This window comes from Pseudomonas sp. Y3 TE3536 (assembly GCF_053629175.1).
In genome coordinates this window covers 5,672,956-5,784,811 of sequence record NZ_JBRJHU010000001.1, presented here as the reverse complement: position 1 = coordinate 5,784,811, position 111,856 = coordinate 5,672,956, and the positions used below count along the sequence as shown (strand labels likewise).

General features: G+C 62.9%; 100 protein-coding genes and 5 pseudogenes (2 of these 105 running past the window's edge). 53 read left to right on the top strand and 52 right to left on the bottom strand.

The genetic code is table 11. The features are described from left to right. Nucleotides 1-472: the 3' portion of a PDR/VanB family oxidoreductase gene (locus tag AB7M33_RS25845; RefSeq protein WP_238216803.1), read on the top strand. 488 nt of this gene lie to the left of the window's left edge; the window shows 472 of its 960 coding nt (coding positions 489-960); its start codon lies beyond the left edge, outside the window; it ends in the stop codon at nt 470-472. 11 nt (nt 473-483) lie between these two features. After that, nucleotides 484-981 (top strand): flavin reductase, encoded by a 498-nt coding sequence (locus AB7M33_RS25840; protein WP_027595331.1) that lies wholly within the window; start codon nt 484-486, stop codon nt 979-981. Nucleotides 982-1,361: 380 nt separating this feature from the next. Here the strand turns inward: AB7M33_RS25840 and AB7M33_RS25835 are convergent, their stop codons facing one another. Then, nucleotides 1,362-1,841 carry a MarR family winged helix-turn-helix transcriptional regulator gene (locus AB7M33_RS25835; protein ID WP_027595332.1) on the bottom strand — a complete coding sequence of 160 codons (480 nt, stop codon included), beginning with the start codon at nt 1,839-1,841 and terminating at the stop codon, nt 1,362-1,364. A gap of 174 nt (nt 1,842-2,015) precedes the next feature. Between AB7M33_RS25835 and AB7M33_RS25830 the strand changes: the two genes are divergently transcribed. Both AB7M33_RS25830 and AB7M33_RS25825 read left to right on the top strand, forming a co-directional pair. After that, entirely contained in the window at nt 2,016-3,140 is a 1,125-nt protein-coding gene (locus AB7M33_RS25830; protein WP_085274315.1) for an amidase, read from the top strand. A 13-nt stretch (nt 3,141-3,153) separates the two neighbouring features. Further along, nucleotides 3,154-3,666 carry a nuclear transport factor 2 family protein gene (locus tag AB7M33_RS25825; protein WP_274887692.1) on the top strand — a complete coding sequence of 171 codons (513 nt, stop codon included), beginning with the start codon at nt 3,154-3,156 and terminating at the stop codon, nt 3,664-3,666. Between the two features lie 41 nt (nt 3,667-3,707). Here AB7M33_RS25825 and AB7M33_RS25820 read toward each other — a convergent pair whose 3' ends face one another. The 8 genes from AB7M33_RS25820 to AB7M33_RS25785 all read right to left on the bottom strand — a co-directional run bounded on the left by AB7M33_RS25820 (nt 3,708) and on the right by AB7M33_RS25785 (nt 10,729). Then, complete coding sequence (locus AB7M33_RS25820) at nt 3,708-5,027, bottom strand: hypothetical protein (protein WP_454243951.1); 1,320 nt, start codon at nt 5,025-5,027, stop codon at nt 3,708-3,710. A 182-nt stretch (nt 5,028-5,209) separates the two neighbouring features. Continuing rightward, nucleotides 5,210-5,608, bottom strand: a complete 399-nt coding sequence (locus AB7M33_RS25815; protein WP_027595336.1) for a c-type cytochrome — start codon at nt 5,606-5,608, stop codon at nt 5,210-5,212. Between the two features lie 118 nt (nt 5,609-5,726). Continuing rightward, entirely contained in the window at nt 5,727-6,641 is a 915-nt protein-coding gene (gene feaR / locus AB7M33_RS25810) for a transcriptional regulator FeaR (protein ID WP_099429006.1), read from the bottom strand. A gap of 668 nt (nt 6,642-7,309) precedes the next feature. Further along, complete coding sequence (locus AB7M33_RS25805; protein ID WP_454243950.1) at nt 7,310-7,828, bottom strand: cytochrome C; 519 nt, start codon at nt 7,826-7,828, stop codon at nt 7,310-7,312. Nucleotides 7,829-7,832: 4 nt separating this feature from the next. Next, nucleotides 7,833-8,354, bottom strand: coding sequence for a methylamine dehydrogenase light chain (locus AB7M33_RS25800; protein ID WP_027595339.1), 522 nt, complete (start codon nt 8,352-8,354; stop codon nt 7,833-7,835). A 14-nt stretch (nt 8,355-8,368) separates the two neighbouring features. Continuing rightward, nucleotides 8,369-9,022, bottom strand: coding sequence for a methylamine dehydrogenase accessory protein MauD (mauD, locus tag AB7M33_RS25795; RefSeq protein ID WP_454243949.1), 654 nt, complete (start codon nt 9,020-9,022; stop codon nt 8,369-8,371). Nucleotides 9,023-9,025: 3 nt separating this feature from the next. Then, the gene (locus AB7M33_RS25790; RefSeq protein WP_099429009.1) at nt 9,026-9,562 is read right to left on the bottom strand and encodes a MauE/DoxX family redox-associated membrane protein; all 537 of its coding nucleotides are present in this window, start codon (nt 9,560-9,562) and stop codon (nt 9,026-9,028) included. Between the two features lie 15 nt (nt 9,563-9,577). Continuing rightward, entirely contained in the window at nt 9,578-10,729 is a 1,152-nt protein-coding gene (locus AB7M33_RS25785; protein ID WP_238216791.1) for an amine dehydrogenase large subunit, read from the bottom strand. A 201-nt stretch (nt 10,730-10,930) separates the two neighbouring features. Between AB7M33_RS25785 and AB7M33_RS25780 the strand changes: the two genes are divergently transcribed. Then, nucleotides 10,931-12,418, top strand: a complete 1,488-nt coding sequence (locus AB7M33_RS25780; protein WP_454243948.1) for an aldehyde dehydrogenase family protein — start codon at nt 10,931-10,933, stop codon at nt 12,416-12,418. A 405-nt stretch (nt 12,419-12,823) separates the two neighbouring features. Then, complete coding sequence (locus tag AB7M33_RS25775; RefSeq protein WP_186682566.1) at nt 12,824-14,923, top strand: putative bifunctional diguanylate cyclase/phosphodiesterase; 2,100 nt, start codon at nt 12,824-12,826, stop codon at nt 14,921-14,923. Nucleotides 14,924-15,060: 137 nt separating this feature from the next. On the opposite strand, the gene AB7M33_RS25770 is transcribed toward AB7M33_RS25775, so the two are convergent. Then, nucleotides 15,061-15,885 (bottom strand): aldo/keto reductase, encoded by an 825-nt coding sequence (locus AB7M33_RS25770; RefSeq protein WP_099429013.1) that lies wholly within the window; start codon nt 15,883-15,885, stop codon nt 15,061-15,063. Nucleotides 15,886-16,132: 247 nt separating this feature from the next. On the opposite strand from AB7M33_RS25770, the gene AB7M33_RS25765 reads away from it, so the two are divergent. Continuing rightward, nucleotides 16,133-17,011 carry a DMT family transporter gene (locus AB7M33_RS25765; RefSeq protein WP_027595346.1) on the top strand — a complete coding sequence of 293 codons (879 nt, stop codon included), beginning with the start codon at nt 16,133-16,135 and terminating at the stop codon, nt 17,009-17,011. 12 nt (nt 17,012-17,023) lie between these two features. Here AB7M33_RS25765 and AB7M33_RS25760 read toward each other — a convergent pair whose 3' ends face one another. Beyond that, the gene (locus tag AB7M33_RS25760) at nt 17,024-17,929 is read right to left on the bottom strand and encodes a LysR family transcriptional regulator (protein ID WP_027595347.1); all 906 of its coding nucleotides are present in this window, start codon (nt 17,927-17,929) and stop codon (nt 17,024-17,026) included. Nucleotides 17,930-18,388: 459 nt separating this feature from the next. Here AB7M33_RS25760 and katG point away from each other — a divergent pair, with 459 nt between their 5' ends. The 3 genes from katG to AB7M33_RS25745 all read left to right on the top strand — a co-directional run bounded on the left by katG (nt 18,389) and on the right by AB7M33_RS25745 (nt 23,561). Then, complete coding sequence (katG, locus tag AB7M33_RS25755) at nt 18,389-20,647, top strand: catalase/peroxidase HPI (RefSeq protein ID WP_265969070.1); 2,259 nt, start codon at nt 18,389-18,391, stop codon at nt 20,645-20,647. A gap of 245 nt (nt 20,648-20,892) precedes the next feature. Then, nucleotides 20,893-22,104 (top strand): M24 family metallopeptidase, encoded by a 1,212-nt coding sequence (locus AB7M33_RS25750; protein WP_265969071.1) that lies wholly within the window; start codon nt 20,893-20,895, stop codon nt 22,102-22,104. Nucleotides 22,105-22,226: 122 nt separating this feature from the next. Continuing rightward, nucleotides 22,227-23,561 (top strand): MFS transporter, encoded by a 1,335-nt coding sequence (locus tag AB7M33_RS25745; RefSeq protein WP_265969072.1) that lies wholly within the window; start codon nt 22,227-22,229, stop codon nt 23,559-23,561. A 121-nt stretch (nt 23,562-23,682) separates the two neighbouring features. On the opposite strand, the gene AB7M33_RS25740 is transcribed toward AB7M33_RS25745, so the two are convergent. Next, entirely contained in the window at nt 23,683-24,675 is a 993-nt protein-coding gene (locus tag AB7M33_RS25740; protein WP_085274324.1) for a GlxA family transcriptional regulator, read from the bottom strand. A 158-nt stretch (nt 24,676-24,833) separates the two neighbouring features. On the opposite strand from AB7M33_RS25740, the gene pssA reads away from it, so the two are divergent. Further along, nucleotides 24,834-26,162 carry a CDP-diacylglycerol--serine O-phosphatidyltransferase gene (gene pssA, locus AB7M33_RS25735; RefSeq protein ID WP_099429017.1) on the top strand — a complete coding sequence of 443 codons (1,329 nt, stop codon included), beginning with the start codon at nt 24,834-24,836 and terminating at the stop codon, nt 26,160-26,162. 389 nt (nt 26,163-26,551) lie between these two features. On the opposite strand, the pseudogene AB7M33_RS25730 reads toward pssA, so the two are convergent. Continuing rightward, a pseudogene (locus AB7M33_RS25730) lies at nt 26,552-26,704 on the bottom strand (IS5/IS1182 family transposase); the annotation flags it as partial. Between the two features lie 156 nt (nt 26,705-26,860). Beyond that, nucleotides 26,861-27,637, bottom strand: coding sequence for an RHS repeat-associated core domain-containing protein (locus tag AB7M33_RS25725; protein ID WP_265969075.1), 777 nt, complete (start codon nt 27,635-27,637; stop codon nt 26,861-26,863). A 263-nt stretch (nt 27,638-27,900) separates the two neighbouring features. On the opposite strand from AB7M33_RS25725, the gene AB7M33_RS25720 reads away from it, so the two are divergent. Next, complete coding sequence (locus AB7M33_RS25720; protein WP_027595353.1) at nt 27,901-29,061, top strand: GGDEF domain-containing protein; 1,161 nt, start codon at nt 27,901-27,903, stop codon at nt 29,059-29,061. A 375-nt stretch (nt 29,062-29,436) separates the two neighbouring features. On the opposite strand, the gene ppnN is transcribed toward AB7M33_RS25720, so the two are convergent. Continuing rightward, on the bottom strand, nt 29,437-30,810 hold the full coding sequence (gene ppnN, locus AB7M33_RS25715) for a nucleotide 5'-monophosphate nucleosidase PpnN (RefSeq protein WP_085274328.1): 1,374 nt from the start codon (nt 30,808-30,810) through the stop codon (nt 29,437-29,439). A 50-nt stretch (nt 30,811-30,860) separates the two neighbouring features. Continuing rightward, nucleotides 30,861-31,922, bottom strand: coding sequence for a YeiH family protein (locus AB7M33_RS25710; RefSeq protein WP_027595355.1), 1,062 nt, complete (start codon nt 31,920-31,922; stop codon nt 30,861-30,863). A gap of 112 nt (nt 31,923-32,034) precedes the next feature. Here AB7M33_RS25710 and AB7M33_RS25705 point away from each other — a divergent pair, with 112 nt between their 5' ends. The 3 genes from AB7M33_RS25705 to AB7M33_RS25695 all read left to right on the top strand — a co-directional run bounded on the left by AB7M33_RS25705 (nt 32,035) and on the right by AB7M33_RS25695 (nt 33,677). After that, nucleotides 32,035-32,922, top strand: a complete 888-nt coding sequence (locus AB7M33_RS25705) for a LysR family transcriptional regulator (protein WP_454243947.1) — start codon at nt 32,035-32,037, stop codon at nt 32,920-32,922. Between the two features lie 168 nt (nt 32,923-33,090). Then, the gene (locus tag AB7M33_RS25700) at nt 33,091-33,432 is read left to right on the top strand and encodes a hypothetical protein (protein ID WP_454243946.1); all 342 of its coding nucleotides are present in this window, start codon (nt 33,091-33,093) and stop codon (nt 33,430-33,432) included. A gap of 5 nt (nt 33,433-33,437) precedes the next feature. Beyond that, nucleotides 33,438-33,677, top strand: coding sequence for a hypothetical protein (locus AB7M33_RS25695; RefSeq protein ID WP_454243945.1), 240 nt, complete (start codon nt 33,438-33,440; stop codon nt 33,675-33,677). Between the two features lie 256 nt (nt 33,678-33,933). Here AB7M33_RS25695 and AB7M33_RS25690 read toward each other — a convergent pair whose 3' ends face one another. Beyond that, entirely contained in the window at nt 33,934-36,345 is a 2,412-nt protein-coding gene (locus AB7M33_RS25690) for a TonB-dependent siderophore receptor (RefSeq protein WP_454243944.1), read from the bottom strand. An 811-nt stretch (nt 36,346-37,156) separates the two neighbouring features. On the opposite strand from AB7M33_RS25690, the pseudogene AB7M33_RS25685 reads away from it, so the two are divergent. Continuing rightward, a pseudogene (locus tag AB7M33_RS25685) lies at nt 37,157-37,343 on the top strand (hypothetical protein); the annotation flags it as partial. A 24-nt stretch (nt 37,344-37,367) separates the two neighbouring features. On the opposite strand, the gene pncB reads toward AB7M33_RS25685, so the two are convergent. Together pncB and AB7M33_RS25675 are read right to left on the bottom strand one after the other, a co-directional pair. Next, a complete protein-coding gene (gene pncB, locus AB7M33_RS25680; protein WP_454243943.1) occupies nt 37,368-38,567 on the bottom strand; it encodes a nicotinate phosphoribosyltransferase in 1,200 nt (399 codons plus the stop codon). Further along, nucleotides 38,564-39,214, bottom strand: coding sequence for an isochorismatase family protein (locus tag AB7M33_RS25675; protein WP_085274331.1), 651 nt, complete (start codon nt 39,212-39,214; stop codon nt 38,564-38,566). Before AB7M33_RS25675 ends, pncB begins: the two co-directional genes overlap by 4 nt. Before the next feature lie 138 nt (nt 39,215-39,352). Here AB7M33_RS25675 and AB7M33_RS25670 point away from each other — a divergent pair, with 138 nt between their 5' ends. Further along, a complete protein-coding gene (locus tag AB7M33_RS25670) occupies nt 39,353-40,063 on the top strand; it encodes an NUDIX hydrolase (protein ID WP_085274332.1) in 711 nt (236 codons plus the stop codon). A 26-nt stretch (nt 40,064-40,089) separates the two neighbouring features. On the opposite strand, the gene AB7M33_RS25665 is transcribed toward AB7M33_RS25670, so the two are convergent. Then, nucleotides 40,090-41,019 (bottom strand): DMT family transporter, encoded by a 930-nt coding sequence (locus AB7M33_RS25665; protein ID WP_454243942.1) that lies wholly within the window; start codon nt 41,017-41,019, stop codon nt 40,090-40,092. Nucleotides 41,020-41,313: 294 nt separating this feature from the next. After that, the gene (locus AB7M33_RS25660) at nt 41,314-41,907 is read right to left on the bottom strand and encodes a helix-turn-helix domain-containing protein (RefSeq protein WP_027595361.1); all 594 of its coding nucleotides are present in this window, start codon (nt 41,905-41,907) and stop codon (nt 41,314-41,316) included. A gap of 272 nt (nt 41,908-42,179) precedes the next feature. On the opposite strand from AB7M33_RS25660, the gene glnT reads away from it, so the two are divergent. The 5 genes from glnT (at nt 42,180) to AB7M33_RS25635 (ending at nt 47,977) form a co-directional block, all read left to right on the top strand. Then, nucleotides 42,180-43,514, top strand: coding sequence for a type III glutamate--ammonia ligase (glnT, locus tag AB7M33_RS25655; RefSeq protein ID WP_027595362.1), 1,335 nt, complete (start codon nt 42,180-42,182; stop codon nt 43,512-43,514). A gap of 65 nt (nt 43,515-43,579) precedes the next feature. Then, nucleotides 43,580-44,485 (top strand): class II glutamine amidotransferase, encoded by a 906-nt coding sequence (locus tag AB7M33_RS25650; protein ID WP_099429050.1) that lies wholly within the window; start codon nt 43,580-43,582, stop codon nt 44,483-44,485. Nucleotides 44,486-44,512: 27 nt separating this feature from the next. Then, nucleotides 44,513-45,187, top strand: a complete 675-nt coding sequence (locus AB7M33_RS25645) for a GltB/FmdC/FwdC-like GXGXG domain-containing protein (protein WP_454243941.1) — start codon at nt 44,513-44,515, stop codon at nt 45,185-45,187. 15 nt (nt 45,188-45,202) lie between these two features. Further along, nucleotides 45,203-46,528: an FMN-binding glutamate synthase family protein gene (locus AB7M33_RS25640; RefSeq protein ID WP_027595365.1), complete on the top strand. Its 1,326-nt coding sequence runs from the start codon at nt 45,203-45,205 to the stop codon at nt 46,526-46,528. A gap of 147 nt (nt 46,529-46,675) precedes the next feature. After that, entirely contained in the window at nt 46,676-47,977 is a 1,302-nt protein-coding gene (locus AB7M33_RS25635) for an ammonium transporter (protein ID WP_186682592.1), read from the top strand. Between the two features lie 122 nt (nt 47,978-48,099). Here AB7M33_RS25635 and AB7M33_RS25630 read toward each other — a convergent pair whose 3' ends face one another. Next, entirely contained in the window at nt 48,100-49,512 is a 1,413-nt protein-coding gene (locus AB7M33_RS25630) for a purine-cytosine permease family protein (protein ID WP_454243940.1), read from the bottom strand. Nucleotides 49,513-49,805: 293 nt separating this feature from the next. Beyond that, nucleotides 49,806-50,852 carry a phenylacetaldoxime dehydratase family protein gene (locus AB7M33_RS25625; RefSeq protein ID WP_454243939.1) on the bottom strand — a complete coding sequence of 349 codons (1,047 nt, stop codon included), beginning with the start codon at nt 50,850-50,852 and terminating at the stop codon, nt 49,806-49,808. A 166-nt stretch (nt 50,853-51,018) separates the two neighbouring features. Here AB7M33_RS25625 and AB7M33_RS25620 point away from each other — a divergent pair, with 166 nt between their 5' ends. After that, complete coding sequence (locus tag AB7M33_RS25620) at nt 51,019-52,383, top strand: FAD/NAD(P)-binding protein (RefSeq protein ID WP_454243938.1); 1,365 nt, start codon at nt 51,019-51,021, stop codon at nt 52,381-52,383. A gap of 19 nt (nt 52,384-52,402) precedes the next feature. Here AB7M33_RS25620 and AB7M33_RS25615 read toward each other — a convergent pair whose 3' ends face one another. After that, the gene (locus AB7M33_RS25615; protein WP_099453780.1) at nt 52,403-52,855 is read right to left on the bottom strand and encodes an Lrp/AsnC family transcriptional regulator; all 453 of its coding nucleotides are present in this window, start codon (nt 52,853-52,855) and stop codon (nt 52,403-52,405) included. 111 nt (nt 52,856-52,966) lie between these two features. Between AB7M33_RS25615 and AB7M33_RS25610 the strand changes: the two genes are divergently transcribed. The 3 genes and pseudogenes from AB7M33_RS25610 (at nt 52,967) to AB7M33_RS25600 (ending at nt 56,504) form a co-directional block, all read left to right on the top strand. Beyond that, entirely contained in the window at nt 52,967-53,581 is a 615-nt protein-coding gene (locus tag AB7M33_RS25610) for a LysE family translocator (protein ID WP_454243937.1), read from the top strand. Between the two features lie 66 nt (nt 53,582-53,647). Beyond that, nucleotides 53,648-54,281: pseudogene (locus tag AB7M33_RS25605) on the top strand (LysE family translocator). An 87-nt stretch (nt 54,282-54,368) separates the two neighbouring features. After that, nucleotides 54,369-56,504: a response regulator gene (locus AB7M33_RS25600; RefSeq protein ID WP_454243936.1), complete on the top strand. Its 2,136-nt coding sequence runs from the start codon at nt 54,369-54,371 to the stop codon at nt 56,502-56,504. A gap of 3 nt (nt 56,505-56,507) precedes the next feature. On the opposite strand, the gene AB7M33_RS25595 is transcribed toward AB7M33_RS25600, so the two are convergent. The 10 genes from AB7M33_RS25595 to AB7M33_RS25550 all read right to left on the bottom strand — a co-directional run bounded on the left by AB7M33_RS25595 (nt 56,508) and on the right by AB7M33_RS25550 (nt 65,966). Beyond that, nucleotides 56,508-58,304, bottom strand: a complete 1,797-nt coding sequence (locus tag AB7M33_RS25595) for an ATP-binding protein (RefSeq protein ID WP_454243935.1) — start codon at nt 58,302-58,304, stop codon at nt 56,508-56,510. Nucleotides 58,305-58,611: 307 nt separating this feature from the next. Further along, nucleotides 58,612-59,175: an NUDIX hydrolase gene (locus AB7M33_RS25590; protein ID WP_454243934.1), complete on the bottom strand. Its 564-nt coding sequence runs from the start codon at nt 59,173-59,175 to the stop codon at nt 58,612-58,614. A gap of 2 nt (nt 59,176-59,177) precedes the next feature. Beyond that, entirely contained in the window at nt 59,178-59,942 is a 765-nt protein-coding gene (locus tag AB7M33_RS25585; RefSeq protein WP_033697319.1) for a GntR family transcriptional regulator, read from the bottom strand. Nucleotides 59,943-60,031: 89 nt separating this feature from the next. Further along, nucleotides 60,032-60,421, bottom strand: a complete 390-nt coding sequence (locus AB7M33_RS25580) for a carboxymuconolactone decarboxylase family protein (protein WP_016499260.1) — start codon at nt 60,419-60,421, stop codon at nt 60,032-60,034. 142 nt (nt 60,422-60,563) lie between these two features. Beyond that, the gene (locus AB7M33_RS25575) at nt 60,564-61,049 is read right to left on the bottom strand and encodes a flavin reductase family protein (protein WP_027595375.1); all 486 of its coding nucleotides are present in this window, start codon (nt 61,047-61,049) and stop codon (nt 60,564-60,566) included. Between the two features lie 13 nt (nt 61,050-61,062). After that, nucleotides 61,063-62,544, bottom strand: a complete 1,482-nt coding sequence (locus AB7M33_RS25570) for an aldehyde dehydrogenase (RefSeq protein WP_027595376.1) — start codon at nt 62,542-62,544, stop codon at nt 61,063-61,065. Next, nucleotides 62,541-63,374: an alpha/beta fold hydrolase gene (locus AB7M33_RS25565; protein WP_027595377.1), complete on the bottom strand. Its 834-nt coding sequence runs from the start codon at nt 63,372-63,374 to the stop codon at nt 62,541-62,543. Before AB7M33_RS25565 ends, AB7M33_RS25570 begins: the two co-directional genes overlap by 4 nt. A 68-nt stretch (nt 63,375-63,442) precedes the next feature. Continuing rightward, on the bottom strand, nt 63,443-64,039 hold the full coding sequence (locus AB7M33_RS25560) for an amino acid synthesis family protein (RefSeq protein WP_003256068.1): 597 nt from the start codon (nt 64,037-64,039) through the stop codon (nt 63,443-63,445). Nucleotides 64,040-64,373: 334 nt separating this feature from the next. Beyond that, on the bottom strand, nt 64,374-65,414 hold the full coding sequence (locus AB7M33_RS25555; RefSeq protein ID WP_027595378.1) for an LLM class flavin-dependent oxidoreductase: 1,041 nt from the start codon (nt 65,412-65,414) through the stop codon (nt 64,374-64,376). Between the two features lie 66 nt (nt 65,415-65,480). Continuing rightward, nucleotides 65,481-65,966 (bottom strand): flavin reductase family protein, encoded by a 486-nt coding sequence (locus AB7M33_RS25550; RefSeq protein ID WP_027595379.1) that lies wholly within the window; start codon nt 65,964-65,966, stop codon nt 65,481-65,483. 317 nt (nt 65,967-66,283) lie between these two features. Between AB7M33_RS25550 and AB7M33_RS25545 the strand changes: the two genes are divergently transcribed. Further along, nucleotides 66,284-67,687, top strand: coding sequence for a purine-cytosine permease family protein (locus tag AB7M33_RS25545; protein WP_099453786.1), 1,404 nt, complete (start codon nt 66,284-66,286; stop codon nt 67,685-67,687). Between the two features lie 42 nt (nt 67,688-67,729). Here AB7M33_RS25545 and AB7M33_RS25540 read toward each other — a convergent pair. The 3 genes and pseudogenes from AB7M33_RS25540 to AB7M33_RS25530 form a co-directional block, all read right to left on the bottom strand. Continuing rightward, nucleotides 67,730-68,317, bottom strand: a pseudogene (locus tag AB7M33_RS25540) (methyl-accepting chemotaxis protein); the annotation flags it as partial. Nucleotides 68,318-68,584: 267 nt separating this feature from the next. Then, a pseudogene (locus AB7M33_RS25535) lies at nt 68,585-69,340 on the bottom strand (MCP four helix bundle domain-containing protein); the annotation flags it as partial. Nucleotides 69,341-69,585: 245 nt separating this feature from the next. Beyond that, a complete protein-coding gene (locus tag AB7M33_RS25530; RefSeq protein WP_099429061.1) occupies nt 69,586-70,788 on the bottom strand; it encodes an NAD(P)/FAD-dependent oxidoreductase in 1,203 nt (400 codons plus the stop codon). Between the two features lie 586 nt (nt 70,789-71,374). Between AB7M33_RS25530 and AB7M33_RS25525 the strand changes: the two genes are divergently transcribed. Beyond that, nucleotides 71,375-72,754 carry an NAD(P)-binding domain-containing protein gene (locus AB7M33_RS25525; RefSeq protein WP_265969104.1) on the top strand — a complete coding sequence of 460 codons (1,380 nt, stop codon included), beginning with the start codon at nt 71,375-71,377 and terminating at the stop codon, nt 72,752-72,754. 93 nt (nt 72,755-72,847) lie between these two features. Beyond that, nucleotides 72,848-73,387: an RrF2 family transcriptional regulator gene (locus AB7M33_RS25520; protein ID WP_238216741.1), complete on the top strand. Its 540-nt coding sequence runs from the start codon at nt 72,848-72,850 to the stop codon at nt 73,385-73,387. Between the two features lie 154 nt (nt 73,388-73,541). Here the strand turns inward: AB7M33_RS25520 and AB7M33_RS25515 are convergent, their stop codons facing one another. Further along, a complete protein-coding gene (locus tag AB7M33_RS25515) occupies nt 73,542-74,450 on the bottom strand; it encodes an AraC family transcriptional regulator (RefSeq protein WP_238216739.1) in 909 nt (302 codons plus the stop codon). Between the two features lie 102 nt (nt 74,451-74,552). Between AB7M33_RS25515 and AB7M33_RS25510 the strand changes: the two genes are divergently transcribed. The 5 genes from AB7M33_RS25510 to AB7M33_RS25490 are packed head-to-tail and all read left to right on the top strand — an operon-like array spanning nt 74,553 to nt 78,990. Next, on the top strand, nt 74,553-75,113 hold the full coding sequence (locus tag AB7M33_RS25510; RefSeq protein WP_099454458.1) for a carboxymuconolactone decarboxylase family protein: 561 nt from the start codon (nt 74,553-74,555) through the stop codon (nt 75,111-75,113). A 47-nt stretch (nt 75,114-75,160) separates the two neighbouring features. Then, nucleotides 75,161-76,225: an acyl-CoA dehydrogenase family protein gene (locus AB7M33_RS25505; RefSeq protein WP_412765091.1), complete on the top strand. Its 1,065-nt coding sequence runs from the start codon at nt 75,161-75,163 to the stop codon at nt 76,223-76,225. Then, nucleotides 76,222-77,043: an ABC transporter ATP-binding protein gene (locus AB7M33_RS25500; protein ID WP_027595388.1), complete on the top strand. Its 822-nt coding sequence runs from the start codon at nt 76,222-76,224 to the stop codon at nt 77,041-77,043. The genes AB7M33_RS25505 and AB7M33_RS25500 overlap by 4 nt, the downstream gene beginning before the upstream one ends. After that, nucleotides 77,030-78,235: an ABC transporter substrate-binding protein gene (locus AB7M33_RS25495; protein ID WP_027595389.1), complete on the top strand. Its 1,206-nt coding sequence runs from the start codon at nt 77,030-77,032 to the stop codon at nt 78,233-78,235. Before AB7M33_RS25500 ends, AB7M33_RS25495 begins: the two co-directional genes overlap by 14 nt. Further along, nucleotides 78,235-78,990, top strand: a complete 756-nt coding sequence (locus AB7M33_RS25490) for an ABC transporter permease (protein WP_099429067.1) — start codon at nt 78,235-78,237, stop codon at nt 78,988-78,990. Before AB7M33_RS25495 ends, AB7M33_RS25490 begins: the two co-directional genes overlap by 1 nt. A gap of 33 nt (nt 78,991-79,023) precedes the next feature. Here AB7M33_RS25490 and AB7M33_RS25485 read toward each other — a convergent pair whose 3' ends face one another. Together AB7M33_RS25485 and argC are read right to left on the bottom strand one after the other, a co-directional pair. Beyond that, entirely contained in the window at nt 79,024-79,710 is a 687-nt protein-coding gene (locus tag AB7M33_RS25485; protein WP_027595391.1) for a GNAT family N-acetyltransferase, read from the bottom strand. A gap of 80 nt (nt 79,711-79,790) precedes the next feature. Continuing rightward, entirely contained in the window at nt 79,791-80,732 is a 942-nt protein-coding gene (argC, locus tag AB7M33_RS25480) for an N-acetyl-gamma-glutamyl-phosphate reductase (protein ID WP_454243933.1), read from the bottom strand. 103 nt (nt 80,733-80,835) lie between these two features. On the opposite strand from argC, the gene AB7M33_RS25475 reads away from it, so the two are divergent. Beyond that, nucleotides 80,836-81,714: a LysR family transcriptional regulator gene (locus AB7M33_RS25475; RefSeq protein WP_099429069.1), complete on the top strand. Its 879-nt coding sequence runs from the start codon at nt 80,836-80,838 to the stop codon at nt 81,712-81,714. A 53-nt stretch (nt 81,715-81,767) separates the two neighbouring features. On the opposite strand, the gene AB7M33_RS25470 is transcribed toward AB7M33_RS25475, so the two are convergent. Continuing rightward, nucleotides 81,768-82,418 (bottom strand): TIGR04211 family SH3 domain-containing protein, encoded by a 651-nt coding sequence (locus AB7M33_RS25470; protein WP_085274352.1) that lies wholly within the window; start codon nt 82,416-82,418, stop codon nt 81,768-81,770. A gap of 243 nt (nt 82,419-82,661) precedes the next feature. Between AB7M33_RS25470 and AB7M33_RS25465 the strand changes: the two genes are divergently transcribed. From AB7M33_RS25465 to dddP, 5 genes are all read left to right on the top strand, one after another. Then, nucleotides 82,662-83,141 carry a VOC family protein gene (locus AB7M33_RS25465; protein ID WP_454243932.1) on the top strand — a complete coding sequence of 160 codons (480 nt, stop codon included), beginning with the start codon at nt 82,662-82,664 and terminating at the stop codon, nt 83,139-83,141. Between the two features lie 394 nt (nt 83,142-83,535). Continuing rightward, a complete protein-coding gene (locus tag AB7M33_RS25460) occupies nt 83,536-84,414 on the top strand; it encodes a quaternary amine ABC transporter ATP-binding protein (protein ID WP_454243931.1) in 879 nt (292 codons plus the stop codon). Nucleotides 84,415-84,433: 19 nt separating this feature from the next. Continuing rightward, a complete protein-coding gene (gene proW / locus AB7M33_RS25455) occupies nt 84,434-85,387 on the top strand; it encodes a glycine betaine/L-proline ABC transporter permease ProW (protein ID WP_454243930.1) in 954 nt (317 codons plus the stop codon). 56 nt (nt 85,388-85,443) lie between these two features. Beyond that, nucleotides 85,444-86,472, top strand: a complete 1,029-nt coding sequence (proX, locus tag AB7M33_RS25450) for a glycine betaine/L-proline ABC transporter substrate-binding protein ProX (RefSeq protein ID WP_238213105.1) — start codon at nt 85,444-85,446, stop codon at nt 86,470-86,472. 60 nt (nt 86,473-86,532) lie between these two features. Next, a complete protein-coding gene (dddP, locus tag AB7M33_RS25445) occupies nt 86,533-87,879 on the top strand; it encodes a dimethylsulfonioproprionate lyase DddP (RefSeq protein WP_238213107.1) in 1,347 nt (448 codons plus the stop codon). Between the two features lie 51 nt (nt 87,880-87,930). Here the strand turns inward: dddP and AB7M33_RS25440 are convergent, their stop codons facing one another. Continuing rightward, nucleotides 87,931-89,682 (bottom strand): BCCT family transporter, encoded by a 1,752-nt coding sequence (locus AB7M33_RS25440; protein ID WP_099429073.1) that lies wholly within the window; start codon nt 89,680-89,682, stop codon nt 87,931-87,933. Between the two features lie 313 nt (nt 89,683-89,995). Between AB7M33_RS25440 and AB7M33_RS25435 the strand changes: the two genes are divergently transcribed. From AB7M33_RS25435 to AB7M33_RS25420, 4 genes are all read left to right on the top strand, one after another. Continuing rightward, nucleotides 89,996-90,313 (top strand): hypothetical protein, encoded by a 318-nt coding sequence (locus AB7M33_RS25435; protein ID WP_099429074.1) that lies wholly within the window; start codon nt 89,996-89,998, stop codon nt 90,311-90,313. 20 nt (nt 90,314-90,333) lie between these two features. After that, entirely contained in the window at nt 90,334-90,534 is a 201-nt protein-coding gene (locus AB7M33_RS25430; protein WP_099429075.1) for a DUF1289 domain-containing protein, read from the top strand. A gap of 55 nt (nt 90,535-90,589) precedes the next feature. Next, nucleotides 90,590-91,231: a LysE family translocator gene (locus AB7M33_RS25425; RefSeq protein WP_099429076.1), complete on the top strand. Its 642-nt coding sequence runs from the start codon at nt 90,590-90,592 to the stop codon at nt 91,229-91,231. 192 nt (nt 91,232-91,423) lie between these two features. After that, nucleotides 91,424-92,239 carry a substrate-binding periplasmic protein gene (locus AB7M33_RS25420; protein ID WP_099429077.1) on the top strand — a complete coding sequence of 272 codons (816 nt, stop codon included), beginning with the start codon at nt 91,424-91,426 and terminating at the stop codon, nt 92,237-92,239. A gap of 3 nt (nt 92,240-92,242) precedes the next feature. Here AB7M33_RS25420 and AB7M33_RS25415 read toward each other — a convergent pair whose 3' ends face one another. Genes AB7M33_RS25415 through AB7M33_RS25395 form a run of 5 tightly spaced genes read right to left on the bottom strand, consistent with a single transcriptional unit; the run spans nt 92,243 to nt 97,952 of the window. Further along, complete coding sequence (locus tag AB7M33_RS25415; protein WP_454243929.1) at nt 92,243-92,827, bottom strand: nucleotidyltransferase family protein; 585 nt, start codon at nt 92,825-92,827, stop codon at nt 92,243-92,245. After that, nucleotides 92,809-93,837 carry an XdhC family protein gene (locus tag AB7M33_RS25410; RefSeq protein WP_027593626.1) on the bottom strand — a complete coding sequence of 343 codons (1,029 nt, stop codon included), beginning with the start codon at nt 93,835-93,837 and terminating at the stop codon, nt 92,809-92,811. Before AB7M33_RS25410 ends, AB7M33_RS25415 begins: the two co-directional genes overlap by 19 nt. 34 nt (nt 93,838-93,871) lie before the next feature. Continuing rightward, nucleotides 93,872-95,218 (bottom strand): c-type cytochrome, encoded by a 1,347-nt coding sequence (locus AB7M33_RS25405; protein WP_454243928.1) that lies wholly within the window; start codon nt 95,216-95,218, stop codon nt 93,872-93,874. A gap of 17 nt (nt 95,219-95,235) precedes the next feature. Beyond that, the gene (locus AB7M33_RS25400; RefSeq protein WP_454243927.1) at nt 95,236-97,494 is read right to left on the bottom strand and encodes a molybdopterin cofactor-binding domain-containing protein; all 2,259 of its coding nucleotides are present in this window, start codon (nt 97,492-97,494) and stop codon (nt 95,236-95,238) included. Next, nucleotides 97,494-97,952 carry a (2Fe-2S)-binding protein gene (locus AB7M33_RS25395; RefSeq protein WP_454243926.1) on the bottom strand — a complete coding sequence of 153 codons (459 nt, stop codon included), beginning with the start codon at nt 97,950-97,952 and terminating at the stop codon, nt 97,494-97,496. The genes AB7M33_RS25400 and AB7M33_RS25395 overlap by 1 nt, the downstream gene beginning before the upstream one ends. Nucleotides 97,953-98,205: 253 nt before the next feature. Here AB7M33_RS25395 and AB7M33_RS25390 point away from each other — a divergent pair, with 253 nt between their 5' ends. Both AB7M33_RS25390 and AB7M33_RS25385 read left to right on the top strand, forming a co-directional pair. Continuing rightward, nucleotides 98,206-100,392: an OsmC domain/YcaO domain-containing protein gene (locus AB7M33_RS25390; RefSeq protein WP_027593622.1), complete on the top strand. Its 2,187-nt coding sequence runs from the start codon at nt 98,206-98,208 to the stop codon at nt 100,390-100,392. A 394-nt stretch (nt 100,393-100,786) separates the two neighbouring features. Continuing rightward, nucleotides 100,787-101,599 carry a class I SAM-dependent methyltransferase gene (locus AB7M33_RS25385; protein WP_454243925.1) on the top strand — a complete coding sequence of 271 codons (813 nt, stop codon included), beginning with the start codon at nt 100,787-100,789 and terminating at the stop codon, nt 101,597-101,599. Nucleotides 101,600-101,616: 17 nt separating this feature from the next. Here AB7M33_RS25385 and AB7M33_RS25380 read toward each other — a convergent pair whose 3' ends face one another. Continuing rightward, complete coding sequence (locus AB7M33_RS25380) at nt 101,617-101,916, bottom strand: hypothetical protein (RefSeq protein ID WP_085274366.1); 300 nt, start codon at nt 101,914-101,916, stop codon at nt 101,617-101,619. A 246-nt stretch (nt 101,917-102,162) separates the two neighbouring features. On the opposite strand from AB7M33_RS25380, the gene AB7M33_RS25375 reads away from it, so the two are divergent. The 4 genes from AB7M33_RS25375 to AB7M33_RS25360 all read left to right on the top strand — a co-directional run bounded on the left by AB7M33_RS25375 (nt 102,163) and on the right by AB7M33_RS25360 (nt 105,112). Continuing rightward, complete coding sequence (locus tag AB7M33_RS25375) at nt 102,163-102,537, top strand: DUF2231 domain-containing protein (RefSeq protein WP_265970079.1); 375 nt, start codon at nt 102,163-102,165, stop codon at nt 102,535-102,537. Next, entirely contained in the window at nt 102,534-103,826 is a 1,293-nt protein-coding gene (locus tag AB7M33_RS25370) for a PQQ-dependent sugar dehydrogenase (protein ID WP_027593618.1), read from the top strand. Before AB7M33_RS25375 ends, AB7M33_RS25370 begins: the two co-directional genes overlap by 4 nt. Before the next feature lie 68 nt (nt 103,827-103,894). After that, nucleotides 103,895-104,473, top strand: a complete 579-nt coding sequence (locus tag AB7M33_RS25365; RefSeq protein ID WP_274886908.1) for a hypothetical protein — start codon at nt 103,895-103,897, stop codon at nt 104,471-104,473. Between the two features lie 123 nt (nt 104,474-104,596). Further along, on the top strand, nt 104,597-105,112 hold the full coding sequence (locus AB7M33_RS25360) for a DMT family transporter (RefSeq protein ID WP_099429084.1): 516 nt from the start codon (nt 104,597-104,599) through the stop codon (nt 105,110-105,112). Here the strand turns inward: AB7M33_RS25360 and AB7M33_RS25355 are convergent, their stop codons facing one another. Next, nucleotides 105,113-106,021 (bottom strand): LysR family transcriptional regulator, encoded by a 909-nt coding sequence (locus AB7M33_RS25355; protein WP_099429085.1) that lies wholly within the window; start codon nt 106,019-106,021, stop codon nt 105,113-105,115. 194 nt (nt 106,022-106,215) lie between these two features. Between AB7M33_RS25355 and AB7M33_RS25350 the strand changes: the two genes are divergently transcribed. Both AB7M33_RS25350 and AB7M33_RS25345 read left to right on the top strand, forming a co-directional pair. Then, on the top strand, nt 106,216-107,190 hold the full coding sequence (locus tag AB7M33_RS25350; RefSeq protein WP_454243924.1) for a quinone oxidoreductase family protein: 975 nt from the start codon (nt 106,216-106,218) through the stop codon (nt 107,188-107,190). A gap of 27 nt (nt 107,191-107,217) precedes the next feature. Continuing rightward, on the top strand, nt 107,218-108,153 hold the full coding sequence (locus tag AB7M33_RS25345; RefSeq protein ID WP_454243923.1) for a LysR family transcriptional regulator: 936 nt from the start codon (nt 107,218-107,220) through the stop codon (nt 108,151-108,153). A 122-nt stretch (nt 108,154-108,275) separates the two neighbouring features. On the opposite strand, the gene AB7M33_RS25340 is transcribed toward AB7M33_RS25345, so the two are convergent. Both AB7M33_RS25340 and AB7M33_RS25335 read right to left on the bottom strand, forming a co-directional pair. Continuing rightward, complete coding sequence (locus AB7M33_RS25340; RefSeq protein WP_085274370.1) at nt 108,276-108,605, bottom strand: hypothetical protein; 330 nt, start codon at nt 108,603-108,605, stop codon at nt 108,276-108,278. 74 nt (nt 108,606-108,679) lie between these two features. Continuing rightward, nucleotides 108,680-109,330 (bottom strand): DUF998 domain-containing protein, encoded by a 651-nt coding sequence (locus tag AB7M33_RS25335; RefSeq protein ID WP_454243922.1) that lies wholly within the window; start codon nt 109,328-109,330, stop codon nt 108,680-108,682. 197 nt (nt 109,331-109,527) lie between these two features. Between AB7M33_RS25335 and AB7M33_RS25330 the strand changes: the two genes are divergently transcribed. After that, a complete protein-coding gene (locus AB7M33_RS25330; protein ID WP_027593610.1) occupies nt 109,528-110,277 on the top strand; it encodes a FadR/GntR family transcriptional regulator in 750 nt (249 codons plus the stop codon). Between the two features lie 171 nt (nt 110,278-110,448). Here AB7M33_RS25330 and AB7M33_RS25325 read toward each other — a convergent pair whose 3' ends face one another. Beyond that, nucleotides 110,449-111,856, bottom strand: the 3' portion of a protein-coding gene (locus AB7M33_RS25325) for an aldehyde dehydrogenase (NADP(+)) (RefSeq protein ID WP_027593609.1). Its footprint extends 173 nt past the window's final position; the window shows 1,408 of its 1,581 coding nt (coding positions 174-1,581); its start codon lies beyond the right edge, outside the window; it ends in the stop codon at nt 110,449-110,451.

The following is a 111,856-nucleotide window of genomic DNA, read 5'->3' as shown; positions in this document are numbered from 1 at the left end:
GGTGGTCACTCACTTCGATGATGAAGACCCGGCACAGCGGCTGAACCTGGAGGCGGTGCTGGGCGCAGCCAGCCAGGGCACCCACCTGTACACCTGCGGCCCGTCCGGCTTCATGGACTGGGTGATTGAGGGCGCGCGTCGGCAGGGTTATGCCGAAGACCACATCCACAAGGAGTACTTCCAGGTCGAGGTGGACGCCAGTGGCCAAGGTTTTGAAGTGGTGGCGGCGCGCAGCAACAAGACCGTGCAGGTGGCCGAGGGGCAGACCATCCTCGAAGCCCTTGCTCAGGTTGGCATCAAGATCGACATTTCTTGCGAGCAGGGCGTCTGCGGGACCTGCATGTGCGAAGTGCTCGAAGGCGAGCCAGACCACCGCGATGTGTACCTGACCGATGAAGAAAAAGCCGCGAACGACCAGATCCTGGTGTGCTGCTCGCGGGCCAAGTCCAACAAGCTGGTGCTGGATATCTGAGGAGCATGACCATGGTAGATGTAAGCCAGTTTCGCAATGCAATGGCGCTGCTCGGTGGCGCCGTATCGGTCATCACCACCGATGGCCCTGCAGGCCGTTTCGGTTTTACCGCGTCGGCGGTGTGCAGCGTGACCGACGCGCCGCCCACGTTGTTGGTGTGCATGAACCGCGCCTCGTATTCGAATGAGCAATTCAAGGCCAACGGCGCGCTGTGCGTGAACGTGCTGGCCGGTACCCATCAGGAGCTGTCGGGGGCGTTTGCCAACCGCAACCTGAGCACGGAAGAGCGCTTTGCGACCACGCACTGGACCGTGCTGGAGAGCGGCGCGCCGGTGATGCAGGAGGCGCTGGTCAACTTCGACTGCCGCATTGCCCAGGTGCATGAGGTGGGTTCGCACAGCATTTTCTACTGCGAGATCCAGGACATCCGCCATGGTGGGGCGGACGATGGGCTGGTGTATTTCAACCGGGCCTATCACCGGGTATGCGAGGCCTCGAAGGCGTGCTGAGCAGCCTGCGCTGACCCTGTGTAGGAGCAGCCTTGTGCTGCGAAGAGGCCGGTGAAAGTACCGGCGCTGTGTGCTCTCGAAGGCGTGCTGAGCAGCTTGCGCTGACCCTGTGTAGGAGCAGCCTTGTGCTGCGAAGAGGCCGGTGAAAGTACCGGCGCTGTGTGCCGTTTGCACTGGCCTCTTCGCAGCACAAGGCTGCTCCTACAGCTGCGAAGTGGCCGGTGAAAGTACCGGCGCTGTGTGCCGTTTGCACTGGCCTCTTCGCAGCACAAGGCTGCTCCTACAGCTGCGAAGAGGCCGGTGAAAGTACCGGCGCTGTGTGCCGTTTGCACTGGCCTCTTCGCAGCACAAGGCTGCTCCTACAGGAAGGGAATTGGGCGTTAAGGGGTTTCGAGGTTATGGAACACCACTTCCAGCATCCGGTTCAGGCGCTGCACCTGCGCTTCGGTCAGCCCCTTGAAACTGCGCTGGAACAGTTCGCGCGTCACGTCCTGCATGCGCTCGATGTTCTGCAGGCCGACTTCGGTGATCCGCACCTGGGTCACGCGCCCATCCTCCGGGCTTGGCGCGGTATCGACCAGGCCGTCGTCCTTCATGCGGTAGACGATCTTGGTGATGGTCGACAGCTTGGCGATGGCGTGGGTGGAGATCTCGGAAATGCTCGATTCACCGTTCTCGTTGAGGATCCACAGCACGCGCCAGCGCGGCACGTCGAGGTCGATCTTCTTGAGCAGACGTTCCATGTTCTGGGTGTAGCGGCCATGCACGCGCGCCAGCCAGTAGAAGGGGAAATCTTCCTTGCGAAATTCATCGCTGGCCGGGTCGTGGTGGCTGTGGCCTGTGTTTTTCGAGTTGCTCATCGATTCACTACTTGTGCGGAAATAGTCGCGACATCATAGACGTTTCCGCGCATTTGGCTACCGTAAAGCGGGCGCATAATACTGGAATGTTCAGTTGACATTTCAAGTAATCGGCACGCATTTTATCGGCTGGGCCCAGGCCCGGCATCCATTCTTGAAGAGGGCTGCACAACAATGACAATCATAGTAGAAACCCTTGATCTGGGCGGCACCGGCCCCCGGGTCGTGGTCAAGGACACCATCGATGTCGCCGGTACCGCGACCCGCGCCAGCAGCCAGGCGTTAGAGGATGCGCCGTTGGCCGAGCGGCATGCCGACGTGGTCAGCCAGTTGCTGGCGGCCGGTGCCCGGCTAACCGGCAAGGTTAGCCTGCACGAACTGGCGTTCGGCACGACCGGCATCAACCGCTATACCGGCACGGCCGCCAACCCGCGCTTTCCGGGGCGCATACCCGGTGGCTCGTCCAGCGGCTCGGCTGCTGCGGTGGCCGCTGGCCTGGCGGATTTCAGCCTGGGCACCGACACCGGTGGCTCGGTGCGTGTCCCGGCCTGTTGCTGTGGCGTGTTCGGCCTCAAGCCGACGTTTGGCCGGGTAAGCCGTAAAGGCGTGATGCCGGCCCGCACCAGCCTCGACTGCGTTGGCCCGTTCGCCGCGAGCCTGCCGATGCTGGTACGCGCCATGAGCATGATCGACCCCAGTTTCGTCCCCGCCCAGGTACCGGCCAAGGCGCGCATCGGCGTATTGCGGGTGACCGCCGAGGCCGCCATCCACAAAGTGGTGCACGGGGCCCTGAGCGCCAGTGGCTTGCCGTTGGGCAATGTCGAACTCAAACACTTTGGCGCCGCCTATGACGCCGGCATGGTCGTGATCAACCGCGAGACGTTCGAAGGCTGTGGCCACCTTCTGCAAACCGGCAAGGTCGGCAGCGATATCGCCGGGCGCCTGGCGGCAGCGGGGCAGACCACTGACACGGCGCTGGCCGAGGCAGAGGAGGTGCGTCGACGCTTTACTGAAGAAGTCGACCAGGCCCTGGCCAACTTCGATGTCCTGGCCCTGCCGACCATGCCGGACTTCCCACTGCGCCTGGAGGACGCCGCCGATACCCGCGCGGTGCTGGGCATGACCTCGCTGGTGCGGCCGTTCAACCTGTCGGGGCACCCGGCGTTGAGCATTCCGCTGGGCAGCGAGGCCGGTTTGCCGGTTGGCCTGCAACTGGTGGCGGCCAAAGGCGCCGACGAGAAATTGCTGGCAGTGGCCGAGCGCTTGCTGCTGAACCTGTACGCCGGCAACGATCATTGAGGCCACGATTGCGATGACCGATATCCTCGAACTCCAGGCCCGCCTGCGCAGCTTTGAACACCAGCAGGCCATCCGCGTCTGCATCAACCGCTACATGGCGTTGTGCGACCAACTGGACGCGCAATCCCCGCTCGATGAACTGGCGCAGCTGTTTTGCCGTGACGCGGTGTGGGAGGGCAAGGGCGCCAAGTACGCCGAGAGCTTTGGCGGCTACCGCGGGCGCGAAGCGATCCGGGCGATGTTCGCCACCTACATGAAGACCCCGGCGCATTTCGCCTTGAATGTGCACTTTCTGACCAGTGAGGTTATCGAGGTGGCCGGTGAGGAAGGAGTGGGGCGCTGGGTGATGTTGCAGACCAGTACCTTTGCCGACGGCGCCTCGCACCTCAATGCTGCCCGGCTGACCGTGCGCTTTGCGCTGGAAGAGGGCCAGTGGCGCATGGCGCATTTCCAGACCGAGAACCTGTTCAGCCGGCCAGTGACGGCGTGGAATAGCGACGCGCCGTTGCCGGTGCCAGAGCGGTAGTCACGGATGCTGGGGCTGCAAAGCAGCCCCAGATCTTCAGCTCAGAAGGTACTGACGAACACCACCTGGCCATACAGGTTGTCGTGGTTGTTGCCCAACTGCGTCCCCCCTTGCTCCACGCTACGATCCGGCTGATACAACCCCACCAGCGGCACGATCATCAGGTGATCATTGAGGGTCCACTCGGCATAGATATCCAGCTCGCGTCCGTCCACATTGCCCAGGTTGCGATCGATGGTGTCGAAATGGAACCCCATCACGCCAAGGTTCAACGTCGGCGTCGGGCTGACTGTCAGGCCGAGCTTCTGCACCCGCGCATTGCTGTTGAACGGCCCGGCATAGTTACCGGCCACCTCACCCTGGAACCAGGTACCCAACCCGCGCCCGAGGCCATAGAACAGCGTGTCGTACTGCTCGGAAAAGCGGCTGTAGCGGTAGCTCAGGTTCGGTTGCCAGGGCAGGTCGGCGAAGGTCCAGCCGGCTTCCAGGTACCAGGCGTCCTCGGTGGCGGTATGGGGCTTGTCCTGTTTGGCGTATTCCCCGGACAGAAACAGGTTTTCTACCCCGGCATTGCCCTGGCCACGCAGGCTGTAAGTCTTCATGCCATCGCGTTCCAGTTGCAGTGGGGAGGCGTACTGCTCGTCGACATGGGTAGTGCCGATATAGGTCAGGCCGACGGTGCCGGCGTCCGCCACGTGCTCAAGGGTGGCCACGTGCAGTTCGGTGTTGGCCTGGGCGCGGTTGTCTGACTGCAGCCACATCAGGTCGCCGCGCCAACCACTGCTGCCGCCCAGGCGCAGCACGGCGGTCTTGTCGAAGCTCTTGCGAGCGGCGAGGTAGTACGCACCGCCCCGGTTGAACTGACCATCGGCAAGGCCATGGCCGACGTTCAGCGAGTCACCCTGAAGCAGAAACCCATCGCCCACGGCGACCATCTGCTTGCCGAACGACAGGTCGATACCGTCCTCGCCCAGCATCGGCACCAGGTTGCCGGACTTCCAGCCCACGTAGGCATCCTCGATCTTGCTGGTGCGTTCGCTGCCATCGCTGAAGCCGGCAGCATCACCGTCCCCCCAAGTCGCCGAGCTGAGCATGGCGAAGGCGCCGTACAGCGAACCGACGCTGCCCAGGGCCTGGTCGGCGCTCAAGCCATACTTGATATAGCCTTCCCGCCACGAGGTGGAGCCGGGTTGGTCGCGGGCGATGGCGTAGCTGCGTTCGCTGTGGAATGCACCGAACACGGCTTCCACATTGGCGTTCAGATGGCGTTCGGCATCGCTGTACAGCTCGTGCGCGGACGCACTCAGCGAAGCCCCGGCCAGGAGTGCGGCCAAGGTTAGGCGGAACGGGCGGTGGTGCATGGTCTGGCTTCCTTTGTCATGGTTTTGGCAGAAGTTCCGAAGACGTGCCAATGATCATGAAGCAAGCCCAGCCCTGGGCTTTTGCCCTGGCTGCCAGTTGACTTTGGCGGTGTGCCAAGCTGATGGGGCGGGCGTTGAAAACGCAGAAGGCCCCATTGCGGGGCCTTCGTGGGCAAACGTGGTTACTTGAGGCCGGCGAGGAAACACGTCACCGACTGGCGTTCGCCCGCGTCCGGCAACCCTGCATAAGGCATGTAGGTGCCGGGTACTGCCGCCTGTGGCTGGGCAATGAATGCGCCGATGCTTTGCGCCGTCCAGGCCGCCTGGCGGGTTTTCATGGCCTGAGAGTAATTGGCCCCTGGCACGGTACCGGGGGTACGGCCCACCACGTCGTGCAGGTTGGGGCCCATCATCACTGGGCCATCCTTTTGCGCCGAATGGCACGCCGCGCAGTCACGCGCGAACACCTGTTCGCCCTGCTGGCGCTGCGGGGCCGCGCAGTCTTCGGCCAGGGCCAGCGGGCTGGCCAGCGCGGCAAGGAGGAAGGGCATTACGAACTTGCTGGATACGACGGTCGACATCACGCACGGTTCCTGGGTAGGGCAGCGCGGGGCTGCTTCTTGTTGGTGTTCTGCTTGATTGTGTGCGAGTACAGGCGGGCGGGTTTTGTTGTGCCTGCCAGGGTGTTTGCTGGGCTTGTCAGTTGGCGTGACGCTTGCGGTACTCGCCTGGGGTCATGCCAAACCGGCCTTTGAATGCGGTGCTGAAGTAACTCGAATCGGAAAACCCCCAGGCATACCCCAGCGAAGACACCTTCTGATCCATCGACGGGTTGCGCAGGCTTTCGGCGCAGAAGTCGAGGCGGCGGTTGCGGATGTACTGGGCGATGACCAGGTCGTGTTTGGCGAAGATGCGGTACAGGCTGCGCATGGAGATGCCGACTTCGCGGGCAATGAACTCAGGTGTCAGGCTTTCGCAGGTGATGCGCTGGTCAATCAGTGCCAGGGCCTTGCGGAACATCCGCTCGTGGCTGCCGGGCACCGAGTCCTGGGTGATGGCGGGGCGCAGCAAGGCGATCAGCGCCTCCAGTACGGCCTGGCTTTCGTTGTTGGCCATGTGCTGGGTGCGGCCGGCTTCGAGCATCATCTGGCGGGCCATGCTGGCCAATGGGGTTTGCGCTTCGATGCGTTTGGCGCAGGCCACGCTGACGCCGCGGGTGCCGCTTTCGACCTGAGTGCGCGGCAAAATCAGCGACAACTGGCGCGAGCGCTGGTGGAAGTGCATGTCCAGCGGGGCACTGGCGTCGATCAGGGTCAGGTCGCCGGGCCGCAGCTCTATGCGTGCATCCTGGTGCTCGATATGCGAGGTGCCGGCCATCTGCAAGACGGCATAGTAGTTGTCGGCACCGCTGGCGCGTATTTCCCGCGGGCCGCGGAACAGGTTGACGTGGGTCATGTCGACGATGCTCATGGAAATCTGGCCTACCTGGCACTTTTCGAGCTGGCCGACGAAGCCTGCGTCAAGCTTGCGGGCGTTGAAGTGGCCGCAGGCATCGTTGACCTGGCTGAGCCAGGCCTGGAAGTGATCGTCGGTAACACGGGTTGCTGGTGTCATGGGGGCCTCGCGCGGTAAGACGTGGAACGGTTCGCTTGGGCGAACTCTTGGAGGGGTGCCTTAAAGCATTAAAATTCACTTGAATTTTCAAGCAAAAAGCGGGCCTGAGAGGTGGTGGTAAAGCAGAGGGTATTGGCTAGTGCATTGTTTTAATTGAGATTAATTTTATTTTTGATGAGTGTGTTGGCAGTGGTAGTGGTGTGATTAGTGCGTTGGAATGCGCTGCGATGTAGCCAATTGATACAGGTTTGTTTCCAGATGTTGCACTTTGGCAGGTTGGGGGAGGGCTGAGGGCGACGAGGTGCCTGCCTCAGGTTGTGAGGTGGGGCGTAGATCGAGCGCCGCCCGCGCGGCGCTTCGCGGGGCAAGCCCGCTCCCACATCTGTTTCGGGCCAGTCATTCCTGTTCCATGGGCGCGCGGCCCCTTAGCGCCCACCTCAATATCGAGGTGGACCAACAAGGCGGTCGCGCGCAAATATCACAGGCTGCACTGGCCCGAAACAGATGTGGGAGCGGGCTTGCCCCGCGAAGCGCCGCGCGGGCGGCGCTCGATCTCACAGGCGCCGAAAATCCTGCGACGAACACCCCCAACCCCCCCAAAAAAACCACCCGACAACCAAAAAAAAGCCCGCTGACAGGGCGGGCTGAAGGCACAACGCTTGCGTGATTCAGTGGCTAAGCCCATCGCTGATGGCAATGCCCTTGGCCTGCATCGCTTCGATCAACCCGGCGCGCACATGCGGCAGGTTGAGCATGCTGTTCTGACGTACCCGATGCACTTCCTCGCCGCTGTACGGCGGCCATTGCTCGGGTGAGCTGTTGCCGGCCATCCCATCCCGCGCCAGCAGCCAATTAAGCAAATCGGCAATCTGCTGATCATTAAGCGCCGACTGGGAAATCCCCGGCACCCGCACCAAAAACTCGCGCCCGCCCGGCACCCGCAGGAAGTTGCCGACAAACCCCTGCATGCGCGGCGTGTCGTTGGCCGCCGAGCCTTCGCCGTTGTCGCGGTGGCAGCCAGCGCATTGCAACTGATAATTCACCGGCACCGAGTAACCGGCCTGGGCAATCGGCACCGGTGGCACCTCGTTGCCCGGCGCCGGGCGCTGGTTGGGGTTGGGCAGGGTCCTGGCCTGGGCGACAGGCGCCAGCAGGCACAGGATCAACACCGCGGTCAGGGCCTTCACGGCGCTAGACCGCCACACCGCGGATGATGGTAACGGTGCAGTTGTAGATCTTCGACTCAGCCCCGAGGCACCAGTTGATGTCGTTGTTGTTGAACGGGCGATACAAGGGTTGTTCATCGTCGTTGCGCGAGCAGGCGCACTGGCCGCACGCGTGCTTACCGCAGCAGTCGTTGTACGAGATGATGTAGTTCTTGCCATCTGCCGGGTTGCGGCAGGTGCCGATCCAGGTCACCAGCGAGGCATCGGTGCCGGGCGGGCAGGAGGTAATCGAACCGCCGCAGCACGAGCACAGGAAACCGTCGATCGAGCAGTTGCGCCAGTAGTCACAGCTGGTCGGGTCGCCTGGGTCGCCCATTTTCGGCTGCTCGGCGGCCAGCGCCTTGGCGGTGCGGTCGATCGGCAGCAGCACCGGCAGGGCAGCGCCAGCGACGATCAGCGAGCCCAGGCGCGCCAGCACCTTGCGCCGTGAAGTGGTGTCGGCGACATGACGGCTGGAGCGTTCAAACAGTTTGTCGAGAAAACTCATGGTGTGCTCCGCGATCAGTGTTGCGCGCTGTGTGGGTGGGCATGGTCATGGTCATGGTCATGGTCGTGAGCATGGCCCTGCGCGTGGTTGCCGTGCAGGTACTGCTGCAGGCTGGCACTGCCCAGGTGCACGGTCTCGAACAGGCTGTCGAGGTGCTCGCGGGAATTGACCAGGCCCTTGGCGCGCAAGGTGCCGGCCTGGTCGATCAACACGGCGTACGGCAGCTTGCCGATCTGGTAGGTCATGCCGATCTCGGGGCCGACCACGTAGGTGGCTTGCTGCAAGTCGTTGGCGTCGATTAGGGCCTGCTGTTCGGCAAAATCACCGTCGCTGACATAGATCACGTCCAGCTCGCCGCTGTTGTCCTTGGCGATCGACTTGATCGCCGGTAGCAGCGATTTGCACACCGGGCAGCCGGGCGCGAGGAAGAACAGCAGTTGCGAGCGTTCGCTGCGGTAGCCGATGTTTACCGGGCGGCCATGGCGGTCGGCGGCGGTGACCTGTGGGGCGGGGTCGTTGACCGTCACGCCTTTGTCTACCATCAGCGCACCGGCAGGCGCGATGCGGCCATGCAGCACGCCGATCTGGCGCACCAGGGCCATGACCGTGAACGCCACCGCGATCAGCAGCAGCCAGAGCAGAATGTTCGATGCGATAAGCAGTTGCATGGGTTATCTCCCAGTCAATTTGGCAAGACGCGGCTGGTTGGCCAGCAGGCCATCCACCGCCACATGAATCAGCAGCGCGACGGCACTGGCCGCAATCACCACGAAAATATCCAGTGCACCGAGTGCACGCTCGGCCATGGGCAGCGCCGCCAGGCCGGCCAACAGGGCGATCACCAGGTTGCGCAGCAACAGCACTGGGCGCAGTGGCTGGGCAGCGCCGGGGCCTGAACAGCCGCAGTCGATGTCGCGGCGGCCACGCCACAGGTTGATGCCGATGGCGCTGGCATACAGCGCCATCAACAGCACCACCGCCAACGCCGCGCTGGCTCGCCCACCGGGTAGCAGCAAGGCCAGCGCCAGGGCCAGTTCGGCCAGTGCAAGGCTTGCCGTGGCTACCGGTGCCAGGGGTGCTGGCAGCAGTTGGTAGGCGCGCACGATGGCGCTGAACGCGCGCAGGTCACGTAGCTTGTGGCTGGCGGCACTGGCCAGCAGCGTCGCCAAAGCGGTACTGCTGGCAATCACGAGAACAGGGTCGAGCATGGTCGGGTCTCCTGTTTACCAAGGGGCCAAGGTGAGCACGGGCGTGTCGGCGATCTGGTCCATGGCACCGCTGTGCTTGCCGGTGGCCAGGTCGAAGAACTGCACGCCGCCTTCCAGGTCGGTGGCCACCAGAATGGGCGCCTTGTCATGGCTGGCCTGCAGGCTCCAGACTGGCTTGGGCGAGTCGAGCGTGCCGAGTTTCTTGCCCGTCTTCAGGTCGAACGCCCAGATGGTGGTGCTCGGGTCTTCCCATTTGCCATCGGTATGCTGGTCATGCATCAGCGCATACAGCCGGTTCAGGCCTGGCGCCAAGGCCAGGGCTTGCCAGCCACCCGGCGCCCAGCCTTGCTTGCGTTCCTCGTCGCTGACCAGCGACCAGGTGGGCTGCGGCTTGGCCTTGCCCCCTTCGAAACTCACCGGGTACACCTCGCCATGGGTGGTGGTGAAATAGTAGGTGTCGCCGTTGGCGATGGCGCGCTCGTTGAGGCGGACCTTGTTTGGGTCGAAGAACGGCGTCTGGGTGCGCGAGACTTCCTTGCCGTCATCATCCAGTGTCACCACCAGCAGTTGGCCGTCACCGCACAGTGACGCGAAGCTGCGTTTGCCGACTGGGTAGTTGAGCACGCAGCCGCTGATGGCGACTTCGCTGGCGACCGTGTGCGTCTGAGTATTGACCACGGTCACCGAGGTCGACGGCGTCAGGTTGAAGACATACGCTAGCTTGCTGTCGGCGCTGACGCCCATCGCGTACTTCTCGGTGAGCGTGGAGGCGCGCTTGGCGGGCAGTACCACTTCCCATTGCGGGCGCAGGGTCTGGGTGTCCCAGGCCACCAGCACATCGGTGCGTTCGCCGTAGGTGCCACGCGAGTAGAACAGGTTGGCCGAGTACAGGGTGCGGTTGTCCGGGCTCAACGCCGTTGGGGCGACGAAGGCGTTGGTGGTCATGCCGAGCATGCGCTTGGCCTTGGGATCGACCACCACCACCTTGCCGGCTATGGGGTTCTTGAAGTCCACATCGAGGATGTAGACACGGTGGGGGTCCGGCGGGAACGGCAGGTTGTTCTGGCCGATCTCTTCGGCGGGCAGGTCGGCCCGCACCGCGCTTGTGCTCGCAGCCAGGGCCAAGGCCAGGGCTGCCGAGATGCTAAGCCTGTCTACGCGACGCATTGGCTATCTCCGATGTTGTTATGGGTTATGCAGATATCGCAGTGATCGCAGTGTGCCGCCTGGGCCGGCGTGGTGATTTGGCCAGCGTGACATTCTCTTGAGGCTCCCTGACAAAACGCCGTTCGGGGCTGGCAGGCGGGTAGGCGGGGGCCTGAAGATCGGCCCGCACACACTTTTGCGCTGCCTTCCAGGAGTCATGTCATGAGCGATATCCAGCTGTTACCTGCCGTGGTCGAGTTCCTCGCCAGGCCCCATGGCCATTTCATCGATGGCCAATACCAGGCGGGTGAGGCGGGGCCGTCAGTCGATATCCACGACCCCTCCAGCGGTACAGTCATCAGCCGGGTTGCCGAGGCCAGCGAGGCGGAAGTAGCACGTGCGGTGCACAGTGCCCGGCAGGCCTTCAAGGGCAGTTGGGCTGAGGTTTCGCCCTATCAGAAAGGCGTGGTGCTCAACCGCTTGGCTGACCTGATCGAGGCCAATGCCGAAGAGCTGGCACAGCTCGAGACCCTGTGTTCCGGCAAGTCGATCAACCTCTCGCGGGGGTTGGAGATCGCTCAAAGTGTAGTCTTCCTGCGTTATTTCGCGGGTTGGGCGACCAAGATCACTGGGCAGACCATGACCCCGTCGCTGCCTTCATTCGGTGGCGAGCGCTACACCGCCTTTACCCTGCGTGAGCCGGTGGGCGTGGTCGCGGGGATCGTGCCGTGGAATTTCTCGGTGATGATCGGTATCTGGAAGATCGCCTCTGCCTTGGTAACCGGTTGCACCATCGTGATCAAACCCAGCGAATTCACCCCGCTGACGCTGCTGCGCATCGCCGAACTGGCGGTCGAGGCAGGGGTGCCGGCGGGGGCGTTCAACGTGGTCAATGGGCGCGGGCAGGCGGGCCAGTTGTTGATTGAGCACCCGCTCGTGGCCAAGGTCGCGTTCACAGGCTCGGTGCCGACCGGTATCGCCGTCGGCAAGGCCGCGATGGCGGCGAACCTGACCCGCGCCACGCTGGAGCTGGGGGGCAAGAACCCGGCAGCGTTGTTGGCCGATGTGGACGTGGACGGCGCCGTGGCAGGCATCCTGCAGACGGCCTTCGTGCACCAGGGGCAAGTGTGCGCTTCGCCGGAGCGGGTGTATGTGCACCGCAGCAAGGTTCAGGAATTTACCCGCAAGCTGGGTGAAGCGCTGGGGCAGTTGAAGATTGGATCGGCGCTGGACCCCGACGCCCAGTTCGGCCCTTTGGCCAATGCTGCGCACCTGCAGAAGATTCTCGGCTTCTTCGAGCGTGCCCGGGCCAGCAACACGGTGGTCTGTGGGGCGAAGGCGCTCGACCGGCCGGGCTACTTCGTCGAGCCTACGGTGGTGCTGGCCAATGACCCCAGTGACCCCTTGCTGCACGAGGAAACGTTCGGCCCGATCGTCTGTGTGCTGCCGTTCGACGATGAAGAGCAGTTGCTGGCGTTGATGAACGACAGTCCTTATGGCCTGACCGCCAGCCTGTGGACCAACGACCTGTCCAAGGCGCTGCGGCTGATCCCGCAGATCGAAGCGGGCACGGTGTGGGTGAACATGCACACCTTCCTCGACCCGGCGGTGCCGTTTGGTGGGTCGAAGGCATCGGGGGTAGGGCGGGAGTTTGGCAGTGCGTTCATCGAGGATTACACCGAGCTCAAATCGGTGATGATCAGGTACTGAGCAAAGCTAGCAATCGTTTAATCGTGTAGGAGCAGCCTTGTGCTGCGAAGAGGCCGGTGACACCAGCAAATGCTCACTGTGTTATCACCGGCCTCTTCGCAGCACAAGGCTGCTCCTACAACGCGGGGGCTCTAGAATGGTCGTTTTACCCGAGCCCGCAACGCCATGTTGCCCATCGAACTGCTGCCGACCACCGCTGATCAGGCCCCTCTGATCCGCAACTGGCTACTGCGTTGCTATGCGCAAGACTCGCCCGCCTTCATTCGGCAAAGGACAGTGCAGCAAAATTTTGTGAACCACTTCACAAAATCCGAGTGACCGGCATAATGCCATCACCTCTGTACAAGACCCGGTCGCGCAGCGCCGGGGTCCTTTTCGTGCCCGTCGAAGGTCCAGGTTAATTTCATGTCGCTAGTCGCAAGCCCCGACATCATGTATCGGCTGTTGATCCAGAGTGTGGTGGACTATGCCATCTACCTGCTCACCCCCGAAGGCATTGTTGCCAACTGGAACCCCGGCGCCCAGCGGGCCAAGGGGTACCTTGCCGACGAGATCGTCGGCCAGCATTACTCGTTGTTCTACAGCGAGGCCGAACGGGCTGCCGGGCTGCCCGCGCACAACCTTGAACAGGCGCGTTGCACGGGGCGCTTCGAAGAGGTGGGTGTGCGGCTGCGCAAGGATGGCTCGGCCTTCCATGCGCATGTGGTGATCGACGCGGTGCATGACGATGACGGCCGCCTGGTGGGGTTCGCCAAGGTCACCCGCGACATCTCCGAACGCCACCAGCAGGAGCTGGAGCTGCTCAAAGCCAAGGAACTGGCCGAACAGTACAGCCAAGAGATGGCCAAGCTGTCGCAGTTTCTCGACTCGGTCATTGCCAACATCCCGGCCAGTGTCATGGTCCAGGACCTGGAGAGCCAGCGCATCCTGCTGGCCAACCAGCAGGCCGAACGCCTGTTTGGTGTGCCGGGTTCGAGCATGATCGGGCAACTGCCTGCCCAAAGCCTGGCGCCGGCTGCAGCCGATTACCTGGAGCAACAGCTCGCTCGCGGGGCACGCAGCACCAAGGGCTATGCCGCCGAAACTCGGGTCGACACCCAGTGCGGGCCACGCACCCTGCGCAGCCGTACGCTGCTCAGCCAGCACCGCGAGGGCCAGGCCGACTATGTGCTGTTCGTGGCCGAAGATGCCACTGAAGAGTTGGCGGCCCACGCGCAGATCCACCATATGGCGCACCACGATGCCCTCACCGGGCTGCCCAACCGCACGCTGTTCCATGAGCGTTTGCGCCAAGCCTTGGTGCGTGGTGATGAGAACGCCAAGCTGACCGCTGCCCTGTGCCTGGACCTGGACAATTTCAAGAACATCAACGATTCGTTAGGTCACGCGTTCGGCGACAAGCTGCTGCGTGAGCTAGGCAAGCGCTTGCGCCGCGAACTGCGCGAGCACGACACGTTGGCCCGCCTGGGCGGTGACGAGTTTGCCATCGTGCTCACGGGGCTGGATGGTCGTGACGCCGCGTGCAATACCGCGCAGCGCCTCATCAATGCCATCTGCCCGCCGTTTCAGATCGAGGGGCATCAGTTCACGGTGGGTGTGAGTATCGGCGTGGCGATCGCCCCGGATGACAACGACCAGGCCGAGCAACTGCTGGGCTATGCCGACATGGCGTTGTACGAAGCCAAGCGCAATGGCCGCAACCGGTACGAGTGCTTCAATGTCGAGCTGGATGTCGCCGCCCGCCAACGCCGCCTGGTCGAAACCGACCTGCGTACGGCGCTGCACCTTGGTCAACTGCAGTTGCACTACCAGCCGGTGGTCGACCAGCAGACCAGCAGTGTGACGGGGTATGAGGCGTTGTTGCGCTGGGAGCACCCGACCCGCGGCATGGTCATGCCCATGGACTTCATCCCCATCGCCGAAGAGACGGGGCTGATTCACGAGCTCGGCATCCGCGCGCTGAACCTGGCGTGCCAGGAGGCGGCCAGCTGGGACAGCGAACAGACAGTGTCGGTCAACCTGTCCCCGGTGCAGTTCAAGAATGCCAACCTGGTTCACACCGTGGCTTTGGCCCTGTCTGATTCGGGCTTGCCGGCGCGGCGCCTGGAGCTGGAGATCACCGAGTCGGTGTTGTTGGGCAACAGTGAGGAGAACGTGCGCACCTTGCGGGCGCTGAAAGACCTGGGTGTGTCGATTTCGCTGGACGACTTCGGTACCGGGTATTCGTCGCTGGGGTATTTGCGTTCGTTCCCGTTCGACCGGATCAAGATCGACAAGTCGTTCGTGCATGACATGTGCGACAGCCGCGAAGCCATGTCGATCATCCGCGCCATTACCGACCTGTCCAACAGCCTGATGATCAAGACCACGGCCGAGGGTGTGGAGTCAGAAGAGCAGATGCGGCGCCTGGCGGCAGAGGGGTGCTCGCACTTCCAGGGCTACCTGTATGGGCGGCCTGTGCCGGCGAGTGAGCGGTTGAAGCAGGTGGCGTTGCTGTGGGGCTAGGTGATGCCCGGCGGCCCCGCGCGATCCCTGTAGGAGCAGCCTTGTGCTGCGAAGAGGCCGGTGATAGCACTAAAGATTCACGGTGTTATCACCGGCCTCTTCGCAGCACAAGGCTGCTCCTACACAGGGGGCCAGTATCAGCTATTCCAGTCAGGCGCAAAGTCGGGGCTGACCACGCGCTGATCCTTCGGCAAACCCGCAATCAATGCCCGGTCTTCATCATCCAGCTGCACGTCCAGCGCCGCCAAATTCGCCAACTGGTTCTCGCGGCTGCTGGCCTTGGGGATCACTGCGACGCCGTCCTGGTCGAGCAACCACTTCAGTGCCACCTGGCTCGGCAGGACGCCATGCTTACGGGCAATCGCCTGGATCACCTCTTGTTGCGCCGCCTGCCCGCGTGCCAGCGGGGTGTAGGCCGTGAGCAGCAAGTCGTGGCGGCGCGCATAGTCGAGCAACGGCTGCTGGTCGAGCAGCACGTGGTACTCCACCTGAATGGCCGACAACGGCGCGCCCAGCGTCTCGACCACTTGGCGCAGCAGGCCAAGCGGGAAGTTGGCGACACCAATGCTGCGCGCCTTGCCTTCGTCACGCAGGGCTACCAGGGTCTCGATGCTGCGGGCCAAGTCCCAGTCCTTGCCCGGCCAGTGGATGTGGAACAGGTCGACCTGCTCGGTGCCCAGCACGCGCAGGCTGTCTTCCAGCGACTGACGCATGGCCTTGGGGTCCAGGCGGTCCCACCAGACCTTGGTGGTCAGGTGGATCTGCTCGCGTGGCACGTCGCTCTCGCGCAGGGCCTGGCCCACGGCCGCTTCATTGTTGTAGGCGGTGGCGGTGTCGATGTGTCGGTAGCCCAGGTCCAGGGCCTGGCGCACGGCCTGGGTGCACTCGCTGCCGGTCATCGGCCAGGTGCCCAGGCCGATGCAGGGCAGGTCCAGGCCGTTAGGGGTGGTGAGCCTTCGCATGACAGTTCCTTGTAGTGGTTACAGAGTCCGTAGGGGATGGTCTTCGATCAGCCCGGTGCGGACCATGCGCGGCGGGGCGAAAGTGGTCGATCAGCGAACGGAAATTGCGTTTGGCCTCGACAAGCGCCAATTGAACTTCCTTATCCTCGTCTATCTCTTCTAGAATTCGAGCTGTTTCATCCGCCAGGCCAGCCCTGTGCGGCTTTCCCTGGGCGCAGCATCCGGCCGCGCCGCCGTCGAGAACGCCATGAGTTCCAGCACACCGCTGTCCGGAGTCAACCAACCGCTGCGTGGCATCGCCCTGGTGGTGGTGGCGACGTTCCTGTTCGCCAGCCACGATGCCCTGTCCAAGTTCCTCGGTGGCCTGTACCCGATCATCATGGTGGTGTGGGCGCGTTATGTGGTGCACACCCTGCTGATGGCCGGGATCTTCCTGCCCAAGTCTGGCCTCAATGTACTGCGCACCCGTCGCCCGCTGTTGCAGACCCTGCGCGCCCTGAGCCTGCTCAGCACCAGCCTGCTGTTCACCACCGGCCTGCAGTACCTGCCGCTGGCGGAGGCCACGGCGGTCAACTTCCTCGCGCCCGTGCTGGTCACGGCCTTGTCGGCACCCCTGCTCAAGGAGCGGGTGACGGTGGGGCAGTGGGTGGCGGTGGTGATGGGCTTTATCGGGGTACTGGTGGTGGTGCACCCCGGTGGTGCGATGTTCACGCCGGCGATCCTGTACCCCTTCGGCTCGGCGCTGGGTTTCTGCTTCTATCAGTTGCTGACGCGAATTCTGGCTGCCCATGACAGCCCCACCACCAGCAACTTCTATGCAGGGCTGTGCAACACCCTGGCGATGAGTGCGCTGGTGCCGTTTTTCTGGGAGGTGCCGCGCTGGGACCACGCGCTGTTGATGCTGGCGCTGGGTGGTTTCGGCATGACTGCCCACCTGCTGCTGACCCAGGCGTTTCGCCATGCTGCACCGGCGCTGCTGGCGCCGTTCAGCTACTGCCAGATCGTGTTTGCCGGGCTGCTTGGGCTGCTGTTCTACAGCCAGGTGCCAGACAGCCTGAGCCTGGTGGGGATCTCGATCATCTGCATCAGTGGCCTGGGCGCGGCGTGGATGCAGCGGAGCAAGTGACACGGCCTGGGTTCATGGCGATGCCATGAACTGCAGGATCCGCTCGCGCAACCAGCGCTCGGCCGGGTCGTTGTCCTGGGCGCCACTCCAGACCATCGACAATTCTGCCTCGGTGATTTCGAAGGGCGCTGGGTCGGCGCGCAAGCTGCCGTCATCGGCCAGGGCGCAAGCGGCGTAGTCCGGTACTGTGGCGATCAGTTCGGTGTTGCGCAGCAGCGCGCGCAGGCTGCCGAACTGCGGCACGGCCAGCACCACCTTGCGGCATCGGCCGATACGCGCCAGGTCCAGGTCGATGTTGCCGCTCATGTCGCCAGAAAACGACACCATCACATGCGGGCGGGCGCAGTACTCGTCGAGGGTCAGTGGCCCCGGTCGATCGTCGGCGCGCAGCACGCGCACGCCAATGTCGCGCAACTTGCGGCGCTTGGCGTTGGCCGGCAGGTCGGTGGTGTAGCTCACGCCCACCGAAATCTCGCCGCTGGAGAGCAGGCCTGGCATCAACAGGAAGTTGGCCCGCCGCACCACCACGCTGATTTCGGGTGCCTCTTCGCGCAAGGCTTGAAGCAGGGCAGGGAGCAGGCCGAACTCGGCGTCGTCCGAAAGCCCAAGGCGGAATACGTTGCAGCTGTTGGCGGGGTCGAACGCCCGCGCACGGCTGATGGCGGAAGAAATCACATCCATGGCCGGCCCCAGCTCGGTAAAGATCTGCATCGCCCGTGGCGTGGGCTCCATGGCCCGACCGTTGCGGATCAGCAGCGGGTCGTCGAACAGTTCGCGCAGGCGGGCGAGGGCGGCGCTGACGGTGGACTGGGTGATGAACAGTTTTTCGCCGACGCGGGTCAGGTTGCGTTCGATCATCAGGGCTTCGAACAGCACCAGCAGGTTCATGTCGACGCGGCGCAGGTCGTTGCGGTTCATGGGGCTTGGCTCACGGGGTCTGAGGGGATTGGCGGTGTATTGAAGCACGGCGCAGGCCCGATTGCCTTGTATGGATGTGCGGGCCTCTTCGCGGGGCAAGCCCGCTCCCACAGGTTTGGTACGGGGCTCGAATCTCCTGTGGGAGCGGGCTTGCCCCGCGAAGAGGCCCGCACGGCAAAACGCTGACAGAGCCAGCCTATTACCCCGTAATACTCGCTCTATTAGAAGTCTGCCCAAGCTCGGCTAGTCTTTCACCTGGCCCTGTGAATTCGGCGGCCGGGGCGCGCCTGAGCACCTGTGTTCAAGACCGTAGCGCCCCGCCGTGACAGCTTCGCAAGCCCCGTGTCGGCAAGACACCGACCAGACCTGATGAGGGGTAGGCACGAGCCCAAGCGCTCGGCTGATAGAACACCTGGCATAGACCGGAAATCTGGATAACCGACCCAAAGGTACCCACAGATGTCGAACGAATCGAAATGCCCGTTCCATCAAACCGCAGGTGGCGGCACCACCAACCGTGACTGGTGGCCTGACCAGCTCAACCTGAGAATCCTTCACCAACATACCGCCAAATCCGATCCGATGGACCCGGATTTCGATTATGCCAACGCCTTCAAGAGCCTCGATTTCCAGGCCCTGAAGCAAGACCTGACGGCCCTGATGACCGACTCCCAGGACTGGTGGCCCGCCGACTTCGGCCACTACGGCCCGCTGTTCATCCGTATGGCCTGGCACAGCGCCGGGACCTACCGCATTGGCGATGGCCGCGGTGGCGCCGGTTCCGGTCAGCAGCGGTTCGCCCCGCTCAACAGCTGGCCGGATAACGTCAGCCTGGACAAGGCCCGGCGCCTGCTGTGGCCGATCAAGCAGAAGTACGGCAACAAGATTTCCTGGGCCGACCTGATCGTCCTCACCGGCAACGTCGCGCTGGAGTCCATGGGCTTCAAGACCTTTGGTTTCTCTGGCGGGCGCGCCGATGTGTGGGAGCCGGATGAAGACGTGTACTGGGGCTCGGAAAAGGTCTGGTTGGGCGGCGATACCCGCTACGGCAAGGAGCAGGTCAAGGCACAGGAACCCGGCCAGGGTGACCTGGTTGCCGAACCCGCCAAGCACGGTGAAGAACAGAGCCGCAACCTGCAGGCCGAGCGCAACCTGGAAAACCCGCTGGCCGCCGTGCAGATGGGCCTGATCTACGTCAACCCGGAGGGTCCGGAAGGCAACCCTGACCCGGTCGCTTCGGGCAAAGACATCCGCGAAACCTTCGGCCGCATGGCCATGAACGATGAAGAGACCGTGGCGCTGATCGCCGGGGGCCATGCGTTCGGCAAGACCCATGGCGCAGGCCCCGCCGACAATGTGGGGGCCGAGCCCGAGGCTGCGGGCCTGGAGATGCAGGGCCTGGGTTGGGCCAACAAATTCGGCTCCGGTAAAGGCCCCGACACCATCACCAGCGGCTTGGAAGTGACCTGGACCTCGACGCCGACGCGCTGGAGCCACGACTACCTCAGAAACCTGTTCAACTTCGAGTGGGAGCTGACCAAGAGCCCGGCCGGTGCACACCAGTGGCGGCCGAAGGAAGGCAAAGGCGCAGGCACCGTGCCGGATGCCCATGACCCCAGCAAAACCCATGCGCCGTCCATGCTCACCTCCGACCTGGCGCTGCGCTTCGATCCGATCTACGAGCCGATCGCCCGCCGCTTCAGGGACAATCCCGAGCAATTAGAGGACGCGTTCGCACGTGCCTGGTACAAGCTGATCCACCGCGATATGGGCCCGCTGGCGCGCTATCTCGGGCCAGAAATGCCCAACGAGGAATTGCTGTGGCAAGACCCGCTGCCTAAAGCCGACCCGGTATCGTTGGGCGAGCAGGATGTCGCAGCGCTCAAGGCCAAGATTCTGGCTTCAGGCTTGAGCGTGGGCGAGTTGGTATCGACTGCTTGGGCCTCAGCCTCGACCTTCCGTGGGTCCGACAAGCGCGGTGGAGCCAATGGCGCACGCTTGCGCCTGGCACCGCAGAAAGACTGGGCTGCGAACCAGGGCGTAGGCAAGGTCTTGGCAGCGCTGGAGAAGATCCAGGGCGAGTTCAACAACGGTGGCAAGAAGGTCTCCCTGGCCGACCTGATCGTGCTGGCAGGTACCGCCGCCGTGGAGAAGGCTGCCAAGGATGCGGGTTACAGTGGCAGCGTCGGCTTCCGCCCCGGCCGCGTCGATGCGTCCCAAGAGCAGACCGATGTCGAGTCGTTCGCTGTGCTGGAACCGCTGGCCGATGGCTTCCGCAACTTCACCAAGGACCGTTACAGCGTCAAGGCCGAGAAGCTGCTGCTGGACAAGGCCCAACTGCTGACCCTGACGGCGCCCGAGCTGACCGCGCTGATCGGCGGCCTGCGTGTGCTGGGCGCCAACCATGGCGGCAGCAAGGACGGGGTGTTCACCGACAAGCCGGGTACGTTGAGCAACGACTTCTTCCGCAACCTGCTGGACATGGGCGTGGAATGGACGCCGACGTCAGCCGACAACGAGCGCTTTGAAGGCCGGGACCGCAAGACCGGGCAGGTTAAATGGACGGGCAGCCGTGTTGACCTGGTGTTCGGTTCGCATGCCCAGTTGCGGGCGTTGAGCGAGGTGTATGGCAGCAGCGATGGCAAGGACAGGTTTGTGAAGGCCTTCGTTGCAGCTTGGGTAAAAGTCATGGAGCTGGACCGCTTTGATCTGAAATAAAGCGTGCCTGAAACCCCACAGCCTGTGTAGGAGCAGCCTTGTGCTGCGAAGAGGCCGGTACAGATAGCCGCAATTCGGGCTGCCTGTGCCGGCCTCTTCGCAGCACAAGGCTGCTCCTACACGTCGGTGGCCATCCCGCCAATTCCAGGTCGGATAGATACAAAAGCGTCCTCGTTCGTTCTGTTGCAATGCTTCTCAGGCGGCCGGCCTGAAACAGCGTGCTCACAACGACAAGGAACCCGACCATGCACATGCCAAAAACCCTGAAGATCCGCAACGGCGACAAGGTCAAAGCGACCTTCTCCGCTCAGGAATACGCAGCCCGCCACGCCCGCCTGCGGGCCTACATGGCCGAGCAGGACATCGAAGCGGCGATCTTTACCTCGTACCACAACGTCAATTACTACAGTGATTTCCTCTACTGCTCGTTTGGCCGCCCCTATGCACTGGTGGTGACCCAGGACAAGGTCGTCTCGATCAGCGCCAACATCGATGGCGGCCAGCCTTGGCGGCGCACGGTCGGCACCGACAACATCGTCTACACCGACTGGCAACGCGACAACTTCTTCGTCGCCATTCAACAAGCGCTGCCGCTGGCCTCGCGCATCGGCGTGGAATACGACCACCTCAACCTGCAAAACCACGCCAAGCTCGCCGCCTGCTACCCCAAGGCCGAGTTGCTGGACATCGGCGCCCCGTGCATGCGCATGCGCATGATCAAGTCCGCAGAAGAGCAGGCGTTGATCCGGCACGGCGCGCGGGTGGCCGATATCGGCGGCGCGGCAGTGGTCGAGGCCCTGCGTGAGCATGTGCCCGAGTACGAAGTGGCGCTGCATGCCACCCAGGCGATGGTTCGCGAGATCGCCAAGTCTTTCCCCGACGGCGAGCTGATGGACACCTGGACCTGGTTCCAGTCCGGGCTCAACACCGACGGCGCGCACAACCCGGTCACCAGCCGCACGGTGGGCAAGGGCGAGATCCTCAGCCTCAATTGCTTCCCGATGATCGCCGGCTATTACACCGCCCTTGAGCGTACCTTGTTCCTCGACCATTGCCCGGATGATCACCTGCGCCTGTGGCAGGCCAACGTCGAGGTGCATGAGGCTGGGCTGAAACTCGTGCGCCCGGGCATGCGCTGCAGTGACATTGCCCGTGAGCTGAACGAGATCTTCCTGCGTCACGACCTGCTGCAGTACCGCACGTTTGGCTATGGCCATTCGTTTGGGACGTTGAGCCACTACTACGGTCGCGAGGCGGGGCTTGAGCTGCGCGAAGACATCGACACCGTGCTGGAGCCGGGCATGGTGGTGTCGATCGAGCCGATGATCATGCTGCCCGAAGGTCGACCGGGTGCTGGCGGCTACCGCGAGCACGATATCCTCATCGTCAACGACAGCGGCGCCGAAAACATCACCAAGTTCCCGTACGGGCCGGAGCACAACATCATCCGCAAATGATGCTGGGTGCCGGCCCCTGTAGGAGCGGGTTTACCCGCGAAGAGGCCGGCACCAACAACAATAAAATCACTGTATGACCACCAGACCCTGCCTCCAATTAGAAGAACCAGAGGGTACCCGTCATGTCCAGCACCACCCTGAACGCCTCAACCCTCGGCGGCGCCGTGTACAGCGCCGAACGCCAGGCACTGCGCAAGGCCGCGCGCGCCAGTTTCATGGGCAACTTCGTCGAATGGTTCGACTACGCCGCCTACGGCTACCTCGCCACCATCATTGCCGCCACGTTTTTCCCGCAAACCGACAAAACTACCGGCCTGCTGGCGACCTTCGCGGTGTTCGCCCTGTCGTTTCTCGTTCGCCCGCTGGGCGGCGTGGTCTGGGGCCACTTTGGTGATCGCCATGGGCGACGCAACGCGCTGTCGTTGTCGATCCTGATCATGTCGATCTCGACCTTCTGCATCGGCCTGCTGCCTGGCTATGCGCAGATCGGCCTATGGGCACCGTGCCTGTTACTGGTGATACGCCTGGTGCAGGGCTTTTCGGCGTCGGGCGAATACGCGGGGGCATCGGCCTTCCTGGCCGAATACGCGCCCCAGGGCCGGCGTGGCCTGTACACCAGTATCGTGCCGGCCAGCACGGCAGCAGGGTTGCTGTTCGGTGCGGCGTTTGTGGCGGTGCTGCATGAGCTACTCAGCACCGAGGACCTGCACAGCTGGGGCTGGCGCCTGCCGTTCCTGCTGGCTGCACCGTTCGGGCTGGTGGGCCGTTACATCCGCATGAGCCTGCAGGACACCCCAAAGTTTCTGGAGATGGAGCAGCGTCTTGAGAACAAGGCCTGCATGACCCCGGCACCGATTCGCGAGTTGCTGACCCAGCATCGCCGCAGCCTAGGCATCGGTATCGGCGTCACGTGCCTTAACGCGGTGGCGTTCTACCTGCTGCTCAGCTACATGCCGACGTACCTGTCCACAGAGCTGGGCATGACCGAGCGAGATGCATTCATTGCCTCGACGGTTTCATTGGCCACTTACATCGGCCTGATTTTCCTGATGGGGCGGCTGTCGGATCAGTTTGGCCGCAAGACCATGCTGGTGATCGCCTCGCTGCTGTTTTTGGGGCTCACCGTGCCCTTGTTCACGTTGCTCGATGGGCAACCGCTGCTGGTGATTCTGGCCATCCAGATTCTGTTTGGCGCGATGCTGGCGATGAACGATGGGACCTTGCCGTGCCTGTTGGCGGAGATCTTCCCGACGCGGGTGCGCTTCAGTGGTTTTGCCCTGAGCTTCAACGTGGCCAATGCCTTGTTTGGCGGGACGGCGCCGTTCATTGCCACTTGGCTGATACAGGCGACCGGCAGCAAGCTGGCGCCGGCGGGGTACCTGTTGGCCGCAGCACTGGTGGCGCTGGTGGCGATGCTGATGTGCCGGGAGACGGCGCATGCGGCCCTGAAGGATTGATTCAAGCTGTGCCGGCCTTTTCGCGGGCAAGCCCGCTCCCACCGGTCCCCCACCGCGCTCAAGGTGAGTGGAAATTCTGTGGGAGCGGGCTTGCCCGCGAAGAGCCCAGCACTGTCTGATGTCAGTGCAACGAAGCCTGCCGCCGCTCCCCCAGCGGCGACAACCCAAAAAACCGGCTGTAACTCTTGGAAAAATGCGCCGGCGAGCTGAACCCACACGCCAGCGCCACCTCACGCACCTGCACATCGCTACGCAACAACAGCTCCCGCGCCCGCGACAGCCGCAACTCCAGGTAATACTGGCTGGGCGTGCGCTGCAGGTATTTATGAAACAACCGCTCCAATTGGCGCACGGTCACTTCATTGAGGCTGGCCAGCTCCTCCAGCGCCAGTGGCTCCTCCAGGTTGGCTTCCATGATCGCCACCACCTGGCTCAACTTGGGCTGGGCGCTGCCGAGCAGGGTGCGCAGGGGCACCCGCTGGCGTTCGCGCTCGCCACGCACACGGTCGCACAGCAGCAGTTCGGCGGCCTTGGCGGCGATGTCTTGGCCGCCTTCTTCGCGGGCCACCAGTTGCAGCATCATGTCCATGGCCGCCACACCGCCCGAGCAGGTGTAGCGGTCGCGGTCCAGTTCGAACAGCTGGCCAGAAATGACGATACCGGGGAACTGCTCCTGCAACGTCTGCATGTCTTCCCAGTGGATGGTGCAGCGGTAGCCCTTGAGCAACTCGGCCTTGGCCAGCAGGTAACTGCCCGTGCAGATGCCGCCCAACGGCAGGCGTTGACGGGCCAGCTGGCGTAGCCAGTCGATCAAGGGCCGGTTGCCACGGCTGCGATCGATCGGGTTGGCCCCGACCACCAACAGGGCGTCCAGCGCCGGGGCGTTGCCGATGCTGTAGTCAGGCAACACGCGCATGCCGTTGCTGGCCGCCACCGGTTCATCGCTGGCGGCGATCAGCACGGTGCGGTACATCGGCCGGCGGGCCGCCAGGTTGGCCATGCGCAGGGTCTCCACCGCCGACGCCAGGCCGATGGTGGTGAAGTTGGGCAAGATCAGAAAACCGAAGGTCTTGGCGGGCGAAGGCGTTACGATTGCAGAAACGGGGTGGACCATTGCGATCTTCCTGTGCAAGCTGAGGCGTGATTCGTCGGGGGCAGTGAGAAAAACAGGCCTCGCATGATTCTTGTTGTTATAGGTCGTTACCCGGTCGATCTTACACCCCGGGCTGGTGGCCAGGAATGGACCTGAATGCAGACAGAAGGTGAACCTACGTGAACCCCGAATCCATGCTGGCAGCGCTGCCAGGTTTCGCTCTCGCGCCTGAGGCGATCCAGGTATTGCCCGATGCCGCGGCGTACCGTCGCTGCCTGCTCGAGCGCATCGCGACGGCGACCCGGCGCATCGTCATCGTCGCCCTGTACCTGCAGGAAGACGAGGCCGGGCAGGAAGTGCTCGATGCCTTGTACCAGGCCAAGGCCGCGCGGCCAGGCCTGGAAATCACCATTGTGGTTGACTGGTTCCGTGCCCGCCGTGGCCTGCTGGGGGGCGGGCGGCAGCCGGGTAATGCGGCCTGGTACCAGGCCCAGCGTCAATTGCGCGGGCTGGATGTGGTGATCCACGGCGTTCCGGTGCAAACCCGCGAACTGTTTGGTGTGTTGCACTTGAAAGGCAGCATCATCGACGACTGTGTGATCTACACCGGTGCCAGCCTCAACAACGTGTACCTGCACCGTTTCGACCGCTATCGCCTGGATCGCTATCACCTGTTCCAGTCGCCTGCGCTGGCCGATGCCATGGTCGACCTGGTTAGACGTTTGCTGCACCACACCGCCACACCGCGGCTGGACTTGCCGGCACCGCCAGCGACCCGCAGCTTGCGCGGTGACATCCGGCGTTTGCGCGCGCGGCTGCGGCGCATGGTCTATGAGGTACCCGCCGGCGAAGCGGGGCAGGGCTTGCGGGTCATCCCGCTGCTTGGCGTTGGGCGGGGCAACCCGCTCAACAAAGCACTTTGCGCACTGCTGGCCGCGGCACGCACGCAGATCATCATCAGCACGCCTTATTTCAACCCGCCTCGGGTATTGATGCGCGAAATCGACCACGCGCTTGACCGTGGCGTGCGCGTGGAGCTGATCGTTGGCGATCGCACGGCCAATGACTTCTATATAGCCCCGGGTGAGCCATTCAGTGCTAGCGGTGCGTTGCCCTACTTGTACGAGGACAACCTGCGCGCCTTTGCCCGCCGTCGCCAGGCCGCGCTTGCCAATGGCCAGCTCGAAGTGCGGATTTGGAACGACCCCGGGCACACCTTCCATGCCAAGGGCCTGTGGATCGACCAGCGTTATTCGCTGCTGACCGGTAACAACCTCAATCCGCGTGGGTTCAACCTGGACCTTGAGAATGGCTTGCTTATAGATGACGCGCAGGGGCAGTGGATCGTGCCGCGTGAGGTGGAGCTGGAGGGCATTCGCCGGCATGCGCCGAAGATCAGCTCAGCCGAAGAACTGGGCGTCAAGGCCGAGCACCCCAAGGAAGTGCGCAAGTTCCTGCGGCGATTGCGTTACAGCCGCCTGGAACCGTTGATCAAACGAGTCCTGTGAGTATCTGCAGCGGCATCACATCCGCCACCGCAGCGCAGCTCGGGTGGCCGCTGCTGACTTGATCGCAGAGCCCTGGTAGGAAAGCTCCCGGACGACGGAACGTCACATGAAGAGTAAAAGGCAAGTCAACAAAGATCTGACTGCTAGCCTCGCCGACAGCTACAGTGATGGATATTTAAGTCATGCCAGCATCGCTAGATACGGTCAACTGCGAGCCGGCGATAGCGGCGAAGTTATCAGTGCAGGCTACATAAGTAAATTTGATGGCGTCTTTGTTTTGAATAATTATTCAGGGCACTACCAGCCACCGATAGAGCGGCTAGGTCCACCCAGGGATTACCTTGAGAGGTTAGGTATGAAAATAAGACTTGCGGAGTAGGCGCTGTACGAAAAAGCTGTCGCAAACAACGCATGGAACAAGCCAGTGAAGCCATGGTGGCATAGCTTTTCGCGAGCTTATCGAAGCGTGTCACGACCCGGCGGTTCTCTTTCAGCCAGCCAAACATGCGCTCGATGATGTTGTGCTGTCGGTACTTGGGCCGAATCCCGTGGTTTCTCCAGCCCCGAAATCATTGATAAACCGTTGTTCCGGCCTATCTCGCTACGCAGCACCCGAGCAGAGCACCAAACTGTACAAAAACTCAGCTTCCGAGAGGCCTTAATTGGGTTTCTAGGGATCTCGTACAGAGCCTAAGTTACTAAAATCGCGGGTTGGTAGCGATAGGGTTATTCAACGACTTTGCCATGACGTGGTCCAATACGGCCCGGACTTGGGAACCAGCTTGTCGACGCAGATTCATGTTGAGAGACGGTGTTGAATTTATCATTTGTACAGCAGTGTCATAATCAAGGCGCCCTAAGTAAAAAGCGCCTAGCCAGGCCCCCATGGTGAGCCTGTATTCAATTACATGCTGTTCTCGCATTGCTGGAAGTGTCGCAGCAATTTGGTTGATGGTGTTGTCCGCTGCGATATATTGACCTAAAGAAATTTGTATTCTCGGACCGGTGGCGGAAGGCGGCGCCTGGAACTGCCCGCTGTTCGAAGAGGTCGTAGGTAGCACATCGCCAAGGTAGGACTGGATTGTCCCAGGTGATAGTGATCGGTTTCGGGTGGCGACCGAGACCTGAGGTGCAGTTGGAACGTTACCGGGAGCCCCCTCTGGCCTAATAACAAGCTGATCAACGCCGGTCTTCATGTGCCCGGTCGGGTCGCTGTTGTTGATAGGGTCACCTTCACAATATGCATAAGCATTTATACCTCCGGCTTCGAAGGGGCTTACGTTATCGGGCGACAAGAATCGCATAAGGATCGGACTGTAGGCGCGGTATCCATTGCCCAACCAATAGACTGCCATAAGCGAATCTTTTCTCTGACCATGGAAGCCACAGACGGTTTGAGAATACACAGATGTTGGAATAAAACCGTAGGCAGTGTAGTCACCGGGAAAATTAGGGTAAAGCTCATTTGCATTCATTTATGCAGCCATCGGAGGTGAGCGCTTCAGGCATTCTTAACGTTCAACGCTGAATGTGCTACTGGTAAAATTGCTAGGTTCATAGATGCGTAGTGAAAATGGGTACTGATACGCAACCTGGAGCACAGTCAACAACTGGAGGGTGCTGCGCTGTGAGGGCGCTTCGAATTGATATGATCGTTTGCGTGTTCCCCCTCTGAAAACCAATGGCAAACGAATACAATGAGGCGTTTCCCACGTTAACCAGATAGGCCAAACCGTCTATGGCGCTTGATCCACCCACGATGCTGACGATTACGATCGCCCTGGCAGCCGCTGCTGCTTTGTACCTGGCGATCGAATGGCGCAGCGTTCGCGAGGCTTCACTCCTGTTTTGGAGCGCGGGCTTCGCCACTATTACCGTTGGCTCCACTCTGGCCCTGTTGCGTGGCATTGGCTTGCTGTTGATCGGCATCTGGTTCGCCAACGGGTTGCTGGTGGTGGCGCATGCGTTTTTCCTGATGGGGGTGTTGCGCTTTACCCAGAACCGCCTGTCGCGCACCTGGCTGCTGATGGTGCCGGTGTGGTTCGCCTTACTGCTGCTGCCCGCGGGGCCGGAGTGGTCGAAGGTGATGCTGATGGTCAACTCGTTGCTGGTGGCGCTGTTGACCCTCAAGGCCAGCTTTTTGTTGAAGCCCCACGGCAGGTCGCTGAGCGTGGGCGCGGTGCAATTGCGCTATGTGTTGCTGATCCATGGGTTGTTCTATGTGGCGAAGGCGATCATTGCGATCACGCCGGGCACCTTGATTGACCTGGCGACCTTTGGCGGGCTGATCATTCAGATTTCCCTGGTCGAGGGGGCGATGGCGATCATGTTGATTGCGCTGTCGATGACGGGGACGGTGCGTTATCGCCGTGAAGAACGTATCGCCAGGCTGGCGGCGCGCGATCCGTTGACGGCACTGTACAACCGGCGGGCGCTGGAAGTGCGGGCGCCGCACTTTTTCAAAGAGGTCAGCCCGGCGCGGCCGGGGGCCTTGCTGTTGATCGATATCGACAACTTCAAGCTGGTCAACGATTTGCACGGGCACATTGCGGGGGATCGGCTGTTGATCGCCTTGAGCGAGATGATTCGTGCGGTGTTGCCGGAGCGGTCGCTGGCGGCGCGGCTTGGGGGGGATGAGTTTGTGATTCTGCTCAGTGAGGCGACGCGGGAGCGGGTGGTGGAGCTGGGTAGCCAGTTGCGTGAGCGGTTTCAGCTGTTTGCTGGGCAGACGGTGCCCACGCCGCAGGCGGTTACGTTGAGTATTGGGGCTAATGTGTTTGATCAGCCGCCGGTGAGTTTGGCGGCGTTGATTGAGCAGGGGGATGTGGCGTTGTATGAGTCGAAGCGCGGGGGGCGTGACAGTATTCGGCTGGTTGAGCGGGAGGGTTTGGTTTCTTGATCGTTGGTGTGGGTGTGGGTGTGGGTGTTGGTGTTGGTTTTGAGGGGGTGGTTGATCCAGCATTGGGGCGACGCTTAGTCACCTTTCCGCCCTTACGGCGGGTCACTTTTTGGCAAACGCCCCAAAAAGTAACCAAAAAGGGCTGCGCTCCATCATACGGCCCCTACGCTGCGCTTCGGGGTCCCCTCGCTACGGCCTTGCTCCCGGGAGGACCGCGCTGCAGGGCCCATCCTGGGCCCCAGCGCTTGACGGGCATCCTTGCCCGTCACCTCCCTTCGCAAGGCCTGCGCTCGGCCTCCTGAGTCGCTGAAGGTCAAAAGCCAGATCAAGATCAAGATCAAAAGCCAGCTCGAGAGCTGGCGCTAGACATCGCTTTCAGGTCACTACCTGGTAGCACGGCACATAGGCGGCACCACCCGGCAACTTCATGCGGTGCTGGTCGACGAATGCTTGTAACAATCGCCCCAGTGGCTCCAATACTGCGCTGTCGCCGCGGATCTGGTAGGGGCCGTGTTCTTCGATCAGGCGGATGCCTTTGTCCTTGACGTTGCCGGCAACGATGCCGGAAAACGCTCGGCGCAGGTTGGCGGCCAGTTCATGGGGCGGTAGCTCGCGGCGCAGGGCGAGTTCGGCCATGTTGGCGTGGGTCGGGTCGAACGGGTGCTGGAAACCCTCGTCGATCTTCAGCAGCCAGTTGAAGTGGAAGGCGTCGTTGCGTTCACGGCGGAACTGTTTGACCTCCTTGAGGCCTTCGACCATGTGGCGCGCGACTTCGGCCGGGTCATCGATGATGATCTGGTAGTGGCTTTGCGCGGCTTCACCGAGGGTGGCGCCGACGAAGGCGTGCAGTTGCAGCAGGAACTGCTCGGCACTGCGGGGGCCAGTGAGCACGACCGGGAAGGGCAGGCCTTGGTTGTCCGGGTGCATGAGGATGCCGAGCAGGTAGAGGAACTCTTCGGCAGTACCGGCGCCGCCCGGGAAGATGATGATGCCGTGGCCGACACGCACGAAGGCTTCCAAGCGCTTCTCGATGTCCGGCAAGATCACCAGCTCGTTGACGATCGGGTTGGGCGCTTCGGCGGCGATGATGCCCGGTTCGGTCAGGCCCAGGTAACGGCTGCCGTGCATACGCTGCTTGGCGTGGGCGATGGTGGCGCCTTTCATCGGGCCCTTCATTACCCCAGGGCCGCAGCCGGTGCAGACGTCCAGCTTGCGCAGGCCCAGTTCGTGGCCGACCTTTTTGGTGTATTGGTATTCCTCGCTGCTGATCGAGTGGCCGCCCCAGCACACCACCATCTTCGGCTCCACGCCTGGGCGTAGGGTGCGGGCGTTGCGCAGCAGGTGGAACACGTAATCGGTGATGCCCTGGGAGCTTTCCAGGTCGATGCGCTGGCTGGCCAGCTCGCTTTCGGTATAGACGATGTCGCGCAGGGCGCTGAACAGCATTTCACGGGTGCTGGCGATCATTTCGCCATCGACGAAGGCATCGGCGGGTGCATTCAGCAGCTCAAGGCGTACGCCCCGGTCTTGCTGGTGGATACGCACCTCGAAGTCCTTGTAGGCCTCGAGAATGGTTTTGGCATTGTCGACATGCGCGCCGGTGTTGAGGATGGCCAGCGCGCACTGGCGGAACAGGGTGTAGAGGCTACCGGTACCGACTTCGCTCAGTTGCTGGACTTCACGTTGCGACAGCGTCTCCAGGCTGCCTTTGGGGCTGACGGATGCATTTATGACATGGCGTTGGGGCATCTAAGTCTTTCCTGTGCAGGTAAAACATCCTTCTTAGACAACACCATAAGTCATGCGAAGAGCTTTTGCACACCCAGCGTAATTGCCAGCCCGCCCCCCACCAGCCAAAGGTTCAGTATCGCCCCGGTCAGCAGCGCACGTGGCCCTGCCTGGCGGATCTGGCTGAAGCGTGTCTCCATCCCCAGCGCCGTCATGGCCATGGTCAGGGCAAAGGTGTCGAGGCTATTGATCGCCTGGGTCACACTGCCAGGCAGCACCTGCAGCGAGTTCACCAATACCAGCGCCAGGAAGCCGAAAGCGAACCAGGGCATGGCGATGCGGCCGTTGCCTTGCGCCTGGCCCGGCTGGCGCGAGCGGCTGATCCACAGGCCCACCACCAGCAGCACCGGCACCAGTAGCATCACCCGGGTCATCTTGACGATGGTGGCGATGTGCGTCGCCTCGGGGCTGACGTTGCTGGCTGCACCTACCACCTGGGCCACTTCGTGGATCGTGCCGCCCAGGAACAGGCCCGCGCCCAGGGTATCCAGGTGCAGCCAGCCGGCATTGATCGCCAAGGGGTAAAGGAACATCGACAGGGTGCCGAACAGCACCACGCTGCCAACGGCCATGGCACTCTTGTGCGGGGCGCTGCGCAGCGCCGACTCGAACGCAAGTACTGCAGCGGCGCCGCAAATGGCACTGCCTGCCGCAGTGAGCAGCGCGGTGTCGCGGTCCAGCTTGAGCAGCTTCATGCCGCACCAGAGCCCGATCAGGAGGGTGCTGACCACCACCAGCAGCGAAACCGTCAGGCCCGACCAGCCGACTTCGGCGATTTCCTGCAGGCTGACCCGTAGGCCGAAAAAGGCCACGGCGATGCGCAGCAGCCCGCGGGCCGAGAAGTTGATGCCCGCTGCCCAGCTCGCCGGCACGCCATCGCGCAGCGCGTTGCCGTACAGGGCACCGGCAACGATACCGACGATCAGCGGGCTGATGCCCAGGTTGGCGATGGCGGGCAAAGCTGCCAGTTGGGTGACGGCAAGCGCGAAAAGCGCCACAAACAAAATGCCATTGAGCCGCCCTCGGGTAGAGAGGGTAGGCGCGTAGGCGGGGTGGGATGGAACCGTGGCCATGTGAGTCCTCCGGGAAAAGTATTTCGACAAGCCCTACGTTAATCTGGTTATAAGCTTATAAAAAATCGTAATTTAGGATGTGAAGTATCCGTTTAGCTGATATTTTGAATTCATGACCCCAGAACAGCTGATAACATTCGCCACCGTCGCCGAGCATGGCAACATCAGCCACGCGGCCCAGGCGTTGCACCTGTCGCAGCCCGCCGTATCCGGGCAGCTCAAGTTGCTGCAGGAGGCTTTTGGTGAGCCCCTTTACCAACGCGCGGGGCGCGGCGTGCGCCTCACGGCTGCAGGTGAGCAGTTGTTGGCCCATGCCGAGCGCCTGCGCGATACCTTCCGCCAGGCCCAGGCCCTGCGCGAGGCCATGCGCGGCCTGGAGCGCGGCACCTTGCGCATCGGCGCCAGTACCACGCCGGCCAGCTACCTGCTGCCGTACCTCATCGCCGACTTCCACGCACGCTACCCAGACGTGTCGGTGAGCACCTCCAATGGCAACACGGCTGAAATTGTCGCCGCGCTGGGCAGTGTCGATATCGCCTTGATCGAAGGGCCTCCCGGGCAGGAGTTGCCGTTGGGCACCGGGGTCACGCCGTGGCGGGAGGATGAGATCGTCGCGATCGTGCCCAGTACTCATCCGTTGGCCGGTGACGGGGCGCAGACCTTGGAATCCTTGGGGGCCTACCCACTGGTGCTGCGCGAGAGTGGCTCAGGGGTGAGGCAGATTGTCGAGCGGGCGTTTGCCCGCAGTGGCGTGGCAATGCGCGTCGCGATGGAAATCGCCGGGGTGGAAGGGGTAAAGGAAGCGGTGCGGGCAGGTATGGGGATTGGCTTTGTGTCGGCCATGTCGATTCGCCATGAGGATGGCGTGTTGCGGCGGCTGCGCATTACGCCGCAGCCGTTGGTCAGGCGCTTTTCCATCTTGATGCCCCATGCCGCCACGCCGTCGCGGGCGGCGGCGCGGTTCATGGAGTTGTGTGTGGGCCAGTCCAAAGAGGGTTAGGCTCTGTACGAAAAGTTTTGTGGGAGCGGGCTTGCCCCGCGATGGAGTGCGAAGCGCTCCTGTACCCGATATCGACTAGCGTCAAAGCCGCCGCGAATTCAGGGTTTGCTGCCGCGTTGCGGCAGATCGCGGGGCAAGCCCGCCCACACCCTGATCAAAGGACTGACAATGTATCTGCGCACCGCCCTTGCCCTAGCCGCCACCCTGCTGAGCGGCTGCGGTTCTATTGAGCACAAATCAACAGAGGCCAGGCAGCACATCAAGGAAGACCTCAAGCTGGCTGCGATCACCGACACCTCGGCCACGAGTTTTTGCTGGAAGCCCATCGGAGGCCCGGCAGCTTGCCGTGCCACACCGGTTATCAGCGTTCTCACCCCGGATAGCTTGCTTTTGGTGGACTACGAAAGCGGTGCCTACGTCCAGAAGGACATTATCAAATCGGAGAATGTGAAGTGCATTCACCACGGTGACGTAAGATTTTCTACGTTTTCACTGACTGAGTGGCTGTGATGGTCATGCCGTTGACCGACGAGCCCGGCTCCCCGGTGGTGGACAATGCTGCGTATCGGGAAAAGGCGATCAAGATGCTGCTGAGCAACGGCCAGTTCTACGTGAAACGGGAGGTTGCGCCGATGATCGTGAAGTCGAACGACAAGTATTATCAGGTCGCAACCAGCAACTTACCTAGCGGGCCGATCACCACCACGGTGGGCATCAACGTCGACCAGATCGTCAGCCCGTGCCCAGTCAAATGACGCACGCCTGATTGCAGCTATTGATAATCCACCGGCAAAAGAAAGCCCGCAGGAGGCGGGCAAGGGCGCGTCCATCACGTAGGGATAGCTTGAGCTTTCACGGGGCGTGAGAATTGAGTCAAGGAAACGTCCCAGAGATGTGACGGCACAATGACTGTCTAGGAACTGGGGCGAGTTCATAATCTCCCCGGTACGTGGTGATATGACTTGAATGGTGGCTTCCACAAGTGGCAGCCACCAGACTCAACCCTCTATGTTAAAAGGCATAGACCAACGTAGCTGTGGCGCTTCGTGGGGAGCCATACCAGCCACGTGAACCAATCGCGGTGTAATACGTTTTGTCGAACACGTTGTTGAGGTTCAGCGAGACACTGGTTTGCGGCGTGAACGCGTATTGCGCCATCAGATCGACCACGCTGTAGGGGTCTTGGGTGAACGTTTCGTCGTTTGGCCCTGCGCCTTTGTAGTATTCGGTACCCTGCCAACGAACACCACCACCCACCTTCAATTGCGGGACGGACTGCAGGCGATAGCTGGTGAAGAGTTTCAGGGTATCTCGAGGCACTTCAGTGTTCAGGCGGTCGCCGTCCGAGTCTTTGCTGACTGCATAGGTGTAGCTGGCCGAGACCTGCCAATCCGGCAGAATCTCGCCCGCCATTTCCATTTCGAAGCCACGCGTCTTGGTACCCGATTCGGCACGGTAGGCCTGGTTACCATCCGGTGCCAGGTTGCTGCCGTCGGCGACCGCCAGGTTGTCCTGATGCACCTCGAACACACTGAACGCCGTGGTCAGGCGCTTATCCCAAAACTCGCTCTTGAGGCCGAGCTCGTAGTTCACACCCTCCAGAGGATCCAGGTAGGTGCCTCCAACATCTTTGTTGCTCTGCGGCTTGAAGATGGTGGTGTAGCTGGCATAGGCCGACCAGTTTTCGTTGAGGTCGTAAACCAGCCCAAGGTACGGGGTGACAACTCCGGTCTCGCTGCGCGAGGTGCGGCTGGTGTCGCCGGATGGCAAAGCAGTGGAGACTTCATCCCGTTGCCAGTCGATTACCCGTGCACCAGTGATCAGCGACAGGTCATCGGCCAAGCTCCAGCGTACGGAAGCCACCAGGCCGTCCTGGGTTTCATCCAGAGCGTCTTTCGAGGACTTGGTGTGGATGGCATCTGGAATCGCCAGTGAGCCGTCCCACGTGTATATGTTGTCAATGTCCTGGAACGACCACAGCGGGTAACCGTCGTTACGGTAGTAGGCTCTGTAGTGACTGGCGCCGAGGTAAGCTTGGTGCTCGCGGGAGAACAGCTCAAACGGGCCCGATGCCGAGAAGTCGAATGAGGTCTGACGAGGCTCGCCGGCCCAACGGCCAGTCCAGGTATTGATACCGCTGCCATCAGGGTTGACGGTGCCACTGGCGGCAGTCGCGAAGGCGTCATCGTAGCTGCGACGACTGTGCTCAGCGTTGAACTTCAAATGCCAGCCATTGGACAGGTCGTGATCCAAGGTGCTGAACACGGTTTTGGTTCGACGCTTGTGATAGCTCCAGTCCGAAGCCGAGTTGAACGAGCGGGAAGGGCTGAAGTGGCTGCCATCGGTGTTGAACATCGGGAAGCCGTGGTTGCCAGCTCCATCGCTGTCCATCTCCTGATATTCCGCGCCTACGGTCAGCATTGTGCTGTCGGTGATGTCCCATTCCATCACGCCATATGCCGCCTGCTTTTCCAGGGATTGGCGATCAACGTAGCTCTGGCTGTTGGTGTTCGAGGCGACGAAGCGTCCTCGCACATTACCGCTGTCTGTCAACTTGCCGGACACATCCAATTCTTGGCGGTAGTTATCCCAGGAGCCCGCTTTTAGGGTCAGCTTGCGTTGCGTTTCGAGGGTCGGCTTCTTGCGAATCAGGTTCACGGTTGCGCCGGGATCTCCGGTACCGGACATCAACCCCGTCGCGCCGCGCACCACTTCTACCCGGTCATAGCTCACCATGTCGGAAAGGTCGTCTCGGAAGCCATAGGTATCAGGTCGATTGATGCCGTCGACCTGGATGCTTCCGACCTCGAACCCGCGCACGTAAATGTGGTTAGCGTCGCTGCCAGCCGGCCCCATGCTGTCCACGACTACCCCAGGGGTCTGCTCAAGCACCTGGGCAACTTCATTCAGGTTCTGATCTTCGATCTGCTGGCGGCTCACCACGCTGATAGATTGCGGGGTTTCGCGAGCGGAGAGACGTAGGCCGGTCGCGGTATTGGCTGAGCCGGTGGTGTAGCTGCCGGTGCCTTCGGTGGTCGCGCCCAAGCCCACGCTAGACACGGTGGTGGCTGCAAGTTCCATTGAACCATCCTGGCGGGGACGAACCAGCGCGTAACGCTTGTCACCGGCTTGCTGTACCTGCAGGCCGCTGCCTTGCAGCAGTTGCGCAAAGCCTTGCTCCAATTCGTAGTTGCCTCGCAGTCCTTCGCTATGCAGTCCCGCCACTTCCTCACGGCTGAAGCTAACAACAACCCCGCTGGCAGTGGCGAATTTCTTCATAGCGCTAGCCAGGGAACCCGCTGGGATACTGTAAGCAACAGGCTCGGCCCATACAGTGGCGGTGGTCAGCAGCGTGCTAGACAGGCTGACCGCGAGCGCGGCTTGGCGAAAGCGGGGGGCTGAGGAAGCAAAACGAGCGGACATCCATTGACTCCTGTTCGATGAAATGCGGAGGATTCCATTAAGAATGGTGTTGCTAATGGTAATCCTTCGCATAAAGGCGGCGCGGATAGTCCTTCCTTTCCCTCGCGGTTGTCAATTGGTGTTTTGCAGTTTTGTGACGGCCGCGTCGCGGCCATTCTGCTAGGCGGGAAAATTCTGTCGCACTCAGTGATGGATAGCTTGTTATGAGGCCATTCAGCAGGCGTCTCTACTCGATCTTTTCGATTCTGCCGCCGCACGCCTCGAATTTCTCGTCGTAACCAGAGCGGCAGTAATTCGATATCTTGGTGGGACTTGGGGGCGGTGGGCATGAATTGGGCATGTTGAGAGTGTTGAAGTGCTCGCACTGCTGCGTGGAGCGTAACTGTGTCTCGTGGAGCGAGTCGAAATTATCCTGCTGATTTTTGACATCGGTTTCACACGCATTCACCTTTGCATCGAGCTTCCATCAACGAGCATGTGCGTATTCACGGCCATTGCCATCAGAAATCCTGTGGTGGAATGGGGGGAGAGCAGGGCGTTCTGGAGAAGCTGGGTGGCAAGGGGCAGGTCATTGCCGCTGCTGTTGTGGCGTTGCAGGTGCGTACGCATACCACAGCAAAACTGCTCCGATTGCGAAGATCATCGGTGAGCATGAGTTCAAGCCTCACATCGACAAGATTCCGCAGGAGGCAGCGGTAGTTGCGGATGGCTTCAGCTGTCGAGGACAGATTCGAAATGTGAGCGGCAGGGAGGCCGTCAATGTTGACGGCGCCTGCGTCATTGACGATCACCGCCGTGCCGGTGCTGTCCTCATCCGTTGGCCGTTGACCAGGTGCAGACCTTGGAAACCCTGGTGCCTACCCGTTGGTGCTACGCGAGAGTGGGGCGGGGGTGAGGCAGATTGTCGAGCGGGCCTTGTGATGCCCCATGCCGCCACGCCTTCGCGGGCGGCGGCGCGGTTTATGGAGTTGTGTGCGGGCCAGCCGAAAAAGGGTTAGCAAAGCTGGCCTCTCGCGGCGGCATCAACCCACCTTGAACACGTGCTTGAGATACGCCACGAAGTTCTCGTCCCGGCATTGGGTCTTGCCCGGGCTGTCGGAAATCTTCGCCACCGGCGCCCCATTGCACGCCGTCATCTTGATCACGATGTTCATCGGCTCCACTCCCGGGATATCGCAGGTGAGGTTGGTGCCGATGCCAAAGCTCACGTTAATCCGCTCATGCAGTGCGCGGTACAGGCCAAGCGCCTTGGCGAAATCCAGACCATCCGAGAAGATCAGCGTTTTGCTTCGCGGGTCGATCCCCAGTTTTTCATAGTGGGCAATGGCCTTTTCTGCCCATGCCAGCGGGTCGCCCGAGTCGTGGCGCAGGCCATCGAACAGCTTGGCGAAGTACAAGTCGAAGTCCCCCATGAACGCGTCCATGGTGATGCAATCGGTCAAGGCGATGCCCAGTAGCCCGCGGTATTCCCGTACCCAGCATTCCAGCGCAGCGGCCTGGCTGTCGACCAGGCGCGGGCCCAGTTGCTGGTGGGCCATGAACCATTCGTGCGCCATGGTGCCGATGGGCTTGAGTTCCAATTCGCGGGCCAGGTGCACGTTGCTGGTGCCGACCAGGCGGCCAGGGAAGTCGTGCTTGAGAATGTGCACGACCTGCTCCTGGACCCGGTACGAGAAGCGCCGTCGGGTGCCGAAATCGGCCAGTTGAAAGCCTGCCAGCTCATCGGCACTCGCTTCGGCCTTGAGCCAGTCAAGCTTCTGGTACAGCCGCTCGCCCACGTGTTCCATCACCACTTCCCGATAGCGGTAGCGGTTGCGCACTTCGCTGATGATTGCCAGCAGCGGGATCTCGTAGAGGATCACGTGCAGCCACGGCCCGCGCACGCGGATTGCCAGCTGCCCGGCGTCGTCCAGGCCGACCTGCACGTAGCGCAGGTTGAAACGGAACAGGCTCAGAAAGCGAATGAAGTCCGGTTTGATGAACGGGATTTTTTCGAGGTAGGCCAATTGGTCGTGGGTGACGGTGACATCGGCCAGTTGCTCGACCTGGTAGCGGATTTCTGCCAGGTAAGGGGAGAGGTCCTCACCGTTACGGCAGCGGAATTCCCATTCCACCTCGGCGTTGGGGTAGTTGTGCAGCACCGCCTGCATCATGGTGATCTTGTAGAAGTCGGTGTCCAGCAGGTTCTGGATGATGCGCGGGCCGAAAACGCTGTCACTCATGGGCGGTCTTCCTTGATCAGCGAGAGTTGGTAGTCGAGCGCGGCTTCGTCGCCGCAGAGGATGACACCCTCGGCGGCCAATGCGCCGCAGGCAGCGATGGCGCCGGCCTGGGTGAGGGCGCGGCAAGCCGGCAGGTACAGCAACACCTGGAACCCCGCTCGGCGCAGCTGGTGGGCGGTGGTCTTGACGCAGTAGTCCAGGGCCAGGCCGCCGACGATCACGGCGCCCACCTGCTGCACCTTGAGGTATTCGATCACCCCGGTGGAGCGGCGTTCGGCCAGGTCGTGGTAGCAGGCGCCATAGGGGTGCAGGTCGGGTTCGACGCCTTTCCACACGAAGTAGTCGTAATCGATGGGGGCGGGCAGGCCAGGCAGCAGTTCGAAGCCGGGTGTGCCTGGCACGCAGTGGCTGACCCAGGTCAGGTCGGCATTGGCCAGCGGCAGCGGTTGCAGCATCTGGGCCGGGTCGGCAACCACCCAGGCTGCATTGGCCGGGTGAGCGTCCTTGCTGCCCAGGCGCAAGTCTGCACGCAGGGCCATGGCGTTGAGGTCGGCGGCGATTTCATCGCCCTCGGGCACGGGTAGTTCCTGCGGGGCGTTGGCGGTGAAGCCGTTTTGCGCGTCGACATCGAAACTGGCGATCTTCATGGTGCTCTCCTCGCTGGCATGGCTATATATTCCACCTGGTGCATTAAGTGTGTCAAGCACTAGCTAATGAAACAAAGCCCCTTGTGCTACTTAACTGCTCTGGTGGATTATTGAGTTACTGAAGCGTGGAGCGTTCCCTTGAGTAGCACTGAAGTCTTGGCCAGCGTCGATATCGTCGCCCTGCGCATGGCCCCTGAAGCCCAGCATCTGCAAGTGTTGTTGCACCGCCGTGAGCGCGAACCGCACGCCGGCCAGTGGGCCTTGCCGGGTGTGATCGTCAACGGCCGTATCCCCGACACCAGCCTGGAAGGCGCGGCCGACCGCGCTTTGCGGGAGAAGGCCCGGGTGGTGCCGTGCTACATGGAACAGGTGGGGACCGAAGGCAATGCGTTCCGTGACCCGCGTGGCTGGTCGCTGAGCACCTACTACCTGGCCTTGCTCGCCCCTGGGCAGACCGTTGAAGGTGAGCAGCTGGCGTTTGTCGATATGGACAGCGTGCTGGGGCGCAAGGTGCTCTTGCCCTTCGACCACAACTTGCTGGTGGAGCGCGCCCGCGAACGGCTGGCGGCGAAGACTGTGTATAGCAGCTTGCCGCTGTACCTGCTGGCCGAGAAGTTCACCGTGCTCGATGCCTTGGGGGCAGTGCAGGCGTGCCTGGGGCAGGCGGTGAACAACACCTCGCTGCGCAAACGCCTGGAGCGCTTGCGCGAGCTGGGGTGGGTGAGGGATACCGGGGAGAAGAACCAGCCTAAGCTGGGTAGGCCGCAGCAGTTGTTTCAGTACACGCCGCAGGGGGAGCGGCCGTTCATGTTTGACCGCAGTTTGTTGCCGGAAGGCGGGCTGTCTTAACTGCGGGCAGGCTACTGTCGCTGGAGCTAGTGCGCGCAGCGGCTGGTATCACCGTGCTCCGCCGGCGCCTTGCGCGCCGCAGCCAGCAGCGTCGCCAACACGATCAACGCCGCCCCCGCCGCCATGCGCACACTCGGCTGCTCGCCAAACAACCACCACGCCCCAAGAATCGCATACACCGGCTCCAGCGCGATGATCATGCCGGCGGTACGCGCTTCAAGGCCTTCCAGGCTCTTGACGAACAGGAACTGCGACAGCCCGGTGCAGAACACGCCCAGCAGCGCCAGGTTGAGCCAGTCGTGGCTACCCAGGCTGGTGCTGCCCAAGTGGGTGAAGGCGAACGGTGCCACCAGCGCGGCCACGACCACGTTCTGCCAGAACGCCACCTGCATCGCGTTCATGCTCGATGCGCGGCGGCGGTTAGCGACCGTCAGCAAGGCGAAGGCAAGGCCAGACCCCAAACCCCACAGCAGGCCGACAGTGCCTTTGTCGAGCAGGTCGAAGGTGGGCACGACCAGCACCAGGCCTGCCGTCACCATCAGCAATAACAAACCTTGGGTGGTGCCAATGCGTTGGCCGAACACACCGCGCTCGATCATGGCGATAAAGGCGGGGAAGCTGGCAAAGCCCAGGGTCGCCACGGCCACCCCACCGACCTTGACGGCAATGAAGAAGGTCACCCAGTGGGCAGCCAGCAGCGCGCCGGTCAGGCCGAGGATTGGCAGGTTGCGCAAGGTCAGGGCGTCGAGCAAGCGGGTGCCCTTGAGCCCGGCGACGAAGCCCAGGGCAATGAAGGCAAAGGTGGCGCGGCCGAAGGTGATGATGCTGGCGTCGGCTTCGATCAAGTGGCCCAAGATGCCGGTCAGGCCGAACAGGACGGCGGCGATGTGGGCAACGAGCAGCGCGTTGCGGTGGCCGGTGGAGGCACCGGCTACGGGGAGGGAGGTAGCGATCATGGCAGTCAAATTCTTCACAATGTGCGCGCGCAAGCACTCCCGGCCGACGCGTCGCGGGTCTTCAAAACTGGGAGTTTTATCGTTATGAGCCCGGACGAATTGCCCGGTGCAAAAAGGCGCCACAGCGTTGGAATTGTGAAGCGAGGCTGTTTACTCGCAATTACCGCGTCTGCCAGCCCACGGCGCGGGGCTGGCTGATGTGTGTATTATTTTTGTATACAGGGTTGCGGGGCCGGTCGCGGGCGACGTCTGGTTGTCTGATCGCGACATTGATCGTTGTCGCGCCGCGCCGCCTTACTCTTCGCCGTAGTTCATGATCGACAGCAGGCGGATGGGCACCTGCACGAGCTGCTCCGGCCCGTGCGGGGTTTCGCCATCGAAGGTCAGGCTGTCACCCGCGTGCATGTGATAGAGCTGGTTGCCGTGGCGGTACACCAGTTCACCCTCCAGCAAATGCAGGAACTCCGTGCCTGGGTGGGCGAAGGTCGGGAACTCTTCGCTGGCGTCATCCATGCTCACCATGTAGGCCTCGAAGTGCTTCTTCGGGCCCCTGGCGTGATTGAGCAAATGATAGGTGTGGCCCTTTTCCGTGCCCCGGCGCACCACCTCCAGCCCTTCACCGGCCTTCACCAGCAGTGCATTGCCGTCAGGTTGGTCGTACTGGCTGAACAGCTTCGCCATCGGCATACCCAGCACATCGCACAGGCGGCTGAGGGTATCGAGGCTGGTGGACACCTGGGCGTTCTCGATTTTGCTCAGCATCCCTTGGCTGATACCGGCGATGCGCGCCACATCGGCGAGTTTGAGGGACTGGGCCTGGCGCTGGCGCTTGATCTGCAAGCCCAGGTACTGCTCCAGGCGAAGGCGCGGTTGGGTTTCGGTCGGCATCTAATGTCCTGCACGGTTTCAGTTCAAGAATAAAGATTTCGCACTGAGAAAGGGCGAAATGCTGCTGCGGTGGCAGCCGTTTTCCTCAGGTGAAAACAAGTTTCCCATATCTACAACGGAATTTCCTGGGTAATGGCGGCTGGCCTCTTCGCGCCGAACCGCCGCGAAAAGGCCGGTGGAGGTAAACCTGGCAAGCGCTTTGCATTCCTGTGATGAAAGTAAGTTTCCCATGCGGAATTACAAGCAGCCCCTTACCCAGGAGTGTTCAACCCATGTTGCCAGCAGAAACCCAGCGCACCCTCGATCAGCACGGCATCAAGTATGTGCTGGCGCAGTTTGTCGACATCCATGGCTCGGCAAAGACCAAATCGGTGCCGGTCTCGGGCCTCAAGATGGTGGCCGAGGAGGGCGCCGGTTTTGCCGGGTTCGCCATCTGCGGCATGGGCATGGAGCCACACGGCCCGGACTTCATGGCCCGGGGCGACCTGGCCACGTTGATCCCGGTCCCCTGGCAGCCCGGTTATGGCCGGGTGGTGTGCGTCGGCCATGTCAACGGCCAGCCCTGGCCTTATGACAGCCGCTACGTTCTGCAGCAGCAGGTGCAGCGCCTGGCCGACAAGGGCTGGACGCTGAACACCGGGCTTGAGCCCGAGTTCAGCCTGTTCCGCCGTGACGAAGGCGGCAAGCTGCAATTGGTGGATGCCTCCGACAACCTCGACAAGCCGTGCTACGACTACAAGGGCCTGTCGCGTTCGCGGCTGTTTCTGGAGCGCCTGACCGAAGCCTTGCAACCCGTGGGCTTCGACATCTACCAGATCGACCACGAAGACGCCAACGGTCAGTTCGAGATCAACTACACCTACAGCGACGCCATGGAGTCGGCCGACCGCTTCACGTTCTTCCGCATGGCGGCCGGCGAAATCGCCAACGACCTGGGGATGATCTGCTCGTTCATGCCCAAGCCCGACCCCAAGCGCGCTGGCAATGGCATGCACTTTCACCTGTCGCTGGCCAGCAGCACCAACAAGAATCTGTTCCATGACGCCAGCGACAGCAGCGGCATGGGCCTGTCGAAGCTGGCGTACCACTTCGCCGCGGGCCTGATGGCCCACGGCCCGGCGCTGTGTGCCTTCGCGGCGCCAACCGTCAACTCCTACAAACGCTTGGTGGTTGGCCGCTCGTTGTCCGGCTCGACCTGGGCCCCAGCCTTCGTTGCCTGGGGCGCCAACAACCGCTCGGCGATGGTCCGCATCCCCTACGGACGCCTTGAGTTCCGCCTGCCGGACGCGGGCTGCAACCCGTACCTGGTCACTGCCGCGATCATCGCTGCTGGCCTGGATGGTATCGACCGCCAGCTCGACCCAGGCGAGATGTGCAACGAGAACCTCTACACCCTGAGCCTCGAAGAAATCGCCGCACGCGGTATCAAGACCCTGCCGCAATCGCTCAAGGAAGCCGCCGACGCGCTCGAGGCCGACCCCCTGTTCCGCGAGGTGCTCGGCGCCGAGATCGTCGACGAGTTCATCAAGCTCAAGCGCATGGAGTGGGTGGAGTACTGCCGCCACGTCTCCGACTGGGAAATCCAGCGTTACACCGAGTTTTTCTGACCGCCCCCATCCCTTGGGCGGCCCTCAAAACAGCGGTCGCCCACTGCCTAGTAAGGAGCATCACTATGTGTGGAATCGTAGGTCTGTACCTGAAGAAGCCTGAGCTGGAAGCCCAGCTCGGCAAGCTCTTCGAACCCATGCTGCACGCCATGACCGACCGTGGCCCCGACAGCGCCGGCTTTGCCATCTACGGCGATGAAGTGGCCGACGGCTGGGTAAAACTGACGTTGCAGGCCCTTGATGCGGGCTATTCGTGGGCCAGCTTGATGGGGCAACTGGAAGGGCGCTTGGGCTGCTCGCTGGACTGGTTTCAGAACGCCAGCGCCGCCGTGCTCAAGGTGCACACCACGGAAGCCGCCGCCCGTGCTGCATTGGCCGAGCTGGCTCCTGAAGTGCGCATCATGAGCGCCGGGCAGAGCATCGAAATCCTTAAGGGCATGGGCCTGCCGGCCGAGATTTCCAGCCGCTTCGGCCTGGCCGGCATGAAGGGCAGCCACATCATCGGCCACACCCGCATGGCCACCGAAAGCGCGGTGACCCTGGAGGGCAGCCACCCGTTCTCCACCGGCGCCGACCTGTGCCTGGTGCACAACGGGTCGCTGTCCAACCACTTCCGCCTGCGCCAGGAACTCAAGCGTGAAGGCATCAGCTTCGAGACCGACAACGACACCGAAGTGGCTGCCGGCTACCTGACCTGGCGCCTGCAGCAGGGCGATACCCTGGCCAAGGCTTTGGACGGGGCTCTGCAAGATCTGGACGGGTTCTTCACCTTTGCCATTGGCACCCGCAACGGCTTCGCGGTGATTCGCGACCCGATCGCCTGCAAGCCAGCGGTGCTGGCTGAAACCGACGACTACGTTGCCATGGCCTCCGAGTACCAGGCCCTGGCCAGCCTGCCCGGTATTGAAAACGCCAAGGTCTGGGAGCCGGCGCCGGCCACCCTGTACGTCTGGGAGCGCGAAAGCGCCTGACCTGCCACCGAACCTCTGGAGAACCTTATGAAGACGATCGACCTTTCCAGCACTTCGGTGCGTGTCCTTAACCAGTCCCTGCACGGTGAGGTGCAAGACCGTGAGTGGCGCGTGATGCGCCCCGACGGCAAACACAACCTGGCTGTCGGCATCAACGAAGACGTTTCGGTAGAGATCGACGGCCATGCCGGCTACTACTGCGCCGGCATGAACCAGAAAGCCAACATTACGGTGCACGGCAATGTGGGCGTGGGCGTGGCGGAAAACATGATGTCCGGCTCGGTGCGGGTCAAGGGCAGTGCCTCCCAGGCCGCCGGTGCAACCGCCCACGGTGGGTTGCTGGTGATCGAGGGCGACGCCGGTGCCCGTTGCGGTATTTCCATGAAGGGCGTCGACATCGTGGTCGGCGGCAGCATTGGCCACATGAGCTGCTTCATGGGCCAGGCCGGGCGTTTGGTGGTGTGCGGCGACGCCGGCGATGCGCTGGGCGACTCGCTGTACGAGGTGCGCATCTACGTCAAGGGCACGGTCCAGTCGCTGGGTTCGGACTGTATCGAGAAAGAGATGCGCGCCGAGCACCTGCAAGAGCTTCAAACGCTGCTGAACGACGCGGGCCTCGACCATAGAGCCGCCGATTTCAAACGGTATGGCTCGGCCCGTCAGCTGTACAACTTCAAAGTCGACAACGCCTCCGCGTACTGATCCAGGAGCAAACCCATGAGCGAGCAATTCCCCCCGGTACTGCGTGAGTCGGCCACCTTCGATCGCCTGACCATCCAGGAAATCCAGCGTGCCGCCGAAACCGGCATCTATGACATCCGCGGCGGTGGCACCAAGCGCCGCGTGCCGCACTTCGATGACCTGCTGTTGCTCGGCGCCAGCGTGTCGCGCTACCCGCTGGAAGGCTACCGCGAAAAATGCGGCACCGACGTGGTGCTGGGCACCCGCTTTGCCAAAAAGCCGATCCACCTGAAGATCCCGGTGACCATCGCCGGCATGAGCTTCGGCGCGCTGTCGGCCAACGCCAAGGAAGCGTTGGGCCGTGGTGCGACCATCGCCGGCACCAGCACCACCACCGGTGACGGTGGCATGACCCCGGAAGAGCGGGGCCAGTCGCAGCACCTGGTGTACCAGTACCTGCCGTCGCGCTACGGCATGAACCCGGACGACCTGCGCAAGGCCGACGCCATCGAGATCGTCCTTGGCCAGGGCGCCAAGCCGGGCGGTGGCGGCATGTTGCTGGGCATGAAAGTGACCGAGCGCGTGGCCGGCATGCGCACCTTGCCGATCGGTGTCGACCAGCGCAGTGCCTGCCGCCACCCGGACTGGACCGGCCCGGATGACCTGGCGATCAAGATTGCCGAGCTGCGCGAGATCACCGATTGGGAAAAACCCATCTACGTGAAAATCGGTGCCAGCCGCCCGTACTACGACGTCAAGCTGGCGGTGAAGGCCGGCGCTGACGTGATCGTGCTCGATGGCATGCAGGGCGGTACTGCCGCGACCCAGGAAGTGTTCATCGAGCACGTCGGCATTCCGATCCTGCCGGCCATCCCGCAGGCCGTGCAGGCGCTGCAGGAGATGGGCATGCACCGCAAGGTGCAGTTGATTGTCTCGGGTGGCATCCGCAACGGCGCCGATGTGGCCAAGGCCATGGCCCTGGGCGCTGACGCGGTAGCCATCGGCACCGCCGCGCTGATCGCCCTGGGCGACAACCACCCGCGCCTGGATGCGCAGTTGAAGGCACTTGGCTCGGCCGCCGGTTTCTACGATGACTGGCAGAACGGCCGCGACCCAGCCGGTATCACCACCCAGGACCCGGAACTGGCCAAGCGTCTGAACCCTGAAGAGGCCGGCCGGCGCCTGGCCAACTACCTGCGCGTGCTGGTGCTGGAGGCGCAGACCATGGCCCGTGCCTGCGGCAAGTCGCACCTGCACAACCTGGACCCTGAGGACTTGGTGGCGCTGACCGTGGAAGCAGCCGCCATGGCCCGGGTACCGCTGGCCGGTACTGCCTGGGTACCAGGCCAGGCTCAGTACTGATCCAACCTTCTGGGGCCGCTTTGCGGCCCTTTCGCGACACAAGGCCGCTCCTACAGATGATCGCGATCCGTTGTAGGAGCGGCCTTGTGTCGCGAAAGGGCTGCGAAGCAGCCCCCGATGCATCCCCATTCGCACAGGAGTGACGCCATGAAGCTTGCCCTTGCTGTTGTGCTGTTGGCATTGACGCCGTTGGCTCACGCCGCCGAGCCCACCCTGGACACCGGCAATACCGCCTGGATGATCTGCGCGGCGATGTTCGTGCTGATGATGTGCATCCCGGGCCTCGCGCTGTTCTACGGCGGCATGGTGCGGGCCAAGAACTTTCTCTCGGTGTTCACCCAGCTGTTCGCCGTGGCCGGGCTCATCGGCATCCTCTGGGTGCTGTTCGGCTACAGCCTGGTGGTGGATACCCGCGGTATGGTTGAAGGCCAACTGACCTTCAACAGTTTTATTGGCGGCCTGGACAAGGCGCTGATGCTGAACATCGGCCATGACAGCCTGGTAGGGACCATCCCGGAAGGTGTCTTCGCGGTATTTCAGCTGACCTTCGCGATCATCACGCCTGCGCTGATTGCTGGCGGCTTTGCCGAACGCATGAAATTCAGTGCCTCGTTGTTGTTCATGGGCGCCTGGTTCGTCCTGGTGTACGCACCGATTGCCCATATGGTCTGGGGCGGGCCAGGGGCATTGATGGTCAACTGGGGCGTGCTGGACTTTGCCGGCGGCACCGCAGTGCACATCAACTCCGGTGTGGCGGCGCTGGCTGCAGCGTTGATGCTAGGCAAGCGCAAGGGCTACCCACAGGTGGCCATGCCGCCGCACAACCTCGGCTTCACCCTGGTAGGTGCCGGTTTGCTGTGGGTGGGCTGGTTTGGGTTCAACGTGGGCTCGGGGCTTGCGGCCAACGAAGGGGCAGGGGTGGTGATGCTGGCGACCATGGTGGCTGCCTGCGCAGGGATTGTCGGTTGGCTGATTACCGAAAAGCTCATGCATGGGCGGCCCACTGCACTGGGGGCGGCCTCAGGTGCGTTGGCCGGGTTGGTTGGCATCACGCCGGCGTGCGCCTTTGTCGGGCCGTTGGGGGCGCTGGTGATCGGCTTGCTGACGGGGGCTATCTGCTTCTTCGCGGTGACCCGGCTGAAGCAGGCATTGGGGTATGACGACAGCCTCGACGTGTTCGGCCTGCATGGCGTGGGCGGGATGGTTGGCGCGCTATTGACCGGGGTGTTTGCCGCGCCGTCGTTGGGCGGCTATGTGGAAGGCATTACGCCCCTTGGGCAAGCACTGGTGCAACTGAAAGGCGTGGCCTTTACCTTTGGTTATTGCTTTGTGGTGAGCTGGGCGATTCTGGGCGCCATCAAGCTGACTGTCGGGCTGCGGGCCAGCCGGGAGGAGGAAGAGCAGGGGCTGGACCTGGCGGAGCACAATGAGCGGGCTTATAACCTCTGACTACAAGGTGTCTGTACCGGCCTCTTCGCGGGCAAGCCCGCACACAGCAGTACCACATTGCCCGAATCTGTGGTCCCCCTGTGGGAGCGGGCTTGCCCGCGAAGAGGCCAGTACAGGATGAATCAGTGCCCCATGGCCAGCTTGGCACTCACTTGCCGGCGACGATAGGCACTGTCACGGCTAGCCAGCCACCAGTACAACGGCGAGGTAATCGCCAGCCCCACCAGCCACGACAGGTCTGCCCCGTTGATGTGCTCGGAAACCGGCCCGACATACAGCGGCGTGTTCATGAACGGGATCTGCACCACGATGCCCACGGCGTAGGCCACCAGCGCTTGCGGGTTGTAACGCCCGTAGATACCGCCATCGACCTTGAAGATCGACTGGATGTCGTAGTCACCCTTGTGGATGGCATAGAAGTCGATCAGGTTGATCGCCGTCCACGGCACCAGCACCACCAGCAGCACCAGCACCATGTCGACGAAGTGGCCGATGAAGTCCTTCGATGCGCACACGGCCACCACACTGCAAGCCGCCAGCACGATCAGCGACAGCACCGCACGGCTTTTGGCGGTGGGGATCCAGCGGTAGGCGAAGGTCTGGATCAGGGTAATGATCGACAGCACCGCGCCATACAGGTTGAGGGCGTTGTGGCTGATCACGCTGAGCAGGAACAGCACCAGCATGATCGGGCCCAGGGTGCCGGTGGCGAGTTTCACCGCGTCCATGGTGTCCATTCCGGCCGGGATCGCCAGCACCGCGACCGCGCCGAAGATGAACGACAGGCTCGAGCCCAGCACAGAGCCCAGGTAAGTGGTCCAGAAGGTCGAACTGACCTTGACGTCGGCCGGCAGGTAGCGCGAATAGTCCGACACATACGGGGCAAAGGCGATCTGCCATAACGCTGCCAGCGACACCGTGGCCAGCCAGCCGGCCAGGTTGAAACCGCCGCGGGTGAGGAAGTCGTCACTTTGCACGTGGGTGAAGATATAGCCGAAGCCGACCACGATACCGATGCCCAGCACCCAGGTGCCGATGCGGTTGAGCACATGGATAAAGCGGTAACCGATGATGCCGATGATGCCCGACCCCAGTGCGCCAATGACGATACCCACCGGTACCGGCACGGCTTCGACCACGCCATGCAGCGACTTGCCCGCGAGGACGATGTTGGAGGCGAAGAACCCGATGTACATGACCCCGGCGATCACCACCACCAGCAGCGCGCCAAGCGTGCCGAACTGGGCGCGGCTCTGGATCATCTGCGGGATGCCCATCTGCGGGCCCTGGGCCGAGTGCAGCGCCATCAGCACCCCGCCGACCAGGTGGCCGACCAGGATGGCGACGATGCCCCACACCAGGTTCAGGTGAAACAACTGCACGCCCAGCGCGCCGGTGACGATGGGCAGGGGCGCGATATTGCCCCCGAACCACAGTGTGAACAGATCCCTTACCTTTCCATGGCGGTCTTGCGGGGGCACGTAGCCGATCGTGTATTTTTCTATGAGGGGTGCCGAGTTGGCTGCACTGGTCATGACTGACTCCAAGGCAAGGTAGGGCATGGGGTACTGCCCGGGTGCGTGCCGGCGAAGGGCGACGCGTTCTTGTTGGAGGGATGATGGGGGGTGCGGGGATAACGAGAAATTAGTAAATATGTGCCCATAAACCTTAAAAAACCTAAGGCTGACAAAAGGTTAAGGGACGAGTGGTAGCAAGGAGCGGGCCACCGGGCTGGAAGGCCCGGGGTAGGTGGGGTGAAACAGGCAAATGGTTTATATCGGTATGCCAGGTTGGTGCGGGTGGCCAATTGAGGTGCAGGTAAGCGTTCTTAGGGCTTGAGGCCATTGAGCAACCCGGTGCGGGGATGGCAATTGATGTATTCGTATCGTTGGGCGTCCGCTTCCAGCACACTGACTTCGTGATACCCCCGCCATTTTAGGTCTGCCTTGAAGGTCTGCACCATCTGCATGAACGTGCCAAATATTTTCACGTGGGTTGGGTGCGATTCTGACCATCGCTCAAGATCGCACAGCGAATGCCAATGGCTTACCGAAAAGCTCTTCTCGATCTCGCGGCCATCCGCGTCGATGTGCTTCATGTAGCGATTGCTATAGCAGCCTATGGGCACTCCTTCGTCGCGCAGGTAGTCCATCGCCTGCCGCAATATGGGCTCCATCTGTTCCAGATAGCGTGAGCGTTCCAGCGCTTGCGTATCGCTCCAATCTTGGCCGGAGCGAATCACCACGAGATTCTGGTGGCCAGTCACATTCGTCTGCGGCCCCTCGTGGTTTGCCTCGAGGTGCCCACGGGCTCTGAGTGCGTCGGTTTGAGCCAGAGGCATTCGGTCGCGCATCGAACCCCAGTAACCGTGTTCCTGGATCTCCTCGCTGCAACCACCCATCACTACACCCACCCCCTCCGGGCGGTCAGGTGTCGAATAGAACGTCTCCAGGCGGTTGACAGTCGGCTTGAGGATTTCGCGAAAGTAGCCCAGCCCATCCGTCCTTCGCTGGGGGCATTCCCACCATTCAGAAATTTGCGCAGCAGCATTCCAGCGCTCGAATTCCAGCACGTCGCTCCAGTACGCAATCACCAGTCTGTTGTCGAACCCTTCGAGGTCAATGTACTGAGTCAGGTCGTAGTGAGCAGGCCCATGCGGCAGGCCCAGGCTACGGATAAGTTCAAGATGGGATGCGCGTAGGGCCTGCTGGTGTTGTGCTCCGAACGCCTGAACACCGAGATAGGCCATGACGTATTGTTTTACCTGGCCGTCCGCTCGCCCCACCCAGCCTGGAAACGGCGGAGCAAAGTTATCGGGCATGCGCTGGGGCCTATTGCGAGGGCAGACAAGGCTTTTATCGATAGCCGATTCCATGGTGCGATGCCTCTGGGGTTTGGGGCTTGATTGCATTGTGTTGTGTGCGGGCGCTCAATCAAACTGGCATTTTTGTCAGTTGTGAGGCCTTCCCATCAATGCTCCACTGACCGAACTCTCCTCAGCTGTAGCCAGGACACACGATCAACTATCAGGGGTTGGTTTAATGGACATTGCTATCGTCGGTGCAGGCCCAACAGGGATCATCAACGCAATCTCATTGTGCAACGCACCTTATGCCAGCCAGATCAGATTGCACATCTTTGACCCCGGTAAACCCTGCTGCGGCAGATCAATGAACACCGACACGCAAGCGATGCGGCTGAACACGAGCCTGGCGGTTACGTTTATTGACCCAGACAACACGCGTGACTTGTTTGAGTTTGTGCAAGCACAAAGTCCCTTTACAAAACCCGAAGACGTAGCGCCTCGCGAAATGGTCGCGAAGTACCTGAGGGCACGGTTCAGGCAGGCGAGAAAGCGGCTCAAGAGCGGCAATATCGTAAAACAAACCGTGGAAGAACTTTGGACTGGAAAAGACGGGCGCCTGGTGGTCGTGACGGCCCAAGCGCAACGGAGCTACGACGCGGTGATTATCGCAACAGGCCTGCCTTTCAAGGCATTGTCGGCGCAAGTCGGGGCGCAACCTGTTATTTCTCCCTATCCTGGCCGCTCTCTGATCGGCCTGAACCGGGATGCGCCGGTGCTGGTACTCGGTAGTCGCCTATCGGCCGTCGATGTCCTGGTTCAGCTCGCCAAACAAAAACACAAAGGGCCTATTACTCTGTACTCGCGCTGCGGTTATTTCCCGTCGGTTCGTCGCCTACTGCTCAAAACAGAGGGGCAACCGTTTCTGGCCACGTATCGCCACGCGGCAAGCAGACAGCCCGAGGGCTATTCGAGGGTAGATTGTCTGGTGGAATTGTTCGTGCAGCACCTCCAGCGTGGTGGCAGAGCGTTATCTGACATGATCATTGCGAACGGGCGTGATGGCGCTACTCAGCTGCATCACGATGTGCAGATGTGCAGAAACGATCAGAACAGTTGGCAAGCCATCGCCATGGACGTCATCGATGCAATGAATGAGCTCTTGCCAACGCTGGACGTCGGTGAGAGGTCGCGGTTCATGACGCACGTGCACCCTTGGCTCGGACGGTTCACCTTCGCGATGCCATTGTGCAATGCCGAAATCGTCGACGGCTTGTTTGCCTCTGGGCAGCTCAGGATTTTGAGCCGGGACGAGGTACTGACGCAAGATAGGAGCGCTGGCTCGGTGATCGTCAATGCCACGGGGCTCGAACCGGCAGAGCGCGACCCTCTTTTGGCTCATTTGGGTAAAAGTGGCCTGATTCGCTTCAATGGGTTGGGGGGGCTGGCGGCCGATTCCGTTAGCTGCCGATTGAATGAACAATGGCCGCTGTACGGCAATGGCGCCATCTTGCAGGGTGAGGTTTATACCTCGAGTTCGATCTACTCCAGCAGTTATGGCGCACAGAAGATAACCGGTGATATCGGGCGCTTATTGGCATGACGCCAATAGGTCAACACAGTCACATAGGTAACATCCGGTCCTGAATCACTTCCTTCATCACCAACGTCGAACTCAACCGCTTCACGTTGGGAATGCTGGTCAGGTGTTCGTCATACAGCTTCTGAAACGCTGGCAGGTCCTTCGCCACCACGTGCAGCAGGTAGTCCGGGTCGCCGAACAGCCGCTGCGCCTCGACGATCTGGGGGATTTCGGCCAACGCTGCCTCGAAGTCAGCCACCGGCTGGCGCGTCACCTCGCGCAGGGTGACGAACACCAGCGCGGCGAAGTTCAGCCCCAGTGCAGTCGGCGCCAGGCGCGCGTGATAGCCCAGGATAGCGCCCGATTCCTCCAGCGCCTTCAGCCGGCGATGGCAGGGCGACAGGCTCAGGCCCACGCGATCCGCCAACTCGGTCACCGACAAGCGACCATCTTTTTGCAGCTCGGCAAGGATTTTTCGATCAGTTCTATCCATGGAGAAGAATCTTCCAGCATATGTGCGATGACGGGGAATATACGAAAGAAAATGCCCCGAAGGAATCCGTAATCTTTCTGCATACCAAGCCGAGACATAAGGAAGATTCAAGTGGCAATCAGTGTGCTGACGGCGTTCTGGGCCGTGTCGTTGCTGTTCGTGATTACCCCTGGTGCCGACTGGGCCTACGCCATCTCGGCGGGCATGCGTGGCCGCTGGGTGATGCCTGCGGTGGCGGGCATGTTGTCGGGGCACTTCCTTGCGACGCTGGTGGTGGCGGCCGGCGTGGGCAGCCTGTTGGCGGGGCACCCGTTGGCGTTGATGTTGCTGACCTTGGCGGGTTGTACCTACCTGCTGTGGCTGGGCGGCAACCTGCTGCTCAGCCCGGCGGTGCCGGAAGCCGGGCAGGGCGGTGTTGGCAATAGCGGTTCACGCTGGGCCTTCAAAGGCTTTTGCGTGAGCGGGCTCAACCCCAAGGTGTTTCTGCTGTTCCTGGCCTTGCTGCCGCAATTCACCGACCCGCAGTCAAGCTGGCCGGTGCCGGTGCAGATCCTGCTGCTGGGGCTGGTGCATCTGTGCAGCTCGCTGGTGATCTATTCGCTGGTGGGGTACGGCGCCAAGGCCGTCTTGAGCACTCGGCCAGGGGCGGCGAAGATGGTCGGGCGGGTGTCGGGCGTGGCGATGATCGCCGTGGCCTTGGGGCTGATTGCCGGGCAGTTGGGCTGACGCTACCGGCGCTGACGCCGCTCGGATACACTCGCCGCTACTTTTCGCACAACCAGGATGTGCCCCATGCCCGAAACCGCCCAACTGCTGACCTTCGCATTGATCTGCCTAGGTATGGTGCTGACGCCCGGCCCGAACATGATCTACCTGATTTCCCGGTCGATCTGCCAGGGCCGAAAGGCGGGGTTGATTTCCCTCCGGTGGTGTGGCCTTGGGCTTCGTCATCTATATGCTCTGCGCTGCACTGGGCATCAGCGCGCTGGTCATGGCGGTGCCGTTTGCCTACGACGTGCTGCGCATCGGTGGCGCACTGTACCTGTTGTACCTGGCCTGGCAGGCGCTTCGGCCTGGCGGCAACTCGCCATTCCAGGTCCGCGACCTGCCAGCGGACAGCCCGCGGCGGCTGTTCACCATGGGCTTTGCCACCAGCCTGCTGAACCCCAAGATCGCCGTCATGTACCTGTCGTTGATGCCGCAGTTCATCGAGCCCGGTCACGGCAGCGTGTTGGTGCAGTCGCTGGTGCTCGGGTCTACGCAAATCGCCATCAGCGTTTCGGTCAATGCCTTGATCGCGGTGATGGCTGGCTCCATCGCCGTGTTCTTAGGCGGGCGGCCCCTGTGGCAGCGCGTTCAGCGCTGGTTGATGGGCACTGTGCTGGCCGGGTTGGCCTTGCGCATGCTGGCTGAAGGGCGCCGTTGAAAAACGTCTGAAAGCAAGGGAACGAACGGGTACTTGCAGGCCTCCTATCCATCAGATGGATGGCAATGTGCCCGGGACTTCCCTGACATGAGATCGCTTCAACAACCCCCCACCGACGCGGGCAACCCACCGTTGGGCTTTCTGCTCAACGGCGGTAGCGTCGGCAGCCTGCTCCAGTCGATGGACTGGCGCGGCTCGCCGGTGGGCCCACCCCACACCTGGTCGCCGCACCTGCAGACGGTCATGGGCACGCTGCTGCCGGCGCAAGCGCAGTGCGTGCTGTTCTGGGGGCCGGCCTACGTGGCGCTGTACAACGATGCCTATGCACCGAGCATTGGCACCAAGCACCCGCAGGCATTGGGGCGGCCGGCCCAGGAAAACTGGAGCGAGCTGTGGGACGACCTGGAGCCGTTGCTGCGCGGTGTGCGCGAGAGCGGCCAGACCTTCTCGGCCAAGGATCGCCCTTTCTACATCGAGCGCCACGGCGTGGGTGAAACGGCCTATTTCGATGTGTCCTATTCCGCCGTGCGCGAGGCTGACGGCAGCGTTGGTGGGGTGCTGTGCCTGGTGACCGAGACTACCGAGCGCGTACGCTTCCAGCAGCGCCAGGCCTTTTTGCTGGAGCTGGGCCGTGCTTTACCCGCGCTGGGTGATGCAGAGCGGATCGAAGCGTTCGCGGTAAGTCGGCTGGCACGGCGACTCGGCGCGGCACGGGTCTATTTTGGTGAAGACCAAGGCGACGGTAGCAACTTCCAGGTAGCACATGACTGGTCCGCGGGCTTGCCCTCGTTCGTCGGCCAGCATGCCTACGCGAGCTTCGGTGCTTCGTTGCGCGAGCAACTGGCAGCGGGGCAGGTGGTGCAGCAGCCTCACAGCCTGCATGTGCCGGTCCTGCGCGCTGGCCGGCTGGAGACCACCCTGAGTGTGCATTTCCATATCCCGCACCCGTGCCCTGAAGACGAATGCCAGCTGGTGGAAGAGAGCGCCAAGCAAGCGTGGGCGGCGATTACCCATGCCAGGGCCGAGCGCGCGCTGCACCTGCTCAACGAAAGCCTGGAGGAGCGCGTGGCGTCGGCCCTGGCTCAGCGCGAATCCGCGATGCTGCAGCTGCACGAAGCCCACAAGCTGGAAATGATCGGGCAATTGACCGGCGGCATCGCCCATGACCTCAACAACATGCTCACGCCGATCATTGCCTCGTTCGAGTTGATGCGCCGCAACCCACAGTCCGAGCGTGCCCCCAGGCTGATCGACGGCGGCCTGCAGGCTGCCGAGCGGGCGCGCAACCTGGTCGGTCGGCTGCTCAGTTTCGCCCGCCGGCAAACCCTCAAACCCCAAGCCGTATCTCTGGCGGCGCTGGTGGAAGACATGCGTGAGCTGATCGCCCGTTCGCTGGGGCCGACCATTACCGTGCACGTGCAGGTCGACCCGGCGCTACCGGCCGTGGTGGCCGACCCTCATCAACTGGAGCTGGCCTTGCTCAACCTGGTGGTCAATGGCCGTGACGCGATGGCTGACGGCGGCGAGTTGAGTATCGTCGCCGGTATCGATGCAAACGGCCCGCCGAGGCCGGATGGTGTGGCCGCGGCGCGGCTGGCCTGGCTACAGGTGCGCGACAGTGGCTGTGGGATGGACGCTGAACAACTGCGCCGCTGCTTCGAGCCCTTCTACTCGACCAAGGCGGTGGGCAAAGGCACCGGCCTAGGCCTGCCGATGGTGCAGGGCTTGGCCGTGCAGTCGGGCGGCGGTTTTACCCTTCGTTCGTGGCCAGGTGAGGGCACCGAGGCGACCTTGTGGCTGCCGACCAGCGATGAGGCGGCAAGCTGCCGCGACAGCGATACAGCCGAAGCGCCATTGGCCGGCCGGAAGAACCACGTGCTGTTGGTCGATGACGAAGCGATCGTACGCCATGCCACAGCGCTGCAACTGCGCGACCTCGGCTACGAAGTGATCGAGGCCGAGAGTGCGGCGGCGGCCTTGCAGCTGGTAGAGCGGGGGCTAGTGCCGGATGTGCTGGTGACCGACCATGTGATGGCCGAGATGACCGGCGTGCGCTTCGCCCAGCAGATGCGCCAGCGCCAGGCCAACCTGCCGGTGCTGATCATTACCGGCTATGCCAACCTGACACCGCGCGAACTCAAAGGCTTCGAAGTGCTGCGCAAGCCGTACCGGCGTGCCGAACTGGCACAGAGTGTGGCGCGGTTACTGGCCGCGCAACGGTAGCCGCTATTCAGAAGCCTCAGGGCCGGCAGAGGGCGCTTGTTGCGGCAGGTACAGGGTAAACGTCGTGCCCTGGCCTTCGACGCTGATCACCTCTACATCGCCTTCGGACTGCTTGGCAAAGCCGAACACCTGGGACAGGCCAAGCCCGGTGCCTTCACCGGGTGCTTTGGTGGTGAAGAAGGGGTCGAAGATGCGATCGAGCAGCTCGCTGGCGATGCCGACACCGCTGTCCACTACCGAGATGGCGGCAAAGGGCCCGGCTTGCCCGGCCTGCCCACGCAGGCCGGGCAAGCGTTGGTTGGCCTGAAGGCGCAGGCGCAAGGTGCCTTCCCCGGCCATGGCGTCGCGGCCGTTGAGCATCAGGTTGATGATCGCGGTTTCGAGTTGGCTGAGGTCGGCGCGGATATGGCAAGGCGCCTCTGGCAGTTCGATTTCCACCTGAACCCGTGCACCGGTAGCGGTATCGAGCATATCGGCCATGGCCTGCAGCCGCGGCCCGGCCTCGAACACTTGTGGGCTCAAGGCCTGCCGACGGGCGAAAGCGAGCAGTTGGCCGGTCAACTTGGCGCCGCGTTCGACGGTGTCGGCAATGGTCTTGAGGTAGCGCTCGCGGCGTGCTTCGTCCAGGTTGGGACGCTGCAAGAAGTGCAATGACGAGCGGATGATGGTCAGCAGGTTGTTGAAGTCGTGTGCCACACCGCCAGTCAACTGGCCGATGGCCTCGAGCTTCTGTGCCTGGCGCAGCACGGCTTCGGTGTGTAGCAGCTGGGTGGTGCGCTCTTCGACGCGGTGCTCCAGGGAGGCGTTGAGCGCCTCCAGCGCGGCCAGGGCTTCACGCACTTCGGCGTGGGCCTGCACCCGTTGGATATGCGACCAGCAGCGTTCGGTGACTTCGCGGATCAGGCGCAGTTCATAGCCCGTCCATACCCGGGGCGCCTTGTCGTGAATAGCCATCAGGGCGGTCAGGCGACCGTCCTTGATCAGCGGCATGCAGATGGTCGCGGTGATGCCGATGGCCTGGAACGTCGCGGCTTCATCGGCGGCCAGTTCGCTGAGGTTGTCATTGATCACCAGCGGTTCGCCTGCGCGCAGTCGGCTGACTGCCAGGCGACCGAAGTCGGCCAGGCGGTATTGGCCGATCAGCCGCGGTGAGCCGGGGGCGACGCTGTCGCCGCAGATGTTGAAGCCGTCCTGGTCGGGGTCCATCACCGCATAGGCGCAACTCGACAGTTGCAGGTGTTCCACCAGCATGCGGGTGGTGATCGCCATGATCCGCTCGGGGTCGGTGGCATTGGCCACTTCGCGGCCCAGGCCGTCGAGAAAGCTCAGGCGCTGGCTGTTGACCACGCTGGTGGTGGTTTCGGTCACAGTGTCTAGCATGCCCAGTACCGTGCCGTCTTCGCCGCGGATCGGGCTGTAGCAGAAGGTGAAGTAGGCGCGTTCGGGGGCACAGTTGCGGTCGATGATCAAGGGAAAGTCTTCGATGTAGACCGCCTCACCGGCCATGGCGCGTTCGGCCATGGCGCTGATTTCGCCCCAGGCCTCCTGCCACACTTCACTGAACGGCCGGCCCAGGGCGAGGGGCTTGCTGCCGAGGATTTGTATGAAGGCGTCGTTGTACAGGGTGATCAGCTCGCTGCCCCATAACACGGCCTGTGGGAAGCGCGAGGCCAGGCACAAGGCCACCGAGGTCTTGAGCGCGCTCGGCCAGGCCTCGAGCGGGCCCAGTGGGCTGTGGGTCCAATCGTGCTGGCGGATGCGCTCGGCCATCAGCCCGCCGCCGTCTAGCCATTTCGCCATATGCGCTCTGCCGGTCCTTTTTGCCTGGGAGGATAAGGGTGCACCGAGAATAGCGAATTGGCGAGGGCTTTGTGTCGTCTGTGCGGGCCTCTTCGCGTGTAGGAGCAGCCTTGTGCTGCGAAGAGGCCAGCGAAAGCAGCGAAGATCTCCGCTGTTATCCCCGGCCTCTTCGCGGGCAAGCCCGCTCCCACAGGCCGGTGTAGGAGCAGCCTTGTGCTGCGAAGAGGCCAGCGAAAGCAGCGAAGATCTCCGCTGTTATCCCCGGCCTCTTCGCAGCACAAGGCTGCTCCTACCGAATCGCGCTGGCTCAGCGAATGAAATGCACCTTGCCGGTATCGTCATTGCCCATGTAGATGCCGTACACCCCGGCCTGGCGCTCCAGGATATAACGCTCGAGAATCTGCCGGATGGCCGGGTAGTAGATCTCGTTCCAGGGGATTTCGTCCGGCTCGAAGAACTTGTAGGCCAGTGTCTCTGGGCCGAACTGGCCGGTCTCCTGCGTGGCGATGGCGCGGAAGATGATGTACACCTCGCTGATCTTGGCCACGCTGAAAATCGAGTAGGGCGAGACGATTTCGGCGTGCACGCCGCTTTCTTCCCACACCTCGCGCAACGCCGCCTGCTCGGTGGTCTCGCCCGCTTCCATGAACCCGGCGGGCAAGGTCCAGGTGCCAGGGCGGGGTGGAATAGCCCGCTGGCACAGCAAGTACTTGCCATCGCGCTCGATGATGCAGCCGGCGATGATTTTCGGGTTGATGTAGTGGATGTAGCCGCAGCCGGTGCAATGCAGGCGTTCGTGGGTGTCGCCTGTGGGAACGCCCCGGGCCAGTTCCGTGGTGCAGTGCGGGCAGTAGCGCGGGGCGTTGGGCATGGTCAGCGGCCTATGCGGGGTTCTATACGTGGCTCTTTGAGGGCCAGGGGCTCGACCATGTCGCGCACCTTGGTGTTGTCATCCTGCTTCTGGCGCAGGTAGTCCAAGGCCACCTTGGCGGCGGCGCGGACGTGATCGACCGAGGCTTGGTGGGCGACCAGTGGGTCACCGCCCTTGATCGCCTCGACGATCTTTTCCATCTCCCGGTTGCTGGCACCGCGGCGGTTTTCCTGCGACACCGAGGTGGCGCGCAGGTAGCTGATGCGGGCCTGCAATTGGCGCAGCTGTTGAGCGGCAACCTGGTTGCCGGAGCCTTCCAGCAGCACATCGTAAAAGCCTTGCACCGAGTCGAGCACCTGTTGTAGTTCGCCTTCCTCCAGGGCTTCGCGGTTGACCTCCAGCGCGCGCTCCAGGGCGCGAATGTCCTTGGCCTTGGCATTGAGGGTGAACAGCTGGACGATCAAGCCTTCGAGCACGCAGCGCAGCTCGTAGATATCGCGGGCATCTTCCAGGGTAATGATGGCCACGCGCGGGCCTTTGGCGTCGGCGAACTCGACCAGGCCTTCGGATTCGAGGTGGCGCAGGGCTTCACGTACAGAGGTGCGGCTGACCCCGAGGCGGTCGCAAAGGTCGCGCTCCACCAGGCGGTCACCTGGCAGCAAGTGGAAGTTCATGATCGCGGCGCGCAGCTTGTCGAGCACGATTTCGCGCAGGGTAACGGGGTTGCGGTTGACCTTGAAGCTGTCGTCGAGTGGCTGGCGTTTCATCAGGTGCGCTCTTTATGAGGCTGTTGCGCCAACCCGCGGAGCACGCCGAACCGGGCGCTGCTCCTTACGGTGGTTCGAACAGCCCGTTGTTAACGGGTTGACTCCGCATCGGCTTCGGCGAACGCTTCGCGGGCCAGGCGGAAACTGTCCACCGCCGCGGGTACGCCGCAATAAATGCCGACTTGGAGCAGGATCTCGCGAATCTGTTCTCGGCTCAGGCCATTACGCAATGCGCCGCGGATGTGCAGCTTGAGTTCGTGGGGCCGGTTGAGCGCGGAAATCATGGCCAAGTTTATCATGCTGCGCTCTTTGAGCGACAAGCCTTCGCGGCCCCAGACATGGCCCCAGCAATACTCGGTGACCAGCTCTTGCAAGGGCTTGGTGAATTCGTCGGCGTTCTGGATCGAGCGGTTGACGTAGTCCTCGCCCAGCACTTGGGTGCGGATCTGCAGGCCTTTCTCGTACTTTTCGTTGCTCATGTGTCTGGCTCCGAATCAAAACAGGGGCCGCAACCAAGGGTGAGAGGGTCGCGCGGCCCCTAAAAAATGGGTGGAACAGGGCCGCTTTGCGGCCCAATCGCCGGCAAGCCGGCGATTGGGCTGCAGGGCAGCCCCAAAGGTATCAGCCCAGCGGGGGCAGGGCGCCCAGCTTGCCTTTGTGGTAGACCATCGGGGTGACCGGATCTGCCGGCAACACCAGGTTTTTCACCGCGCCGACGATGATCGCGTGATCACCGCCGTCGTACTCGCGCCACAGTTCGCACTCGATGATCGCCGTGGCCTTGGCCAGCAACGGGTTGCCCAACTCGCTCAGGTGCCAGTCGATGCCCTTGGCCTTTTCCTTGCCCTTGCCGGCAAAGGCATACGCCTCGGCGGTTTGCTCGGCAGACAGCAGGTGAATGGCGAACTGCTTGCTGTCACGCAGGATCGGGTACGTGTCGGAGGCGTAGTTGGGGCAGAACAGCACCAGTGCCGGCTCGATCGACAGCGCGCTGAACGCGCTGGCGGTGATACCGACGATGCCGCCGTCGGCGTCCAGGGTGGTGACCACCGTAACGCCGGACGGGAAGGAGCCCATCACGTCTTTGTAGATGCCTGGTTCGATCATCTCGTGCTACCTCTTAACGCATCACAAACGGGTCGGGCATCGGCGCGGTGGACAGGTTGATCCACACGGTCTTCAGCTCGGTATAGGCCAGCACCGAATCGATGCCGCTCTCACGGCCGTAGCCGCTGTTCTTGAAGCCACCGATCGGCGCCATGGCCGACACCGCGCGGTAGGTGTTGACCCAGATGATGCCCGAGCGTACGTCACGGGCCAGGCGGTGGGCGCGGCCCAGGTCGCGGGTCCAGATGCCGGCCGCCAGGCCGAACTGCGAGTCGTTGGCAATGGCCAGGGCCTCTTCTTCGGTCTTGAAGCGGATGACCGCGGCAACGGGGCCGAACACCTCTTCCTGCATGATGGTCATCGAGTTGCTGTCGCACTCGAACAGGGTGGGTTCGTAGAACCAGCCGTCACCCTCGACCTCGGCACGCTTGCCCCCCAGGTGCAGCTTGGCGCCTTCGGCCTTGGCCGCAGCGACCAGGCCTTCGACCACGGCCAGTTGCTGGGCGGTGGCCATCGGGCCCATTTCGCTGGCGTCGTCCTGCGGGTTGCCGATGCGGATGCGCTTGGCGCGCTCGACCAGGCGGCTGACGAATTCGTCGAAGATCTCGTCCTGTACCAGCAGGCGTGAACCGGCCACGCAACTTTGCCCGGAGGCGGCATAAATGCCGGCCACGGCGCCGTTGATGGCGCTGTCCAGGTCGGCGTCGGCGAAGATGATGTTTGGCGACTTGCCGCCCAGCTCCAGCGACAGCTTGGCGAAGTTCTCGGCGCTGCTGCGCACCACATGGCGGGCCGTGGCGGCGCCGCCGGTGAAGGCGATCTTGCGTACCAGCGGGTGGCGGGTCAGGGCCGCGCCGGTGCTAGGGCCATAGCCGGTGACCACGTTGACCACACCCGGCGGGAAGCCGGCTTCAAGGGCCAGGCGAGCCAGCTCGAGGATGGTCGCCGAGGCGTGTTCGGACGGTTTGAGCACTATGGTGTTGCCAGCGGCGAGGGCCGGGGCCAGCTTGATGGCCGTCAGGTACAGCGGGCTGTTCCACGGGATGATCCCGGCGACCACGCCAATCGGCTCGTGCACGGTGTAGGCGAACAGGTCTGGCTTGTCCAGCGGCAGGGTGCCGCCTTCGAGCTTATCGGCCAGGCCTGCGGTGTAGTGGAAGAACTCGGGCAGGTAACCGACCTGGCCGCGGGTTTCGCGGATCAGCTTGCCGTTATCACGGCTTTCCAGCTGGGCCAGGTGCTCTTTGTTCTCGGTGATCAGGTCGCCCAGCCGGCGCAGCAGTTTGCCGCGCGCCGTGGCGGTGATGCTGCGCCAGGCAGGGCTTTCGAAGGCACGCTGGGCGGCCTGCACGGCCAGCTCTACATCGGCTTCGTCGGCGTCGGGCAGTTGCGCCCAGGCTTGGGCGGTGGCCGGGTTGAGGCTGTCGAAAGTCTTGCCGCTCTGGGCATCGAGCCATTGGCCGTCGATGCACATCTGGAAACGTACGAGGGTCATGCAACAATCCCCTTGGCGGATTCGGTGAGGGTGCGGGCTTGCTTGAGGAAGTCCAACAGCATCTTGTTGACTTCACGCGGTGCTTCCACCGGCATCATATGCCGTTGCTCGGCGAGGACCACACTGTGCGCCCCAGGGATGCTGGCGGCGAGCTGGCGGGTCATGGCCGGGGTGGAGCCCGAGTCGAGTTCGCCGGTGGCGATCAGCGTCGGCACCTGGATGCTGCCCAGGTCGCTGGCGCGGTACATGTCCTGGGTGGCGAACAGCGAATAAGTAGTGTGGTAGCCCTGCGGGTCGTTGCTCGCCAGCACCTGGCGAATGGCGGCGACCTGCGCCGGGTTGGCAGCCTTGTATTCACGGCTGAACCAGCGGTCGAGGGCGGCGTCGACGTTGGCGTCGGGGCCGAGCTCCGCCGCCTGGGCGGCGCGGGCGATAACGCCGGCACTCTGCTCGGGGGTGCGGTTGAACACGCTGTTGAGCACCACCAGCGCAGACAGCCTGTGCGGGTAGTTGAGGGCGAAGGCACGTGCCACCAGGCCGCCCATGGAGAAGCCGATTACGGTGGCCTGGGCAATCTGCAGGTGGTCGAGCAGCTCGACGAGCTGGGCGGCGTAGCCTTCCAGGCCGGTGTCGGCGGCTGGCAACGCACTCTGGCCGTGGCCGAGCATGTCGTAAGCGATGACGCGGTAGTCATTGGCCAGGCCAACGAACTGACCGCCCCACATTTCCTTGTTCAGGCCCACACCGTGGATTAGCACCACGGGTTGGCCCTGGCCTTGGTCCAGGTAACTGGTCCCGGCCGGTGTACGTTCAGCGACAGGCTGAATCATGGAGGGCGCTCCTTGAAGGTCGGGCGCGGCGGGTAAGCACGCCACGCCCCGGCCCGTCTTGGTTGTTGTTATTGAGCGTTGGCTTTTTCGGCAGCCAGTTCTTCCAGGTCGATGTAGCGGTTGCCAATGCGCGGGTGAAGACGACCGCCGTCGGCAGCGCCCAGGACCACGACGATTTCGTCGGCACGCGGGGCGTCTTCGATCTGCATTTCAAGGGTGATGTAGTGCGAACGCAGGCCTTCGTCGTCCTTCTGCATCATCGGGATCTGGATCGAGGTGCCTGGGCCGCCGCGCTTGTTGGTGAAGCTCAGGTAGCTCTTGGCCTGTACCGCTTCGCGGTAATGGTTGCCGAAACGCAGGGTGTGGATCACGGCAGAGGCGTGTTCGATTTCGCCGTCGGCGCCGACCACAGCGGCTTTACCGTAGGCTTCGATCTTGTCGGCACCGCCAATGGCGGCGGTCAGGCGCTCGACCATCAGTGCGCCCAGCTCGGAGCAGTTGGCACGGATTTCCGGCTTCAGATCTTCTACAAAACCACGACCCGCCCACGGGTTCTTGATCACCACGGCCAGGCCGACCATGGTCACCGGTTTGTCGGTGGCCTTGCCGCCTTCGATGCGGGTCTCTTCGGAGTAGGTGACGATCTTGCGGATTTCGAAACTCATGGGTGGCTCCTGGTGAGGGTTATCAGCTCTTGTTGTCTGATGGTATACCATAATATTTGTTGTGCAATAGGTGTCTGGAAATTTCTATTGCCAGGGGACGAAAGGTGGGCTGATCCCCTGAATCTTGTGGTGTCTGTACTGGCCTCTTCGCGGGTGAACCCGCTCCCACAGGTACTGCGCAGGCCTTGAAAGCTGTGGGGAACCTGTGGGAGCGGGTTTACCCGCGAATGGGCCGGTGCAGGCTGTCACTGAACTTCAAAAAAAGCCCGCTCACGCGGGCCGCAAGGGCCCCCGGGAGCGGGCTGATCCCGCAACTACTTCAGGCAAAGGGAATTCAGGCGAACGCCGGCACCACTTCCTTGATGAACAGCTCGAGCGACTTTTTCTTCTCGGCGTGGGGCAGGCTGTTGTCGCACCAGAAGCTGAACTCGTCGACGCCGAGCTCTTGGTAGTACTTGATGCGCGCGATGATTTCTTCCGGTGTGCCGATCATGGTGTTCTTGCGGATGTTTTCCAGCTGGAACGCCGGCACTTCGGCAAACTTCGATTCCGGGCTCGGCTCCAGGAAGCCGTTGACCGGCACAGTCTTGTTGCCGAACCAGGCGTCGAAGGTGCGGTAGAAGCGCGAGATGGCCTGGGCGCCGACCTTCCAGCCTTCAGGCTCGGATGGGCTGTGCACGTGGGTGTGGCGCAGCACCATCAATTGTGGGCGTGGCACATCCGGGTTGTTGTCCAGGGCCGCCTGGAACTTGTTTTTCAGGTCCAGCACTTCTTCGTCACCCTTCATCAGTGGGGTGACCATGACGTTGCAGCCGTTGGCCACGGCGAAGTTGTGCGAGTCTGGGTCGCGGGCGGCGATCCACATCGGCGGTGTAGCGTTGAACGGTTTCGGCACGCTGGTGGAGGTGGGGAACTTGTACACCTCGCCGTCGTGGGCGTAGTCGCCTTCCCACAGTTTTCGCACCACCGGGACCATTTCACGCAGGGCCTTGCCGCCGTCGGTGGCAGGCATGCCATTGGCCATGCGGTCGAATTCGAACTGATAGGCGCCGCGCGCCAGGCCCACTTCCATGCGGCCGTTGCTGATCACGTCGAGCAGGGCGCATTCGCCTGCCACGCGGATCGGGTTCCAGAACGGCGCGATGATGGTGCCGGCGCCCAGGCGGATCTTCTCGGTGCGCGCGGCGAGGTAGGCCAGCAGCGGCATCGGGCTTGGCGAAATGGTGTACTCCATGGCGTGGTGTTCGCCGATCCACACGGTGCTGAAACCGCCGTTCTCGGCCATCAGGGTCAGTTCGGTCAGGTCTTCGAACAGCTGGCGGTGGCTGACCTGTTCATCCCAACGTTCCATGTGTACGAACAACGAAAATTTCATGGGGCTTTCCTCGGAGCTTGAAAGTCTCGCCTGGCGCACCAGGCGTCAGTAATAAGGCTAGGTGCTTCAGGCGAAGGCGGGCAGGCTGGCCATCTTGCCGCGGCAGTAGATCATCGGCTGCGGGGCTTGCTCGGGGACGATCAGGTTGTGCACCTTGCCGACCATGATGGCGTGGTCGCCACCTTCATATTCACGCCACAGTTCGCATTCGATGATGGCGGTGGCATTGGCCAGCAGCGGGTTGCCCAGCGCACTCAGGGACCACTCGATGCCGGTGGCTTTGTCTTTGCCTTTTTTGGCGAACGCATAGGCTTCGGCTTGCTGTTCACCAGAAAGCAGGTGAATGGCGAAGCGCTTCTGCTTGATCAGCACAGGGTAGGAGTCGGAGCTGTAGTTGGGGCAGAACAGCACCAGCGGCGGGTCCATCGACAGGGAGGAGAAGGCGCTGGCGGTAAGGCCGACGATCGAGCCGTCGTCGTCCAGGGTGGTGATGACGGTAACGCCGGACGGGAAGGAGCCCAGGACGTTCTTGTAGACGGTTGCGTCGATCATCTCATGTACCTCAGAAGGGCTGCGGTGGTCCGCGGTTTTTATCGTTGATGTGTCTGATGGTATACCGTAATACTCGATTTGCAAGCGGAATTTTCCGCCGTAGCAAAATCACGATGAATGGCGCAAAGCCGCATGGATAGGGGGCTTGGCGCAACTTCAATGCCCCAGCGTCAGCTGCTGAACCGGATCAGTTAGGGTTTTTTAAGCCGAATCAGTGTTGTCAAAAGTTTGGAATACCATAATATGGTCCGCAGCTGAGAGGCCGCCTAGACGCGGTTTCCTTACAAAGATAAAAACGACCTTTCGAGCTGAAAACCATGTCCCAACCGTCATCGCAACACCAGTTTGTCGAGAATCACACGGTCGATTACGTTCCACCTGCCGAGCGCCATGGGAAGGCGCGCGACCTGTTCACCCTCTGGTTCAGCACCAACATTGCGCCCCTGCCCATCGTCACCGGTGCGATGGTGGTGCAGGTGTTCCACCTGAACCTGGTGTGGGGGCTTGTCGCTATCGTGCTGGGCCACCTGCTTGGGGGCGTGGTCATCGCCCTGGCCTCTGCGCAGGGACCGCAGCTGGGCATTCCGCAGATGGTCCAGAGCCGGGGCCAGTTCGGCCGTTATGGCGCCTTGCTGATCGTGTTCTTCACGGCGCTGATCTATGTGGGCTTCTTCATTTCCAACATCGTGCTGGCGGGCAAGACCATCCACGGTATCGCCCCGAGCGTGCCGATGCCCGGTGCCATCGTCATCGGCGCCCTCAGCGCGACGGCCATTGGCGTGATCGGCTACCGCTTCATCCATATCCTCAACCGTATCGGTACCTGGGTGATGGGGTCGGCGCTGCTGGCCGGGTTCATCATGATGTTCATCCAGGAGCTGCCGGCCGACTTCTTCAGCCGCGGTGCATTCAATTTGTCGGGCTTCATCGCCACGGTGTCGCTGGGCACCATCTGGCAGATCAGCTTCTCGCCGTACACCTCCGACTACTCACGCTACCTGCCTAAAGAAGTCGGCATCGCCAAGCCGTTCTGGGCCACCTATTTCGGTGCCACGCTGGGCACCATCCTGTGCTTCAGCTTTGGTGCGGTGGCGGTGTTGTGCGTACCGGAAGGCACGGACGCGATGGACGCCGTCAAGCAAGCCACCGGCTGGCTCGGCCCGATCCTGATGGTGTTGTTCCTGCTCAACATCATCAGCCACAACGCGCTCAACCTGTATGGCGCGGTGTTGTCGATCGTCACGGCCATCCAGACCTTCTTTGCCAAGTGGACGCCGAGCATCAAGGTGCGGGTGATCCTGGCCTCGGTGATTCTGGTGGGCTGCGGCCTGGTGGCGCTGAATGCGTCGGCGGACTTCATTGGCCAGTTCATCGGCTTGATCCTGGCGCTGTTGCTGGTGTTGGTGCCGTGGGCGTCGATCAACCTGATCGACTTCTACCTGATCAAGAAGGGCCAGTACGACATCGCGTCGATCTTCAGTGCCGACGGCGGCATTTATGGGCGCTTCAACCACCACGCGATCATTGCCTATGCGTGCGGGATCGTGGTGCAGCTGCCGTTTGCCAATACGGCGCTGTATGTGGGGCCGTATTCGAACATCGTCGAAGGGGCTGATTTGTCCTGGCTGATCGGGTTGCTGGTGACGGTGCCGCTGTATTACTGCCTGGCGACGCGCGGGCAGAGTGTTAACAGTGCGCGGGCTGTCAGCGTGAACGATTGATGATCAAAACTAGGGCTGCAAAGCAGCCCTAGCTATCTTGAGTCAAACCTTGAACTGGGCAACCATCCCATTCAGGTCCACCGCCAACCGCGACAGGTCCTGCGCCGCCGCACTGGTCTGATTCGCACCCGCCGACGTCTGCATCGCCAGGTCGCGAATATTCACCAGGTTACGGTCTACCTCCCGCGCCACCTGCGCCTGTTCCTCCGACGCACTGGCGATCACCAGGTTGCGTTGGTTGATCGAGGCAATCGCTTCGGCAATCACCTCAAGTGCCTGGCCTGCAGACTGGGCCACTTCCAGTGTGCCCGTGGCACGCCCTTGGCTGCTGTGCATGGCGCTTACCGCGCGCTCGGTGCCGGTCTGGATACCCACGATCATCTGCTCGATTTCTGCCGTGGACTGCTGAGTGCGGTGGGCCAGTGCGCGCACCTCGTCGGCGACTACCGCAAAGCCACGGCCTGCCTCACCGGCCCGTGCTGCCTCGATGGCGGCATTGAGCGCCAACAGGTTGGTCTGCCCGGCGATCGCGCCGATCACATCGAGCACGCGGCTGATCTCGTTGGCGTTGTTGGCCAGCAGTTCGATCTCGGCCGAGGTACCGGTCACGTCGTCGACCAGGTGCTGGATCGACGCCAAGGCCTGGTTGACCTGGTCGCGACCGTCGCGGGTGGTGCGGTCGGCGCCTTTGGACGCGTCTGCGGTACTCACCGCGTTGTTCGCCACTTCTTCCACGGCGGCGGTCATCTGGTTGACAGCGGTAGCGGCCTGGTCGATCTCCGCACTTTGCTGGTGCAGGCCGCGGCTGGTGTCCTCGGTGACGGTGTGCAGCTCTTCCGAGGCCGAGGCCAGTTGGTCGGACGATGCGGCAATCTTGCGCAGGGTGTCGCGCAGGCTGTCTTGCATGCGGCTCAAGGCGCGCAGCAGTTGCGCCGGTTCGTCGCGGCCGATCACGCGAATTTCGCGGGTCAGGTCGCCGGTGGCCACGCGTTCGGCCACGGCCACCGCGTCGGCCAGGGGCACGACGATGCTGCGGGTCAGCACCGTGGCGATGGCTGCCAGCGCGAGCATGATCACCAGCAGTGAACCGATGATGGCGGTCAACGCTTGGTCCGCGACATCGCTGCTACGCTGCGAAGCCACTTCAGCGCCTTTGCTGTTGTAGGCGATCAGTGCCGCCATGGCTTTCATCATGCTGTCGGCGTGCAGGGTGAGCGGGCCGTTGATTTTCTGCCTGGCCTGGTCAATGTGCCCGGCGGCGATGTCGTCTAGCACCTGCGCCTGCAGGTCGACGTACTGTTGGTGGGCAGTGCTGAAGGCATTGAACAAGGCTCGGTCGTCGGCGGCGATGATGGTGCTGTCGTAGTCCTGGAGGCCGTCCTTGAGCTGCACGTTGATGCCTTTGAGCATCTCGAGGTTACGTGCGCGCTCGCTGTCATTGTCATCCAGCGCCGCGCGCAGCGTCACGGCGCGGGCCCGGCCAAGGTTGCTGCTGATTTCACTGAGTGCGACCACGGCGGGCAACCAGGTGACACGGATCTCGTCCGTGGCCGTGTCCATTTGCCGGGTCTCGTAGAGGGCGATCAGGCCCATGCCCAGCACCAGTGCGCCCAACAGGGCGAATACGCTGGCTGCGCGAATGCCGATCTTCATATTCCGTAACTGCATGGAATGCTCCTTGACGGTGGCGTGCAGGCGTCAAGAGCATGGACGGAAGGCCGGGTCACCGGGGGTGGTGCCAGCTCTCGATGCGCTGCGGATTTAGTGTGTGTGCCTCACCCTCGGAAATGTTTTATTTAAATGATGGCATATCGACATCATTATTGACCAGTCATTCAATGTAACGACATGTGCGGACAAATCCGTCGTTTTTTGACGGATTTATCCGCTTTGAGGTGTCAGACGATCGGGATCAGCGGGTCGGCAGCGGCCAGCGCCAGTGCCCGGTCTGCGGCGGGTGGGTAGATCCACACCGAGTTGATCTGGCGCTTGAGTGCCTTGCCTTCCTGGCCGTGCAACTTCAGCTCTCGCACCCAGCCCTCGCTGTAGGCCGCACCCCAGTCGCCGAGGTCCAGGCAGGTGACGTATTTGGGCTGGCGATAGATGATCGGGTCGATGCCCAGCAGGTCGGCAGTGGCATTGTTGCCGCAGTGACGGCCCATGGGGATGGCGTGCTGGCAGGTCATCAGGGCGTGGTTGCCCAGCTCATCGACAGCGGCCCAGGCGGTGTCGCCGGTGGCATAGATGTGCGCCTGGCCAATCACTTTCAGGTGGTCGTCGACCCGCAGGCGGCCTGTGGCGTCACGCTCGCCGGCGACCTGTGCAGTCAAGGGGCTGGCCTTGACGCCTGCGGTCCAGATCACCGTGCTGCTGGCGATGTACTCGCCGTTGTCCAGGGTGACGCCGCCGGCATCGACAGCCACCACCGAGGTACCGGTCAACCATTCGACACCCGCCTGTGCAGAGGCGGCCTCGATCGATGGGGTGATGCCCGCGCCCAACGCCGCGCCGACACTGGCGCCACGGTCGACCACCAGCACACGCACCGCACTGCCGTCACCGAGCAGGGCGCGCAAGCGTGCAGGCATTTCGGTTGCCGTTTCGATGCCGGTGAACCCGCCACCACAAACCACGACCGTGTTACGCGCCGGGGAGGCGGGCAGGGCGGCCAGCCCCAGTAGGTGCTGTTCCAGGCGCACGGCCGACTCCATCTGGTCGACATCGAAGCTGTGTTCGGCAAGGCCTGGTACAGCCGGGCGCGCCACCTGGCTGCCGGCGGCGAGGATCAGGCGGTCGTAGTGGATTTGCTGGGGCTGCCCCTGGGCATCGGTGTAGCTCACGCTGCGCCCGTCGGCGTCGATGCTGTCGGCGTTGCCAGGGATGAAGTGCACGCCCACGGCCTCGAACAGCTCGCCCAACGGCGCTTTCATGCCATGCACATCCGCTTCGTAGAAGCGTGGGCGAATGCGCAGCTCGGGTTGAGGGGCGAGCACGCTGATACGCACGTCTTCACGTTGTGCCTGGTCCAGCAGGCGAGCAGCGCTCAGGGCGCTCCAGACACCGGCAAAGCCGGCACCGATGATCAGGATGTTGGATTTCATGCAGATGCTCCGCAACGGTCATGTAGGGAAAAAGGGCTTCGATGACACGGCAGGTGCCTTTCGAATAACTACGACTGTATTGATCGTAGTTTGCGTCTGCAAGTTTTTTTTCGTCCCAGGTAGGGGCGCAACCCGCCGGTCAACACCTGGGAAGGCCATGTTTTGATGGGTTTTTGGCGGTGAAACGAAGATTTTGCTGGCGACGAGCGGTCGTTCGGGTGCAGGGGGGAGGGCCGCCATCCTTGATATCCCCACCCCCATCCGTTATAGATAAAAAAGAAACCATAAAGAAAAGAGGCCATTTCAGCCCCCATGTACGAGATCACACGTATCTTGCGCCCCTCAGGCCCCCATTACGCACCCTGCGCTAATGGATACGGGCCCACCCCCATGACACGCTCCCCGCTTTCGAGCCTGTACCACGTGTTGTCGATCCCGCCCGTCAACATCCTGCTTAGCCAGATGCGCAAACGCCCCGTCCCTCCACCTGCACCGTAACGCCTGAATTTCACCACCCCCGGCCTTTTGCCGTTTGGGGTTGGGGAGCCTTTGCATTTTTTCAGCGTTCAACTGTTCAGGAATCACTATGACTCTTCGTGTCGCTATCATCGGCGCCGGCCCGTCCGGCCTTGCGCAATTGCGTGCGTTCCAATCCGCCCATGCCCAGGGCGCCCCCATGCCTGAAATCGTGTGCTTTGAGAAGCAAGCCGACTGGGGCGGTATGTGGAACTACACCTGGCGTACCGGCCTCGACCAGCATGGCGAACCCGTGCACGGCAGCATGTACCGTTACCTATGGTCAAACGGCCCCAAGGAATGCCTGGAATTTGCCGACTACAGCTTCGATGAGCACTTTGGCCGGCCGATCTCCTCGTACCCGCCGCGCGAAGTGCTGTGGGACTATATTCAGGGCCGCGTGAAGAAGGCCGGGGTGCGCGATTACATCCGCTTCAATACCGTGGTCAAGCACGTCAGCTTCGATGAAACCACCCGCGAGTTCACCGTTAGCGCCCACGACTACAGCGCAGGGCTTGGTATCGAGCAGGTATTCGATTATGTGGTAGTGGCCAGTGGGCACTTTTCCACCCCACACGTGCCGGAGTTCGAAGGCTTCGAGCGTTTCACCGGGCGCATCCTGCACGCCCACGATTTTCGCGAAGCGATGGAGTTCAACGGCCAGGACCTGCTCATTGTCGGCAGCAGCTATTCGGCCGAAGACATCGGCTCGCAGTGTTACAAGTACGGTGCACGCTCGATCACCACGGCCTACCGCACGCAACCGATGGGCTACAAGTGGCCCAAGGGCTGGGAAGAACGCCCGCAACTGGTCCGGGTCGAGAACGACCTGGCATTCTTCGCCGACGGGTCGAACAAGCGCGTCGATGCGATCATCCTGTGCACCGGTTACCAGCATCACTTCCCGTTCCTGCCGGACGAACTCACCCTCAAGACCAACAACCGCCTGTGGCCTGCGGGGCTGTACCAAGGCGTGGTATGGGAGCAAAACCCGCAGCTGATTTACCTGGGCATGCAGGACCTCTGGTACAGCTTCAACCTGTTCGACGCACAGGCATGGTTTGCACGCGACTACATGCTGGGGCGCATCACGTTGCCGGCCAAGGCCGCCATGCATGCCGACAGCGAGCGCTGGCGCGAGGATGAGCTGGGCCTGGAAACCACGGCCTCGATGTACGAATTCCAAGGCCGATACATCAGGCACCTGATCGAGCAGACGGATTACCCAAGCTTCGATATCGAGGCGGTGAACCGCATCTTCCTGCAATGGAAGACCGACAAGAAGCACGACATCATGGGCTACCGCGACAAGTCGTACCGCTCGGTGATCACCGGCACCAAAGCGGTGCCCCACCATACCCGCTGGATGCAGGCGATGGACGACTCGCTGCAGGAGTACTTGCGCGAAACGGACGGCAAACAAGGTGAGGTGAAGGTGCTGCGCGGGTAGGCGCCACCGGTTTTCTATCGCTTCAAACAAGGGAATGCTTTCGGCGCTGGCGCTATCGGCGTATTATTGCGACAAAGTTGGTCGGAGATTGATATGTCGCTGTACAGTGCTGGCGTCGAATATGGCATCCATTGCCTGCTGTACCTGGTGGATGAGCGCGGTGACACGCGCGAGTCCAGCGTGCGCGACCTTGCGGCGCTGCAAGGCGTGCCGCAGGAATACCTGGCCAAGGTGTTCACCAAGCTGGCTCGCGCCGGCTTGGTGGTTGCCACTGAAGGGGTGCGCGGCGGTTTCCGCCTGGCGCGGCCGTCGGATGAGATCACCGTGCTGGATATCGTCACGGCTATCGACGGGCCGAAGAAGATCTTCGATTGCCGTGAGATTCGCGAGCGTTGCACGCTGTTTGATGGATCACCACCGGGTTGGGCGACCGAAGGCACCTGTGCGATTCATGCGGTGATGCTGAGCGCGCAAAAGCGCATGGAAGAGGCGCTGGCGCAGCAGACCATCCTAGACCTGGCGCGGCGCGTGGGGCGCAAGGCGCCTGCCGCGTTCGGGCAGCAGGTCAATGAATGGATGGGGGAGCGGCGGGATGGCAAGGGTGGCGGTGATATCCCGGTGAGTCAGGTCTAAGTCAACCTGCCCAGGCCTCTTCGCGGGCAAGCCCGCTCCCACAGGAACTGTATAGAACCTCAGCACAGCCCAGGAACTGTACAGAACCGGAGGACAGTGCCGTCCCTGTGGGAGCGGGCTTGCCCGCGAAGAGGCCCGACCAGGCAAACATAAATCAACGCCCCTCATGCTGCCTGCGATACGCCCCCGGCTGCACCCCGACGGCCTTGGCAAACGCCCGGGTAAACGCCGCCACCGACTGATACCCCACCTGCGCACCCACCTGCTCCACGGTGTTGCCTGCTTGCAACAGCTGGGACGCATGGCGCATGCGCAACGCCAGCAACACCTGCCCCGGTGACTGCCCAGCCAGTTCGTTGAAACGCTTGAAAAACGCTGACCGCGACAGCCCCGTGCACGCGGCCATGCTCTCCAGCGTCCAGGCTTGCCCAGGCTGTTCGATCAGTTGCACCAGCAACGCGGCAAACGCCGGCTGCCGGGCCAGCGCCACCAGCCCGCCGAGGGGCTGCCCGGCATGCACTTGCTGGCGCAGTACGTACAGGAACAACAAATGCGTCAGCCGCTCCAGCAAGGTCTGCGACGGCGGTAGGCGTTCGCATTCTTCCAGGATCAGCCCGAACAGTGCCCGCGCCGCATGCCCGGCGGGCTCGTTGGCGCGCAGCAGAATCCAATCGGCCAGGCCTTCCACGATCAATGACGACAGCCCCGGGCGAAAGTGAAAGAACCCGCACACCAGCCCCACGCCATCGCCGGCAGTGGCATCCAGAGCCTGCATCGCCTGGCGCGGCTGGGCGCAGGCGCTGACGGGGTTCTGGTCACTGGACAGCCGATACGCCAGGTCACGCAGCAAAAAAACCGCATCCCCAGCTTCCAGCCGCACTGCCTCGGCCTGGCCATCGAGGTGCAGCCAGCAATGGCCCTGCACGACCAGATGGAAACTGGCGCGGCCCATGCCTTGCGTGCTGGCATGCCAGCCGCCGCAATAGCGGCCGACATGAAACAGGCTGGCGTCGAGCTCCAGGCCTTCTAATAACCAATCGACAAGGTGGCTGGACGAAATCATCTAATGCAAAGACTCAGGAGCAAGGAAAGGCGACTGATGAATATGGAGGCTAGTTCTTATAACCAACAGACTGTAAGGACACCCACCACAGGAGACCCCTCCATGTCCTCGCGCATTACTTTACACACTCTGCAGAGCGCCCCGGAAGCGGCCCGTCCATTCCTTGAAAATGCCCAGAAAAATTCCGGCTTCATCCCTAACCTGCTCGGCGTGCTGGCCAACGCCCCGGCAGCGCTGGAAACCTACGTGACCGTGTCGGCACTCAACGGCAAGTCCGAGCTGACCCTGGCCGAGCGTGAGGTGGTGCAGTTGATTGCTGCCACCCAGCATGGCTGCGACTTTTGTGTCGCCGGCCACACTGCAGTCGCGCTGAACAAGGCCAAGCTGCCGCAGGCAGTGGTCGATGCGCTGCGTGCGCGGGGCGAACTGCCCGATGCCCGTTACGAGACCCTGGCCGCGTTCGCTCGCGAAGTCATCGCCACCCGTGGCAACGTCAGCGAGGCCACCTACCAGGCATTTCGTGAGGCCGGCTTCAGCGAAGGCAACGCCTTGGAAGTGATTCTGGGCGTGAGCCTCGCAACCCTGTGCAACTTTGCTAATGTTTTCGCCCAGACGCCGCTCAACGACGAACTGAGCAAGTACCGCTGGCAGCCTTCTGCGTAATCCGCGTGTGGTGCCGGCCCCACCGGCGTTTTCAAAGGAGTACAGACATGCAAGATTGTGCATTTCGGCAATGGCTGGATGCCAACGCCGAGGCCATTGACCAGGGCACGTGCGAGCCGCACCTGGTGCTGGCGCAGATCGCTGAAGCGCAGGTGCTGCGCATCGGCGTCGATCCGGCCCAGGGCGGCACGGGCGGGCAGGTGACCGATGCGGTCGAAGCCATCGCCGCCATTGCCAGCCGTTCGTTGGCGGCGGCGTTCGTCTGCTGGGGCCAGCGCGCCTTTATTGAATACCTGCTGCAAAGCCCTAACCAGTCACTGCGCGAACGCCTGCTGCCGAGGTTGCTGACAGGCGAGCTGGCAGGCGCCACCGGGTTGTCCAACGCCATGAAGTTTCTCTCGGGCATCGAGCGCCTGCAGGTGCGCGGGCGCCCCAGCAGCGAGGGGTGGAGCCTGGAGGGCCGCTTGCATTGGGTGACCAATCTGCGCAAGAGCGGTTTTGTGGTGGCCGCGGCCATCGAGTGCGATGCCGAGCGCGCGCCCTTCGTGTTGGCCATTCCGTCAGAGGTGCAAGGGCTGGAGCGCTCGGACGACTTGCAGTTGATGGGGCTGCAATCGAGCAATACCGCCGCGCTGGCGTTCCATCAGGTCGAACTGGGCCGCGAGTGGCTGCTGCATGAAAACGCCCGTGAGTTCCTGCCCAAGGTACGCCCGGCCTTCCTCGCGCTGCAATGCGGCATGGCCATCGGCCTGGCCCGGCGCGCGTTGGATGAAGTGGCGGCGCACCTGCAAGGCCGTGGTTCGTTCCTCGAAGAGGCCCGCCAGGTGCTCAAGGAACGCCTGGAAAACACCGTGAGTGAACTCAAGCAGGGCCTGCTCGACGGGCGCTTCCTGCAGCAGCCAGCGGCGTTGTTCAAACTGCGCATCATCCTTGCCGAAAGTGCTGCCGACGCGGTGCAGCTCGAGCTGCAGGCCAGTGGTGGCAAAGCGTACCTCAGCGAGTACGGCCAAGGTTTCGCGCGCCGTTGGCGCGAATCGGCGTTCGTGCCCATCGTCACGCCAAGCCTGGTGCAGCTGCGCGCCGAACTGCAACGCCAGGCGGGCACGGCATGAGCGAAGTCGTGCTGCAAGCCCGAGCTATCAGCCTCGGCTACCCCCGCGAGGGTAGCTGGCACGAGGTGCTGGCGCGGTTCGACCTGCAGTTGGCACCGGGCGAAGTGGTGTCCATCCTGGGCCCCAGCGGGGTTGGCAAGTCCAGCCTGTTGCGGGTGCTGGCGGGCTTGCAGGCACCGCGTGGCGGCAGCGTGATGTTGCATGGCGAGCCGTTGCAAGGGCCGCATCCGCGCCTGGCGGTGGCCTTCCAGGACCCCAGCCTGTTGCCTTGGCTGAGCCTGGAAAAGAACGTCGCCTTCGGCCTGGATTTCGCTCGCCAACCCAAGTTGGCCGCCACCGAACGGCGTGCGCGTATCGACCATGCCATTGCCGCCGTGGGCTTGGACCATGCCCGTAACCAGTACCCGGCGCAGCTGTCCGGTGGCATGGCCCAACGCACGGCGTTGGCGCGCTGCCTGGCGCGTCAGCCTGAAGTGCTGTTGCTCGACGAGCCGTTTGGTGCGCTCGACGAAGTGACCCGCGCCGACATGCAGCAACTGCTGCTGCAACTGATCGCCACCCACAATACCGCTGCGGTGCTGATCACCCACGATATCGACGAAGCCCTGCTGCTGTCCGATCGGGTCCTGCTACTGGGCAACCACCCAGCGCAGGTGCTCGGCCAGTGGCGCATCGACCTGCCGCAACCGCGTACGCAGCGGGTCGAGGAACTGGGCGCGCTGCGTATCGAGATTGTCAAAACCCTTCGGCGGGCAAGCCGCACAGACCCACCTTCCTCAACCCCCTTGCCCTCGGAGGCTGTCCATGTGCATGGATGACTGCTGTTCCGCTTCTTCGCGTCGCGACTTCCTCAAGCTTGGCGCCATGCTTACTGCCGCCGGTGCGTTGCCGCTGCTGTCGAGCCTGCAGGCCCGTGCGGCTGCCGAGCCGGACGCGCCGGTGCGCATCGGCTACCTGCCGATCACCGACGCCACCCCCTTGCTGGTAGCGCACAACAATGGCCTGTTCGAGGCCGAAGGCATCAAAGCCGAGCGCCCAGTGCTGCTGCGCAGTTGGGCGCAGGTGATCGAAGCGTTCATTTCCGGCCAGGTCAACGTCATCCATTTGCTGTCGCCGATGACCGTCTGGGCACGTTACGCCAGCAAGGTACCTGCCAAGGTCGTGGCCTGGAACCATGTGGGGGGTTCGGGGCTGACCGTGGCGCCCGACATTACCGACATGAAGCAGTTGGGCGGCAAGACCGTGGCCATCCCATTCTGGTATTCGATCCATAACGTGGTGCTGCAGCAGATGCTCAACGACAGCGGCCTGACCCCGGTGTCGAAACCTGCCAATGCGCAGCTGGCGGCCACCGAGGTCAACCTGCTGGTGCTGCCACCGTCCGATATGCCCCCGGCGCTGGCCAGCAAGCGTATTGCTGGCTACATCGTCGCCGAACCGTTCAACGCCCTGGCCGAGAACCTCAAGGTGGGCCGCGTGCAGCGCTTTACCGGCGATGTGTGGCGCAACCACGCCTGCTGCGTGGTGTTCATGCACGAGCACGACCTCAACAACCGCCCGGAGTGGTCGCAGAAGGTGGTCAACGCCATCGTCAAGGCCCAGCAGTGGACGCGCGAGCACCGCGCCGAAGCCGCCGCGCTGCTGTCCAAGGCCGGCCCCAACAAGTACACCCCGCACGAAGTGGCGGTGTTGAGCAAAGTCCTGGCGCCAGCCGCCGAAGACCGCGCAGGCTATATCGCCAGTGGCGCGATCCAGCATCAGCAGTGGGACGAAAAACGTATCGACTTCCAGCCATACCCGTTCCCCAGCTACACCGAAGCACTGATCAAGCGCCTGCAGCACACCCTGATCGAAGGCGACAGTGGCTTTTTGGCGGGCCTGGACCCAGCGCACACCGCCCGCGACCTGGTCGACGACCGTTTCGTGCGCAACGCCATCACCGCCGTTGGCGGGCCGTCGGTGTTCGGCATTGCCGACAACTTCGAGCGTAGCGAGGAGTTCGCGGTCTGATGCGCAAGCATGTCGTTCATACCGGCCTGGGCTTGGCCGGGCTGCTGGGGTTGCTGCTGGCGTGGTGGGCCGGCGTGGCATGGTTTGGCGAGGCCGATGGCCTGTCGGCGCGTTTTTCGCCGGCGGCGACTCTGGCCAGCCTGGCCGAGCTGCTGGGGCAGGGCGAGGTCTACGGCCACGTGTGGGTCAGCCTCAAGCGTATCCTGATCGGCCTGTTGCTGGCCTTGTTGATCGGTGTCCCCCTCGGCTTGCTGGTGGGCAGCTATCGGCACCTGGAGGCGGCGACCACGCCGGCCTTCCAGTTCTTGCGGATGATCTCGCCGCTGTCGTGGATGCCGGTGGTGGTGATGCTGATGGGGGTGGGTGACCAGCCGATTTATTTCCTGCTGGCATTTGCCGCGCTGTGGCCGATTTTGCTCAACACTGCGGCAGGTGTGCGTCAGCTCGACCCGCGTTGGTTGCAACTGAGCCGCAGTTTGAGTGCTACGCGCTGGGAGACCTTGTGCAAGGTCATCGTGCCAGGGGTGATCGGCCATGTGTTGACGGGCGTGCGCCTGGCCATCGGCATCCTTTGGATCGTGCTGGTGCCCTGCGAGATGCTGGGGGTAAGTGCGGGGTTGGGGTATTTCATCCTCGACACCCGTGACCGGCTGGCGTATTCGGAACTGATGGCGATGGTGCTGCTGATCGGGGTGCTGGGGTTCATGCTCGATGCCCTGGCGCGTGGGTTGCATCGGCGTTGGGTGCACGGCTGAAAAGAGCTGGGGCCGCCGTGCGGCCCCACAGCATCAGTGCACGGTCTTGCGCTGGCGAACACATTCCTGCGCTTGAATGGCCAACTGGTCCAAGCGCTCGTCGCGCAGCTGTTCGGCCTCGATCATCGCATCCTCGCCTTGCTGGTTGAGCAGGTAGGTGTGGATTTGATGCACCTCGGTGGTCTGGTAGATCGGCCCGATATCCAGCCGACCGATCAGCGCCTCGCTGGCGTGCCCGGTGCTGCTCATCAGCACCTGTGGCCCGTTGGCTGCCACCACCTGCATGCCCATCGCTTCGAACCACGGCACCTGGCCGGCAAAGGTGTTCAGCTCGACATAGGCATGTTGCGCCTGCAGGTCACCTAACAGTGCGCGGGCGATGCCTTGGCGGCGATGGCTGGCGCGCACGGCAAGAAATGCCAGTGCGCAGGTTTGCGCATCATCATCGGCCGGCAACGCCAGGGCGAAACCGAGCAGTTGGTCCGGGGCATCGGCGTCCAGCGCCAGGGTCAGCGTCACCGACAGGCCGCGTTTACCGTCCATGGCCTGCAAGTACTGGTGCACTTCCATGCCGACGCCGTACTGGTACAGCGGATACAGCGGGTTGTCGGCAAGAATGGCGACGCTGCTCAATTCGCCGACGTGATGGATCACCAGCTCACGGATCTGGTTCTGGAAAGACTCGGGCGGCACGCTGTCAAGGCGGCTCAGGATGAACATCGGGGGGAAGGCTCCAGCGGCTAGGAATACAACCCGCGCCATGCTGACGCGGGACGTACAGTTTAACCGGTTTTGCCCAATCAGCCTTGCGCCTGTAGCGCGGCGAGCATCAGGTCGAGGTTTTGTACCGCCGCCCCGGACGCGCCTTTGCCCAGGTTATCGAATACAGCGGTCAGCAGCACCTGGCCATGCGCCGGGTTGGCGTACAGCGCCAGGCGCAGGTCGTTGCTGTCGTTCAACGCTTCGGGGTCGAGTGCTGCAGCCGGGCCTTGCTGGTGCAGGGGCATCACCTGAACGTGGCGAGCCCCTTGGTAGTGCTGTTCCAAGCAGGCCTGCAGGTGTTCGGCGCTGACCTGGCCGGGCAGCAGGCGCAACTGCAGCGGGATGCTGAGCACGATGCCCTGGCGATAGGCGCCGTAACCAGGCATGAACACCGGCCGTGCCGACAGCCCGGCGTGTTGCTGGATTTCCGGTACATGCTTGTGTGCCAGTTCCAGGCCATACAGCTGCAGGGTTGGGGTGTTCTCGGCACTCGGCTGCTCATGGCGTTCGACCGCGGCGCGGCCGCCGCCGGAGTACCCCGAGATGGCGTGAATGCTCAGCGGGTAATCCGCTGGCAGCAACCCGGCGGTGATCAGCGGGCGCAGCAGGGCAATCGCGCCGGTGGGGTAGCAGCCGGGGTTGCTGACGCGTGTGCTGTGGGCGATGCGCTCGGCTTGCTGCGCGTCCAGTTCCGGCAGGCCATAGACCCAGCCGGGGCTGGTGCGGTGGGCGGAGCTGGCGTCGATGACCCGAACGTGCGGGTTGTGGATTGCCGTGACGGCCTCGCGGGCGGCGTCATCGGGCAGGCAGAGCACAGCGATGTCGGCGCTGTTGATGGCTTCGGCGCGGCGCTGCGGGTCTTTACGCTCGGCCTCGGGCAGGGTCAGCAGGCGCACATCATTGCGCCCGTGCAGGCGGGCGTGAATCTGCAGGCCAGTGGTGCCTTGGTCACCGTCGATAAAAACAACAGGGGTATGCATGGTCGAGGTCCGGTCAGGGGAGGGTGGCCTATGCTCGCCCGCGGCTGGACTAAAGGAAATTTGAATATCATGATGCTGATGTTCATTATTTCTGAAGCTAGTCATGCGCGAAATCAGCCTCGACCGCCTCCGCACGCTGGTCGAAATCACCGACCTCGGCTCGTTTGCCGAGGCCGCTCGCCGGCTCAACCTGGCCCCACCCACCATCAGCCTGCATGTGGCCGAGCTGGAGGCACGGGTCGGCGCGCCGTTGCTCACCCGCAACCGTGGGCAGGTACGGCCTACGGCCATCGGCGAGACGCTGCTGGCCCGAGCCCGTCGCTTGCTGGCCGATGCCGACCTGGCGCTGGACGAGGTGCGCCGTCAGGTCGAGGGGCTGACTGGCAGGGTCCGCCTGGGGGCTTCGACTGGCGCCATTGCCCACCTGTTGCCCAAAGCGCTCGAGTACCTGCGCGAAGTGCATCCGGGGATCGATGTGCAGGTGCAGGTGCTGACCTCGCAGGCGTCGCTAGCGCGGTTGCGCGAAGGGGCCTTGGACATTGGCCTGGTGGCCTTGCCGCAAGTGGCAGGCAAAGGGCTCAAGATCACCCCGTGGCGACGCGATCCGATCTTGGCCTATGTGCCGGCCGACTGGCAGCCGCCGGCCAAGGTGACTCCGGCATGGTTGGCGCAGCGGGCGTTGATTCTCAATGACAGCAGCACGCAGTTGTCGCGGGTGACGGGGGAATGGTTCGCTGCGGCGGGGTTGTTCCCCGAGCCGCGCATCGAGCTGAACTACAACGATGCGATTAAAAGCCTGGTGGGGGCCGGCTACGGCGCGACATTGCTGCCGCAGGAGGGCGAGGCGCCCGAGCTGGACCGGCGGATTGCCCGACGACCGTTGCGTCCGGGGTTGTGGCGGCAACTGGGCATCGCCTGCCGTGAAGGGCAGGCTGAACGTGCCACAGCGCATGTGCTGGAGGCTTTGGAGCGGCTGTTGTAGGGGGCGGGTGCATGCCTCCTGGCGCCCGCCTCAAGCCCCTGATGCACCCCTAATCAGAACCAGCGGTCATTCTTCTTCCGCCCACGCGTCAGCGCCGGCAAGATCAACCCCATCAGCAGGCCCGCGCCTGCAATACTGCCGCCGTACACCATATAGCGCATCATCACCTGCTTGTTCTCATCCCCCAAGCGGGCCTGGGTATCGCGCAAGGTCGACTGGCTCTGGTCGAGCTGTTCGTTCAGCGCTTTGTTGCGCGCTTCCAGTTCGTCGATCAGGTGCTTGCGCGAGTCCAGTGTCTCTTGCATGCCCTGCACGCGGTTTTTCCAGCTGTCATCGATGCTCTTGAGCTGCCCGGACAGGTCGGCGACCTGGGCATCGAGCTGCGGCAGGCGTTCGCCCTGGCCTGGCACCGCCTGCAGGTCGCTGCTGAGGATCCACACCAGGTCGCCATTCTGCCCACGCACCTGGCTGTAGTTGCCTTGGGTGGTGACCAGCGTCAGTTTCTGGCCGGACTTGAGGGTGCCGACAATTCGGTGGCCATCGGTCGGGCCGCTGCGCACGTAGGTGCTCAGGCTGTCGCTGACCCAGCGCGCATCGCTGGCAGGCTCCTCGGCATGCACCGGGGCGGCGAGGGCCACCAGGGCTGCGATCAGGCCGCCGCGCAGGGCTGGGAGGGCGGAGAATGTGGGGCGGGATTCGGGCATGTTGGTCTTCGCTGAAACAGGACAAAAGTAGGCCCGCTGACTGGGCCGGTGAACCGGTCGGTGAGTTGACCGTCAGCGAAAGACCTTTTTTATGTAAGCAGGTTCACTACCTAACGTCGGAAATGTCTGCAGAATGTTGCAAAGACCGGCCGTCCTGAAGGCGAATACCGGGCCATGCAGCGGCGCCGACGGCAAGGCCGTGAACTAGACTCAAAGGCCCACTCTCATTCATGGAGCCCTGCCATGACTGCCAAAAACACGATCTGCCTGTGGTACGACCATGACGCCGAAGAGGCGGCCAACTTCTACGCTCGCACCTTCCCCGACAGCCGGGTAGTGGCGGTGCACCAAGCCCCTAGCGACTACCCGTCGGGCAAGCAAGGCGATGTGATTACTGTCGAGTTCATCGTCATGGGTATCCCTTGCGTTGGGCTCAATGGGGGCAAGGCCTTTAGCCATAGCGAGGCGTTCTCGTTTCAGGTCAGCACCGAGGACCAGGCCGAGACCGACCGGTTGTGGGATGCCATCGTCAGCCATGGCGGCGAGGCCAGCGTCTGTGGCTGGTGCAAGGACAAGTGGGGGCTGTCGTGGCAAATCTGCCCACGCATCCTGATCGAGGCCATTGCCAATCCCGACCGGGCTGCTGCCAAGCGGACGTTCGAGGCCATGATGGAAATGGGCAAGATCGATGTCGCCAAGATTGAGGCAGCATTGAAGGGGTGACCCACTTACCCGGTAGGAGCAGCCTTGTGCTGCGAAGAGGCCGGTGATAACACTAAAGATTCACTGTGTTATCACCGGCCTCTTCGCAGCACAAGGCTGCTCCTACAGTCCCTATGCCGTGGCAAGCCCTGGGCCCCGGCATACCATAAATTGACGCTTCCGTTCTATTCCATGCCGATCGCCAGGGCTACAGTTCAGCCAGTCCTTCACAAAAGCCCGCTACCCCGAGGCTTTACCAGCGTGCCACGCACCGCTGGCTCAACCATAAGATCATCACCGTTCTGATTCGCTCACTGCTTTTTGAGCACCCTGCCAATCGCACGTCTGCAGCTGTTTCCGCCCATGGAAAGGATGCCGATCATTTATTGGTCATAACAAAAACAAAGAGGGTCGTATGAGCCATGCCGATGAGATTCTTTCGGTAAACAACATCTTCAAAGTGTTCGGCCCCAACCCGAACATGGCCATGGAGATGCTCCGCAAGGGCGCCGACAAGAACGAAATCTTCAGCAAGACCGGCCACGTCGTCGGCGTGTTCGATGCAAGCTTTTCCGTCAAACGTGGCGAGATCTTCGTCATCATGGGCCTGTCGGGCTCGGGCAAGTCGACCATGGTGCGGCTGTTCAACCGCCTGATCGAACCCACCGCCGGCAGCATCCACCTCAACGGCCGCGAAATCACCGGCCTGTCCGATAAAGCCCTGCTCGATGTGCGCCGCAAGGAAATGGGCATGGTGTTCCAGTCCTTCGCCCTGATGCCGCACATGAGCGTGCTGCAGAACACCGCCTTCGGCCTGGAAATCGCCGGCGTTGCCGAGGCCGAACGCCACCGCCGTGCCCGCGAGGCGCTGGGCCAGGTCGGCCTGGCCGGCCACGAGCACAGCTACCCGCACCAGCTGTCCGGCGGCATGCAGCAGCGCGTGGGCCTGGCCCGGGCGCTGGCCAACGACCCGACCATCCTGTTGATGGACGAAGCCTTCTCGGCCCTCGACCCGCTGATCCGCAACGAGATGCAGGGCGAGCTGATGCGCCTGCAGGCCGAGCAGCAGCGCACCATCATCTTCATTTCCCACGACATCGAGGAAGCCATCCGCATCGGCCATCGCATCGCGATCATGGAGGGCGGCCGGGTGGTGCAAATCGGCACCCCGCAGCAGCTGATCAACCAGCCGGCCAACGATTACGTGCGCGCGTTCTTCAAGACCTTCAACAGCCGCTGCCAGTGTTCCAGCCTGGCCAACAGCACGCCGTTGCAGTCCCTGAGCCGCCACTGACCCCCGCGAGGTTTGCCCCATGTCCGAATTCAGCCTGCTCGACCCGTTCCAGGCGGCCACCATCCCCCTGGGCGACTGGGTCACCGCTACCCTCAACTTCCTCGTGCACAACTTCCGTGAGGTGTTTCGCGCCATCCGCTGGCCGATCGACCAGGTGCTCAACGGCATCGAGTTCACCCTGCAGAGCATCCCGCCCACCATTGGCATCCTGCTGTCGTCCTTGCTCGGCTGGCAGCTGGCGGGCAAGCGCATGGCGCTGCTGTGCTTCGTCACCCTGACCTTGCTGGGGCTGATCGGCGTGTGGTCGGAGTCGATGACCACCCTGGCGCTGGTGCTCACTTCGGTGTTTTTCTGCGCGGTGATCGGCATCCCGCTGGGCATTGTCTGCGCCCGCAGCAACCGCCTGGAAAGCATTATCCGCCCCGTGCTCGATGCGATGCAGACGCTGCCGGCGTTCGTCTACCTGGTGCCGGTGGTGATGCTATTCGGCATCGGCAACGTGCCGGGCGTGCTGGTGACCATCGTGTTTGCCCTGCCGCCGCTGGTGCGCCTGACCAACCTGGGCATCCGCCAGGTGCCGGAAGACAAGATCGAAGCGGCCCGCGCCTTTGGCTGCACGCCGCACCAGATGCTGACCCGCGTGCAGCTGCCGCTGGCCACCGCGACCATCATGGCCGGGCTCAACCAGACCCTGATGCTGTCGCTGTCGATGGTGGTGATCGCTTCGATGATCTCGGTCGGCGGCCTGGGCCAGATGGTGCTGCGCGGCATCGGCCGGCTGGACATGGGCCTGGCTACCGTCGGGGGCATGGGGCTGGTGCTGTTGGCGATCTTCCTCGACCGCCTGACCCAAGCCATGGGCGCGCGCACCAATGCCGACCCGAGCCTGCGATGGTACCACACCGGCCCGGTGGGCCTGGTGCTGCGCCTATGTGGCGCGGCGCAACCACAAGGGCAGCGCAAGGCCGCCTGAAACACCGCGTTCTATCTGCCGCAACCCTCGACAACAACCCGAAAAGGTACGCGAAGATGTACGAGTCCCCGTTCACCCGTCGTTTGCTTCAGTGCGCTTGTGCCATGGCGCTTTCCGTGACGTGCCTGGGCGCCAGCGCCTCCACCGACAAGCCAGGGGAGGGGGTGAAGATAACCCCGTCGTTCCCTTCGGTGGATGAAGAACGCTTCCGCGGCGAAATCGCCATGCAGGGCCTGCGCGAATTGGGCTACAACGTGCAGAAACCCAAGGAAACCGAATACGCCACGATGATTCTGGCAGTCGGTTACGGCGACGCCGACTTCAGCGTCAACCTGTGGGACAAGCTGCACGCCAGCTTCTACGAGAAGGCCGGCGGCGACCAGAACATGGTCAAGGCTGGCGATATCATGCCTGGCGTGTTGCAGGGCTACCTGATCGACAAGAAAACCGCCGATCAATACAACATCAAGTACATCACCGACCTGAAGAAGCCCGAGCTGGCCAAGCTGTTCGACACCGACGGCGATGGCAAGGCCGACCTGACCGGTTGCAACCCCGGCTGGGGCTGTGAACTGGTCATCGCCCACCACATGAAGGCCTATGACCTGGACAAGACCGTGCACGTCAACCAAGGGTCGTATTTCGCCTTGATGGCCGACACCATCACCCGCTTCAAGGAAGGCAAACCGGTGCTCTATTACACCTGGGTACCCCAGTGGGTGGCCGGGGTGATGGTGGAGGGGCGCGACGTGGTGTGGCTGCAAGTGCCCAACACCGATTTGCCGGGCGGCGGCAACAGCGTCGATACCACGTTCGAGGGCAAGAACCTGGGCTTTGCGGTGGACAAGGTCGAAGCGGTGCTCAACCGAGGGTTCGCCGACAAGAACCCGGCGGCACTGAAGTTTCTGTCGCTGGTGCAGATCAGCGCGGCGGACGAGAGCGCGCAGAACCTCAAGATGCAGAACGGCGAGAAGAACCTGAGCGACATTCAGCGCCACGCCCAGGCGTGGATTGCAGCGCATCGTCAGCAGTTTGATCAATGGCTGCAGGCCGCGCGAGCGACGGCGGTGCAAGCCAGCAACTAGCGGCGCCACCTTGCAGGTGGGTGATTCTTCCAACACTACGATCAAGGAAGCCCTCGCACCATGATGACTTCGCCGTTCTCGATCCCCGCCCAGTCACGCCGTATCGACCCGTCGCGCCAGCGTGCTGCCGCGCTCAGGGCCGACGGCTCGGTCGATGACAACGACCGCAGCGAAATCGGCCCGACCCCTTTGGCGTTCGCCGAGTGGGCCGCGCTCGGCCTGCAGGTGCCGCAGTTGGCGACGATGCGTGAGTACCGCCTGCAACGCATCTGCGAGCAGCTCGTGGCCCGTGACCTCGGCGGCATTCTGCTATTCGATCCGTTGAACATCCGCTACGCCACCGACAGCACCAACATGCAGCTGTGGACCACCCACAACCCCGCCCGTGCCTGTTTCGTCGCTGCCAGCGGGCATGTGGTGCTGTGGGATTTTCATGGCTGCGACCACCTCTCGGCACACCTGCCTTTGGTGCGTGAGCTGCGCAGTGGCGCGTCGTTCTTCTACTTCGAAACGGGCGAGCGTACCGACGAACATGCCCGGCGTTTTTGTGCCCAGGTCGACGAACTGCTACGAACCCATGCCGGCGACAACCGCCGCTTGGCCGTGGACCGCATCGAGGTTGCCGGCCTGCGAGCCCTGGACGCCTTGGGCGTGCAGGTGCACAACGGCCAGGCGGTGACCGAGTTCGCGCGTTTGATCAAGGGCCCCGATGAAATCCTCGCCATGCGCTGCGCGGTGGCTTCCTGTGAAGCTGCCATCGCCGAAATGCGCCAGGCCATGCGCGCCGGGGTAACCGAGAACGACGTCTGGGCGGCATTGCACAGCGGCAATATCCGCCGTGGCGGCGAGTGGATCGAAACCCGCATCCTCAGCTCCGGCCCGCGTACCAACCCGTGGTATCAGGAGTCCGGCCCACGGGTGCTGAGCGACGGCGACCTGCTGTCGTTCGACACCGACCTGATCGGCGTGTACGGCTTTTGCGTCGACATGTCGCGCAGCTGGATGTGTGGCGGGCTTGAGCCGACGGCCGAGCAAAAACGCCTGTATCGAATCGCCCATGAGCACATCCAGGTCAACGCCGACATGGTCAAGCCTGGCGTGCGCTTCTCCGAGCTCACTCGTAACGGGCATCGCCTGCCAGAAAGCTGCCGTGCCCAGCGTTATGGGGTGATGTTCCATGGGGTGGGGCTGTGCGACGAGTATCCCTGCATTCGTTACCCGGAAGACTTCGACGCCTACGGTTACGAAGGGGAACTGCAGCCTGGCATGGCGCTGTGCGTAGAGGCCTATGTGGGGGAGGTAGGAGGGCGTGACGGGATAAAACTGGAGAACCAGCTGCTGGTGACGGAGACGGGGTATGAAGTGCTGACCCATTACCCGTTCGAAGACAGTTTTCTCGCCGAGTGACTGAAGCGGCCCGGGCCCGCTTGGCGGCCCCGGGTTGTTGCAGCGTAGGGGTTATCCGTTCAGCTCGGCGTCGGCCAGGGGTTGCGCCTGCTTGCTCGCGGACTTCTTCTCCTGCACCACGATGTAGAACTCCTCGCCGTGTTTCACCGCGCCATACAGCACGGCCTTTTCGATCAGCTCAGTGCCACGCAGGTGGCGCAGCATCATCGGGTCCTTGCGCAGGTCGCGGTACAGCGCCAGGCACAGCAGCACCATCACTACGACAAAGGGTAGTGCCACCACGATGGTCAGGTTCTGCAGCCCGGTTAGCGCTTCGCCGGGGTCGCGTGGGTCGCCGATCGCCAGCATGATCGCCGCCACCGTGCCGGTCAGTGCCCCCCAGAAGATCACGGTGCGCCGTGATGGCGTGGTGGTGCCGTGCTCCGACAGGGTACCCATGACCAGCGATGCGGCATCGGCACCGGAGACGAAGAAGATACCCACCAGGATCATCACCAGTACCGAGGTCACCGAGGCCAGCGGGTAGCTGTCCAGCAACTGATAAAGGGCATGGTTGCTGTTCACGGCGCCATTGACCAGTGCGAAGCTGCCTTCGCGCAGGGCGTCGATGGCGGCACCGCCGAAGATGGTGAACCACACCAGGCTGACCAGGCTCGGTACCAGCAGCACGCCGGTGACGAATTGGCGGATGGTGCGGCCGCGGCTGATGCGGGCAATGAACATGCCGACGAAAGGCGTCCAGGAGATCCACCAAGCCCAGTAGAACACTGTCCAGCCGGCCAGCCAGCTGTCCATCTGCTCACCACCGCTGGCGTTGGTGCGGGCCATCATCTCTGGCAGCATCTTGATGTAGATGCCGATGGAGGTGGGCAGCAGGTTGAGCATCAACAGCGTCGGGCCAACCAGGAACACAAACACCGCCAGCACCAGCGCCAGCACCATGTTGGTGTTGGACAGCCACTGGATGCCTTTGCCGATGCCAGAGACCGCAGAGGTGACGAAGGCGATGGTCAGCAGGGTGATGATCGAGATGTAGAACAGCTTGCCGGGGCTCTCGATCCAGCCGTTGTATTCCAGGCCACCGGCGATCTGCAGGGCGCCAAGGCCGAGCGAGGCGGCAGAGCCGAACAAGGTGGCGAAGATCGCCATCATGTCGATCACACGGCCAATCGGGCCGTTGGCGTGTTTACCGATCAGGGGCCGGAAGGCAGTGGAAATCAGCTGCGAGCGACCGCGTCGGAAGGTGCCGTAAGCGATCACCAGGCCAACGATGGCATACATGGCCCAGGGGTGCAGGGTCCAGTGGAACAGGGTGGTGGCCATGGCCACCTGCATGGCTTCGCTCGATTGCCCGGTGGCCGAGCCGGGAGGCGGCGACACGTAATGCGACAAGGGTTCGGCAACGCCGAAGAACATCAGGCCGATGCCCATGCCGGCGCTGAACATCATGGCCACCCAGGAAACCGTGCGGAACTCTGGCGCTTCGCCATCACGCCCTAGCGGAATTCTGCCGTAGCGGCTGGCGGCCAGCCACAGCACGAAGATGACGAACACGGTCGAAGTAAGTACGAAAAACCAGCCAAAGTTGAGAATGACCCAGGATTGTGCCGAGGACGCGCTGGCGGCCAGGCTGGCCTGGCTGATGAAGCCCCAGATGACGAAGCCGATGGCCAGGATGCTGGTGATGCCAAAGACGATCCAGTCGATCTTGCCCTCGAGGTGCCGGTCCTGGCGCGCTTCTGCAGTCTTCGAGGGGTCCGTCACGCCAAGGTCGAGCGTTTCGGTGATGTGTTCCTTTGCCATGAATGGTGTTGCCCCTTTGTGGCTTACCTGCGCGTGCAGGCTTGTTGTTGTGGGCTGCCGGGGTCGATGACGGTCTCGGCGGGGGAGTCTTGCCGGGCCGATTATCCTGTGCGAGTCACAGCGCTTCCTGTCCCGAATGCGCCGTGGGGCATCCATTGAACGACCTGTTTAATACTTTTAGTTCCGGGGGCGATGGCCCTATTTGTCCCGCGTTCTGGTACCCTGATGGGCATTACCCTGGCCCGCACTCCCGAGCACCGTAGAAGCGGCGCTGCCTGCGAGCCTGGCCTTATCAGGAAACGGAGATTCGTCAATGGCCACTGACCGTGTGAGCCTGATTCATTTCGATAAATTGAGCATGAGCCCTGCCGCTGCCCAACGGTTCCAGACTGCCCTCGATGCCCTGGAAACACTCAAGCTGCAGGACCGGTACGTGTACCTCGTTGCTCCTTATCTGGGTGATATCGCCGACGCCTCTGACCGTGAGCAACTGAAAACTGCCGAGGCACAGTGCGTTCGCGTAGTGGATGAACTGTTGGCCGCCAAGTCGATTACCAAGGCCAAGTCCGAAGAGCTTCGCAAAGTCTTTGAAGAAGCCGCCGAACGTGTGCGCGCTGAAATGCCGGCCTGAATGTTGGTCTTGAGCGTGTAATGGCCAAAGACATCGACAACCCCTGCGTCTCGCTTTGCCAGCTCAACAGCGAGCTGTGCGTAAGCTGTGGCCGCTCCCGTGAAGAAATCCGCAAGTGGCGCGGCATGAAGCGCCCTGAGAAAATGGCCACCGTGCAGCGCGCGGCCACGCGGATGAAGGCCATCGTCAAGAAGAACGCGAAGCGGCAGAATACCGACTGACCGTTGTCTACTGCGTCAACACTCAACTCTCTGAACGTTAAATCGAGCCTGGAAAATGGATTCTCACTCGCTTCTTGCCTTTACCTTGGTCGCTGCGATCGCCATCGCCAGCCCTGGCCCTGCAACGCTGATGGCGATCAACAACAGCCTGGCCCACGGGCAGCGCAGCGCTGTCTGGTCCTCGCTGGGCAATGGTTCGGGGCTGTTCTGCCTGTCGGCAGCGGCCATGCTCGGGCTGGGCGCCTTGTTGGCCAGCTCTGAAGTCCTTTTCAATGCGGTCAAGATCATCGGTGCCGCGTACCTGTTCTACCTCGGCGCACGGCAGTTGTTGAAGAAAGGCCCGATGCTCGAGGCGGGGGCTGACGCCGGGGTGGCCAAGCAACGCCCGACGCCGATGAAGCTGTACAAATCGGCGTTCCTGACGGCGGTGACCAACCCCAAGGCGACCATGTTCTTCACGGCGCTGTTCCCGCAGTTCATCGATCAGGGTGCAGCGTTGCTGCCGCAGTTCCTGATCCTGACCGGGATCTTTGTCGCCTTGTCGCTCGTTTCGCTGACCCTGTACGCCGCGCTGGCCTCGCGTGCCAAGGGCGTGTTGACCCGGCCCAGCCTTTCGCGCTGGGTGAGCCGGGTGGTGGGGACGACCTTCATTGGCTTCGGTGCGGCCATTTTGACGATGCGTCGTCAGTCGGCTTAAGCCATTCGGGGCTTACTGGCGACGCGCAGTGGCCCCGTCAACCTGCCTGCGCAACAAATCCCTGCCGCCTAGCCATTGTTGAGCCAGACTGTCTACACCACGCGAAGCCAGATGCTGCAGTCCTCCACGGGATGTGGCAGCCTTTGGCGACCACGCCGGGTCGCCGGGTGCCACTTGTGCCGAGGGTTGTAGATGATCGAGCGTTGCGTTCGCCACGCCTTGCTGTTGTTGTGCGGGTCCCTGCTACCGATGGGCGCGGGTGCGCAGGCGGCATGCCAGCACCTGACGGCCACTGGCAACCCTGAATACCCCCCGTACCTGTGGCGTGACCCACACAACCCTCAGCAGTTGATCGGTGCCAATGCCGACTTGCTCAAGCACTTGGGCAAGCAACTCGGGCTGGAGGTGGAGGTGGTCTATGGCGGGCCTTGGTCGCGTGCCCAGGAGGAAGTGCGCACGGGCCGTATCGACCTGCTGGCCGGGTATTTTCTGACCCAAGCGCGCACCCACCTGATGGACTTCATAAGCCCCGCGTTCCTGCACACGCCCAGCGTGGTCTGGGTGCGCCAGCAAGGGGCCTTTGCCTATCAGCAATGGGCGGACCTGCAAGGCCGTAAAGGCGGGACGCTGGTCAATAACAGCCATGGCCAGCAGTTCGATGACTATGCCAGGGCCAACCTCACGCTCGAAGCGGTGCCCAGCGCTAAGCAGGCCTTCGAGAAACTGTTGCTCAAACGCAGCGACTACGTGGTCTTCGAGCAGTACCCCGGCATGGCATTGGCGCAGACGCTGGGCATGCAGGACAAGCTGCAGGTGCTGGACCCGCCCGTGTCCAGCGAAGGCTTGTACCTGGCGGTGTCACATCAGTCGCCCTGCAATCAGCCGCAGTTGCGCGAAGCGCTGACGCGGGAGATGACCCAGGTCGTGTCCAGCACGTTGCCGGAGCAATTACTGCGGCAGAACCTGGCACGTTGGCAGCAACAGCAGTCGCAAGGGCTCGCTCACTGACCCTCACATCGACGTCAGGGCTTGCGGCACGTCAACGTCCAGCACTACCCCAGCATCGTCGACGGCTACGCTGGCACACGCCTGCGGATTGTCCAGGATGACCTGCCTGCCGCCCTGGTCGCCGTGCAACTGCGCCAGTGCCGGCCAGAAGGCACGGCCGAAGACCACCGGGTGCCCGCGCTGGCCCTGGTACAGCGGCAGCACGATACGTGTAGCGCTGGCCTGCTCGCACAACGTGTGCAAGGTACGCGGAGCGATCCACGGCATATCCGCCAACATCACCGCCACCGCCTGGGCCGGGGTCTGCAACAGGGCGGTTACCCCCGCTGCCAGGCTGGCGCCCATGCCATGCTCGGCCTGGTCGGCCCATACGATCCGGGCACGCGGGTCGATGCCCAGTTGTTGCGCGTTGTCGCCCGGGCGCAGCACGATGTGCACCACGGCGAATTGCTCGAATGCACGCGCCAGCGTCGCTGCCAGCAGCGTCTGCCCCGAAGGCAGCCGTGCCAGGCGTTTGTCGCTGCCAAAACGCTGCGCTCGCCCAGCCGCCAGCACCAGCGCGGCGCAGGTCATGGGGTGTGCAGGCACGCCTCGGCCTCCCGCGCAAGCTTGGCCTTGGTCACGTTGACCGCGCCAGGCAGGCTCACGTCGTTCTTGGCGGCAAGGATCTCGGCCATGACGCTGACGGCGATTTCGGCCGGGGTCTTGCTGCCGATGTAGATGCCGATAGGGCCGTGCAGGCGCTGGAGGCTGGCTTCGGTCTCGCCGAAGTGCTCGATCAGGCGCTCGCGGCGCAGCTGGCTGTTGCGCCGGGAGCCGATGGCGCCGATGTAGAACGCCGGGCTGTGCAGGGCTTCGAGCAATGCCAGGTCGTCGAGCTTGGGGTCGTGGCTGAGGGCGACGACGGCGCTGCGCAGGTCGGGGGCGAAGGCGCGAACCACGTCGTCCGGCATCCCGGCCAGCTTCACCACGCCTTCGACGCTCCAGCCGCCCATGTACTCGGGCCGAGGGTCGCACACCGACACCGTGAAGCCGTTGAACAGGGCCATGGTCGCCAAGTATTCGGCCAGCGCGCCGGCGCCGATCAGCAGCACGCGGTAGCCAGGGCCGAGGGTGCTGAGCATGCGCTGGCCGTCGAAGCTGAACTGATCCGGTGTGGCGCTGGCCGTAAGCGTGGCTGCGCCGCTGCGCACATCCAGCTCGCGGCGTATCAGGCTACCGCTGTCCAGGCCGGCCAGCAGTTGCGCCAGGTGTGCTGCCGATGGCTCGAACTCGAGGATCAGTTGCAGGGTGCCGCCGCAGGGCAAGCCGAAACGGTGGGCGTCCTCGGCGCTGACGCCGTAGCGAACCACCTCCGGCAGCCCGGTCTGCATGCCGGGGCCGCCATAGGCGGTGGTGTAGCGGTGGATGAGATCGTCCTCGATGCAGCCACCGGACACGCTGCCGACCACGCGACCGTCGCTGCGCAGGGCCATCATCGAACCGACCGGGCGAGGGGAGGAGCCCCAGGTGCGGGCTACGGTGGCCAGCAGGACGCGTTCACCGCTGGCAAGCCAGTCACGGGCGGTGCGCAATACCAGCAGGTCGATGCTTTCCATTCTCATTCTCCAAAGCGTAATACCTGTGCCGGCTTCATCGCATATGCAAGATGATGGGGCTGCTGCTGGCCGGGTCGGTGTGCCCGCGTAACGTGCTCACTGCCTGTGCATCCACCGCGCTGCCGTGGTTGCCCCAACTGCTGCGCACAAAGCTCAATACTTCGGCAACCTCCTGGTCCGACAATTGCTCGCGGAAGGCCGGCATGCGGTAGGCATCGGGCAGGCCAGCGGCAACGATGCGTTGCGAGCCGTTGAGGGTGATGTTGATCGCCGAGGCGTTCTCGCCGGCCAAGGCCGAGGTTGCGCCCGCTAACGGCGGCATCCATTCGGCCTGGCCCTTGCCGTCTAGCCCATGGCAAGAGGCGCAGCGCGTGACGTAGGTGTGGGCGCCTGGGCGCTCCAGTGTCGCCGCCGCCGATGCCGCTTGGTACTGCCAGGGCGTGCCGTCACGTTGCGGATCGCCTGGCAGCGATTTCAGGTAGTGGGCGATTGCCGCCAGGTCCTCGTCGGCCATGAACTGCGTGGAGTTGTTGAACGCCTCGGTCATCGAGCCATAGACCACGGCATGCCGGTTACGCCCAGTCTTGAGAAACTGGACGATCTCGGCTTCGCTCCAGCGCCCAAGGCCGGTGTTGTGATCGGCGCGCAGGCTCGGCGCGTACCAGCCATCGAGCAGCGCGCCGGCCAGGAACGGCTTGCCGTCTTCATCCAGAGCCTTTTCGTTGAAGGCCAGGCCGCGCGGGGTATGGCAGCTGCCGCAGTGCCCGGGGCCTTGGACAATATAAGCGCCGCGGTTCCACAGAGGGTCCTGGCCAGCCTTGGTCACGTAGGGCGTAGTGGGCGCAAACAGCCCGTTCCACAACGCGATGGGCCAGCGCAGGTTCAGCGGCCAGGGGATATCGCTGGGGATATTCGGCTGGTTGGCAGGTTGCACGCCCTGCATGAAAAACGCGTACAACGCACGCACATCGTCATCGCTGAGCTTGGCGTAGGAGGGGTAGGGCATGGCCGGGTACAGCCGCCGGCCACCGGGGGCGACGCCATGGCGCACAGCGCGGTCGAAGTCGGCGAGGCTGTAGCCGCCGATGCCGGTGTCCCGGTCTGGGGTGATGTTGGTGGCATGGATCGCGCCTAACGGCGTGGCCATCTCCAGGCCCCCGGCGAACGGCTTGTTGTCGGGCAGGCTGTGGCAGGCCACGCAGTCGCTGAGCCGGGCCACGTACTCGCCGCGGCTGACAAGCGCCGGGTCGACGTTGGCGTTTTGTTCGGCCACGAAAGGCGACGCAGGCTCCCGGGTGACATACCAGGCCAGCAGGCCTGCCGCGACCAGGCACGGCAGCGCCAGCCAGCCGGCGGTTCTTGCGAATCGGCTGTGGGTCATGGGCGTTCCTTGTCCTGTCAGGTGAAGGTGTAGCGGCTCAATGGGATGCTGCGGATGCGCTGGCCGGTCAGCCGCGCTACCGCGTTGGCCACCGCCGGTGCAACCGCGGGCAGCGGCGGTTCGCCGATGCCGCCCATCTTCGCGCCGCTTTCGACGATGCGCACATGCACCCGGGCCATGCGCGAAGGCGGCAGGATCGGGTACAGGTCGTAGTTGCGCGCACGGGGCTTGCCGTCGATGTACACCGCTTCTTCCAGCAGGGTCTGCGACAGGCCCAGGGCCACGGCGCCGTTGACCTGCGCTTCGATGATCGCCGGGTTGACGATGCTGCCCGGGTCGATGGCCTGCCAGATGTCGTGCACTTTGACCTGACCGTTTTCGATCGACACTTCGGCGATAACCGCCGCCTCCGAGCCAAACGGCGAGGCCATGGCCACACCGCGTGCCCGTTTGCTGCCGTCCTCGGCCGTGAATGGCCCACGCTTCCAGCCACCGGACAACTCGCCGACAGCCTGTAGCAGGGTGGTCAGGCGCGGGTTGTCGCGCAACAGATGCAGGCGCAATTCATAAGGGTCCTTGCCGCCTTTGTCGGCCAGCTCGTCGAGGAAGGCTTCGTAGAAGAAGTCGTTCAGCGAGTTGCCCACCGAGCGCCAGTAGCCGAGCATGACCGGGCCTTTGACGTAGATTTGGGCAATGCGTTTGTTGGCGATGGCGTACGACTTGCCCGACAGCCCTTCAAGGGCGGTGGGGTCGATCTTGTCACCTTGTTTGCCGGCCAGTGCCTCGGTCGGGCCTTCGGTGGCACTCACGGCTTCTATCGCGACTGGCAGGCCATCGTCATCCAGTGCCCCACGGAACTTGACCACCGCCAGCGGCCGCAACACATCCCGCAGAAACTCTTCTTCGCGGCTCCAGATCAGCTTGACCGGGCGGCCCACCGCTTTGGCCAGGGCGATGGCCTGCGGGTAGGGGTTGGCCGAGTCGTACAGAAAATGCCGGCCAAAAAAGCCGCCCAGCAGGGGTGAGTGCAGGGTGATGCGCGCAGGGTCGAGGCCGGTGCGTTTGGCGATGTCGTCGCGGAACATGTCCGGCGCCTGGTTGGGCAACCACACCTCCAGCGAACCGTCGGGGTTGAAGCGGGCGAGCGCCGAGGGCGGCTCGAGCTGGGCGTGGTTGAGGTATTGGTTGTGGTAGGTCGCCTCGACCTTGGTCTTGGCCTTGGCCAGCACCCCGACCACATCACCTTGGTTTTCCTCGTCACGGGCCGGGCCTTGCTCGGTGGCCAGGCGGTCACGATAGGCGTCGCTGGAGAAGTCTGCCGGCATCGGCCTTACCGGCGAATCGCTGCCGGGCTCCTGCCAGTCCACCTGGAGGGCCTCGACCGCGCGCTTGGCATGCCACCAGCGTTCGGCGACCACCGCCACCGCGCCGGGTAGTTGATGCACCGAATGCACGCCTTTCATGGCCTTGACCTGTGCTTCGTTGCGCAGGCTGCCAACCGTCATGCCCAGGCGCGGTGCGTGCTGGACGGCGGCGTGGAGCATGCCGTCGAGCTTGATGTCGATGGTGTACACGGCTTTGCCGGTGGATTTGTCATAGGCATCGACCCTGCGCACCGGTTTGCCGATCCAGCGGAACTCGCTGGGGTCGCGCAGCTTCACGCTGGCCGGGTCTGGCACCGGCAGGTCGAGGGCGCGCTCGGCCAGTTCGCCGTAGGGCACCGAGCGGCCGGATGCCGCGTGGACGACCTTGCCGGGTTCGGTGGAGAGCTCGTCGACCGGCACCCCCAACTGCTCGGCACCTGCCTGCAGCAACATGGCCCGGGCCAGGGCGCCGAGGCGGCGCATGGTCGGGTAGCTCATGCGTACCGACATGCTGCCGCCGGTGATGCGCATACCGTTTTCCATCACCACGTAAGCCTCGCCAGGCGGTGCGCTGTCGACCAGGAACGTGGCCGGGTCGGCGTCCAGTTCTTCGCCGACGATCTGTGCCATGGCGGTGTAGGTGCCTTGGCCGCCCTCCATGAACGGGCAGAGCAGGCGCACGGTGCTGTCCGGGCGAATTTCAAGGAAGGCCGGCACTTGTGTGCCGCGCTCCTGGGCCGCGGCGGTAGCGGCCTGGACCCGTGCCGAGCCCAGCGGCAACCCAAACCCGAGTACCAGCGCGCCTGCGGCGGCGCCCGCCGAGGCTAGCAGGAAGCGGCGGCGTGACAGGTTAACCGGCTCACCCAGCGGCAGCGCCGACAGCTCGGCAGGGGTATCGATACGCGTGTTCATCACGCCTCCTCCCGCTGGACCGCAAGGTCGTGGACGGCGGCATGGATGGCGTTGTAGGTGCCGCAGCGGCACAGGTTGACCATCGCGGCATCGATCTGCGCGTCGCTGGGCTGGGGCGTGTGCTTGAGCAGCGCTGTGGCGGCCATCACCTGGCCTGACTGGCAGTAGCCGCACTGGGCCACCTGGTACTCGACCCAGGCCGCGACCACGCGCTTGCCAACGGCGTCGTCCTCGATCGCCTCGATGGTGGTCACTTCGCGCCCGACCACGCCTGCCACCGGGGTCACGCAGGCGCGCACCACGCTGCCGTCCACCAGCACCGAGCAAGCGCCGCATTGCGCCAGGCCGCAGCCATACTTGGTGCCGGTCAGCCCCAGGTCGTCACGGATCACCCACAGCAGGGGCGTGTCGGCGTCGGCCTCGACCTGATAGGTCTTCTGGTTGATGCGTAGTTCCATGGTTCACCTGCTCATCATCGGTTTGCTGTCGCGTTGTCGTCTTGAGTGGGGATACGTTGCCCCCAATCCAGAAACGCTAGCACAGCGCTACGACCGGCGAGCGGGCGCTGCCGACAGGTCAGGAGGATCAGGCAAGGAATCCGGTGGAATGCGCAAGGCAGGCGTTGGCGGCAGGCAAACAGGACTTCCAGGCGAAAAACCCGGATAATGCCGGCCAATTTCGTTTTGCACGCTTAACTCACGGTAATCCCGCATGGAAATCAAGGTCAATTTTCTCGACAATCTCCGTCTCGAAGCCAAGTTCGACGACTTCACGGTGATCGCCGACCAACCGATCCGTTACAAAGGCGACGGTTCGGCCCCGGGGCCGTTCGACTATTTCCTGGCGTCTTCGGCCCTGTGCGCGGCTTACTTCGTGAAGCTGTACTGCCAGACCCGCGACATCCCCACCGAAAACATTCGGCTGTCGCAGAACAACATCGTCGATCCGGAAAACCGCTACAACCAGATCTTCAAGATCCAGGTCGAGCTGCCCGAAGACATCTCCGAGAAGGACCGCCAGGGCATCCTGCGCTCCATCGACCGTTGCACGGTAAAGAAGGTCGTGCAGACCGGGCCGGAGTTCGTCATCGAGGTGGTGGACAACCTCGACGCCGATGCCCAGGGGCTGCTGATGCCGGTATCGGACACCAGCACCTACATCCCGGGCAAGGACCTGCCGCTGGAGCAGACCATCGCCAACATGTCGGCGATTCTCGCGGGCCTTGGGATGAAGATCGAGATCGCCTCGTGGCGCAATATCGTGCCCAACGTGTGGTCGCTGCATGTGCGCGATGCACAGTCGCCGATGTGCTTCACCAATGGCAAGGGTTCGACCAAGGAGGCCGCGCTGGCCTCGGCGCTGGGTGAGTTCATCGAGCGCCTTAATTGCAACTTCTTCTACAACGACCAGTTCTGGGGCGAGGACATCGCCAACGCGCCGTTCGTGCATTACCCGAACGAGCAGTGGTTCAAGCCGGGCCCCAAGGACGCGCTGCCCAGCGAGATCCTCGACGCGAACTGCCTGGAAATCTACAACCCCGACGGTGAGCTGCGCGGCTCGCACCTGTACGACACCAACTCGGGCAACACTGCGCGGGGCATCTGCTCGCTGCCATTCGTGCGCCAGTCGGACCAGGAGGTGGTGTACTTCCCGTCCAACCTGATCGAGAACCTGTTCCTCAGCAACGGCATGAGCGCTGGCAACACCCTCGCTGAGGCGCAAGTGCAGTGCCTGTCGGAAATCTTCGAGCGTGCGGTGAAGCGCGAGATCCTCGAAGGCGAACTGTGCCTGCCGGATGTACCGCAGGAAGTGCTGGCCAAGTACCCGGGCATCGTTGCCGGTATCCAGGGGCTGGAAGAGCAGGGCTTCCCGGTGCTGGTCAAGGACGCATCGCTGGGCGGTGAGTTCCCGGTCATGTGCGTGACCTTGATGAACCCGCGCACCGGTGGCGTGTTCGCCTCATTCGGCGCCCACCCGAGTCTGGAAGTGGCGTTGGAGCGCAGCCTCACCGAGTTGTTGCAGGGCCGCAGCTTCGAAGGCCTGAACGACCTGCCGCAGCCCACCTTCGAAAGCCACGCGCTGACCGAGCCGAACAACTTCGTCGAGCACTTCATCGACTCCAGCGGCGTGGTGTCGTGGCGCTTCTTCAGCGCCAAGGCCGATTTCGAATTCGTCGAGTGGGACTTCTCTGGCCATGGCGAAGATTCCAACGTACAGGAAGCTGCGACCCTGTTCGGCATCCTCGAAGACCTGGGCAAAGAAGTGTACATGGCGGTGTACGACAACCTCGGTGCCACCGCGTGCCGCATCCTCGTGCCGGGTTACTCGGAGATCTACCCGGTCGAGGACCTGATCTGGGACAACACCAACCGGGCCTTGTCGTTCCGCGCTGACATCCTCAACCTGCACAGCCTGGACAACCGCTCGCTGAAGTTGCTGCTCAAGCGCCTGGACAACTGCGATGTGGACGATTACACCACTATCACCACGTTGATCGGCGTCGAGTTCGACGACAACACGGTGTGGGGCCAGTTGACCATTCTTGAGCTGAAGCTACTGATCTGCCTGGCCGTGCAGCGCTTCGAAGATGCCAAGGAGCTGGTCGAGGCGTTCCTTCAGTTCAACGACAACACCGTCGAGCGTGGCCTGTTCTACCAGGCGTTGAACGTGGTGCTGGAAGTGGTGCTGGATGATGAACTTGAGATGGAAGACTACGAAACCAACTTCCGCCGCATGTTCGGCAACCCGCGGATGGACGCGGTGCTGGGCTCGGTGGACGGCAGTGTGCGCTTCCATGGCCTGACGCCGACCAGCATGAAGCTGGAAGGGCTGGATCGTCATTTGCGTTTGATCGAGAGCTACAAGAAGCTGCATGCAGCTCGGGCCAAGTTTGCCTGATAGACCGAGCGCCGCTTATGCGGCGCTTCGCAGCACAAGGCTGCTCCTACACAGGCCCGATTCGGCGCCAAGAAGGTCGCGCGCCCCTGCCACAGGAATAATTGGCCCGAAACAATTGTAGGAGCAGCCTTGTGCTGCGAAGCGTCGCGCAAGCGGCGCTCGATCCCACAAGCGCCAAAACCCCAAAATCGTATACCTCGCAACCATCCCCATATAGCGGTTAATGCTTTCCGCTATCTCAAATCCGTCTTGCCTCTCACCCCCCCAACGCTTGCCGCTTCCCCCATCAGGCGCATAATTTTTTGCTGCCCCCATGGGCTCGACCCCTCAACCTATCCATGGCGCGATGACCGCCAGAAGGACCTCGGCCGCGCACAACACGAAGGCGCAGACCATGAGCACCCCTTTGGATACCAATGCCTTGAAAGCCCGCCAGCAAGCCGCGTGGGCCAGCGGTGACTACGCCGTGATCGGCACCACCCTGCAGCTGGTGGGTGAACGCCTGGCCGAAGCCTGTGATTTGCGCTGGGACGAGCAGGTGCTGGACGTGGCGGCCGGCAACGGCAATGCCACCCTGGCCGCCGCGCGGCGCGGTTGCCGCGTCACCTCCACCGACTACGTGGCCGAGTTGCTCAAGCGCGGTGAGGCACGCGCTCAGGCCGAGCACCTGAACGTGGTGTTTCAAGTGGCCGATGCCGAAGCGTTGCCGTTCGCCGAGGGTGCATTCGATGCCGTTCTGTCGACCTTCGGTGTGATGTTCACCCCCGATCAGGCCCAGGCCGCGCGGGAATTGAGCCGCGTCTGTCGGTCTGGTGGCCGGATTGGCCTGGCAAACTGGACGCCGCAGGGTTTCGTTGGCCAGATGTTCAAGACGCTCGGGCGCCATGTTCCGCCGCCAGTCGGGGCATTGCCCCCTTCGCGCTGGGGTGACGAGGAACAGTTACGGGTACTGTTCGACAGCGCGCTGGGCCAGATGCAGGTCACCCGGCAGCACTTCAACTTCCGCTATCGCTCTGCGGCGCACTTCATCGATGTGTTCCGCACTTGGTATGGGCCGGTGCACAAGGCGTTTGCGGCATTGGCGCCTGAAGCCGCCAATGCGCTGGAGAGCGACCTGACTGCGCTGTTGAATGTAAACAACGTGGCGGGCGGGGCCTCGCTGGTTGTACCCAGCGAGTATCTGGAGGTGGTGATCACGCGGCGTTGAGCGTCAGCGACTGCTGCCTAGTTCTTGCACTTGGCCATCACCACCTGGCAGGTCTTCGGCGTCCCCCCAGACCTGCCTGCATAGCGCACACAGTTGTTCAGCGACTTTTGCCGGGCAATGCTCAAGGTATTGCCCCAGGCTAGGCCACCTTCGCCCGTAGTCGGTACGGCCTTGGCGAAGCAGTTGGAGCCAACGGTGGAGGCCGCATAGCGGGCTTGGTTTTTTTTGCTGGAGCAGCCTGCGCTCAGCCCCAGGCCGAGGATGAGCAGCGTGTTCAGTGCCCAGAACGCCCACGTGCGCTCCCGGTAGTCGCTCATGCTGTTCTCCTTGTTCGAATGATGCCAAAGCGCTGAAGGTGGAAAAGTACAGCGCGGGTGCTTGCAGGATACCATTCAAGCGAAACGGTGAACTATCCCGTCGTAGAGACGCTCCTTTCTTTAGCGCACCCCGCGCACGCCTGATGATGTCTTTGTCATCAGGGCCGGGTCACTGAACGATAAGGAGGCGCCGTGACCGCATCTGAGCAAACCCTCTACCGCTGCACGCCAGGCCCATTGCACGCCATGCTGTTGGCCGGCAGTGTTCCGCTGTTTCTTGGCGCGCTGTTGAGCGATATCGCCTACTTCAATAGCTACCAGATCCAATGGAGCAACTTCGCGGCCTGGCTGATCGCCGGTGGCTTGGTGTTCTGTGGGCTGGCGCTGCTGTTCGCGTTGGTCAACCTGATCCGCGCCGAGCGCAAAGGCGGGCGTGCGACCCTGTATTTCGTGCTGTTGCTGGCGACCTGGGTGTTGGGGTTGGTCAATGCCTTCGAGCATGCCAAGGACGCCTGGGCAGTGATGCCGTCGGGGTTGGTGCTGTCGGTCATTGTGACCGCGCTCGCAACTGTCGCGGCGTGGACTGGCCTTAGCAACCTGCGTTCGGGAGGTGTGGCATGAAGCCTTTGCATACCTTGAGCCTGTTGAGCATGGCGTTACTGATCAGCGCCTGTGGTGGGGAAGGCACGCCCACTCAAGCCCATGGCCCGGACCCCAAGCTGCCTGAGCCACAGCGTGGTTTGCTGCCGAGCATGAAGATCGCTGAGCCAGTTGCCTGGGGTGAGCAGAAGCCGACTGTGCCTGAGGGCTTCAGCGTCACGGCAATCGCCACCGGCCTGAACATCCCGCGCCAGAGCCTGGTGCTGCCTAATGGCGATATTCTCGTAGCCGAAGGCCGCGGCGGCAGCGCCGCAAAACTCAAACCCAAGGATGTGATCGCCAGCCAGATCAAGGCCAAGGGCAATACCCAGGTCAAAGGCGGCAATCGCCTGACCTTGCTGCGCGATGCCGATGGCGATGGCACCTACGAGGTGCAGACGGTCTTTGCTGAAAACCTCAACGCCCCTTACGGCCTGGCGTTTGCCAACGGCAAGCTGTACGTGGCCAACCAGGATGCATTGGTGCGTTTCGACTACCAGGAGGGCCAGACCAAGGCCAGCGGTGCGCCGGTCAAGGTCACCGACCTGCCTGCCGAAATCAACCACCACTGGACCAAGTCGCTGGCCGTCAGCGCTGATGGGCGCTTCCTTTATGTGGGTATCGGTTCGAACAGCAACATCACCGAGCGCGGCCTGGAAGTGGAGATTGATCGGGCCATGGTCTGGCAGGTCGATGCCCAGACTGGTGCTCACCGGCCCTATGCGACCGGCTTGCGCAACCCGACGGCCTTGGCTGTTCAGCCGCAGAGCGGGCAGGTGTGGGCGGTGGTCAACGAGCGTGATGAGCTCGGCCCTGATCTGGTCCCGGACTACCTGACGTCGGTGCGTGAAGGCGGGTTTTATGGGTGGCCCTACAGTTATTGGGGCCAGAACGTCGATGACCGGGTCAGGCCACAGAACCCGGACAAGGTGGCGGCGGCAATCAAGCCGGACTACAGCCTTGGCTCGCATGTGGCTGCATTGGGGGTCGACTTCTCGGTACCGGCCATGGGCGAGCGCTTCGCCGACGGGGTGTTCGTGGGTGAGCACGGTAGCTGGAACCGGCCAAACCCCGTGGGCTACAAGGTGATCTTCGTGCCGTTCAGCAATGGCAAGCCGGCGGGCGAACCGATCGACTTCGCCACGGGCTTCCGGGGCGAGGACGGCAAGACGCGTGGGCGGCCGGTGGGGGTCACCGTCGACCCGCGCGGTGCCTTGATCATTGCCGACGACCTGGCCAATACGGTCTGGCGGGTGACGCGCAGCCAGTAATGACTATGCTTGTTGGCGCGTGAACCTTTCACGCGCCAACCCGGAAACGAATACAGGGAAGCAGGCCTATGAAACCCATTAGCTCACTCGCTCGCGCTGTCGCAGTCGCCTCGCTGGTCTTCGCTGGCAGCTTCACGGCCCAGGCCGCTGATGTGCCGATTGGTAGCGAAGCGCTGGAAAGCCATGTCACCACCAAGGTGCAGGCTATCGACCTGGCCAGCCGCCAGGTCACGGTGGAGGGCGCCAACGGCAAGCCTGTGACCTTCCAATTGACCGAGAAGGCCAAGGCACTGCCCAACCTCAAGGTCGGCGACACGGTCGACATCTACGTGACCCGCGCTGTGGCTTATGTGCTCAATACCGACGTGGGCGGCGCGCCTAAAGTGAGTGATGAGTCCGGCAGCATTCGCGCCACCAAGGACAACCCCAACCCGGGCGGTGAGGCGTTCCGCCAGGTCAAGGTCACGTCGCAGATCAAGAAGATTGACCTCAAGAAGCATGAGGTGAGCCTGCTGCCGCCGGAAGGCAAGCTGCAGGTGGTGAAGGTCGAGAACCCTGACCTGCAGGCGCGCATGAAGAACCTCAAGGTCGGCCAGACGGTCGATGCCATCTACACCGAAGTGCTGCGCGTAGAGACCTCACGCTAGGTTCGGCGTGTGAGGTGCCCGGCTATTCACACGGCGAATAGTCGGGGTGCATGTGTTTGATTTCCATAACCGGTGCAGATCCATCGATCATGGCCTCCATCACATTACAAGGTGAGGAAAGTCATGTTGAGCAAGTCGATGGTTCTGTTGGGTATCCCTGTGGCGATGGCGTTGCTGGCGGGTGCCGTGCTGCCGTTTCAGGCTGCTGGCAACGCCGCTGTTGGCCGGGCGTTGGGCCACTGGTTATGGGGGGCGTTCACCTCGCTGACGGTCAGTTCAGTGGTGGTAATTGCGGCGCTGCTGATACTGCGGGTACCAACGCCAGACCTGGGCAAGGCCCTCCAAGGGCCGTGGTGGCTGTGGATTGGCGGCGTGCTGGGCGCGCTCTACGTGGCCGGCGCGGCAGCACTGACGCCGAAACTGGGCGCCGCGGGCTTTCTAGTGCTGGTGGTGGCAGGGCAGATCTTGACGGCGGTCATCGCTGACCACTTCGGGGTAATGGGGCTGGGGGGCAAACCGGTCAACCTGGCTCGGGTGGCCGGCGTGGTACTGATCCTGTGTGGGGTGTTTCTGGTCCAGGGGAACTGGGGGAGCAGCGCTGCGGCCAAGCCTGTGGTGCTCGAGCAGTCACAGCGCTGATCAAGTGCCTGGCTGGCTGCAGGCCCACACGGCCTCGCGCAGCCAGCGATGCCCGGGGTCGCTGTCTTTGCGGCTGTGCCAAGCCTGCTGATAGGCAAACGAAGGAATGGCCAGTGGCGGCTCAAACCGGCGCAACGCCTGATGCTGGCGTAATGAACCTACCGCGCGGCTGGCCACTGTGAGAATCAGATCGGTGCCCGCAAGCACCTCGACCGCTGCGCTCCAGTGCGGCAGTGCCAGGGCTATCCGCCGTTGCAGGCCGTGGGCGGCCAATGCGCGTTCTATTTCATCATGGGCATCGGGGTGCATGGCCATCAACACATGGGGGCGAGCCAGCCAGTCGGCCAACGCTAGGCCCCCACTGGCAGGCAGCACCTGGCGGTCGGCAACACTGATGAAGTGTTCCTCGAACAGGGGCTGGGCGGTGATGCTCTGCGGCAGCTCGGGGAATAGGCCCAAGGCCAGGTCGAGCTCCCCGTCGAGCAGCTGGGCCAGCATGGTTTCACGGCTGGCCTGGCTGATTGCCAGGTCTACACCGGGTGCTACCTGGCGCACGTGGCGGACCAGGGGCGGAAGGATGATGCGCGAAGCATAGTCGGACAACGACAAACGGAACCGACGCTGCGCCTTGGCAGGGTCGAACAGTGGAGCGGCCAGCAGTGCGTTGAGGTTGCCCAAGGCATCTTGCAGCGGCTTGGCCAGTGCCTGCGCACGTGCGGTCAGGGCCATGCGGCCGTTCTGGCGTATCAGCAAGGGGTCGTCGAAGTGCCTGCGCAATTGTGCCAGCGCGTGGCTCACCGCCGGCTGGCTCCGGTGCAGGCGCAGGGCGGCGCGGGTCACGTGCTTCTCTGTCAGCAGTGCATGCAAGGCCAGCAGCAGGTTGAGGTCGATCTTGCGCAGTTCATCCATGGGGCGAATAGTCGAGGCTGGTTGGGCGGGCTTTGATCAGCCTAACAGATGTCCTGGTTTGGGTGCGCGGCGGTGCATATGGCGGTCGGCTATTGCTGCACGGGTTGCAGAAATCATCTGCACTGCGCCGTATTGTTCAACTTGCCATGCCTAATTAGCCTGTATCGAAACCGTCATCCTCACAGGAATCGATCATGGTCAACCGTATAACACTCAACGCCACCGGCACTGCCGATGTCATGCAGGTGCAGCACGTCCAACCGCAAGTGCCAGGGCCAGGCGAGGTTTGGCTGGAGCAGACCGCCATGGGCGTCAACCCGCTGGACATACTGCAGCGCAAGGGCGGGGCGCCCCTGGCATTGCCGTCTGGCCTGGGGCTGGAGGGCGCAGGGCGGGTGAGCGCGGTGGGTGAAGGGGTGGGCAATGTGCGCGTGGGGGACCGGGTGGCGTATGCGATGGGCCCGGTAGGCGCTTATGCCAGCGGGCGGCTGTTCCCTGCCGAGCGCCTGGTAAAGCTGCCGGACTCACTGGATGACGAAGCCGCCGCAGCCGTATTGTTCAAGGGCATCACCGCGCAGTACTTGCTGAAGAGCACCTACCGCGTGGGGCTGGGTACCCAGGTGCTGCTGTATGGCGCGGGCGGGGCATTGGGGCAGCTCATGGCGTCTTGGGCCAGGCACCTGGGGGCGACCGTGATTGGCGTTGTGTCGCGACCACAGAGCGTCGAACGGGCGCGGGCGGCGGGCTGCCATCACGTGATGGTGTTCGAGGCGGCCACGTTGGCCAAGCAGGTGCGTGAGTTGACGCACGGCGAGGGCGTGGACGTGGTGTATGACAGTGTCGGCAAGGTGTCGCTGGAGGCCTCGCTGGACAGCCTGCGCCCGCGCGGGTTGCTGGTGTCGTTTGGCGGCACCTCCGGCGCGCCGGCGGCCATTGAAGTGGCCACGCTCAATGCCAAGGGCTCCCTCTACCTGACGCGCCCGTCACTGGCAGCCCATACGCGTACCGTCGAGGAGTACCAGCAGCGCGCCGCCGATGTGCTGGCGGCGGTCGACGCAGGTATCATCCAGCCTCGGGTCTGGCGTCGCTACCCGCTGACCGAAGCGGCCAGGGCCCACGCGGACCTGGAGCAAGGGCTGTCGGAAGGGGTGCTGATTCTCACTGCCTGACTTTCCTACCTTCTGCCGAGCCTTGCCATGGATGCCTTCGACAGCCGCCGCGCCGATGAACTTGCCACCTTGCTGGCCCTACACGAGCAGGGGTCGTTCGCGGCTGCTGGACAGCAACTGGCGCGCCACCCCACGGTGCTGTCCAAGCGCCTGAGCGCACTCGAAGCACGCCTTGGTATCCGCCTGGTTGAGCGCAGCACGCGGCAACTGCGCTTCACCGACGAAGGTGAGCGGTTGGTGGCGCGGGTGCGTGAGGCCAGCCGGCTGATCGCCGAAGCCGAACAGGAAGCCACGCAAGGGGCGGTAACGGTGCGGGGGCGTTTGCGCCTCGCCTTGCCGGCGGCCATGGGGCGGCGCTGGTTGAGCGGGATGTTGGCGGATTTTGTGCTGGCCTATCCGCAGGTCACAGTGGAGGCCGAGTACGCTGATCGCTTCGTTGACCTGATCGGCGAGGGCTTTGACGCTGCCATCCGTATCGGCGAGTTGGCCGATAACCGCCTGGTGGCGCAAAAGCTGTGCGATCACCGCCGCATCCTCTGCGCCTCGCCGGGCTACCTCGCACGCCACGGCACGCCGCAGCAGCCTGAGCAGCTAGCCGGGCATAACTGCCTCGGCTTCAGCGGCTTGCGTTCGTTTCCCGAATGGCGCCTCACCCGTCAAGCGCAGCAAGTCAGTGTAAAAGTCAGCGGTTCGTTGCGCAGTAATGACAATGAAGCCCTGCTCGAAGCTGCTCGGCGGGGTGTGGGCATATTGGCTGGCGGCGACTGGCTGATGGGCGAGGATTTGGCCAGTGGGCGCTTGGTGAGGGTGCTGCCGCACTGGCAGCTCGACGTGGCGGCAGGGATCTACCTGGTGCGGCCTACGTCACGGTTGAACACCGCTGCACTCGGGGTTTTCAAGGCGTGGGTGACTGAGCAGTTCAGTGCGGGAGCGCCCTGGCGGCACCAGGGCGATCATATTTAGATTTTGCCTTAATCTTATTCTTTAAGTAATTGAAATTAAACGATAAAACTAATTTTGTCTCTTTTGCCTGCTGTTAAGGTTTTGCTGAAAATAGTTAGGATAACCTACTGAAAAATATGGATTTATCGCCTTGCGACGGCATGCTGCACGCATTGCTCGTAGTAGGTCTGCTTGATCGCCGCAGGTTTCAATCGCGAACGGCTGTTGTAAGTCTGCTCGGTAATGCCGAAGGCGGTCATGCGCATCCACGGCTTGGCGAACTTTCGCGCCTGTAACTTCTTGCGCGTGGCATACAGGGTTACCCCTGATAGCTTGGCCTGCTGGGCTTCTGCGGCGATCTGTGCGCCCCAGCCACAGGTCTGGCGATCGTTCTGGCTCAGCGTCCTGGCCTGCACGCCGAAGGCGGCCGTGGCCAGCAGGCAGCCAGCCATCGTTGCTAGAAGTACTCGCATGTTGCTGTCCTAAGCATCTGAAGGAGAAGGGAGTTTGCCTTCCCTTCAAACACCTGGGGGCCAGCAATTTGCCGTCAGGCAGTGGCCATTCGCAACCGCCCTGAGGCGGGGGCACGCAGGCTGGCCCAGGCAAGGCCTGCCACCCAGATGACCGATACGCCGTAGTTCAAGCGCTGGTACAAGCCGAACAGATGGCCACTTTCAACAGCCTGGCCCATCAGCGCGACGGTCACGATCGCCAGCACTACGGCTGCCAAGGAGAACAGGCTCAAGGCCCGTGAGTCGGCCACCCGGTTGCCTAGCCAGGCCCACAGCGCACTGGCCAGGGTCAACGAAAGGAACATCAGCAAGCCTGAGAGGTTGTGCAACTGCTGCGACAGCGAAGGCTGTGCCGGTGCACACCCTTGGTCGCAGGGGAACCAGCCGGTGCCCAGGCTGCCCAGGCCATGCAGCAGCACCAGGGCCGCGCTGACCCGCGCCAGGGTCGATCCCTGCCAGCGACGGGCCAGGCCCCAGGCAAACAGTGCGAACAACACGGCCAGTGGGAAGTTGTTGACCCGCGGTGACCAGTGCTGGGTGGCTGCACCCACGGCGCCGAGTTGGCTCATGGCCTGTTGCAGGTGGTCATAGCCGGGGTACGCCTGGGCGGTCAGCCAGACGCCAGCCAGTAGCCACAGGGGGATCAGCAGGCCAGTGGCGAGCAGAATTCGGTCGAGCGGTTTCATGCTGTCGTTTCCTTCCATGGATAAGTGAGCGCGAAGCCGCACGGTACAGCCTTTCGCTGGCTTTGGGCCAGCATGTGGCGCTGATTTTTCGCATTCCGCGTGTCGCAGACACAGTGTGAAATACCGCATTGGGTGTATGTGATCGTACAACTGCTTGCGCTATCATGGGCGCTGTCTTTCAAGGTGAAATACAGGGCATGACAGAGCAGCAGGTACAGGCAAGGACCCGGCGCAAGCCGCGCAGTCTGGCCCAGGAACTGGTCACGGTGCTGACCGAGCGAATTCGCAGCGGCCAGCTCAAGCGCGGCGACAAGCTGCCGACCGAATCGCAGATCATGGCGGAAGAGGGCGTCAGCCGCACCGTGGTGCGCGAGGCCATCTCGCGGCTGCAGGCCGCAGGCCAGGTGGAGACCCGCCATGGCATCGGCACCTTTGTGCTGGACGCACCGGCCACGGGCGGTTTCCGCATCGACCCGGCGACCGTGGTGACCCTGCGCGAAGTGCTGGCAGTGCTGGAGTTGCGCATTGCCCTGGAGATCGAGTCGGCAGGGTTGGCGGCGCAGCGGCGCAGCGATGAACAGCTGGTTGGCATGCGCGCAGCGCTGGACGAGCTCAACGAAGGCGCGGCCCATGCGACCGATGCCGTGTCCGCGGACTTCCAGTTCCACTTGCGCATCGCCCAGGCCAGCGGTAACCACTACTTTGCCGACATCATCAACCACCTGGGTACCAGCATCATTCCACGTACCCGGCTCAATTCGGCACGCCTGGCCCATGATGACCAGGCGCACTACATGAGCCGGTTAATGCATGAGCACGAGGCGATCTACGAAGCGATTGCCCGGCAAGACAGCGAAGGGGCGAAGATGGCCATGCGCATGCACTTGAGCAACAGCCGCGAGCGGTTGCGTCAGGCGCATGAAGAGGCGGAAGCGCAGGGGGTCTGAGCCCTCTGTCGCCCAGGCCGGCCTCTTCGCGGGTAAACCCGCTCCCACAGGGGGGGGCACAGATTTCAGGCCTGCAGTGATCCTGTGGGAGCGGGTTTACCCGCGAAGAGGCCGGTACAGACAAAAGAAAAAGCCCCGACATGTGCGGGGCTTTTTCCATTCTAAAGACGATCAGATCGCCTCTTCGCTCCACTGCCCATTCACCAGGCGACGCAGCCCCAGCGGGTTGCCATCGCGCAGCGCCTCAGGCAGCAGCGCCTGCGGGTAGTTCTGGTAGCACACCGGGCGCAGGAAACGGTCGATGGCCAAGGTGCCGACCGACGTGCCGCGTGCATCCGAGGTTGCCGGGTACGGCCCGCCATGCACCATGGCGTCGCACACTTCGACACCCGTCGGGTAGCCATTGACCAGAATCCGGCCGACCTTTTCTTCCAGCAGTGGCACCAGCCAGGCGAACGCTTCGAAATCCTCCGGCTCGCCGATCAGGGTCGCGGTCAGTTGGCCGCGCAGGCCGAGCAGTGCGGCGCGCAGTTGTTCGTTGTCCTGGGCTTCGACGGCCACAGTGGTCGGGCCAAACACTTCTTCTTGCAGCAACGGGTCGGCGTCGACCAGCAGGCGGGCTTCAGCCTTGAACAGCTGGGCGCGGGCCTGGTTGCCTTCCTGTGCCTGGCCGGCCAGGTGCTCGATGCCAGCGTGGGCGTGCAGGTGCTCCAGGCCGCCAACGTAGCTGCGCAGGCCGCCGGCGTTGAGCAGGGTCTGGCCAGCCTGTTGGTCGAGGTGCTGGCCGAGGTCAGCCAGCAACTGGCTGAATTGCGGCGATTGCAGGCCGATCACCAGGCCAGGGTTGGTGCAGAACTGGCCGGCACCCAGGCACACCGAGCCTGCCAGTTCGCGGGCGATGGCTTCGCCACGTTTGGCCAGGGCACCGGGCAGGATGATCACCGGGTTGATGCTCGACATCTCGGCAAACACCGGGATCGGCTGCGGGCGTTCGGCGGCCATGCGGCACAGCGCATCGCCACCCTTGAGCGAGCCGGTAAAGCCGACGGCCTGGATCGCCGGGTGCTTGACCAGCCATTCGCCGACTCCGCCGCCGAAGACCATGTTGAACACGCCCTTGGGCATGCCGGTACGCTCAGCGGCGCGCTGGATGGCACAACCGACCAGGTCGGCCGTGGCCATGTGGCCGCTGTGCGCCTTGAACACTACCGGGCAGCCCGCGGCGAGGGCAGCGGCGGTGTCGCCACCGGCAGTCGAGAAGGCCAGCGGGAAGTTGCTGGCACCGAACACGGCAACCGGGCCTACGCCAATGCGCATCTGGCGCAGGTCGACACGAGGCAGCGGTTGGCGATCCGGCAGGGCCAGGTCGATGCGTGCCCCCAGGTAATCACCGCGGCGCAGGACTTGCGCGAACAGGCGCATCTGGCCACTGGTACGCCCGCGCTCGCCCTGGATACGCCCTGCAGGTAGGGCGGTTTCGCGGCAGACGATGGCGACGAAGGCGTCGTCCAGCTCATCCAGTTCGGCGGCGATGGCATCGAGGAATTCGGCGCGGCGCGCCGGGGCCAGTTGACGGAAT

Bases quoted from the DNA above. Each gene is read 5' to 3' on its own strand.
- dddP (WP_238213107.1), top strand. From the start codon at position 86,533: ATGATGACTTCGCCGTTCTCGATCCCCGCCCAGTCACGCCGTATCGAC.
- AB7M33_RS25770 (WP_099429013.1), bottom strand. From the start codon at position 15,885: ATGCGAAGGCTCACCACCCCTAACGGCCTGGACCTGCCCTGCATCGGC.
- AB7M33_RS25530 (WP_099429061.1), bottom strand. From the start codon at position 70,788: ATGAAATCCAACATCCTGATCATCGGTGCCGGCTTTGCCGGTGTCTGG.
- AB7M33_RS25740 (WP_085274324.1), bottom strand. From the start codon at position 24,675: ATGGTCCACCCCGTTTCTGCAATCGTAACGCCTTCGCCCGCCAAGACC.
- AB7M33_RS25435 (WP_099429074.1), top strand. From the start codon at position 89,996: ATGGCCACTGACCGTGTGAGCCTGATTCATTTCGATAAATTGAGCATG.
- AB7M33_RS25385 (WP_454243925.1), top strand. From the start codon at position 100,787: ATGAGCACCCCTTTGGATACCAATGCCTTGAAAGCCCGCCAGCAAGCC.
- AB7M33_RS25780 (WP_454243948.1), top strand. From the start codon at position 10,931: ATGAGCGATATCCAGCTGTTACCTGCCGTGGTCGAGTTCCTCGCCAGG.
- AB7M33_RS25510 (WP_099454458.1), top strand. From the start codon at position 74,553: ATGTCCTCGCGCATTACTTTACACACTCTGCAGAGCGCCCCGGAAGCG.
- AB7M33_RS25840 (WP_027595331.1), top strand. From the start codon at position 484: ATGGTAGATGTAAGCCAGTTTCGCAATGCAATGGCGCTGCTCGGTGGC.
- ppnN (WP_085274328.1), bottom strand. From the start codon at position 30,810: ATGCCCCAACGCCATGTCATAAATGCATCCGTCAGCCCCAAAGGCAGC.
- AB7M33_RS25580 (WP_016499260.1), bottom strand. From the start codon at position 60,421: ATGAGCAACGAAAAGTACGAGAAAGGCCTGCAGATCCGCACCCAAGTG.
- AB7M33_RS25775 (WP_186682566.1), top strand. From the start codon at position 12,824: ATGTCGCTAGTCGCAAGCCCCGACATCATGTATCGGCTGTTGATCCAG.
- AB7M33_RS25340 (WP_085274370.1), bottom strand. From the start codon at position 108,605: ATGCGAGTACTTCTAGCAACGATGGCTGGCTGCCTGCTGGCCACGGCC.
- AB7M33_RS25370 (WP_027593618.1), top strand. From the start codon at position 102,534: ATGAAGCCTTTGCATACCTTGAGCCTGTTGAGCATGGCGTTACTGATC.
- AB7M33_RS25425 (WP_099429076.1), top strand. From the start codon at position 90,590: ATGGATTCTCACTCGCTTCTTGCCTTTACCTTGGTCGCTGCGATCGCC.
- AB7M33_RS25365 (WP_274886908.1), top strand. From the start codon at position 103,895: ATGAAACCCATTAGCTCACTCGCTCGCGCTGTCGCAGTCGCCTCGCTG.
- AB7M33_RS25800 (WP_027595339.1), bottom strand. From the start codon at position 8,354: ATGAGTTTTCTCGACAAACTGTTTGAACGCTCCAGCCGTCATGTCGCC.
- AB7M33_RS25505 (WP_412765091.1), top strand. From the start codon at position 75,161: ATGCAAGATTGTGCATTTCGGCAATGGCTGGATGCCAACGCCGAGGCC.
- AB7M33_RS25645 (WP_454243941.1), top strand. From the start codon at position 44,513: ATGAAGACGATCGACCTTTCCAGCACTTCGGTGCGTGTCCTTAACCAG.
- AB7M33_RS25570 (WP_027595376.1), bottom strand. From the start codon at position 62,544: ATGACCCTCGTACGTTTCCAGATGTGCATCGACGGCCAATGGCTCGAT.
- AB7M33_RS25515 (WP_238216739.1), bottom strand. From the start codon at position 74,450: ATGATTTCGTCCAGCCACCTTGTCGATTGGTTATTAGAAGGCCTGGAG.
- AB7M33_RS25550 (WP_027595379.1), bottom strand. From the start codon at position 65,966: ATGATCGACGCAACCGTCTACAAGAACGTCCTGGGCTCCTTCCCGTCC.
- AB7M33_RS25360 (WP_099429084.1), top strand. From the start codon at position 104,597: ATGTTGAGCAAGTCGATGGTTCTGTTGGGTATCCCTGTGGCGATGGCG.
- AB7M33_RS25620 (WP_454243938.1), top strand. From the start codon at position 51,019: ATGGACATTGCTATCGTCGGTGCAGGCCCAACAGGGATCATCAACGCA.
- AB7M33_RS25660 (WP_027595361.1), bottom strand. From the start codon at position 41,907: ATGCCGACCGAAACCCAACCGCGCCTTCGCCTGGAGCAGTACCTGGGC.
- AB7M33_RS25705 (WP_454243947.1), top strand. From the start codon at position 32,035: ATGACCCCAGAACAGCTGATAACATTCGCCACCGTCGCCGAGCATGGC.
- AB7M33_RS25710 (WP_027595355.1), bottom strand. From the start codon at position 31,922: ATGGCCACGGTTCCATCCCACCCCGCCTACGCGCCTACCCTCTCTACC.
- AB7M33_RS25615 (WP_099453780.1), bottom strand. From the start codon at position 52,855: ATGGATAGAACTGATCGAAAAATCCTTGCCGAGCTGCAAAAAGATGGT.
- AB7M33_RS25625 (WP_454243939.1), bottom strand. From the start codon at position 50,852: ATGGAATCGGCTATCGATAAAAGCCTTGTCTGCCCTCGCAATAGGCCC.
- AB7M33_RS25375 (WP_265970079.1), top strand. From the start codon at position 102,163: ATGCTGTTGGCCGGCAGTGTTCCGCTGTTTCTTGGCGCGCTGTTGAGC.
- AB7M33_RS25460 (WP_454243931.1), top strand. From the start codon at position 83,536: ATGAGCCATGCCGATGAGATTCTTTCGGTAAACAACATCTTCAAAGTG.
- AB7M33_RS25835 (WP_027595332.1), bottom strand. From the start codon at position 1,841: ATGAGCAACTCGAAAAACACAGGCCACAGCCACCACGACCCGGCCAGC.
- AB7M33_RS25600 (WP_454243936.1), top strand. From the start codon at position 54,369: ATGAGATCGCTTCAACAACCCCCCACCGACGCGGGCAACCCACCGTTG.
- AB7M33_RS25575 (WP_027595375.1), bottom strand. From the start codon at position 61,049: ATGATCGAACCAGGCATCTACAAAGACGTGATGGGCTCCTTCCCGTCC.
- AB7M33_RS25475 (WP_099429069.1), top strand. From the start codon at position 80,836: ATGCGCGAAATCAGCCTCGACCGCCTCCGCACGCTGGTCGAAATCACC.
- AB7M33_RS25790 (WP_099429009.1), bottom strand. From the start codon at position 9,562: ATGCTCGACCCTGTTCTCGTGATTGCCAGCAGTACCGCTTTGGCGACG.
- proW (WP_454243930.1), top strand. From the start codon at position 84,434: ATGTCCGAATTCAGCCTGCTCGACCCGTTCCAGGCGGCCACCATCCCC.
- AB7M33_RS25440 (WP_099429073.1), bottom strand. From the start codon at position 89,682: ATGGCAAAGGAACACATCACCGAAACGCTCGACCTTGGCGTGACGGAC.
- AB7M33_RS25830 (WP_085274315.1), top strand. From the start codon at position 2,016: ATGACAATCATAGTAGAAACCCTTGATCTGGGCGGCACCGGCCCCCGG.
- AB7M33_RS25590 (WP_454243934.1), bottom strand. From the start codon at position 59,175: ATGCCCAACGCCCCGCGCTACTGCCCGCACTGCACCACGGAACTGGCC.
- AB7M33_RS25555 (WP_027595378.1), bottom strand. From the start codon at position 65,414: ATGAAATTTTCGTTGTTCGTACACATGGAACGTTGGGATGAACAGGTC.
- AB7M33_RS25490 (WP_099429067.1), top strand. From the start codon at position 78,235: ATGCGCAAGCATGTCGTTCATACCGGCCTGGGCTTGGCCGGGCTGCTG.
- AB7M33_RS25765 (WP_027595346.1), top strand. From the start codon at position 16,133: ATGAGTTCCAGCACACCGCTGTCCGGAGTCAACCAACCGCTGCGTGGC.
- AB7M33_RS25330 (WP_027593610.1), top strand. From the start codon at position 109,528: ATGACAGAGCAGCAGGTACAGGCAAGGACCCGGCGCAAGCCGCGCAGT.
- AB7M33_RS25390 (WP_027593622.1), top strand. From the start codon at position 98,206: ATGGAAATCAAGGTCAATTTTCTCGACAATCTCCGTCTCGAAGCCAAG.
- AB7M33_RS25430 (WP_099429075.1), top strand. From the start codon at position 90,334: ATGGCCAAAGACATCGACAACCCCTGCGTCTCGCTTTGCCAGCTCAAC.
- AB7M33_RS25335 (WP_454243922.1), bottom strand. From the start codon at position 109,330: ATGAAACCGCTCGACCGAATTCTGCTCGCCACTGGCCTGCTGATCCCC.
- AB7M33_RS25815 (WP_027595336.1), bottom strand. From the start codon at position 5,608: ATGTCGACCGTCGTATCCAGCAAGTTCGTAATGCCCTTCCTCCTTGCC.
- AB7M33_RS25470 (WP_085274352.1), bottom strand. From the start codon at position 82,418: ATGCCCGAATCCCGCCCCACATTCTCCGCCCTCCCAGCCCTGCGCGGC.
- AB7M33_RS25650 (WP_099429050.1), top strand. From the start codon at position 43,580: ATGTGTGGAATCGTAGGTCTGTACCTGAAGAAGCCTGAGCTGGAAGCC.
- AB7M33_RS25825 (WP_274887692.1), top strand. From the start codon at position 3,154: ATGACCGATATCCTCGAACTCCAGGCCCGCCTGCGCAGCTTTGAACAC.
- AB7M33_RS25585 (WP_033697319.1), bottom strand. From the start codon at position 59,942: ATGAAACGCCAGCCACTCGACGACAGCTTCAAGGTCAACCGCAACCCC.
- AB7M33_RS25495 (WP_027595389.1), top strand. From the start codon at position 77,030: ATGTGCATGGATGACTGCTGTTCCGCTTCTTCGCGTCGCGACTTCCTC.
- AB7M33_RS25820 (WP_454243951.1), bottom strand. From the start codon at position 5,027: ATGCACCACCGCCCGTTCCGCCTAACCTTGGCCGCACTCCTGGCCGGG.
- AB7M33_RS25695 (WP_454243945.1), top strand. From the start codon at position 33,438: ATGCCGTTGACCGACGAGCCCGGCTCCCCGGTGGTGGACAATGCTGCG.
- AB7M33_RS25760 (WP_027595347.1), bottom strand. From the start codon at position 17,929: ATGAACCGCAACGACCTGCGCCGCGTCGACATGAACCTGCTGGTGCTG.
- AB7M33_RS25785 (WP_238216791.1), bottom strand. From the start codon at position 10,729: ATGCGTCGCGTAGACAGGCTTAGCATCTCGGCAGCCCTGGCCTTGGCC.
- AB7M33_RS25725 (WP_265969075.1), bottom strand. From the start codon at position 27,637: ATGAATGCAAATGAGCTTTACCCTAATTTTCCCGGTGACTACACTGCC.
- AB7M33_RS25395 (WP_454243926.1), bottom strand. From the start codon at position 97,952: ATGGAACTACGCATCAACCAGAAGACCTATCAGGTCGAGGCCGACGCC.
- argC (WP_454243933.1), bottom strand. From the start codon at position 80,732: ATGCATACCCCTGTTGTTTTTATCGACGGTGACCAAGGCACCACTGGC.
- proX (WP_238213105.1), top strand. From the start codon at position 85,444: ATGTACGAGTCCCCGTTCACCCGTCGTTTGCTTCAGTGCGCTTGTGCC.
- AB7M33_RS25355 (WP_099429085.1), bottom strand. From the start codon at position 106,021: ATGGATGAACTGCGCAAGATCGACCTCAACCTGCTGCTGGCCTTGCAT.
- feaR (WP_099429006.1), bottom strand. From the start codon at position 6,641: ATGACACCAGCAACCCGTGTTACCGACGATCACTTCCAGGCCTGGCTC.
- AB7M33_RS25675 (WP_085274331.1), bottom strand. From the start codon at position 39,214: ATGAAGATCGCCAGTTTCGATGTCGACGCGCAAAACGGCTTCACCGCC.
- mauD (WP_454243949.1), bottom strand. From the start codon at position 9,022: ATGCAACTGCTTATCGCATCGAACATTCTGCTCTGGCTGCTGCTGATC.
- AB7M33_RS25720 (WP_027595353.1), top strand. From the start codon at position 27,901: ATGGCGCTTGATCCACCCACGATGCTGACGATTACGATCGCCCTGGCA.
- AB7M33_RS25405 (WP_454243928.1), bottom strand. From the start codon at position 95,218: ATGACCCACAGCCGATTCGCAAGAACCGCCGGCTGGCTGGCGCTGCCG.
- AB7M33_RS25745 (WP_265969072.1), top strand. From the start codon at position 22,227: ATGTCCAGCACCACCCTGAACGCCTCAACCCTCGGCGGCGCCGTGTAC.
- AB7M33_RS25525 (WP_265969104.1), top strand. From the start codon at position 71,375: ATGACTCTTCGTGTCGCTATCATCGGCGCCGGCCCGTCCGGCCTTGCG.
- AB7M33_RS25750 (WP_265969071.1), top strand. From the start codon at position 20,893: ATGCACATGCCAAAAACCCTGAAGATCCGCAACGGCGACAAGGTCAAA.
- AB7M33_RS25640 (WP_027595365.1), top strand. From the start codon at position 45,203: ATGAGCGAGCAATTCCCCCCGGTACTGCGTGAGTCGGCCACCTTCGAT.
- AB7M33_RS25465 (WP_454243932.1), top strand. From the start codon at position 82,662: ATGACTGCCAAAAACACGATCTGCCTGTGGTACGACCATGACGCCGAA.
- AB7M33_RS25560 (WP_003256068.1), bottom strand. From the start codon at position 64,039: ATGAGTTTCGAAATCCGCAAGATCGTCACCTACTCCGAAGAGACCCGC.
- AB7M33_RS25700 (WP_454243946.1), top strand. From the start codon at position 33,091: ATGTATCTGCGCACCGCCCTTGCCCTAGCCGCCACCCTGCTGAGCGGC.
- AB7M33_RS25595 (WP_454243935.1), bottom strand. From the start codon at position 58,304: ATGGCGAAATGGCTAGACGGCGGCGGGCTGATGGCCGAGCGCATCCGC.
- AB7M33_RS25410 (WP_027593626.1), bottom strand. From the start codon at position 93,837: ATGGAAAGCATCGACCTGCTGGTATTGCGCACCGCCCGTGACTGGCTT.
- AB7M33_RS25500 (WP_027595388.1), top strand. From the start codon at position 76,222: ATGAGCGAAGTCGTGCTGCAAGCCCGAGCTATCAGCCTCGGCTACCCC.
- AB7M33_RS25665 (WP_454243942.1), bottom strand. From the start codon at position 41,019: ATGATCGCTACCTCCCTCCCCGTAGCCGGTGCCTCCACCGGCCACCGC.
- pncB (WP_454243943.1), bottom strand. From the start codon at position 38,567: ATGAGTGACAGCGTTTTCGGCCCGCGCATCATCCAGAACCTGCTGGAC.
- AB7M33_RS25420 (WP_099429077.1), top strand. From the start codon at position 91,424: ATGATCGAGCGTTGCGTTCGCCACGCCTTGCTGTTGTTGTGCGGGTCC.
- AB7M33_RS25485 (WP_027595391.1), bottom strand. From the start codon at position 79,710: ATGTTCATCCTGAGCCGCCTTGACAGCGTGCCGCCCGAGTCTTTCCAG.
- AB7M33_RS25565 (WP_027595377.1), bottom strand. From the start codon at position 63,374: ATGATTCAGCCTGTCGCTGAACGTACACCGGCCGGGACCAGTTACCTG.
- AB7M33_RS25690 (WP_454243944.1), bottom strand. From the start codon at position 36,345: ATGTCCGCTCGTTTTGCTTCCTCAGCCCCCCGCTTTCGCCAAGCCGCG.
- katG (WP_265969070.1), top strand. From the start codon at position 18,389: ATGTCGAACGAATCGAAATGCCCGTTCCATCAAACCGCAGGTGGCGGC.
- glnT (WP_027595362.1), top strand. From the start codon at position 42,180: ATGTTGCCAGCAGAAACCCAGCGCACCCTCGATCAGCACGGCATCAAG.
- AB7M33_RS25545 (WP_099453786.1), top strand. From the start codon at position 66,284: ATGTCCCAACCGTCATCGCAACACCAGTTTGTCGAGAATCACACGGTC.
- AB7M33_RS25380 (WP_085274366.1), bottom strand. From the start codon at position 101,916: ATGAGCGACTACCGGGAGCGCACGTGGGCGTTCTGGGCACTGAACACG.
- AB7M33_RS25635 (WP_186682592.1), top strand. From the start codon at position 46,676: ATGAAGCTTGCCCTTGCTGTTGTGCTGTTGGCATTGACGCCGTTGGCT.
- AB7M33_RS25520 (WP_238216741.1), top strand. From the start codon at position 72,848: ATGTCGCTGTACAGTGCTGGCGTCGAATATGGCATCCATTGCCTGCTG.
- AB7M33_RS25350 (WP_454243924.1), top strand. From the start codon at position 106,216: ATGGTCAACCGTATAACACTCAACGCCACCGGCACTGCCGATGTCATG.
- AB7M33_RS25345 (WP_454243923.1), top strand. From the start codon at position 107,218: ATGGATGCCTTCGACAGCCGCCGCGCCGATGAACTTGCCACCTTGCTG.
- AB7M33_RS25630 (WP_454243940.1), bottom strand. From the start codon at position 49,512: ATGACCAGTGCAGCCAACTCGGCACCCCTCATAGAAAAATACACGATC.
- AB7M33_RS25400 (WP_454243927.1), bottom strand. From the start codon at position 97,494: ATGAACACGCGTATCGATACCCCTGCCGAGCTGTCGGCGCTGCCGCTG.